A 115,343-nucleotide genomic window follows, 5' to 3' on the forward strand; every position below is an offset into this window, starting at 1 on the left:
TGTAGCAGTTTGGGTATTATATTAGATGGTATGGTAGAAATACAAAAGATATATTTAAGTGGAAAATATATTGTTTTAAAAAGGTTATCTAATAATCAAGTATTTGGAGAAGCACTTATTTTTTCAAAGAAAAATACATATCCATCTACAATAGTTGCATTTGAAGATTGTAGTGTTTTATATATGAAACGAAAAACTATTATAAATTTATGTTTAGAAAATGAAAAATTACTAGAAAATTTTATGTCTATATTAAGTAATAAAGTTTTAATGCTTAACGCTAAAATAAAAAATATATCATTTAAAAGTATTAAGCATAAAGTGATAAATTTTATACTTGAATTATCTAAAAAACAAAATAGTATATATATAACTTTAAATGAAAGTAAAAAAGAAATTGCTTCTAATCTTGGAATACCTAGACCATCATTATCACGAGAGCTTATGAATTTAAGAGATATGGAGTATATAGAATTTGATAAAAATACAATTAAAATATTAGATGTAGAAAAATTAGAAGAAGAATTATTTAATTAAATATACTTAAATTAGTGTATATTTTAGTAAGTATTGCTACGTATATAATAGTGAATATAGTGTTTTAATAATTATAAGTATATTTTTAAAGGTCTAATGAAGAATATTTATTGCTATAGCATAAAGGAAATGAGTTGTTCAAAGAATTATAACTTTTTTGAACAACTCATTTTTATGTATTTCAAAGAATTATAGATTTTCTAAATAATTAAGCAATAATAACTTGTATTTCCATATCTTCAAGGCGTGTACGCCATTCATTAGGAATACCGTGATCTGTAATTACAATATCAAATTCTTGAAGATCTGAAAAGTAAGACGATTTAACAGAATCAAATTTATCAGAATCAACCAATAATATTTTTTCCACAGATGAACTTATAATAGCTCTTTTAGTTGCTACTTCATAGTTATTAGAACATGTAACACCTAAAGTTTCATGAACTCCAGCAGCAGATACAAAAACCTTAGTGGCTCTCATATTTTCAATAAGAGAAATTCCTTCAGGACTTTCAAACATTTGAGTGTTTTCATGAAAATATCCTCCGGAAAATATTAATTCAATATTTTTTCTGTTTTTTAAAGCGCTTAGTATGTTAATACTATAAAATAATGCTGTTAGTTTTATATCATCACTAATGTTTTGAGCTAATTTTTCTGTAGTTGTACCGGCATCTATTATGATAATATCATCATCTTGTATTAATTTTGCAGCAGCTTTACCTATTTTAATTTTTTCATTTTCTCTTTTTATAGTTTCATCTGTAATATCATAATTATTATTTAATTTTTCAATACTATTTAAAGGATTGTATATTGTTGCACCATATACATTGCTAACTATATTATTTGATTTTAAAAGATTTAAATCTCGTCTGATTGTCATTTCAGAAACCCCTAAAGTAGATGCTAAATCTTTAACTGAAGCACCATTTTTTTCTTTTAAAATTTCTATAATTCTATTAGCACGCTGTAGTTTTTTATTCATTATTAATCACCTTATTCTATTTTTTAGTGAACAATTTTATAATTTAATACTGTTTCAAAACAGTTTATATAATTTAAAACTTATTGTTTACATTCTAACATTATTTAAAAAATAATACAAAAAATAAATAAATTTGATTGAAACTACTTATAATAACTATATTAGCAGTTATCTAAAGATGAAAATGTTCTAACTTTAACATTTAATGTTGACAATATAACATTTCGGGGATAAAATAAAGCCATAGAATAAAAGTTTATATTAAAAGAAACAAAGAAATGAGGATGTAATTTATGAATAATTCAGAAATTTTAAAACATGTTGACCATACTTTATTAAAGCCAGTAGCAACTTGGGATGATATAAAAAAAATATGTGATGAATCAATAGAATATAATACAGCATCAATATGTATTCCAGCTTGTTATATATCTCGTATACATGAAACATATGGGGACAAGGTCAATATATGTACAGTAGTAGGTTTCCCTTTAGGATATTCTTCAACAGAAGGTAAAATAGCAGAAACAAAGCAAGCTTTAGCTGATGGAGCAAATGAAATTGATATGGTAATTAACATTTCAGATGTTAAAAACAAAGCATACGATAAAGTTACAGAAGAAATAAGAGCTTTAAAAGAAGTTGTTGGAAATAAAATATTAAAAGTTATAATTGAAACTTGTTATTTAACAGAAGAAGAAAAAATAGCTATGTGCAAAGCTGTAACAGAGGCAGGAGCTGACTATATAAAAACATCTACTGGTTTTGGAACAGGTGGAGCAACACTTGAAGATATAAAATTATTCAAAAAACACATTGGACCAAATGTTAAGATTAAAGCTGCTGGTGGAGTAAGTACAGTAGAAGATCTTAATATGTTTATAAATGAAGGCTGTGATAGACTTGGAACAAGTAGAGCAGTTGGTCTTTTAAAAGGTGAAGAAACACAAGGATATTAATTTTTGGCTATGTTTTAGCAGAGTGTTGATATATGCATAAGCAAAGTGGGCGGAGTAATTGAACTTAAGAACACTAAAATAAGTATAGTCCCATTTTAGCTTGCTCCCAATATAAAATTGAGACAAGCAGTAAATGTGACAATACTTATTAAGAGTTCTAAAAGTCCAATTACAATGCCACTTCACCTATTGCATATATCAACACACATTTAAAACAGAGCCTAATTTTTAAATGTGTGTTGATATATAATTTTACTTGAGAAAACGTTTGCTATAATGAAGCGGAAAAAGAATAAAGAAGAATTATAAAATTTAAGATTGACGATTGATAATAGAAAATAAAGCAAAAAATAGCCAAGTGGTTATAGTAAATATAATTATTTAATTACGCAGCTTTTTGTAATTATCTATTATGAATTGTTAACTGAAATAAAGGGAGGATGCAAATATGCGTTTTGTAGATATTATCAATAAGAAAAGAGAAAAGAAAGAGCTTACTAATGAAGAAATTCAATTTTGGATAGATGGTTTAGTAGATGGATCTATTCCAGATTACCAAACAAGTTCTTTATTAATGGCTATAGTATTAAATGGAATGAACGAAAGGGAAACATCTTATTTAGCAAAATCTATGATGCATAGTGGAGACGTAATAGATTTAACTTCTATAGATGGAATAAAAGCGGATAAACATTCAACAGGTGGTGTTGGTGATAAAACATCTATGGCACTTGGACCAATGGTGGCTGCTTGTGGACTTAAAGTAGCTAAGATGTCAGGAAGAGGTCTTGGACATACAGGTGGAACATTAGATAAGTTAGAATCTATTGAAGGATTTAACTGTTTCTTAACAGAAGAAGATTTTATAAATCAAGTAAAAGATATTGGAGTAGCTATAATAGGTCAAACAGGAGATTTAGTTCCAGCAGATAAAAAATTATATGCATTAAGAGATGTTACTGGAACTGTAAATGCAATTCCGTTAATAGCATCTTCTATAATGTCTAAAAAGTTAGCATCCGGATCTGATACTATACTTTTAGATGTAAAGTATGGAGAAGGTGCATTTATGCACACAATTGAGGATGCCAATAATTTAGCACAAGCTATGATTTCAATTGGTAATAGTCTTGGAAGAAATACTATGGCTATGATTACAGATATGAACCAACCTTTAGGGAATACAATAGGAAATTCATTAGAAATAATAGAAGCTATTGAAACATTAAAAGGAAATGGTCCAAAAGATTTCACAGAACTTTGTATGCAAGCTGGAGAAATTATGTTAATGCAAGGAAAGCTTGCTAAAGATAAAGATGAAGCAAGAGCAATGATAAAAGAAGGAATTGAATCAGGAAGAGCTTTTGAAAAATTTAAAGCTATGGTTAAAGCTCAAGGTGGTAATGTAGAAATGATAGAAGACACAACATTACTTCCAAGATCTAAGTTTATTACAGAAATAAAATGTAAAAAAGATGGATATGTTGAAACACTTCATTCTGAACAATTAGGAATTTTAGCTATGCATTTAGGTGCAGGTAGAGCTACTAAAGAAGATGAAATTAATCATGGTGTAGGTTTGATCCTTAACTGCAAAAAGGGTGATAAAGTAAGTGTTGGAGATACAATTTGCTATGTACATCATGATAATGAATTAAAGAAGGACTGGATAGAAGAATTACATGAAGCATTTTTAATAAGTGATAATCATGTAGAGGCTTCTCCACTTATTGAAAAAATATTAAAATAATATGTTATGTTTTAAATGCCGACCACTCCTATATATATAAATAAAGGTAAGAGATTTTAATTATTTTTAATAATTGAAGTCTCTTATTTGTTTGATCAGTTTTATAAAATAGAAATATAAAGTAGAATTTAATAATGAAATAAAGAATAGTATTTGCTAGTTAAATTTTGTGAGTTTTATTTAAATATAAAAAATAATTGTAACAAATGTTACAGAACATTTTTAGGATTCAAGATAAAATCTAATCATACCAAATAAAAAAATATGTCTATGTTAAAAAATTATATATAGCATTAAGTAAGATAAATTTTTAATTGCTACAATTAATTCTATTTATGGATATATGAAAATTCTAAAAATATAGAAAGATAAAGGAGAATTTATTATGGAAAATAAAATGTTCTGTTTTCAATGTCAAGAAGCAGCAGGGTGTACAGGCTGTACTGTAAAGGGAGTATGTGGAAAAACACCTGAACTTGCAAAACTTCAAGATTTATTAATATATACAACTAAAGGATTAGCAGAAGTATCAATTAGAGCTAGAAAAGAAAAAATAGAAGTATCAAGCGCTATAAATCATATGGTAACAATGAATCTTTTTACAACTATAACGAATGCTAATTTTGATAATGAAATTTTTTATTTAAGGGTAAAAGAAACTATTGATTTAAAAGAAGAATTATTATCTAAGTTAAGCAATAAGGATAATTTAAGTGAAGCAGCATTATTTGTATGCGAAACAAGAGAAGAAATGGAAGCAAAGGCACCTAAAATAGGGGTATTAGCTACTGAAAATGAAGATATAAGAAGTTTAAGAGAACTTATAATTTATGGATTAAAGGGATTATCTGCATATATGAAACATGCTAATGCATTAGGGTATGATGATGAAAATATTTCTGAGTTTATGCAAAAAGCTTTAACAGCAGTTAATGATGATAATATTACTTTAGATGAGTATATAGCTTTAACTTTAGAAACAGGTAAAGTAGGCGTGGATGGAATGGCTCTTTTAGACAAAGCTAATACAGAAATCTATGGAAATCCTGAAATAACTAAAGTTAACATTGGAGTAGGAAAAAATCCAGGAATATTAGTGTCAGGACATGATTTAAAAGATTTAGAACAATTATTAATTCAAACAGAAGGTACAGGCGTAGATGTATATACTCACTCTGAAATGTTACCAGCTCATTATTATCCACATTTAAAGAAATATTCTCATTTAGTAGGCAACTACGGAAATGCATGGTGGAAACAAAGAGAAGAGTTTACAAGCTTTAATGGTCCAATTCTTATGACTACTAATTGTATAGTTCCACCAACAGAAAAGGATGAATATAAAAATAGAATGTATACAACTGGAGCGGCAGGTTTTGATGGGTGCGTTCATATCGAAGCTGATGAAAATGGAAAAAAAGATTTTTCAGCTATTATAGAACAAGCAAAGAAATGTGCAGCACCAATTGAAATAGAAAATGGAGAAATAATTGGTGGATTTGCTCATGCACAAGTGTTGGCATTAGCTGACAAAATTGTTGAGGCAGTTAAAACTGGTGCTATAAAGAAATTCTTTGTAATGGCAGGTTGTGATGGTAGACATAAATCAAGAGAATATTATACAGATTTTGCAAAGGCTATTCCAAATGATACTGTAATCTTAACAGCAGGATGTGCAAAATATAAATATAATAAGTTAGAATTAGGTGATATTGGTGGAATACCTAGAGTGTTAGATGCAGGTCAATGCAATGATTCATATTCATTAGCTGTAATTGCTTTAAAATTAAAAGAAGTATTTGAATTAGAAGATATAAATGAATTACCTATAGCCTTTAATATAGCATGGTATGAACAAAAAGCAGTAATAGTATTATTATCACTATTACATTTAGGAATTAAAAATATTCATTTAGGACCAACATTACCAGCATTTCTATCAAAAAATGTAACTAAAGTATTAGTAGATAACTTTGGAATTTGTGGAATTACTAATGTTGATGATGATTTAAAAATATTTTTAGATTAATATAAATTGTTGAGAGTAGTTGTATAGATATATTTCTATAATAACTGCTCTTTTACTTATTTTTATATTTCCATAAAAGGTAAAATATGGTAGAATAGATATAAAGATAAGTTAAATTTATATTTAAGGGAGTGTAGTTATGATAAAACCTAGTTTTGGTAGAAAAAACAATGCAGAATTAGAAACTAATAAAATGTTTGCTGAAGAAATTCAAAAAGAAAAGAATAATAATTGTGAATTAGAGGAAATTAAGAATAAAAATAATGATCTATCTATATTAAATAAAAACACTATAAAATATGTAATTGAAAAATTTCCAGATATGTCATTAAAAATAAAAGATAGTTTAGTAAATTTAGTAGATACTTTAGAAAATACAATAGATTATATAGAAGATAAATCAAGTAAAATAGTTAAGGAAGATAGAAATTTTACTTTAAGTGAATCTTATAGAAAAATATCAGTGGAAGTATATGATATGGTGAAGGATATAGAAAATTATGCAAATTGGATATCAGAAGAAAATTTAGCAAATCAAAATGAATTATCTAATGAAAATGAAAAAATGATTATGAAAGAGGTAGCATGCAGTAAAATCGATGACTCCAAAGACAATGATGTTGAATGTGAAATAAAAAGTGGGGGCATAGAAATATATAAAGATTTTTCTTTAAAAAATCCTAATGCATTTAAATTACATGATAATATTATAAAGGTAGAGAATTGGGATGATTTATTAGTAAAAACAGCAGAAATACTAAATAAGAAATATAAAGAAAATAAAAAATCAAAACCAATCAATGATGATGACATAAAAATTATACAAAAAAGATCAAATGAAAATATACTAAGAAATACTGTTATTGAGATGTTAAACGAATACAAAATAAGTTTAAGAGATTTTAAAGTTGTTGTTTCGGCAAAATAGTATTTTAAATTTTAGAAGTATTAATTATATGAATTAAAATGATTTTTTTTGAATGTTTTTGACAAAATCGATATGATAATGTAAAATAGAAATACTTTTTAAATTTAAAGAAGGTATGGTATTATATAGGGTTTTGGAAATTATATGTAGTAATAAATGTGATAAAAATTAAAGAAAAGGATGAAAAACATGAACCAAAAAAAATTATTTACAAGATTAATTTTATTTTTTTTAGGAATGGCTATAATTCAATTTGCAGTAGGACTATCGTTAGTAACTAATATAGGATCAGATTCGTTTACTGTATTTACTCAAGGATTGTCAGTAGTACTTAATATTACTCCGGGAATAGCTAATATGTGTATACTTTTTGTATTAACTATAATAATTATATTAGTTGATAGAAAAAAGATAAACATAGGGACTTTTATTTGCCTTGTAGGAGTAGGTCCTGTTATAGATTTATCTATAAGCATATTTTCAAGATTTAATATACAAGATTATAATATGCTAATAAAAGCATTAATAATAGTTTTTGTAAACTTTATCGTAGCAGTAGGATTTTCAATACTTTCAGCAAGTGATTTAGGTGTTGCACCTAATGATATTGTACCTTTTATCATACAAGATAAAACTAAATTTCAATATAGATGGATTAGAATGACTTTAGATGCAGTATATTTAATTGTAGGATATTTATTAGGCGGAAAAGTATGGCTTGGAACTATAATATCAATGTTAACAGTAGGACCATTTATTCAATTATGTCTTCCTTATGGTAAAGGTTTTGTTGAAACTTTACTTGGAAAGCAAAATGATATCGTTAATAAAGAAAATATAGAAGAAATGGAAATCCAATAATTAAAATTTTATTTTAGTTTGTTTTATAGAAAAAGGTGAATTTATTTATATAAATTCACCTTTTTGTTGTTTATTATTTTATATAAAATCCTATAAATAACTAAATTTTATATATTTATTTATAGGATTTGTAATAAAAAACAAAAAAACTTGTGTAAATGCTAAAATTTACGATTTTTATTGTAAAAATTGTAAATAAATAGTATAATGTAATAAAATATGAAATATAAGAGATGGAAAAGAAATGATTAGAAGTTTTATAGGAAATTTTGTACAAGATATTTGCAATCATAATGGATATAGTAAAGAACAATGTGAGCAAATTCAATATACAACAACAGTATTATTTTTTGAACTTATAAAGTTAATGTCAATAATAATTATATTTTCGTTAATTGGATACTGTAAAGAAAGTATTATAATAATAGGAATAATGAGTATAACAAAGCCTTTCATAGGTGGATATCATGAAGATACTCAAATAAAATGTTTTATAGCAACAATGTTTATAACTACTGGTGTTATATTACTGAGTTTAAATTGTAAACTCAATTTTATAAGCAACAGTATTTTAATATTGATTAGTTTATTTTCAATATATAATACAGCACCAGTTTTAAATTATAGAATGCCAATTACGCGCCTCGAACTTATAAAAAGAAATAGAGTACTAGGAATTTCTATTTCTTCAGTTATTGGAATAAGTTCAATATTATTATATAAGATTAATAATATTTATGAACTTATAACATGGACAATCTTATTTCAAGCTATGCTTATGTTTAACAAAAGAGAAAAATAATAAATAAGTATTAAAAAATATATATTTAGGGGGATGATATTTCATGAACACAAAATCAATAACAGGAAAAATGCTAATGAAATTAACAGAAAAATTTATTGTTGTTAGTCCGGCTTCAACATTAACAGTTGGAACAGAAGATATGCCTGAATCAATGAAAAAAATAAGATAAAAGCTCTAGAAATTAGGAGGCGCGTAATTTGGTAATAAATTTAGTAGATACATTAAATTCTATTTTGCAATCTATTCTTTTTATTTACGTAATAGATTATTGTATTGAAGATAATTATAAAAAAAATACGATAGAAAAGATAAGTGCAATTATAATTGTATTTTTAGTAATGTATATTTTAAATTGCATGTTTGGAAATTTGTCTATTTGTATTTTTATCATACATTCTTTGGAGATAATTGTTATTGGATGTTTGTTGTACAATAAAAAATTTTATAGTTCTTTAATCGCATATACAATAATGTATTTTTTTATAGCCTTTAATGTTAATATTTTTGGAAATTTATTTTTTGGATTTTTAAAAAATTTAATATCTTTAAAAAACAGAGATGTTTTAATGGTTTGCATAATATACATTCCTCAATTTATAATGGGAATTTTTATTTTTAAATATAAGGAAAAAATAAAAAGTATACACGATCAAATTTTATCAATAAAACCATCTATTATAACTTTAATTATAATAAATTGTTCTATGGATTTTATAGCAGCTTTTTATTTAATTTTTTATAAAAATGAATCAGAATTATTGAGGAATTTGGTTAGTGTGACATTTATGTTATTTTTGGGTATGATTATTATTTATTTTATTAATATCGATATCAAATCTCGTAAAATATTAGAACTAAATAAGAATTTATATGAAAAAAATATGGAACTCACAAATGTTCAAGGTGGTTATGCAAAAGAAATTACATATATGTATGATATTTATTGTATGAAAAGAATTGATAAAATTGGAGAAAAATTAAAAGAGATAATCAATAAAAATAATGTAGAAGCTGATATTAAATTAAATGAAGATAATACTTTAATTAATAATATAGTTAAAAAATTAAAATCTGAAGATATCAATATAATAATAGAAGATGAAGGTAGCATTAATAATGTACAAATGACTGAAATAGAACTCTATAGGATAATTTCTAATATAGTAAATAATGCTGTAAAAGCTATGAATAAAACTGGAATTTTAATAATAAAAACTTATGATGTAAAAGATCATGTAATTATTATTATAGAAAATAACGGACCTAAAATTGAGGAAGAAAATATCTGTAAGATATTTGAACCCGGATTTACTACAAAAAATAATACTGAAAATAATCATGGGTATGGCTTAAGTATTGTAAAGGAATTAATAGAGAAATATGGTGGAAATATAAATTTAATAAGTAACGATATTTCTACAAAATTTGAAATAAGTTTACCTTTAAATGACTAAGTATGAAATAATACATATTAAAAGTAAAGTGTTGATATAATATCAACACTTTATTATTAGGTGAAATACTCTTAAATTACTACATATAAAGGGGAAAAATAATGATTATGATGTTAGGGAGTGTAATAGAACTTTTCTTAGAAGCTTTAGTTATACTAAATATTGTGAATTCTTGTGTAAAAAAAGATTGTCAAAAAAGCAAAAAAGAATTAGGAATAATAATATTTTTTGTATCAATTATGTCTATAATAATTAAAAGTTTATATATGAATGATGATATCAGTATTGTTTATAACAGTATTTTATACATTATTACAGTAGGAATTTCATATAGAAATGATTTAAAAACAGCACAAATTATATGTAATAGTATTTATGCATTAATAGCAATATTATCGGTAATAATTATTGGAGTATTTTATCCATATATAAACTTATTAAATTTAGAAGAAGTATATTTGATTAAAACAATGTATATTATAGTATTTATGCTTAATTATTTGTGCTTGTATATATTATTTAAATACAAAAAATACATAATTAGGTTCTATAGATTAATGGTTAAAGATAAAATATTCATATCTTTAACTCTAGCTATAAATTTATTTGTTTACCACAACATACTTTTTAAAAATAGATTTCTAGATTTTGATAGTCCATTATTAAAAAACATAATGGTTATAAATTTATTTATATTCTTTATTATAAGTTCCACATATTTTAGTAGTATAAAAAAGGAAAGTGAGCAAATAAATAAATTAAACACTGAATTGGAAAAGAAAAATAATGATTTAAGAAAGATTAAACATGATTATGGAGCAGAAATTTCTTACTTATACGGTTTATATCTTATGAGTAAAGAAGAAAAATTAGGGCAAGCTCTAGAAAACATAATAGAAAATAATAATAAGGTAAAATCATCTATACAAATAAATGGAAATGAAAATAGATTTATTTCAAAGATATTAAAACCAATTATAGAAGAAGAAACGTGTATTATTATAGAGGATAATGCAGACAGAAACTTGTTGGAGATTTCTGAGAAAGATTTATATGTGATTTTAACTAATATAATTAAGTGCGTGGATGAAAATAGAGGCTTTATAAGAATACAAACTTATAATATTTTAGATAAATTAATAATTAACATAGAGTGCAATGTAAAAGATTTATATAAAAAAAGAGGGTTTAGATTATTAAATAATGATATTAAACTAGATAATAAGAAATTAGATTTAGCCGAAGAATTATTAGAAAAACATCAGGGCACACTTTACGTAAGCAATATGTTTTATTCAAGCGAATTTGAAATAACATTACCATTGGCTTAATGAAAATATTAATTATATAAAAATATAATAGGTACTTATTAGCTATAATATTTTACTTAAGGAAAGACATAATATTTTTGTTAATTAATATAAAATATTATTGACAAATTTAAATTAAGGAATTATAATTTAAAACATAAATTAAAAATTAATATTTGTTATATCTTATCAAGAGCGGTGGAGGGACTGGCCCGATGAAACCCGGCAACCAAATGATTGATTATCATTTATGGTGCTAAATCCTGCAACTTATGGAGTTGATAGATGAGAGGGTAAATTTATTTAGTATATTAAGCGCTAGAGATTTATTCTCTGGTGCTTTATTTATTATCTATAAAATTTATAACAAAGTTAAAATTTACGCATAATTTAATTTATAATTTGGTTTGCAAACAATCATCAATAAGCAGAAAGCAAAAAATACATTTTAATTTAGCAATAAAATGTGCAAAGGAGGAAATCTAATGATAGAAGTTAGGAATTTAGAAAAAAAATTTGGGGAAATAAGAGTATTAAGCAATATTTCAATAAGCATAAAAGAAGGAGAGATTTATGGAATAATTGGACATAGTGGGGCAGGAAAATCTACATTACTTAGATGCATAAATGGTCTTGAATCATATAATAAAGGTTCTTTAAAAGTGATGGGAAATGATATCTCTGATTTAAAAGGCAAAGATTTAAGAAGTTTTAGAAAAAATTTGGGGATGATTTTTCAAAACTTTAATCTTATGCAAAGAAAAAATGTTTTTGATAATGTAGCTTTTCCATTAGAAATATGGGGATATAATAAAAATTACATTCAAACTAAAGTTATGGAACTTCTTAAATTAGTGGGTTTGGAAGAAAAAACAAATGATAAGCCATCTAAGCTAAGTGGAGGCCAAAAACAAAGAGTAGCTATTGCAAGAGCATTAGCACTAGAACCTAAAATATTATTATGTGATGAAGCAACTTCAGCATTAGACCCTAAGACTACTAAAGATATACTATCATTACTTTTAAAAATAAATAAGGAACTTGGTATAACAATAGTTATTGTTACTCATCAAATGGAAGTTGTAAAAGGAGTCTGTGAAAGAGTTACATTGCTTGACGGTGGAAATATAAAATCTCAAGGTAAATGTGAGGAATTATTTTTAAAGCCTAGATCATCTTTAAAGAAGTTTCTTGGAGAAGATGATGAAAATATATTACCAACAACTGGAGTGAATATAAAAATATTTTTCTCTAATGGCTCTTCAGAGAATGCTGTTATAACAAAGATGGCAAGAGAACTTAATATAGATTTTTCTATAGTATCTGGAAAATTAGAAAAATTTAGAGATATGATTCTAGGAGGACTCGTTATAAATATAAATGAGTGTGACAAAGATAAGGTAATTGAATACTTAGAGAATAAGAAAATTTTGCTGGAGGTGATTAAATAATGCAAGAAATTATAATAACAGCTTTAAAACAAACATTAATAATGGTCTTAACCTCTACAATATTTTCAGTTATATTAGGTTTTGTTCCAGCAATACTTCTTACTATTACTTCAGATGATGGCTTAAAACCAAATAAATTTATGTATTCCATTTTAGACTTTATAGTGAATACATTAAGAAGTTTTCCATTTATCATATTAATGGTAATAATTATGCCGTTAACCAAGTTATTAGTTGGTAAATCTACTGGTACACTAGCTACTATAGTACCACTTACAATTGCGGCAGCACCTTTTGTTTCAAGAATTATAGAATCTGCATTAAGAGAAGTTGACAAAGGAGTAATAGAAGCAGCAAAGTCTTTCGGGGCTTCAAATTTTCAAATAATATTTAAAGTCATGTTAAAAGAGGCAATACCATCAATTGTATCTGGAATAACATTAGCTTTAATAAGTATTGTAGGTTATTCTGCTATGGCAGGAACACTTGGGGCAGGTGGACTTGGAGATGTAGCAATAAGATATGGATATCAAAGATTTGAAACAGAATTTATGATAGTAACTTGTATAATATTAATTATATTAGTACAGCTTCTACAATTTTTAGGAAATTATTTTTATGGAAAATTATCAAAGTAAATTTTTAGATTAGTTATAAAATAAGCAATAATTTAAGGGGGAAAAATATATGAAAAAGAAATCTATATTATCAATAATATTATCAGGAGTACTTATATTTAGTTTAGCAGGGTGTGGAAGTACAAATAATGGAGTAGAGAGTTACAATAAAGATGATAAAACAATAAAAATAGGTGTTACACCTATACCACATAAGGAAATAGCAGAAATAGCAAAGCCTATACTTGAAAAGGAAGGATATAAGCTTGAAATAATTGAGTTTACTGATTATGTTCAGCCTAATATAGCATTAGCGGAAGGGGATTTAGATGCTAATTATTTTCAGCATATTCCGTATTTAAATGAACAAAATGAATCAAAAGGATTAAATTTAGTTTATACAGCAGCAATTCATTTAGAACCAATGGGGCTATATTCAAATAAGATAAAGAGTTTAGATGAATTAACGGATGGAGCTACAATAGCAATACCTAATGATCCATCAAATGAAGCAAGAGCATTAAAATTATTAGCTTCAAAAGGAATTATAAAAGTATCAGATGGTGAATTAATTACACCAAAGGATATAACAGAAAATAATAAAAACTTAAAATTTAATGAATTAGAAGCAGCAAGCATACCAAGGGTACTAGATGATTCTGAAGCAGCTGTAATAAATGGAAACTATGCAATACCAGCAGGATTTGATCCATTATCAGATCCAATAATAAATGAAGATAAGAATTCTGAAGCAGCGAAACCTTATGCAAATATAATTGTTGTTAAAAAAGGTGATGAAGAAAAAGAAAAAATTAAAGCATTAACGGCAGCATTCACTTCACCAGAAGTAAGGGAATTTATAGAAAAAGAATATAATGGTGCAGTTATACCAGTATTTTAATTATTAGGCTATGTTTTAAATAAGTATTTATATATGCATAAGCAAAGTGGACTGAGTAATTGAACTTAGGAATACTAAAAATGAGTATAGTCCCATTTTAGCTTGCTCCCAATATAAAATTGAGACAAGCAGTAAATGTGACAATACTCATTAACTATTCTCAAAGTCCAATTACAATACCACTTTGCCTATTGCACATATAAACACTCTGCTAAAACATAGCCAATTGTTAAAATTTAATAAGAAAGTGGAAAGTTAATGTATTTAATATTTTATTTACATTAACTTTTTTATTTTAGAAATAGTATTTAATATAATAAGATTGATAAATATATTAAGTAAAAAATATAATTTATATAAATCATTATTACTATATAGATAAATAAGATATTATTTAATTTATTGCCTAAATATAGTATAATTCTAATAATACATAAAAATAAAATTGTATATGTAAGTTTAAAAGAATATTCTTAAAAGGAGAATATATTATGAAGATATCTAATATTAAAGTAAAATTACTAGGTGAGGATTTACTTAGTATTATAAATGAATTTGTAAAGATTGATGGATTGTATATAAATAAAATTAATATATCTAATGGAATCATAATAGAAGGAAATTTTAAAAAGGGAATTAATGTAGAATTTTCTTTAAAAGTCGAAATACTTGAATTGATAGATGAAAAAGTTATATGCAAATTGGCTAACTTAAAGGTAATGAATTTAGGTCTTTTTAGAATGTTTAGAAGCTTTATTTTGAAAAAATTAATTAAAGATTTCAATGATAAAGGAATAAGTACAGAAAAGGATAAAATATCAATAGATATAAAAAAGATATTATATGATATTCCATTTGTTGACTTTGCTTTAAAAGAAGTATTTGTAAAAGATAAAGAGCTTTGGGTTAATTTAGAAGAAATAGATATTTCTTTAAAAGGGAACTTAATTAAAGAAAAAATTATAGAAGAAATAGAAGAAAATGATTTAGAAAATTCTAATGAATTGATTATTGTTAATAAGGTTAAAGATAATTATTCGTTAGGAAGAGAAATAATAGAAGATAAGTTACCTGAAAAAACTAAAAAGTTTAAAGAATATATATTTCTTTTACCGGATATTATATCGTTAATATATAGACTATTAAAAGATAATAGAGTTTCAATAAAAACTAAATTAATATTATCATCTGCTATTGCATATATCGCATTACCAACGGACATAATACCAAACAATATACCATTTATAGGAGCAATAGATGAGATTGGAGTAGCGTTCTTTGCATTAAACAATATTATAAATGACGTTCCTATGAATGTGATTATAGAAAATTGGGAAGGCAATAATGAGATAATTACAGTTCTAAAAAGCGGTTTAGAATATTTGATAAATTTTACAGGTGCTAAAAATGTTGAAAAATTATGTTTAGTAATAACTGAATTAACAGCATTATAATATTAAAAGTTTAATTTGTGGAAGGAATAGAACAGTGGGAAAAAAAGTTTATGCTATAAAAGAGGGCTTTGATTTTAAAAACAATGAAAAAGTAGAAGATAAGATAGTTGATACTTGGGCGGAATGCTTAAGATATGTTAAAGGTGTAAAAAATGCTAAATATAAAAGTTTTACAGATATATCTGAAGCAAAAGAGTTTTTAAATAATAGAAATAATTTAATAAGTAAGTTAGATGGAAAGTATCCTCATGATTGCTTACATATATATGTTGATGGAAGTTATAATATTTGTACATCACAATATTCTTATGGAGTCGTTGCAGTTAAAGATAATGTTGTGGAATATATTGATAGTGGAATTGGCGAAAGTGATCCTACTAATAATATAAGACAGATAGCAGGTGAATTAAAGGGTGCTATAAAAGGTGTAGAATATGCTTTGAATTGTGGAGAGAAGAAGGTAGTTATTTTTCACGATTATGCAGGTATTTGTTATCATGCAACAGGTGCATGGGAAAGAAAAGAGACATCATCTAAAGAATATTATAAAAGAATGCAGGAATTAATGAATAGTGGTGTAGAAATTATATTTGTTAAAGTAGATAGTCATACAGGAGATTTTTTCAATGAACTTGCTGATGAGAAATGCAAAGAAGCTTTAGGCATAAAGTCCGATAAGGTTGTTGAAAAATGGATTAAAAATAATGTAATAAAGGTTATAAATAAAAAGCTAAAATCAAATATAGAAGGATTAATATCAAACTACTTTGAGAATGTAATAGTTATTAATGATAAGAGTAGTATTGATAATTGCAAAAGTAAAATTATTAATAAAAATGAAGTTAATATTATAGAAGATAAGTTTGAGAATATGATTGATGAATACAAAAGCGATAAGATTAAAGGTAAAAAATTAATTTCTAAATTGTTAAGTAAACAAAAAGAAGAAATGATCTTATATTTATTGGAAAATAAATGTAACTTATAAAATAAGGTAATAATTTCTTGGAGTAAATTTTGAAAAAATACACAACCTATTTATAGGATAATTAATATAATAAAAATATAAGAGGTGTTTGTTATGGGAAAATTTACTAGAGGAATTGTCGCAGGAGCATTAATTAGTACAGCAGTAGGAATGATGGTTATGCCAAATTTAGACCGAAGAACTCAAAGAAAAATGAAAAAAGCTGGAATGAGAATGAGAGATATGGCTGAAGATACATATGAAAATATGATGGGTTGTTGTATGAAATAAAAATATATTTATTAAAAAGAGCTGTTACAAAACTAACTTAAAAGTTAGTTTTGTAACGGCTCATTTTTTTATCTTTTTGTTTTAGTAAGATATTTTATAAGGAAATTTTAAAATATATATTTATACTATTAAAAGTTATATAAAAAAATATATTAAATATAATGTAATTACATCAATATTGCATAAATATGTAAAAGATAGATAAATAATAGAAAAATAATAATAATTTGGTGTAGTTTATTGTGATTTTATGGTATAATTATTAATATAATAATTCTTGGTATAGAAAAGAGTTGAAAATTGTGGAAATCATGTCATTAGGTGAAAAAATAAAGACGAGACGAAAAGAACTAAATATGACATTAAAAGATTTAGCAAAGAATAGGATAACTCCTGGTCAAATAAGTTTGATTGAATCAGGAAGATCAAATCCATCAATGGACTTGCTTGAATACTTAGCATCAACATTAAATATAAGTATTGAACATCTTATGGAGTCAGAAGAAAGTCAAGCTGAAAAAATAAGCATCTATTACGAACAAGTTGCAGAATCATATATATTATTAGAAAACTATGATATTGCACAAAAATACATAGAAAATGCTTTATATTATTCGGAAAAATATAATTTAGAGTATAGAAAAGCGAGATTATTATTTATAACAGCACAAATATATGTTTATAAAAAAGATTTTCAAATGGCACAGAAGTTCTTCTTATCTTCTAATGTTATATTTATTAAAAATAATAATTATGAACAAATAATTAAAACGTTTTTAAACTTAGCTAAAATAACAATAAATTTAAGAGCATATCATTCTGCTAGTAGTTATTTAAGACAAGCAGAAAAAGTATATTTAGATAATAATATAGAAGATGATTTTCTATTAGGAGAAATATACTATAATATGGCACGAACTTATTTTAATATAGAAGATTTAGATAAAGCATTAGAATATTCAAATGTTGCCAAGAAAAAATTAGAAAGAACTTATAGTGATAAGGTTTATGCAAAAACACTACTTGTTTTAGCTGAAGAATTCAATAAACAAGGAGATTTATCGAAAGCTACTAAATATTCTAAAAAGGCATTAGAAGTCTATAGAAAAATAGAACATAAAAAGAGTGTAGTAGAAATCGAGCATAACTTAGGTAAGTTATTTTATGAATTAGATGATTTAGAAGAATCATTTAAGCATTATGAAATATCTAAAAAAGTAATTAACCAAAATGAATTTGAAAATGAAGTAGATATTTTGATAGACATATGTAAATCACATCTAAAACTTAAGAATATAAAAGAATGTAGAAAAATAGTAGAACAAATTGATAAAGTTATAGATGAAAGTGATTCTAATAGGTTGATAGAATGTAAATTAATACAATATATAATTTTTAATATATCAGAAGAATATGAAGATGCTGAAAAAATGATCATGGAAGCATATGCTAAAGCTAAAGAAAGCAGAAATTTATTAAAAGCAGGCGAAATAGCTATGAAAATAGGTAAGCATTTTATGGATAAAAAAGATGAAGATAGAGCAAGTAATTATTTAAATGAAGGAATTAAATTTTTTGAAGAGTTAGGATTAATAAAATAAAATTAATTCATAGTATATAATGAATCAATAAATATAAATGGGTGATGTAAGTGGAAATATTATCTACAGGCGAAAAAATAAAAAGGGCTAGAATTTTTAAAAGTATTACATTAAAAGACTTATGTGGAACTAAAATTTCAATTTCTAAAATGAGCTGCATAGAAAATGGAAAAGTTAAGGCAGATAAAGAATTATTAGAATATATATCAGAGAAAATAGGAATTGAACTAAATTATTTAATACAGGATGTATACGATCAAATATTAAATAATTTAGAGTTAATAAAAAAGACATTGTCTTCTGATCCGGAATGTGAAAATAAGCTGAAATATAATTTAGAATATTCTTTGAAATATAAATATAATGATTTAGCATTTGAATTAGTACATATAATATTTACTTATTATGTTGAACAAAGTAAAGTTGAAAATATTCAATTAATAGTTTCTCAATATTATGATTTATATCAAAAAAATAATAATGTTGAAAATACATTAGTATATTTTAAAGACATGGCTAGATACTTATATGAAAATAAAGAGTATTTAGAATCAATAGCTTATTATAATAAATTAAGAGAAATTTTAAATCAAGAAAATAAAGAAATAGATAGAGAAGAGTATTGTTTAATCCTATACAATGAAGCTATTTGTTATCAAAGATTAAATAAATATGAGAAAGCATATGAACTTTTATCAAGAGTAATTAAAGAAATTGATAAAATAAATAGTGACTCAAATAAAGGCAAGATATATCATGCATATGCAACTTTATGTATTAAGTTAAATAAAGATTATGCTGAAGATTTTAAAAACAAAGCTTTTGAATATCAAAAGCATAATCCTATAAATTTAGCATTATCTAGAGGTGATTATGGTAAGTATTATTTTCAAATAAATGATAGAGAAAAAGCCATAAAAGAAATAGAAGAGGGTATAAAGATATTCCCACATCATAATAAAGAAAAATATGTAGAGTTTTTAAATTCTTGTACTAAAATTTTAATAAAGAATTCAGAATTTGAAATTGCATCTAAAATAGCAGATGAATCTTTAAATATTGCAATTTCTACTGATAATATATGCTTATTAAAGAAATCATATTATTTAAAGGGTACAACACTTCAGAAATTAGGAGATTATGTACAAGCTGAAAAATATATGAATATAGCATTAGATGCTTTATTTAAGTCAGGCACGAAAGAAGAACGCAAGGAAAGATATATAGATATGGGAAATATGTATTATAAACTAGGTTCTATTTCTGACTCATTGAAATATTTTAATTTAGCTTTTCTTGTGGATAAGAGAATATAAAAATTAAGGGGTATCTTTTACTGCTGTTAAATATTAAGCTAAATTTAATATTTGTGAACAATAAATTTAAAAAAGTATGTATTTATAACACGTTTATGTTAACTAATATAAAGGTGTTATTTTTACATACATAATAATTTTGATAATGTGAATTAAAAGTTAAATATCTTCATAGATATAGATTAAGAAAGATAATTTTAAAGGAGCGGTTTGATGAAGTTAATTTCTGTTTACCCTTCATCTATATCTGTGATTAGCAGAAGATTTAATGAACAAAATTTTTATGAAAATAAGTATTTACCAATAGGAAATGTAGTGGGAACTGATAGTAACGTTTTTAGGACACTAATGATGTTTGATATAAAGGATAAGGTATTAAACACCTATAAGATAAGATCTGCAGCGTTAAATTTATGTGTAGAAAAAAATATATATAATTTTAGAAAGGTTTCTGGGAATAAGGTTTTCTTAAATAATAATACTGAACAATATAATCCTTTAGCAGTTAATTGGAACAATGCACCCAGCTATGAGTACACAGGTGATTTTTTGATTATTGAAGGTTGTAAAGATAATAATTTTATAAGTGTAGACGTTTCCGATATGGTGAATAAGTGGTTTAATTATTATGAGGAAAATTTCGGATTAACATTGACGGGAATGGAAGATGTAGAGAATTGTGTGAGTATATTTTCTTATTCTAAAAACAGAAATAAGCCTTATTTATCATTAGAAGTTGAGGCGTAGAAAAAATAATGTTATTTTTAAAGAAGTCCTATTAAAATTTAATAGAACTTCTTTTAATTTTTAAAATAAACTTTGACTTTCTTTGACCTTTGTATTATTATATATTTAAGGAACAAAATATATAGTGAGAGTAAATAGAGGAGGCAAAAAGAATGAATATAGAAAAAATGACATTAAAAGTGCAAAAAGCTTTAAGTGATGCTAACGTTATAGCAGTTAAATATAATCATCAACAAATAGATGTAATTCATGTTTTTTCTGCTTTAGTTAACCAAGATGATGGTTTAGTGCCTAATATTTTTACTAAGATGGATATTCAAGTAAAATCTTTAAAAGATAATTTAAATAAAATAATTGATTCAATGCCTAAAGTTTTAGGTGAAGGTGCATCTAATTCAGGAGTATATATAACAAGAAAAGTAGATGAAGTCTTAATTAAAGCAGAAGAAATATCAAAAGAATTTCAAGATTCTTATATAAGTGTTGAGCATTTAGTGTTAGCTATAATGGATATTGATAAAAATGGAGAAGTGGCTAAATTATTAAATAAATATAATGTTACTAAGGATAAATTTTTAAAAGTTTTATCAGAAGTTAGAGGAAGTCAAAGAGTTGATACTCAAGATCCAGAGGGAACTTACGATGCTCTGGCTAAATATGGAACTAATTTAGTAGAACTAGCTAAAAAGCATAAGTTAGATCCTGTTATAGGCAGAGACGAGGAAATAAGAAGAGCTATAAGAATTCTTTCAAGAAGAACAAAAAATAATCCTGTTCTTATAGGTGAACCGGGTGTTGGTAAAACAGCAATAGTTGAAGGTTTAGCAGAAAGAATAGTTAGAGGTGATGTACCAGAAGGTTTAAAAGAAAAAATTATATTTTCTTTAGATATGGGATCATTAATAGCAGGGGCTAAATATAGAGGTGAATTTGAAGAAAGATTAAAGGCTGTTTTGAAGGAGGTTCAAAATAGTGAGGGTAGAATAATTTTATTTATAGATGAAATTCATACTATTGTTGGTGCTGGAAAAACTGATGGAGCTATGGATGCGGGTAACTTAATTAAGCCATTACTTGCAAGAGGAGAACTTCATTGTATAGGTGCAACAACATTTGATGAATATAGACAATATATTGAAAAAGATAAGGCATTAGAAAGAAGATTTCAACCGGTAATAATAGAAGAACCTACTGTTGAAGATACAATTTCAATATTAAGAGGATTAAAAGAAAGATTTGAGATACATCATGGTATAAGAATACATGATTCGGCAATAGTATCAGCTGCAAAATTATCAGATAGATATATTCAAGACAGATATTTACCAGATAAAGCTATTGATTTAATTGATGAAGCAGGTGCAATGATAAGATCAGAAATAGATTCTCTACCAACAGAGTTAGATGTAATAAGAAGAAAAATATTTAAACTTGAAATTGAAAAAGAAGCACTATCAAAAGAAAAAGATGAAGGGTCTAAAAAGAGATTAACGGATTTGGAAAAAGAATTGGCTGGATTAAAAGAAGAAAACGATGAAATGACAGCTAAATATGAAAAGGAAAAAGCACATATAGTTGTATTGAAGAATGTTAAGGAAGAATTAGATGAAGCTAGAGGAGAATTAGAAGTTGCTCAAAGAAATTATGAATATAATAAGGTAGCTGAAATTCAATACAGTAAAATTCCTGCATTAGAAGAAAAACTTAAAAATGTGGAATTAGAAGTTAAAGAAAATTATGAAGGGGCTCTTTTAAAAGAAGAAGTTACTGAAGAAGAAGTTTCACACATTTTATCTAAATGGACTGGAATACCTGTAAGTAATATCCTTGAAGGTGAAAGAGAAAAACTTTTAAGATTAGAAGATGAGATGAGCAAAAGAGTAATAGGTCAAGATGAAGCTATTGAGTCTGTTACAAATGCAATTCTAAGAGCTAGAGCAGGACTTAAAGATATTAATAGACCAATAGGGTCATTTATCTTTTTAGGACCAACAGGAGTAGGTAAAACAGAACTTGCTAAAACTTTAGCTAGAAATTTATTTGACTCAGAAGAAAACATTATTCGTATTGATATGTCAGAATATATGGAAAAACATTCAGTGTCAAGATTAGTTGGAGCACCTCCAGGATATGTAGGTTATGATGAAGGAGGACAACTAACAGAAGCAGTTAGAAGAAATCCTTATAGTGTAGTACTTTTTGATGAAATAGAAAAAGCACATGATGACGTGTTTAATATATTCCTTCAAATTTTAGATGATGGTAGATTAACTGACAATAAAGGAAAAACAGTGGATTTTAAAAATACTATAATTATAATGACATCTAATATAGGTAGTAATTATTTATTAGAGAATAAAAGTGAAGATTATATTGAACCAAGCATAAAAAAAGATGTAATAAATCAATTAAAATTAAGATTTAAACCAGAATTCTTAAATAGAGTTGACGATATAATCATGTTTAAGCCACTATCTGAAAAGGGAATAAAGAAAATTATAAATATATTTTTAAATGAAGTTAGAAATAGATTAAAGGATAAGAACATAGAACTAGAAGTTACTGATTCAGCTAAATCAATAATGGCTAAAGAAGGATATGATCCAATATATGGTGCAAGACCTCTTAAAAGATATATTCAAAATACTTTGGAAAATAGTCTTGCAAGAATGATAATTAAGGGAGATTTAATTTATGGATCTAAGATAATAGTTGATGGAGACGATGAAGAAATAATATTAAAACCTATAAATAATTAGATTCTATTATTAAAGGGGCTACTTAAAATAGCCCCTTTGTTAAATGAAAAAATTTGTTGAGTAATTAAAATATTTAATTACGTGTCCAGCTTTACTTATGCATATATCAACACTCTGCTAAAGCACAGCCTTATAATAAAATGTAAAAGAAGATAGAATACTCCTTTTATGTTTAATAAATTATTTTATATATGATTTTATTTTAAATGAGAATTTGTTTTATCTGAAAAATTTCAGTTTTCCATAATCCCATATTTAAAATAGAAAGTCATATATTAATCTATTAATATTAGAGTATATCTATCTCCTCTTTTGGTACACAGTCAGAATACTTATTTTATGCCAGATTCGTATTGTTGTACCATTCTTTTAACCATTTCTCCACCAACGCTTCCACATTGCTTAGAAGAAAGGTTACCATTGTAATCAGTAAATGGAACACCCATCTCATTTGCTACTTCATTTTTGAATTTTGCTAACCCGTTTTTTGCTTCTGGTACTAATGAATTTGCCATAATATATTCCTCCTTTAATCTAATTATTAAATAATTTTATTTGCTAAGCTTTTCTGCTTTGCAGTATTATTTTGTGCCATATCATAAAATATACTCTATGTAATGAGAGGAATATTAGTAAAAATTAATTATAAAATCCAGGAAAAGTACATATGTTAAAAATGAGATAATAATGTTAAATTTATCTATTTATTTCTTCAAAGCTAGGAATTCCAAACATGGATTTTGCAGATTTAATTCCTCTTAAAACGGCTTTTTCCATTACTCTTGCACCTATCATTCCAACAGTAGTAACATCAGAGTTAACTTTATTTGTTGCCATTGTAAATATTGTATCTCCATCAAACATAGTATGAGCTGGATACATTGTTCTAGCATAGCCATTATGAGCCATAGAAGCAACTTTATTTGCTTCAGCTTTAGTAAAGTTTGCATTAGTAACAATTATTCCAATGGTAGTATTTCCTTTAAAAGGATTAATGGGATTTTCTAATGTAGATAATAGTAAATCTTCTGTATTTAAAAATTTATTATTTTTACGATCATACGCTCCAGAAATTATATTTAAATTTTGAGGATCAACCACATCACCCAAACAATTGACAGCTACAATTGCACCAACTTCCAAATCCCCAACTTTAACAGCATAAGTACCTAGTCCACCTTTCATTGAAAAATCTGGTCCTAAAAATTTCCCGACAGTTGCACCAAATCCAGCACCGATATTACCATTTATATCATCATAATACTCTTCAGCATTTAAACAAGCCTTAATTCCCATAAATTTATCAGGTCTTATTTTAGGATTACCAAAGGCTAAATCGAATAACACTGCTTGACATACTATTGGAACTTTAGCAACAGTTACATCAAATCCAATATTTTTATTTTCTAAATATTCCATTACACCACTAGAAGCATCTAAGCCAAAAGCACTACCGCCAGATAAAACTACAGCATGAATTTTATCTACCATTTCCATGGGATTTAATAAATCTGTTTCCCTTGTACCAGGAGAACCACCACGTACATCAACTCCACCAGTTGCACCGTTTTCACAAATTACAACAGAACATCCAGTGCCACCTTCTTCATTTTCAGCATGTCCTAATTTTATACCATCTATATCACAAAATTTAATTTCTTTCATTTAAAATACCTCCTCTAGATTTTAATTTTTGGATCTGTTTTAAATGCGTGTTGATATATGCAATAGGTGAAAGTTCAATTACCTGTCCAGCTTTACTTATGCATATATCAACACTCTGCTAAGCAGAACCTAATTTTTAATATTTTTTACAATAAATAAAAAAACAATGATAGTAAAAATATATATTTATTTTACATCATTGTTTTTTATTTTATATTGAAGTTAACTATTCCTATTTATTTTTAATATTGTTATTATTACTGGTACTGAAATTAAAGCACTTACAATAGCTTCTATAGAACCATTAAGTGTAATAACACTACCAATTCCTATAGCAGCAGCTTGTCTACTAATTCCTAGCGCATGAGCATATTTTTCTAAATAGATAATATATGTTAGGCCCATAACACCAATTGTATTAGTAAGTGTTCCTAATATAGCAGCAGCTCCAATACCAATACTCTTGTTCTTAAATTTGTTTTTTAAGAATGTATAAACATAGTATGATACTACACCAATTAAAACTCTAGGTAATATTGCAATTATAGGATTCCAAAATATAAATGATGTTGGCATTGGAGCTGTGAAAGCTTGATACATTGAAAATAATCCAAACACTCCGCCAACTAAAGCACCAACAATAGGCCCTTCGATAATTGCACCTATAATAACAGGTATATGCATGATAGTAGCTTTGACAGGTGGTATTGGAATAAATCCTAATCCTGTTAAGCCTAAGAAAATAGAAATAGCAGATAACATACCTACCATAGCCATTTTTCTAGTTGAAAATTTTGTTTTTACATTAACTCTTTCCATAAAATACCTCCGTTCTTATTCCCATTTTTAATTAAGGATATAATTCAGAAAAATTTAATTACTAGTTTTTCCGTTCAGTTTCTTTGTAACAGAATACCGACAATGTAATTTTATCATGTTTCCAAAAATATTCAATAAGAAATTGTTAAAAATTTATCTAAGTTTAAACTTTTACATAAAAATTAAAAGGTTAATAAGTAAATAATAATTAAAATTAGTATATTTTTACCCTGATAATGTAAAAATTATGTTAAGTATAGTAATTTTTATTGTTAATTAAATAATATATAATGTTAAAAATTATTTATTATCTATGATGGCATTTGAAAAACTTTAGAGAAATAATTATTTTTAAATTTATATAAATGATGTTATAATTACTATGAAAAAATGAGGTGTATATATATGAATAGTATAGCAGGTAAAGGTTGTCCGACTATTATACCGGATGAAGAAAAAAAGCCATTAAAAGATATTGAAAGAAGTATAGTAAAAACATATAGAAAACATGTTTGGTCTAAGTTTGTAAAAGCAATTAAAAATTATGAACTTATTCAAGAAGGAGATAAAATTGGAGTAGCAATATCAGGAGGAAAAGATAGTATTCTTATGGCAAAATTATTTCAAGAACTTCAAAAGCATGGCCAAATGAATTTTGAAGTAGAATTTATAGCTATGGATCCAGGTTATCATCCACATATAAGACAATTGTTATTAGATAACTGTGAATATCTAAATATTCCGATAACTATTTATGAATCAGGGATTTTTGATGTAGTTGATAAAATGGCTAAGGATTATCCATGTTATTTATGTGCTAGAATGAGACGGGGCTCTCTATATAATAAAGCACAAGAGCTTGGCTGTAATAAGTTAGCCTTAGGACATCATTATAATGATGTTATAGAAACAACTTTATTAAATATATTATACGGTGGCAATTTTAAAACAATGCTGCCTAAGCTTAAATCAGCAAATTTTGAAAATTTAGAATTAATAAGACCAATGTATTATATTGAAGAAGAATACATAAAAAAATTTATTAAAAGCACTGGAATTGCGCCATTAAACTGTGCGTGCATGGTAGCAGCAGAAAGAACAGGCAATAAGAGGTATGAGATAAAGGATTTAATTGCACAATTAAAACAAAATTTTGATGGTGTAGATAAATCTATATTTAAATCTGCTGAAAATGTTAGTATGGATTCAATACTAGGATGGCAAAAGGGAGATAAAAAATATTCATTTTTAGATGTATATGACGAAGAGTAAATAGAGGTTGTCTTAATTTTGACAACCTTTCTTTAATATAAAATTATCAAAAATAATTGAAAGTGATTATATAAAATAATAGAATAAAAAGTATATTATAAATAAAAATAAAATATCTATAAAGGAATGATGAAGATGAATAGAGAAGATATAATAAGTATGGATCCTAATTTATTGGTTAGTATTATGAATATGAAATTAAGAGATAATTATGATTCATTACAATCACTTTGTTATGATTTGGATTTAAAAGAAGAAGATATAGTACATAGATGTGAAACCATCGGATATGAATATAATAAATTACATAATCAATTTAAAGCATTTTAGTTAAAAATTAGGTATAATAAAATAAAAAGAGTAGGAGGAAAGAAGAATGAGCTTAAAAAAATACGGAAAAATTATGGGTATTCTTGCAGCTACTACAGCCTTAGTATTATCTTTAGTAAATGATAAAAAAGACAGCAGGGAAGATGATGACAAGTAATTAAAATAATTATTTGATAAGGGAATGTTAATTATGAATATAGAAAAATTAAATTTTAATTACAAGGATTTATTTAATCACTTAGATATTAATGGAATAACTATGTTCTGGAATCCATTAAAGGATGAATTGACATTTGACTATAAAATAGTTGATTTTTTAGAGGACTATGAAATAGAGAATAAGAAGATTACTCAATTTTTAAATTATATATATCTAGAAGACTTAAATAAAGTAAAAGATATATTTAAAGAAGATTTAAAAAAGACTTATGATTCTAAAAAGCATCTATTAACTCATTATAGAATAAAAAGAAATAATAATATTCTATATTTCATCTTTGTTGGTAAGGTCGTTAAGAAATATGATGGTTATACTTTAATTGGAATAAATTATTGTTTTGAAAATGTAGACTTAAATTTTTGGACTTCTGAAATTGATTTATTATATAAAGAATTATCAGAAGAGTATTTTATAAATCAAAAAATAACATCATTAATTGAATGTGATAGAACAACAGAACTTCCTAATTGTTATTATTTTAAACGAACTGTAATGGAATTTTTAAAAGAATGTAAAGAAGAACAAGTTCAATGTGCTATGTTAATGCTTAACTTAGATAATTTTAAATATGTAAACGAATCTTTTGGACATGAATTTGGAGATATAGCATTAAAAGTAGCTGCTAATAAAATATTATCTTTAGTTTCAGAAAGTGATTTAGTATGCCGCTATAGTGGAGATACATTTCTTATATTTATTCCTGATATTACGGATTTAAATGAAGTTAGTTCTTTGTGTAGAAAAATAGTTAAGTCTTTTGATGAATCTATAATAATAGATGAAAAAGAAGTATATGTTAGCGTAAGTATAGGTGCATCTTTATATCCGTATAATGGTGTGGATTTTGATACATTACTAAAAAATTCAGATGCTGCTATGTATGTAGCAAAAGGAAATGGAAAGAATGAATATAATTTCTTTAATGATAAAATATCAATTGAGTTAAATAGAGTATATTCATTACAAAAAGGATTAAGATATGCATTAGATAATAAAGAAATATTCATAGTATTTCAACCCAAAGTCACCTTGGATGATTTTTTAGTACGAAGTTTTGAGGCACTAGTAAGGTGGCATAGTAATGACATGGGAATTGTTAGTCCAGATGAGTTTATACCAATAGCAGAAAATACTAAAATGATTATTCCCATTGGAAGTTTTGTATTAGAAGAAGTTTTTAAAAAAGTAAGGATATTGATAAATGAGGGATACCTAAATTTTAAAATGGCAGTAAATTTATCAGAAATGCAGTTAAGAGAAGACAGTATTGTATTAGATTTAAAGAAATTTATATATAAATATAGAGTTAATCCTAATTATATTCAAGTAGAAATTACTGAGAGTATGTTAATGAAATCATTTGATAAAAATATAAAAATTCTTAATGAAATTAAAGATTTAGGAATAAGTATAGCATTAGATGATTTTGGGACAGGATATTCATCTCTTAATTATTTAACTAAACTTCCTATAGATGCATTAAAAATAGATAGAACTTTTGTAGTTGACTTAGAAAAAAATTCAAAAAATAAATGCATAATAGAGAATATTATTAATTTATCACATCAATTAGGAATAGAAGTAATAGCAGAAGGTGTAGAGTCAAAGCAACAAGTGGATTATTTAAAAGGAATTTCTTGTGATGTTGTACAAGGATATTATTATAGTAAACCAGAACGATTTGAAAAAATTAAAAATATGATATGCAAAGAAATTTCCAAATAAAATTGACAAATGTGTAAAAAAGAGATAATATAGATATTAATAATATAAATCCTAGGAAGAGGGATAGTAATCAGGTGCTAAGTTTAAGAGAGCTGAAGATGGTGGGATTTCAGTACTAATGCTAATGATGAATGGGCCTTTGAGGAGCAATATGAAATCTTTTAGAGAGTAGTTGAGCCGTAAGTCGCACGTTACAGCGACTGAGATATGTTAGTATCAAAAGGAGAGGCATTTTTATTTATGCAATTTAGGTGGCAACACGGATAACATCCGTCCTATATATTTATATATAGGACGGTTTTTTTATCTATAAATAAATTTTTCATATGAAAAGATTTATTTATATTGTTGCTTATTAAAAGAGTGTGTTATAGATACTAGCTACTTAAAAATTAAATTGTATGGGGTGTGGTAGTTATGTTGTGAAAGGAATTGTATTTAGAAACTTTAAATATTAATTGATATAAAAAATGGGGGAATTAAAATGAATACAAAAAGAATGATTACAAATGCAATTTTAATAGCAATAGGAGTAATTTTACATCAACTTACACCGGCATTAGGCTTACCGATGCAACCAGATTTTGCATTAGCTATGTTATTTATAATAATTGTTTATAATAAAGATTATAAAACTACAATAATTTGTGGACTTATAGTAGGAATATTTACAGCATTAACTAGTAAAACGCCTGGAGGTCAGTTGCCTAATATAGCTGATAAGTTTATCACATGTAATGTTATGTATTTAATGCTAATGCCGTTAAGAGAAAGAGTTGGAAAAAATATACAAATAATAATATTATTATCTGTTGGAACTTTAGTGAGTGGAACAATATTTTTAACAGTATTAATGTTGACAGCTGGATTACCAGGAGGAGCTTCATTTGGGATACTATTTATGGCAGTAGTACTACCTACAACAGCTTTAAATGCATTTGCTGGATATGTAGTATATAAAATAGTTGCAAGAACTGTATCAACAACTAGAGCATATGCTTAAGCTATAATAAATAAAAAACATCTATATTATTAATTGATTTTTTAATAATATAGATGTTTTTAATTTTGATCTAGTTAGAATTAAAAATTTCTATTTAGTAATATGATATTCTTCAGGAGTTTCTTCTGTAATAGCTTTGAATTCATATCCATTATTTTTATAATATTTAATAACTTCTGGCAAAGCTTTAACTGAATTTTTACTAATATAGCCACAATGCATTAATAATATAACTTTATCTTTATCACTTCTTGCCTTTTTTATAAATGTACTAGGTGCTGCTGAATGGTTAGCACCATCACCGCTATCTACATTCCAATCGTATATTTTCAAGTTATTTTCATGAAGTAAATCAACCATAGATTTACATAATTTATAACTATTATTATTACATCCAAATGGAAATCTTAGAATAATAGGTTTTGTTCCAACAATAGAATTTATTAATTCTTGAGTTTCTAACATTTCTTTTAAAAAATGCTCATTAGAAGAATATAAATGATTTTTTTTATGAGTCATACTATGTAGACCTAGAGAGTGTCCCTCATCATAAATTTTCTTTACTAAATTTTCTTGACCCTTAATCTGTTCTCCTATTAAAAAAAATGTTGCATGTATTTTCTCTTCTTTTAGAATATCTAGAACATTTTTTGTAACTTTACCGGCTGGTCCATCATCGAAAGTTAAGTAAATAACTTTATTGCTTTTTGATTCATCCTCTGCGTAAACTACCTTGCTATTTAAATTAGTTATTAGGATAAATGCTAACAATAAAATAAATAATTTGTTAAATTTGTTAAATTTGTTAAATTTCATAAAATCACCTTCAATACATATTTACAATAATATTATTTCCATAATGTATTAAAAATATTTATGGAATATTAAATATATGTTTTTAGTTGAATTGTATTTAGCTAAATGATAAAATTACAGGTATATGGAATATATGTATAAATTTGGTGAGATATATTTAATTATGCTTGTTAGATAAGACTATTTATAGAAGGGAAAAGTTCTCATTTATAAATAGTCTTTTAAGGTAAATATAAATAATTTTTATTTCTTATATTCACACATTAAATGAAAAATAAAATTATAAAATTAAATATATAGTTTTATATGTAAAAACAGTAAAGAGGTGAACTTACTTGAAGACTTTAAATAACAAATATTCTATTAATAGATCTATAGATATTAATGAAAATTTTTATATATATAAGGTTATCAATATGCTTAATAATGAAATATATAGTTTATATATTTTTCAAGATAATGTTGAATATGAAAATTGTAGAGAATATTTATTAAGTAAGTTTAAGACAATAAAAAATTTAAATTTTGCAAATGTAGTTAATATATTAGATATAGAAGTAATAAAAAATATAGATGGAATAAATTTAGATAAACTAAACTATGGGTATGTAACGGAATATATAGATACTACAATAGACACTCAATCTTACTTTAATAAATTGTCATTTAATAAAAAATTAGATATCTTTATGGAATTATGTGCAGCAGTTAATACGTTAAATATTAAAGGATATATATTTGATGAACTAAACATTAAGGATATCAATATAGTGAAAGATAAAAGTAATAAAGAAACTATAAAAATAAAAAATTTATTAGAATATGAAATAAGTAAATTTAGAGAAAATAATTTATTAGGGGTTAAGTCATTACCTTATCCTTATAACATTGAAAAGTTAGAAGATCAATCAAGCCAAAAGGATAATATAAAGGACATATTATATTTATTTAAGCACCTATTTAATGATGTTGAGTTAAAGGAATATTTTAAGGAGAATAATTCTATAGACAAGATATTATCATTTAATAAATCTCCTAAAATAACTGATTTTATTAAATATATAAATAAAAAATTAAATAAGAATTATAGCATATTTATATTTGAAGCATTGGATAAAGTTGAGACTAATTTGGATATAATTGGAATGGAAGATGAGATAAAGAAGTTAGAATTAGGGTTTAAGTATATAACTGAAAATAAATTTAAGTATAAAATAGTATGTTTTAAAGGGGAACAAGGCAACGGGAAGAGCACAACTTTAAGAGAAATCAAACGAAAGATATGTAGTAAATATATTGGCAATAAGAGAGAAAATTCATACTTAATAATAGATAATCTAAGTTCTAATAATAACTTTATTTCTACTATTAGAAATATATATAACAATTTAGAGAAGTATTTAAAAGATAAATATGGATTGTATTTAGAAAAATTTATAGACATGATTTCTGAAGAAAAAGTAATTAATGATGAAAATACTCTTAAAATTATTAATAGAGTTTGTACTCTTTTGCATGAATATACTTTAAATAATATGCTAATTATTATAATAGATGATATTGAAAAAACCAGTGAAGTATTTAAATTGTTTTTTAAATATATGTGCTTATTAAGAAAGAAATTAGAAAATATAATGATTATAATATCTACTAATGAAGAAGATCTTGACTCTAAAATGATTGAATATATGAAATCTATTAAATCATTACCAAATTATGAAGAAGTTACAGTTAATTATTTCAATAATTATAATACTAGTAAAATGGTAAAGAATATGTTGAACTGTCATAAGAGTATAGGTGAACTATGTATGAAAATATATTCTGAAACTTTAGGAAAGCCACAATTTATTAGCAAAACCATAGAGGAGCTATATAAAGATGGAATTATATATTTGTCTAGAGACGATGGAAGATGGCGAAGTAAGATTAATGTAAATAACATTGTTATTCCTAAAGGAGTAGAAAAAATATTAGAAAATAAAATATTAAATTTAAATAATGAAGAACTTGAAATATTGGAAAGGTTATCAATATTTCAAATGCCATTATCAGAAACTTTGATATTTTCATATGTAATTTTAGATAATAAAAGAAAAAATATATATTATAAATTAAAGAATGATAGATTCTTAATTGATAAAATAAGTGATTCGGGTGTGAGGGTAGATTTTTATAATGATTTAGTAAAAAAAATAATTTATTCTAAAATGCCTAAAGAAAAAAGTTTAACAATGCATAATGATTCTTGTTATTTTTTGGAAAAAATATTAAAAAATACGCAAGAATATTTGGATGAATATTTAAACCAACTAGAAAAATCTAATCAAAAAGAAAAATTAATAAAATATAGTTTAAAATGTGGAAAAAAGTTTGACGATTATGGAGACACTTTTAAATCTATATACTATTATAAAAAAGCATTAAACTATGCTGAGTGTAATGAAAAAACAAAAATTGCAATAAGTATTGGAAAGTTGAATGAAAAAGTTGGAAAAGATAAAGAAGCATATAATTATTTTAATAAAGCTAATATATATGCTGTTAATAACAATGAAAAAGAGCTACAAATATACGTACTTCTTAGGATGATAATAATAACCTCAAAAGAGTATAAGCCAATAGATTTAACTTATCCATTAAAAGTAGTAAAAAAATTTTTAAATAATACAGATTACCCAAAAGGAGAAGCATATTATTATTATGCACTTGCATTAGTAGCTAAAATAGAGAGAAAAAAAGCTTTATCAGTAAAATATATAGAAAAAGTTTTTGAGATTTGTAAAAATAATAATATTACAGTAGGTGTATATGCTTGTGCAAAATTATTACTCAGCAGTATATTTATTTCTGAAGGAAAGTATAGCGAAGCTAAAAAGTTACTTAATGAATCTATGAGCATATTTAAAATGGAAAATAATTATGCAGGATTATTAACTGCTAAAATAAACTGTGAAATTATTAATAAGGAAATTGGAAAAAATATAGATAATATTTTAAAAAACCTTATAGATATTAGAAAATTAAGTATTAAATATAAGGTTTATAAAAAAGAAGTTTTAAGTTTAATACACATAGCTAAAATGAATATAGAAGTATTTAAATATAATAAAGCTAGTGAAAATTTATTGATGGCATTAGAAATTGCACGAGAAAATGAATTAGATAAATATATTCTTAGAATTTGTACTCTGTTATGTTGGGTATACTGTAGATTAGGAAAAATAAAATTAGCATCTAATTACTATGAGTTAATTTCTGAGTTAAAAAAAGGAATACAAGTATCAGAATTGGACATGCTTACTATAAAATCTACAGAAGCTTTGTACAATTCTATAATATATAATTTTAAACATGCATTTAAAGAATTAAGTGTAATTAATGAAATAATGAATGATTACAAAGGGACTGAGTTTAGTAAAATAAAGAGCCAATATTATCAATTATGTATTATTAATTGCAAAAATGAAAAAGACGTAAAAAGAAATTTCGAATTATTAAAGAATGAATTGATTGAATTAAGCAATCCTGTTATTAAAGAAGAAATGTTAATAGGTAGTGTGATAAGCATATTATTTTTAGGATATAAAGAATTAGCAAAAGAATTATTTTTTAACATAGAAAAATGTCCAAAAGAATATGATAATCGATTAGGATATATTTTTTTAGATTTATATTTCTCAAAAGATAATGATTATAATACTGTAATTAAGAATTCTTTAAAAATAATCAAGGTTAGTAGAAATCAAGAAGTAAAGGCAATGGTATATTTTTCTATAGCTGAAAAGTATAAAAGTAAAAAATATAATGAATTAGCCATAAATTATTATTATGAATCTATAAATATATTTATAAATATAATAAACTCATTACCTGAAAAAGATAAGCTGCAATATATTAATAATAGTATGTTTTTAGTTGTTTACAATAAGTTTAGAAAAACATTAGAAGAAAATATAGGGGAAAAATTAAATTTAAAAAAATTAGATTATATAAATGATGATTTTAAAATAAATGAATTAATAGATGAATTAAAAATTAGTAAATTGTTATTAAATAAAAAATTCTTTGAGATTATGCAAGAACATTATAGTAATCGTTATTATAATTTGGAAAGAAATATATATGAAATATTAGATGAGTTTTCAAACAATATAGTAAGGAATTTAGAAAAGTTATTAAAATATATTGCAAGGATAACCCTATCAGATAAAGCATTACTTACAATTGAAAATAATTTTGGAGAAAATGAAGTTATATGTGAATATAGAATAAAAGATAAAAAAGAAATTTTGAAATATTTTTCATTAAAAGTAAATCCTAACAAAGAAATAGTGATTATATCTAATGATTGTAATAATAAAAGTAAAATGAATTATGAAATGCTTAGAGATGGAATACAAGCATGTATGTATATAAAGTTTAGAAATAGAAGAAAATTTATTACTAACAATGAATGTATTAATGGAAATCTTATATTAATATCAAATAATGCTATAAACAATATAAATTCTAATTCTGAAATTAAGGTTAAAAAATTAATGCCTTTTGTAATGTTTTTGTTAGATCAATATAAGTTAATGATAAGTTCTACTTTGGACAAACTTACAGGCGTTTATAATAGAAAATATCTTGAAAAAGCCTTTTGTGACTTAATAGATCACTCTTATTCAAATGGAAGAGCATTTTCACTAATTATTTTTGATATAGATGATTTTAAAGGGGTAAATGATAGATATGGTCATCAAACAGGAGATGAAGTTTTAATAAAACTAACACAGGAAGTTAAAAATTGCTTATCGAAAGAAGACGTATTTGTGAGATATGGAGGAGAAGAATTTATTATACTTTTACCTGATAAAAGTGAAGAGGAAGCATATTTGTTTTCAGAAGAAATAAGAAATAAAGTTGAATGTGCTAAAATTTTGGGTGAAAAAAGAAAAGTAACTATTAGTTTAGGAATATCAGTTTATTTAAAACACTCTTCAAATTCAGAAGATTTAATAAAGATGGCTGATCAAGCACTATATATATCTAAAGCTCAGGGAAAAAATAAGACAACTATATGGAATGATAATATTTATGTATTAAGTAATAATGCAAATGCATCTAAAGGGATATTACCATTTAAATATAATAAAGATAATAATTTAGTTCCACTAATAAAAGATGTACTTGAATTATTAACAAATAAAAGTAGTAAAGAAGATAAAATATATAAATTTCTTTCAAAAATAATTCAAATAACTGGTTCGGAATTTGCTACAGCATTCATTGTAAAAAATAATAAAATAACAAGCATTTATAATGAAAAATTTCAAGAAGGTAAAATTAATTATAGAGAAAAATTTAACATGAATTTAATAGAAGAAGTTATTAACAATAGTAAGGGATATTATTTAATAGACTGGGATAATTCATATGTGGATGAACCTTTTAATATATATGATTGGAAATCATTATGCATAGTACCAATAATATATAATGGCAAAGTGATAGGCATTATATATGTTTCTATTTCAGTGAATACAAGGGAATATACACAGGAGGATTTATCTTTGATAAATTATTTGGGTCAACTTATGATACCGTTATTTTGTTAATATAATAATAATTGTTATTTGATAAGTAAATTAAAATTTCTTAAAATCTAAATATCTAAAGTCATTAGCACATAAAATATTTCTGAATCATATTCTAGTATTGTATAGAAATAAGAAAGGAAAGTTTTTATGGTTAAGGATATGAATAGTGATAAGAATAATATGCATATAAATTTATCAACTTCTGGTGAAAAAATAAAGTATTATGATTATGATGATGATACTTGTGTATTTGAAATTTTAGATGATGAATCTAATTTTGACAATATAGATATTGATCCATTAGAAAATAATTTAAATTCAATGGAAAACTATAATATTGAGAGTGAGAATCCGATTAATAACATTAAATCTTCTTTTGGCAATATAGATATGGAATATGATCCATTAGAAAATAATTTAAATTCAATGGAAAATTATAATATTGAGAGTGAAAATCTGATTAACAATATTAAATCTTCTTTTGACAATATAGATATGGAATATGATCCATTAGAAAATGATTTAAATTCAATGGAAAACTGTAATATTGAGAGTCAGAATTCAATTAACAATATTAAATCTTCTTTTGAAAGCTGTAAATCAGATATGCAAGAATATCATACATCAAATAATTCAGAATTTAATGCATTTAATTATTACAATAATTCTTGTAGAAAAGTTAAGGGGGAGATAGTAGTTATATCTGCTATAAACTGTGGTAGTAAAAATGAATATTTAGAGGGAGTAAAAATAAATTTATACAAACTTAATGGTGTATGTCCGGTATTTATTGAATCTTGTTTAACTAACAGGCAAGGAAAAGCAGTATTTATTAATTTACCCGAAGGGTGCTATAGAGTAATAGCAATTGTTAATAAGAATTATTTTGAAAAACCTAAGTATGTTAATTGGAATGAAGTAAATATAAATAGAGAAAATACTAATGCTAAAGTTTTGGTTATGAACAATTTAAAAAAGAATTGTAGAAATAATTTTAGATATAGATAATTTCTATATTTCAAAAGATTGATAGGATTTTTACCTTATCAATCTTTTGCTATTTATATAATAATATTTTATAATCATATAAGCAAATAAAGTCCGAATAGCTTATATGCTCTTCGAGATATTTTAAGTAGGTGGTTATATGGAAAAATACATATTAAAAATAAAAAAGATTAGTGAAAAAGCAGTGGTACCTAATTATGCACATGAAGGAGATGCTGGATTAGACTTATATTCAGTAGAAGAATTGTTATTAGAAGCAGGAGAGAGAGCATTAATTCATACAGGAATACAAATAGAACTTCCTAAAAATACAGAGGCTCAAATTAGACCAAGAAGTGGTTTAGCATTAAAACATGGAATTACTACTTTAAATTCACCAGGAACAATAGACGAAGGCTATAGAGGTGAAATTGGTGTTATTTTGATAAACCATAGCAAAGAAAGTTTTAAAATAGAAGAGGGCATGAAAATAGCTCAAATGGTTGTAAAACCTATACTTAATGTTCAAATAGAAGAAGTTAATGAATTAAGTGATTCTGAAAGAAAAGCAAATGGATTTGGGTCTTCAGGATTAAGATAATATAACAAAAACAGCTTTAAGAAGCTGTAGTTACTATATTATTTCTAAAATATATAGTTTTAAGAAATCTATGTTTTAAATATGTGTTGATATATGCAATAGGCAAAGTGACAGTGTAATTGGACTATACTCATTTTTAGTATTCTTAAATTCAATTACTCAGTCTACTTTGCTTATGCATATATCAACACTCTACTAAAACATAGTCTTTTTTAGTTTGATTCATTTAATTCTTCCCATTCTTCGTAAAGTCCTTGAATTAGGATTTCTTTAGCTTTAATTTCTTTATTAACTCTTTCACTTTCAGATGGAACAGAATAGATCTCTTCTTTGCATAAATCTTCTTGAAGCATTAATAAATCTTCTTCATTTTTATTTATAGTTTCTTCAAGAGATTTTATTTTATTTTGAATAGCCTTAGCTTCTTTATCTAAAGCTTTCTTTTTCTTTTTTTCTGTATTTAATTGAGTCTTTGTTTTTGATGAATCATGTTCATCATAACTTTCAAATCTTAAAGGATTTTTTTTCTTTTCTGTATAATAACTATAATTCCCTAAATAATTCACAACTCCATTTTCAGTTAACTCTAATATTCTATTTATAACTTTGTTCAAAAAGTATCTGTCATGAGATATTACTAGTAATGAGCCATCATAACTTAGAATAGCATCTTCTAGAGCTTCTCTAGATGGAATATCTAAGTGATTAGTAGGTTCATCTAATAATAATAAATTAGCTTTTGATAAAATAAGTTTTAATAAATTAATTCTACACTTTTCTCCACCACTTAGTTTATCAATTTTCTTAAAAACATCATCCCCAGTAAATAAAAAAGAAGCAAGAACATTTCTAATTTGTGTAGTAGTTAGTTCGGGAAAATCACCCCAAACCTCATCTATTATTGTTTTATCAAGATTAAGGTTTGATTGTTCTTGATCATAATATCCAACGTTAACATTTGTACCTAGAACTTTAATACCACCATCACTTTTAACTTTATCCATTATTATGTTAAATAAAGTTGTTTTACCTCGACCATTTTCACCGATTAAAGCAATTTTTTCTCCACGTTTTAAATCAACTGAAAGATTAGAAAATAATTTTTTCTCACCATAAGATTTAGATAGATTTTCAATATGTAATACGTCAAATCCACTTTTTATAGATGTCTCAAATTTTATTTTAGAAGCAGATTTTTCAACATCAGGAGCATGCAATAGGTCAATTCTATCAAGAGCTTTTTCTCTGCTTTCAGCAGCTTTAATACTTTTTTCTCGATTAAATGATCTAAATTTTTCGATAATAGCCTCTTGCCTTTTAATTTCAGCTTGTTGAATGTTATAAGCTTTTAATTTACTTTCATAATCTTTTTCTTTTAATTCTAAATATTTAGTATATGGCGCATTATAGCAATTAACATGACCATTTATAACTTGAAAAGTTATATTAGTAACAGAATCTAAGAAATATCTATCATGTGAAATTATAAGAACTGTTCCTTTATAGCTTTTTAAGTATTCTTCAAGCCATTCAATTGCATCTAAATCTAAATGATTTGTGGGCTCATCTAGTAGTAGTATATCAGGTTTTAAAAGTAATAGCTTACATAAAGCTACTCTAGTTTTCTGTCCACCACTAAGTGTTGAAATAACTTTGTTAAAATCATTTTCATTAAATCCCAAACCTTTAACTATACGAGATATTTCACCTTTATATGTATATCCACCTCTGTTTTCATATAAATCTTGAGCAGTAGTATAGTCTTTTATTATTTTTTCATGATAAGCAGCATTTTTTTCATCATAAGGCTCACCCATTTTTATTTGTAAATTAGAAATTTTATTTTCTAGTTGTATAAGCTCATTAAATACGGTCAACATTTCATCATAAAGAGTAACTTCAGAATTTAAGTTTAAATGTTGAGATAAATAGCCTATAGATTTATTTTTATCTATATAAATATCGCCTGCATCTTGAAGGATTTCTTTAGAAAGTATTTTGAATAGAGTAGATTTACCTTCTCCATTTGACCCAATTATACCAACCTTATCTCCATCATTAACAGAAAAAGTTACTTCTTTTAAGATATCATCTATTCCATAACTTTTACTTATATCTTTACAACTTAAGACAATCATTATTTATCCTCCAATGTTTTATTGTTATAATTAAATATATATTATATAATTATACTATTTTATAATAGGTATATCAATTTAAGGAATAATCTTTGGAGGAATTATAAATGAACTTATATGACGAAAAGATTGATAAGGTTAGTGCTAAGAAGCAATTAAAGGAAAAACAGTTATTTGATTCAGCCTATGAGCTGTTTTTAACACAAGGAATTGAAAAAACATCTATAAGCGATATTGTAAATAAAGCTGGAATAGCAAAGGGTACATTTTATTTATATTTTAATGATAAACATGATCTTTTAAATAAACTTATATTAAAAAAGAGCAACAAGTTATTAAAAGACGCTTTGAATGAGACAACTAATAACTCAATAGAAGATTTTTCAGAAAGAGTTTTATTTTTTATAAATTACATAATAGAAAATTTAAAACATAATAAGTTACTTCTTAAAATTATAAATAAAAATATTTCTTGGGGATTATATAGAAAAAATATATTAAAGCCTGAGGAGTATGAGAATGTAAATAAAGTAGTAGATAATTTTATAAAAAATCTAGTTAATGCGGGTATGTCAGAAGAAGAGGCTGAGATGACTTTATTTATGATAATAGAATTAGTAGGAAGTGTATGTTTTACAACGATAATATTTAAAGAGCCTACGGATATAGATACTATTAAACCTATTTTATTTAAAAAAATTCTAGCGATGATAAAGGTTTAAAAGTTAATCTTTGTTTTAATACTATGTTCTTAAGTTCAATTACTATGATCAGCTTTGTTTATGTATATATAAGCAAATTGCTAAATTAGAGCCTAAAATTAAAATACCTATCCTAATATATATTAAGATAGGTATTACTTATAAGATTACTTTTTTCTGTAAGCATCTTTAGTTAGTATATATCCTATTCTAGGAGTGTCATTAAAGAGTCCTACGATATAAATTGTTATGAACATATTTTTGTCTAATTCAATATTGCTTATAAATTTGCTGAAATTATTTTTATCTGATACAACAAAATTATATATTCCAGGAGATACGGGATAATAATCTGTTGGCTCTAAGTAAGGAATTTCATCAAATAAAAGTGGTCCATCTGGTAATGACAAAGACATATTAGATGAGTTTGGTGAAAGATTAATAAATCTTACATATGATAATAGAGGATTGGCTTCTAACTCACCATCATCTAGTTTAAATAATGATACTACTTTATTTTCATAATTTATATTTATAGTTGAATAAGAAAGTGGTAATATTTCTATTGTTTCAGATAGTAGAGGTTTATCAGTAGTATAAGCTTTAAACAATTTAATATCATATTTACCAGGGGAAACAGTTATATAATCTGAAATTTGTGCAAATGAAAGATTGGAATATAGTAATTTATCATTAGCATAGATATCTACACTTATAGATTCAGGAAGAGCATGCAGAAATCTAACGTTTGATTTTATATCTGGAAATGAATTTCTAAATAAAAACATAAAATTTCACCTACCTATCCTTACAGTATTGTAATGATAATTTTATTATCCTTTTAATCATTACTCTAGCTATTGGATAAGGAATTCCATAAACTGAAAGAGTAGTTAATATATTAGGGTTTTTTTCTTCAATTTTTAAATAAATTCTATTAACATCATTATCAGCATTAATTCTTTCTAAATCCTCGCTTTCATTTAAATCTAAATCAAATCCTCTAAGCATTTTATCAGGAGTTAATTCATTTGAAGTATCTTTTTTCATAACATCACTTTTTTTATTACAATTTTTATTTAGTTCGTTAATATAGCAATATAGTTGTGATTGCATAGTTTCATCTGGAAATAAATCTGAAGAATTAATATCACCTCTAAAATCGAAATTAAAATTATTATCAGGCTCACCATCAAAGAGAGAATTATTAGCTTTAAAAAAGGGTGTCAATGATGATTGATTACAGCGAAAATTAAAATTGTTTTGTAATGGGACAAAACTATAATCAAAATCATTATTACATTCAATATTCATATATTTTTTATCTGGTTTCATTTTTCTACGATACCTCCATATATTTTCTTAATAACTATATGACTATAAAAGACTATTTGTTACACTTTATAATATGAATTCATATACATATATATTACCTATTTAACTATATTTCATGGTGACACAATAAAAGCCACATATGAATAGGATATATTGGAGGAGATGTATATGAGGATAAAAAATGAGGAGAACATTAGGGATTTATTTCTTGGAATAGATGAAAAAGTTTATGATTATAAAGGTAATGGCATAAATTCAATAAATTTTGATAATGCAGCAACTACACCTACTTTTAAATCTAATTTTTCATATATGAAAAAACTAAGTAAAACTTACGCATCCATAGGTAGAGGTACAGGGCAAAAAGCAGAAATAACTACCGAATTATATTATGAATCAAAAAGATTTTTAATGGATTTTTTTCATATAAAGAATAGTGACAAATATATTGTGATTTATGTTAACAATACAACGGAAGCCCTAAATAAACTTGCTAAAACCTTATTAAAAGAAGATGATGAAATTGTTCTTATATCAAGAATGGAACATCATTCAAATGATTTACCTTGGAGAAATAGGGGGAAAGTTGATTATATAGAAGTTAATAAAGAGGGAAGATTAAAACTTGAAGAGTTGGAAGAAAAGTTAAAGAATAATCTTGGAAAAATAAAATATGTATCCCTAACTGGTGCATCTAATGTAACTGGATATATAAACAATATTCATGAAATAGCCAAAATAGTTCATCAATATGGTGCTAAATTAATAGTAGATGCAGCTCAACTTGTAGCTCATAAAAAAATTAGTATTAGCGGAAATTCAAAAGAAGAGGATATAGACTTTTTAGTATTTTCTTCTCATAAAATATATTCCCCATTTGGAATAGGTGTAATAATAGGCTTAAAAGAAGATTTTATAAATTCTCTTCCAGATTATTCAGGTGGAGGAACAGTAGAGTTGGTTTTAGATAACGAATTAACTTATCTTAAGCCGCCAGAAAAAAATGAAGCAGGAACTCCAAATTTTTTAGGAGTAATGTCTTTAATAAATTCATTAAGAGAATTAAGGAATATAGGATATCAATTTATTGAACAACATGAGAAAGTTCTTTTAAAGAGAATGTTGCAAGGCCTTGAAAGCATTCCACAAATAATTAATTACGGTGATACCTTTAATATTTATGATAGGCTTGGAATAACTGTTTTTAATATAAATGAATTTTATGACAAGGAAGTAGCTGAAATATTAGCTAAGAGACATGGAATAGCAGTAAGGCATGGATGGTTTTGTGCACATCCTTATTGTAGAAGGCTTATGGGAATAAGCGAGGAAGAAGCAAGTTATTTTTTAAATGATGAAACAAAAAGAATGCCAGGAATGGTTAGAGTAAGTTTTGCAGTATATAATACAGAAAAGGAAATAGATTTCTTTTTAAATACAGTAGAAGATATTGCAAGAGGAAAGTTAACTTTATAAATAATGAACTTTTAGATATATTCTAAAAGTTCATTATTTAGATAATATGAAATCTTGGTTATATTAAATTTTTATAGTAAGAGAGTTATTAGTTTGAGTTTAATAACTCTTTTACTCAGTTAAACATAATTAGATGTTAAAAACTTTATATTGTGGTAAGTTATTTTCTATTTTTAAATTAGGAATATTTTTTACTAATGGTGAAAAATACTCATAAGCCTCTTCTTTTAAAAAGTTTCCATACTCATTAATCCATTCAGAAGGGAAGTACCTAACATTATTAGCTACTTTATCAGCATCTACTAAGAAGTAAGATGATTTATAGTCTTTAAAATCTTCACGTTTTATAGCAACCATTTTACCACTTTCATTATTTACTGCACTTTGTAAAGCTACATAACCAACATCATAAGCTTCATTTAAATCAGAATCAGATGCAGAGTGCATTGCACAACGTTGTAAAATTCCTAGTTCTAAAGCTTTTACTCTTTTAGTTATACCGGCATCAAGAATTAAATTTCTTAGATACTGGCTAACACCACCTAATTGAGCATGTCCGAAATTATCGTTAGAAACACATTGGAACTCAGATATAAATTTACCAGTTTCATCTTTAATGCCTTCAGATACAACAATATATACTTTATTTTGTTCTTTAAATTTTTCTCTAACATCATTTATAAATTGATATTTATCAAAAGCAGTTTCAGGAAGATAAATAAAATCAGCAACAGGCTTGTTATCTATTCTTGCTATGCAAGCTGATGCTGCTAGCCAACCTGTGTCTCGTCCCATAGTTTCTAATATAAATATACCATTGTTAATATAGACTGAAGAATCAAGATAGGTTTCTAATACGGATGTTGTAATGAATTTTGCAGCACTACCAAAACCAGGTGTGTGATCAGTAAACATTAAATCATTGTCAATTGTTTTAGGAATACCAATAAAGTTTATATCAATATTATTTTTTTTAGAATAAGCAGAAAGTTTAGCAATTGTATCCATAGAATCATTTCCACCAATATAAAAAAATGAAGTGATATCATATTGTTTTAATATTTCTATTAGTTTTTCATATTCATCACAAAAATTATCGGGATTTTGTAATTTATATCTACAAGATCCTAACCCAGAAGATGGTGTATATCTAAAAGTTTGTAAATCTTCCTCATTAATTAGGGTAAGATCAATTATATTTTTATTTAAAATTCCTTCAATACCATTTAAGCCACCATAGACTTTATCAAAAATTTTAAGTGACTTATTAGCGTGTATTAATCCTACTACACTAGAATTAATAACAGAAGTTGGACCACCAGATTGTGCAATAATACAATTAGACATAAAAACGCTCCTTTTTAAAACATAACAGTATAAATGTGATATACTATTTGCTTATTAATAATACTCTATTTAATAATATACAACAAAAAGTACATTAAATAAATAGTTTTTTTGCTAAATATTAAATTAATTAATTATCTTTGCATATATTTTCAGTTTCATAATAATTATTATTATAGATACTAATTTTATAGATATAAGGAAAGTGATGATTATGAGTTCGAGTGAAGTTATATTAATAGGAATTATATTAGCTATGGATGCGTTTGGTGTAACACTGAGTATAGGATTAAATTCAATACTTACTTACAAAAATAAAATGAAATTTATATTGTCCTTTGCTTTTTTTCAGTTTTTGTTTACTTATATTGGAGGAACTGCAGGATACTTATTTGATGTTTATATTGTAAATATATCTTCCTTGGCAGGTGGAATAATACTTTTTGTTATAGGCATGCTCATGATATTAGATGGATTAAAGAGTGAAAAAAATGATGTATTAGAGAGAAATAGTACTTGCATAATATTAGGGATATCTGTAAGCATAGATGCTTTAGTTGTTGGATTTACTACTCTTCATAATTTAAATAATGCGTTACTTCTTACATTAGATTCTTTGCTGATAGGACTTATAACGCTGGTAATATGTTTTAGTGGATTATTTTTATGCAAATACATAAGAAGAATTAATTTTATAAGTAAATATGCTGATTTTTTAGCTGGAATCATATTAATATTATTTGGATTAAAAATGGTATTCTTTTAGTATAGTTCTTTAACGATCATGTGTTATAATAAACTTAAGAATGTTTATTAGGGGATAGACTAATGGATTTAAAAGAATTTTTAAAAAATAAAAATATAAAAGTAACAAAAGGAAGAGTTGAGATACTAGAAATATTAAGAATTTCTAATAATAGTTTGAGTGCGGAAAAGATATATCAAATATGCAAGTGTGATAATATAAATATTAATTTAAGTACTATTTATAGAACATTAGAATTATTTGAGGAAAAAGATATAATTGATAAAATTGTCCTTGAAGATGGTGTGTTTTCTTATAAATTAAAGAAGAAGACTCATATGCATTTTTTAAAATGTAATATTTGTAATAAAGAAGTTGAGATTCCATGTCCTATGATTCAAATACAAGAAATTGTAGAAAATAAGACTGGATTCACATTGACAGAACATAACCTTATTCTTAAGGGTGTATGCCAAGAATGTAAGAAGAATAAGTAAAACAGAGATAAAGCAAAATATAAAGTGCTAAATAAGAAGTTATTTTTATAAATAAATCCTTATTTAGCACTTTTTATTATCTATATTTTAAATAAAAGCTGATACTTTAGTATAAGGGGATAATGGAATTAAAATTCTGTACACTAACTTCAGATTATAATATCAACATGTTAAAAAACAGAACATTTATCAATGATTTTTATTAGATGTAAATATTAAAGTTAATACTAGCATTATTACTGAAGTTAAAGCAATTGTTCCTCCAGGAGCACTATTAAGATAGTATGATAAAACTAAACCTAATATAACATCTATTAATCCAAAGATTATAGAAAAAATCAGTGTTTTATTAAAGCCTTTTTTTAATTGCATAGCAGTTGCTACAGGAACTACCATTATTGATGAAACAACTAAAATACCCATTATTTGAATAGAAAGAGATATAGTTGCACCAACTAATAATGTAAATATGTAATTTATAAGTTTAACATTTATTCCAACAGTTTTAGCGCCGTTTTCATCAAATGTTACATATATTAATTTATTATAAATTATAAGTAAAAGTATTATACAAATGGCACCAATCAATGAAATTAATAAAATATCAGATCTTGTTACCGTTAATATACTACCAAATAAAAAGGAATCTACTTTAGCAACAGCTTTACCGCTACTGACTAATATAATTGCAATACCTAAACTTAAGGTCAATACAATAGACATAACTAATTCAGAATATTTTTTATAATAATCTCTTAAGAATTCTATTATTATTGCACAAAGTGACGTAAATAAAAAAGCAGTAATTATTGGATTGGTTCCTATTACGAGTCCAATAGCTACTCCAGCAAAGGAAGAATGTGATAATGTATCTCCAATCATAGAATTTCTTCTAAGAACAATAAATAGACCAATAAATGGACAAAGTATTGCTACTATAATTCCAGCCATAAAGGCATTTTGCATAAAACTTAATTCAAACATATATAATTACCTTTCTAAAATTAATAAAATAGTTACATTGCGCAAGACTTATGATGTTCATATTCAAGATAATTAATAAATTCTTTTTTAGTATATAAAGTAAGAATACCACTATTAACTTTTAAAATATGAGTAGAATACTTAAGTGCAACATCTGTATTATGTTCAACAGATATAATTGTTTTATTTAAATCTTCATTTAAACTTTTTAATAAAGGATAAATTTCACTTTGGCTCTTTTCATCAACTCCGGTTGAAGGTTCATCTAATATTATTAAATCAGGATTACCTATAAGAGCTTTTGCAATAAATATTCTTTGTTGTTGTCCTCCAGATAAATTTCCAATTAATGAATTTTTAAAATTTTTCATATTAACTTTATTTAATACGTCATCTATTTCAGTAGTTTTTTTAATTCCCATAGTTTTCGCATGCATTGATAACAACTCTTTTACTGTTATAGGAAATTGAGAATTAAAATTATCTAATCTTTGAGGAACATAGGAAATTTTATTGAAATCTAAAGTTATTGAACCTGATGTTGGTTTTAATAATCCAATTACTAATTTTATAAAAGTACTTTTACAACTACCATTTTCACCTAGTATTGATAAGTAAACACCACCTGGTATATCAAGTGTAATATTGTTTAATAAGAGTTCGGACTTGTTTGTATATGAAAATGATAAATCTTTTATTTTTATCAAAAAATAATCAGCTCCTTAAAAATAATATATTTAGGCATTATATAATATAATACCTAAATATATTATATACTTAGTTGCAAATTGTTTGCAACTATTACTAATTATATACTTCATCTAATACCCAAAAATTACTTTTATCTTTTTTAAAGTTTCCTTTTAAAATTGTTTTTTTATGAGGTTCTTCTTTTGATAATCCGGAAGCTTCTACAAGAGCATTTTCTCCATCAGAATAAATTAATGACATTTCTTGAACTCTAAGAAGCTTATCTTTTTTATCAAAGCCGTTAGTAAAATAATGTTCAACAGAATAAGCTAAATCAGCACATCTTTTTTGAACATATATTTCTTTTGTAATAATAAAAGAAGAAAGAACTACGGTAATTAAAATTAAAAATGTACATATATAACGTTTTAAAATAGTTCTTTTTTTTCTTTTCTTTACCTTTTGTTTCTTATATTGATTTAAATCAATTGTATTATTTTTTTTTACATTTCTACTATAAAACTCCTGCCTCTCCATAAGCACCTCCTATAATGTCTTTAATATGTTTTGGAAATTGAAAAAAATTCTAATAATGCAAACTAAAGGTTAACATAATATAAAATGTTGTAAGTAAATATTACCATATATTTACAAATGTTTAAATATTTTTTTATACATAAAATGGAAAAATATAATAAATAGAAGCAATTCTATTGCTTATTAAGATAAAATATACTTATAATGTATTTAGGCACAATCAAAAAAATAACAAGTCCATTTGCCAGCCTATTTTTCATCATGCTGCGTCGTCAAATTGACCTAATAGGCACGCTATGAGGTCAATTCATCTTCTTGCCTGATGAAAAATATCCATTGCAACTTTGGACTTATTATTTATTTTCATGTGCCTTATTATAAATGAACAAATATTTAAAAGGATGGTGCTGAATTATGGAATTTTCAAGTTTAGTTTTAATAGAGAAAGATAGTGAAACAGGATTTATAAAAAAAGAGTTAGGAAGTTTTGAAGTAAGTGAAGGTGGATTATTTGTTAAAAAGTTTTATGTATTAGATGGAATTGTACATATGTATTTTGATACTAATAAAAATGTAGAAGAATGGGAATATTCAGCTATATATGATTTATTTAATACAGAAAGATTTACTGAAAAGGGATATGAAATAGAAGAAGACTTAGATGAATATGATCCAACATATGTTATAAAATTTAAATATGAAGATGATTTTGATTTTATTAAAGAAAAAGTACACGAATGTATAACATTAATACAGGAAGAAATGAATAATGTATGGGAAAATATCAAAGATAAGAAAGAAGAATATATTTAAAATCTCAAAATATTTACTATTATAATTTAAATAGGAGGTAAATTAATGGAAGAATTAAAAAAGAGAGAAGAAATTGAATCCAAATTTAAATGGAAAGTAGAAAAAATATATAAAAATATTGATGAGTGGGAAAAAGAATTTAATGCTCTAAGAAAAGAAGCACATAGCTTAAAAGACTTTTCAGGTAAATTAAATCGTGGAGAAAGTATATTAGAATATTTAAAGTTGAGTGAAGAAATATCAAGAAAGGCAGAAAAATTATATATATATGCTCATTTAAAATCTGATGAAGATACTTCAAATGCAACATATCAAAGTTTAATGAGCAAAATCGATATATATATGGCTGAGTTTGCAGGTTATACAGCTTACTTTGTTCCAGAAATATTGAGCTTAGATGATGGCTTTATAGCAAAAGAAATAGAAAGATTAGATGAATTAAAACCATATAAATTTTTATTTGAAGATATATTAAAAGAAAAACCACATGTATTATTAAAAGAAATGGAAGAACTTTTAGCTCAAGCCTCTGATTGCTTAGATGCACCATCAGCTATCCATAATATTTTAACTAATGCAGATATGACATTTGGAAAGATAAAAAATGAAGATGGAAAAGATGTAGAATTAACAGAGGGAAATTATTCTTCTTTTATAAGAAGTAAAAATAGGGGACTTAGAAAAAGAGCATTTGAACAGTTATTTGGTGAATATGAAAAACTTCAAAATACATTAGCCACATCTCTAACTTGTTCAATTAAAAATTTTAATTTTAGCAGCAAAATAAGAAAGTATAATTGTGCTTTAGAAGCTTCACTTAAACCTAATAATATACCTTTAGAAGTATATAAAAATGCTGTAAAAGTTATAAATGATAATTTAGACTCTCTTCATAGATATGTAAATGTAAAAAAGAAACTGTTAGGTTTAGATGAAATTCATATGTATGATTTATATGTTCCAGTTATTGAAACACCAAAAGAAAAAATAGAATTTAATGATGGTGTAGATATAGTATTAGATGCATTAAAGCCATTAGGTGATGAATATTTAAGTATATTTAATAGTGGTATAGAAGATGGATGGATAGATATATACGAAAATAAGGGTAAAAAAGGTGGAGCATATTCATGGGGTGGATATGATACAATGCCTTATGTATTATTAAATTACAATAATGAACTTGGTGATGTATCTACATTAGCTCATGAAATGGGTCACTCAATTCATTCATATTATTCAAGAAAAGAACAACCGTACTATTATGCAGGATATACTTTATTCTGTGCAGAAGTTGCATCTACTACAAATGAATCAATACTTATTCATTATTTAATAGATAAAGAAAAAGATGAAAATAAAAAACTTTATTTAATAAATCAGGAATTGGAGCAGATAAGAACTACTGTATTTAGACAATTAATGTTTGCAGAATTTGAATTATATACACATGAGACTTTAGAAAAAGGAACTCCTTTAACTGCTGAGGATTATAACAATAAATGGCATGAATTGAACGTAAAGTATTTTGGACCAGAAATGATTGTAGATAAAGAAATAAATATTGAATGGTCAAGAATACCTCATTTCTATTCAGATTTTTATGTTTATCAATATGCTACAGGTTATGCAGCAGCTTCAGCATTCTCTAAAGCTATTTTAGAGAATAAAGAAAATGCAGTTGAAAAATATAAAGGATTCTTAAAATCTGGAGGAAGTAATTATCCAATAGATATATTAAAAAATGCAGGTGTTGATATGACAACTGATGAACCTTTAGAAGCAACAATTAAGAGATTCAATGAATTATTAGACATGATTGATTTTTAAAGAATAAGGATATGTTTAAGCAATGTGTTGATATATCTAAAACATAAGCAATGAAAATATATTATATAATGCTGTCTTAATTTTTAAGGCAGCATTTGTATTACTTATATAATTTGAAAAACATGTAAATATATGTTTTTAAACATAGCCTGAAAAATATAAATAGATAATAAAAAGGGATGGATTTAAGCATGAAATATTTAGAACAAAAATTATTTAATTTCTTAATAAAAAATGATAATTTTTATATTAAAGAATACTATAGTAAGTTTTATGATAAATTAAATTATATTGCTATAAAAGAATTAGGGTATGGTAGCTATTGTGTACTAGTTACAAGTGAAGAACATGAAGATATAAACGTACAGGAAGCTGTAGCATATTTAAAAACATTAGGAAAGAATTTTGCTTTAAATATAGTTGTACTTTCAAATGGAGAATATTTAGGAAGTAAACAGGAAAATATAAATAAATTAGTTATAAATAAAAAAAATAATAATATAGTTTTATGTGATAAATCTTGTGATCCTTTAAAGAATATAATTATTAATATAAATAAAAGCTCTGAATTTAAGTTGAATAAATTTTTAAGAAACAAAAAGAGCACTTTAATTTTAATTGCAATGAATGTGATTGTATTCTTATTAACAGCGTTTATATCTGGACGTATATTAACCATAGATATAAATGTATTAATAAATTTTGGAGCCAAGTATAATCCTTTAATATATCAAGGTGAAATTTGGAGACTAATAACTTGTGCATTTTTACATGGAGGCATAGCTCATCTGTTATCTAATATGTATGCATTATATATTTTAGGACCACAAGTAGAAAGAATTTTTGGTCTTAAGAAATATTTATGTATATACTTTACATCAGCTATAACTTCAAGTTTATTAAGTGTATTATTGAATGAAAATTCAGTATCAGTAGGAGCATCTGGAGCAATATTTGGCTTACTTGGGGCAATACTAGTATTTAGTATAAAAGAAAGACATAGAATAAAAAAGGGGTATATATTAAATTTAGTAGGAATAATAATTTTGATTTTAATGTCTGGATTTACCATTAGAGGTATAGATAATTTAGGTCACATAGGAGGTTTTCTAGGAGGCTTGATAATGGGACGTATTTTAATGATTAAGAAAGTATAGAAGTTCTGAAAAATCTAATGAAATCTAGAATTGAAGGAAACAATATGGTACTAAAACAAGAATCTTTATTTGAAACAAAAATATAGTATTTAAGAATGCTTCAGGTTTTTTAAATAATAGCTTTTAATACAATAATGTATAGTACTCTTTGAGTTAAAAATATAGTTTAAGAAGATATAATGAGGAGGAGTAAATTTGAAAAGAAAATTAACATATGATGAAATAATAACAATGATGGTAATTACAATATTAGTAATTCATTTAATATTTAATATATTATTTCAGTCAGGCAGTGAAGTTTTTAGAATTGTATTACTTATTATTACTATTTTTATTGCAAAGTTTGTTTTTTCTGTTACTTTTATTAAACATTGCAAAATGATTTACTTGTTAATTTTAACTTTCATAATTATGGCTATGTATGTAGGTAATGTATTTAATATATATACATATATATATTGTTATGATAAAATACTTCATTTTGTATCTGGAATCATAATTAGTGTTATAGGATTTTCCATATATGTGAATTATACACATAAAGTTAATGATAAATTAAATCCACTATTTTCATTAATTTTTATATTAAGTTTTTCAATTGCTATGGCTGGAGTATGGGAGATATGGGAGTTTTCTACGGATAGATTGTTTGGATTAAATTCTCAAAATAATAGTTTGATTGATACTATGTTAGATATAATTATGGGAACTCTAGGATGCTTAACAATATTACCTATGGAATATTATTGTATTAAAGGTAGAAATGTACGATTTTTCAGAAGATTAATTAGTGAAATTATAAAATAATTTTGAAATTAAAAATTAATAAATTGATAATAAATAGTAAATTAATATGATATACTGTGAATTTTACTATAATTTTAATAATATTATAGTAAAATAATCTAGCAGGGTGTATTATATAAACAAAATCATTTAAATTAAAATAATTGATTTGTAAAATTTTAAGGAGATGAATTTAATGGAAGCAAAAGCAAAGGCATATGTTGATGGGGTATTAAAAAGGGTTGAAGAGGTTAACAAGGAACAAACAGAATTTATAGATGCAGTTACTGAAGTATTAAATTCTTTAGTACCAGTATTTGCAAAGCATGAAGAGTTTATACAGGCTGCTTTGCTTGAGAGAATAGTAGAACCAGATAGACAAATTATTTTTAGAGTACCTTGGGTAAATGATAATGGGGATGTTAAAGTAAACAGAGGATTTAGAGTACAATTTAATAATGCAATAGGACCATATAAGGGTGGATTAAGATTTCATCCATCAGTAAATTTAAGCATAATAAAATTTTTAGGTTTTGAACAAATATTCAAAAATTCTTTAACTGGATTACCAATTGGTGGGGGAAAAGGTGGTTCAGATTTTGATCCAAAAGGAAAATCAAATAATGAGATAATGAGATTCTGTCAAAGTTTTATGGCTGAATTATATAAGCATATTGGACCTAATATAGATGTTCCAGCAGGAGATATTGGTGTAGGTGGAAGAGAAATTGGATACCTTTATGGTTACTATAAGAAATTAAGAAATACTAGTGAACAAGGGGTTTTAACTGGAAAAGGCTTAACTTTTGGAGGTAGCTTAGCTAGAACAGAAGCTACTGGATATGGATTAGTATATTTTGCAGATGAAATGTTAAAAGATAATAATATGACATTTGAAGGCAAAAGAGTAGTTATTTCTGGATCGGGAAATGTTGCTATTTATGCTACTCAAAAGGCACAAGAATTAGGTGCAACAGTTGTAGCCCTAAGTGATTCTAATGGATATATATATGATGAAAATGGAATAGATTTAAAAGCTATAAAAGAAATTAAAGAAGTAAAGAGGGGCAGAATAAAGGATTATTTAAATTATGTATCAACTGCCAAGTATGAAGATGGATGCAATGGTATTTGGAAAATTAAATGTGATATAGCATTACCTTGTGCAACTCAAGGAGAGATTGATTTAGAAAGTGCAAAAATATTAGTAGCTAATGGAGTTCAAGCGGTAGCAGAAGGTGCTAATATGCCATCAACTTTAGATGCAATAGATGTATTCCAGAACAATAATGTGTTATTTGGACCAGCAAAGGCAGCTAATGCTGGAGGTGTTGCTTGTTCGGCTCTCGAAATGTCACAAAATAGTTTAAGATTATCATGGTCATTTGAGGAAGTAGATGAAAAGCTTAAAGATATAATGAAAAATATATATAACAACTCTAAAAATGCAGCAGAACAATATGGACATCCAGGAAATATTGTAATGGGAGCTAACATAGCTGGGTTTATGAAAGTAGCAGATGCTATGATAAGTCAAGGGATTATATAATTTTTTTCTTTAAAGTATTTATTAATTTATAAGAGTTAACTTTAATTTTTAAGGAATTAAGTTAACTCTTTATGTTTATATATAATTAAAGTATAGAATGTTTAAGGTTAGAAATAATAATGAAATTTAAGTTTAAAATGAAATTATTTAAGTTATAAATTGTAAAAGTGAAATTATTTTTCTTGTTTTAATAGTATAATATTACAATAGTTTTTAAATTTTTAAAAATAAAATTAAGATAAAAAAGGATTTTTTAGTTACAAAAATTACATTAATAATTATCTGTATATATGGAAAATATAAAGATATAGAGTTAAGGTCTAATTTATAATGTTTATTGATTTACCAAAAAGAAATAAGTATTATTAAATAAATGATAAAGAAACTAAGAAAACTCATGGTAAATGGTTACAAAAAACGCAAATAAAACAATCTTAATTTTATCTTAAGAAAAACATACTTGATTTTTTATTTATATTGAAATATATTAAATAAAGGTGTAATTAAAATGTGTAGATAAAATAATAAGTGGAGAATTAGCTTCATTTAACATTAGGAGTGAATGTAATGGGAAAATACATTTTTACCATAACAGCGATATTTCAAATATTTGTATTTATATTAACTTTATATTATATGGTGTTAGGTTTTTTTGGTCTTATTAGGAAAAAGGAAAAGAAAAATTATACTCCAAATAAGAAATTTGCGTTATTAATTGCAGCACATAATGAAGAAGTAGTTATTGGTAAATTGATCGAAAGTATGTTAAATCTTAATTATCCCAAAGATATGTATGATGTTTTTGTTATAGCAGATAATTGTACTGACGATACTGCTAAAATATCAAAAAAATACGGTGTTAATGTCTGCGAAAGATTTAATAAAGATAAACGAGGTAAAGGGTATGCCTTGGAATGGATGTTTGATAAATTATTTAAAATGAAGAAACAGTATGATGCAGTAGCTATATTTGATGCTGATAATCTAGTTCATAAGGAGTTTCTGCAAGAAATTAATTCTAAAATGAATGACGGATATAAAGTTGTACAAGGTTATATTGATAGTAAGAATCCTGAGGATTCATGGATAGCAACTTCATATTCAATAGCCTTTTGGACTCAAAATAGGATGTTCCAATTAGCTAGAGCAAATGTAGGATTTTCTAATCAAATAGGTGGAACAGGTTTTGCAATAGAAACTGAAACTTTAAAAGAATTAGGTTGGGGAGCAACTTGTTTAACTGAGGATTTAGAATTTACATGTAAGCTTGTTTTGAATGGAGAAAAAGTAGGTTGGGCTCATGATGCTATAATTTATGATGAAAAACCATTGAAATTAGCTCAATCATGGACTCAAAGAAAAAGATGGATGCAAGGATTTACAGATGTAGCATCAAGATATTTTTGGAAACTAACTAAAAAGTCAATTAAAGAAAGAAAATGGTATATATTTGATTGTGCATTATATGTATTACAACCTTTTATTACTTTAATGTTAGCAGTTTCAGCTATATTAACAATAATACAATTAGATACACCAGGACAGGGTATATTTGTGTTGAGTCAAGTATCTGAAAATGTATCGTGGGGAATAGGGATTAAAGTGTTTGCTTTAGTACAATTTATAATAACTCCACTTGTATTAGCAGTTGAAAATAAAGTATCTAAAGGTTTCTTTGCAATAACTGCACTGTATTCAACTAACGTATTTTTTATTCCTTACATTTTAGGAATAGTAAAAAATTATGGATTAGAACCAATGCAAAATTATGGAGTTACATTAGGAATTACTTTAGGATTTAATATAATATTCTTATTAGCAGTATTTCTATTGTTAGGAAAAAGTAGTTTGGTATTATTTTTCAGATTCTTATTATATGGATTATATACTATAACTTGGATTCCTATTACTATTCAAGGAATATGGAATAAGAATAATAAAGAGTGGAATCATACTAAACACATTAGAAATATTGAAATATATGATGTTTAAATTTGTTATATAGAATTTGATTTAAAGAGTGCTTAAGGGATGTAATAGAGGTTAAAAGTTTTATTACATAACTGAATGAAGCACTCTTCTTTCGCGTATGGGATATAGTAAATCTAAATTCAAATTTTATTTTTTGACATGAGATGTAAAATAAAGTATATTTTTATAGTATAATAGTACATAAGTTCGTATGTTTATACTAAAATTTAATAAACTATAAATAATAGATGTAGTAAAGAGAGAAAATATAATATAAAATAGTGTGAGTTAAAATATATATTTTTTTAATAATTTATTTTAAGCTTATGTTGATATTTTGTATAAAAGTCTATAAAGACAGAAAAAATTATTTAACTAATATTAAAATATCAGTACTATTTGAAATAAAGTTAATAGTTTGAGGAGGGCCTTATGGAATTAAAAAATAATAATTATGATGTTACTGATTTAACATCTTTAGAAAAGCTAGAACCAGTAAGAATTAGACCTGGAATGTATATAGGTTCTACAGGAACTAAGGGGTTACATCATTGTATATGGGAAATATTGGATAATGCTATAGATGAAATTACAAATGGATATGGAGATAAGGTAACTATTATTTTAAATGCAGATAAGAGTGCTACAATTTATGATAATGGTAGAGGTATACCAACAGGAATACATCCTATAAAGAAAAAATCAGGTGTAGAGATGGTATTTACAGAACTTCATACTGGAGGTAAGTTTGATAATAAAAATTATAAAACTTCTGGTGGTCTTCATGGAGTTGGAGCAGCAGTAGTAAATGCTTTATCAAAATGGGTCGAAGTAGAAGTATATCAAAATAGTAATATTTATAGACAAAGATTTGAATATGCTTTTGATAAAGAATTAAAAAGATCTATGCCAGGTACACCTGTGAGCAAGTTGCAGGTAATTGGAAAGACTGATAAAACAGGAACAAAAGTTACTTTTAAACCTGATTCAGAGGTATTTTCTTCTACAGATTTTAAATTTGATGTTATAGATAGTAGATTGCAAGAACTAGCATTCCAAAATAAAGGAATAAGATTAGAACTTATAGATAGAAGAAAAGATGAAGAGATTCAAAAAGAATATTACTCAGAAAACGGCCTTTTAGATTTTATTAATTACTTGAATGAAAGCAAAACAGTTATTCATGAGGCTCCTATTATTTTTGATGGAGAAAGAACAGTAAATAATATTCAAGTACAAGGTGAAATTTGCATACAGTTCACGGATTCATCAACAGAGTATATAGCAAGTTACGTAAATAATATACCAACTACTGAAGCAGGAACTCATGAAACGGGATTCAAGACAGGAATGACTAGAGCTTTTAAAGAGGGTGCTAAGAGACTTAACTTAATAAAAGAAAAGGATAAAGAGTTTGAAGGTAATGATTTAAGGGAAGGTATGACTGCAATACTTAGAATTAAAATTACTAATCCAATTTTTGAAGGACAAACCAAAACTAAACTAGGAAACAATGAAGCATATACTATGATGAATGATTTAGTATATACTAAATCGTTAGAATGGATAGAAGATAATAAAGAATTAGCAACAACTTTAATTAATAATGCATTAGAATCTGCAAAGAGAAGAGAAAAAATCAAAAAGATAAATGATGCTGAAAAGAAAAAGGTTGGAGTTGGAACAGCGCCTTTAGCAGGTAAAATCGCAGTGTGTACATTAAAAGATAAAAGCGTTAATGAATTTATAGTTGTTGAGGGAGACTCAGCAGGAGGTTCTGCAAAACAAGCAAGAGATAGAAGATTCCAAACTATAATGCCATCTAAAGGTAAAATAATGAATACTGAAAAACAAAAGCTTGAGAATGTTTTAGCTTCAGAAGAGTTAAGAATATTTAATGCAGCAATTGGAACAGGCACATTAGAAAATTATAAACAAGATGATGTGAAATATGATAAAGTTATAATAATGAGTGATGCTGATGTAGACGGATATCACATAAGAACATTATGGATGACTTATATTTATAGATATATGAGATCATTAATCGCAAATGGGCATCTATATTTAGCACAACCACCTTTATACAAAGTATACAAGGTTAACAAAGGTTCTGAGGCTGTAAAGTATGCCTATAGTGATGAAGAGCTAGAAAAGGCTAAAAAGCAAATTGGGAAAGGTGCATTGATTCAAAGATATAAAGGACTTGGAGAAATGAATCCAGAACAATTATGGGAAACTACTTTAAACCCAGAAACAAGAACTCTTATACAAGTTACAATAGATGATGCAGCAAAAGCAGAAAAAATGATATCTCTACTTATGGGCGATGTAGTAGAGCCGAGAAAAAATTATATGTATAAATACGGAGAATTCAATTAAGTTAAGAATGGAGAAATATTATGGCAAAAAAAGTTCAAAGTATACCAAGAGATAATAATATAATTAAAGTACCATTAGAGGAAGCTATGCCTGAAAATTATTTGCCTTATGCTATTGAAGTAGCCAAAGAAAGAGCACTTCCAGATGTAAGAGATGGACTAAAGCCAGTGCATAGAAGAATACTTTATGGAGCATATCTTCTAAAGGCTTTTCCAGATAGACCTTATTATAAGTCGGCAAGAATAGTAGGAGATATATTAGGTAAATTTCATCCACATGGGGATTCATCAGTATATGATGCTATGACTATTTTGGCACAGGATTTTTCAACAAGAGCTCCGCTAATAGATGGTCATGGAAACTGGGGATCAATTGATGGAGATAGTGCTGCGGCCATGCGTTATACAGAAGCTAGACTTGCACCTATTTCCATGGAAATGTTGAGAGATATAGATAAAGATACTGTTGACATGGTTCCAAACTATTCAGATAGTGAATTTGAACCTAAGGTATTACCAAGTAGATATCCTAACCTTTTAGTTAATGGATCATTTGGAATTGCAGTAGGGCTTGCAACTAATATTCCTCCACATAACTTAAAAGAAGTAACAGATGGAGTATTAGCATATATAGACAATAATGAAATAGATATTAAAGAATTAATGGAATATATTAAAGGGCCAGATTTACCGACAGGTGGAATATTAATAGGAAAAAATTCACTTAGATCAGCGTATGAAAGCGGTGTTGGTAAGGTGGCTTATAGAGCTAAAACTAATATTGAAAAGCTGGATAGTGGTAGAATTGGAATAGCTATTACAGAATTTCCTTATAGAAGGAATAAAGCAAAATTACTTCAAACTATTTCTGAGATGACAGGAGATAGAAGACATTCAAAGGCATTAGAACTTATATCTGACATTAGAGATGAGTCTGATAGAAATGGTATACGAGCAGTAATAGAATTGAAGAAATCTGCTGATGAGGATAGTGCAAATAAGATATTAAAATACTTATTTAAAAAGACAGAACTTCAATGTAATATAAGCTTTAATATGGTTGCTTTAGCTGATGGAAAGCCAGAAACTATGAGTCTAAAAGATATGATAAGGCATTATGTAAATCATCAAAAAGAAATAGTAACAAGAAGAAGTGAAAAAGAGCTTGAGGTAGCAAAAAAGAGATTTCATATAGTGGAAGGTTTTATTAAAGCTATAGATGTTTTAGATGAAGTTATTGCGACGATAAGAAGCTCAAAATCTAAAAAAGATGCATCTAATAATTTAATTGAAAAATTTAATTTCACAGCAGAACAAGCTCAAGCTATATTAGAATTAATGTTATATAGATTAACAGGTCTTGAAATAAAAGTTTTTGAAAAAGAATACAAAGAACTTGAAAAAATAATAAAGAGGCTTGAAAAGATATTATCAAATGAAAAAGAATTATTAAAAGTTATAAAATTTGAATTAAAAGAAATAAGTGATAAATATGGGGACGAAAGAAAAACTCATATTATAGAAGACGATGCTAAGAGTAAAATAGATATTGAAGAACTTATAATAGTTGAAGAGGTTATGATAACTTTATCTAAGGATGGATTCATAAAGAGAATACCTGTTAAAAATTATATTAGATCTAATTCTAATCCTGAGGATATAGAATATAGAGAAGGGGATAAGTTAGAATATCTAATAAGTTCAAATACTAGAGATAGTCTTCTTATCTTTACGGATAAGGGTTTTATGTATCAAGCTAAAGGAATAAATATTCCAGAATTAAAATGGAAAGAAAAAGGTGAAAGACTTGATACTATAATAAAATCTCTAAATTTAGAAGATGAAAAAATAGTTAAAGTTATATCAGTAGATAACTTTAATCCAAATAAAATCTTCAGATTTATAACTAAAAATGGTGGAATAAAAGAAAGTTCACTAGATAAATTTGAAACATCTTATGGAAAACTTCAAGCATTAAAATTAAGAGATCAGGATGCATTACTGAATGTTAAATTAAAAGATAGAGAAGAAAATAATGATTATTTAAATATAAAAACTAAATTAGATTTAGAATTTACAATAGAAGTACCAGAACTTGAAAATGTACCAAGAAATATTCTGCCTATTCAATTGTTTAATTTATCTGCAGATGATGAAATTGTTGAGGTAAATGAAAGTAAAGAAGAAGAATATTTTGAATTTAACATAGGAATTAATGATAAAAACATACTTAAATATTATAAAACATCAAAAGTAGATATAACTAGAACGAAGATAAATTCATCAAAAACATTATTATTATTTAGTAATAAGGGATATATTTATAAAATACCTGGATTCTTATTAAAAAACATAATGAATGGAGATATTAAGTTAGAAGTATTTACTGGAGAATTAGAAAAGAAAGAAAAGATAATAAGAATAAGTTCAATTTCTTCTTATGATGATAATTTAGCACTTTATTCTTTTAGTAAAAAGGGATTAGTAAAGAAAACTTTATTAAATGAGTTTAAAGTAGATACTCAAAAGCAATTTTTCTATAAACTTAAGACAGAAGATGATGAGGTTATATCTGTAGATATAAATAATATAACATTAGGAAATCTAATAATAATAACTAAGAAGGGGATGGCAATAAGGTTCCCAGTTGAGAATGTTAATTCTATGGGAAAAGTTGCATCTGGAGTTACTGGTATTAGTTTAAGAGAAGAAGATGAAGTTATATTTGGAGCATATGTTTCTAAATACTCAGACGTTAACGGAAATACAGTTATAATATCACCTAGATCGCAAGAGATTTCACTTAATTCAAAGGCAAATGAGAAAGTAAATATAACGGTTGAAGATATAAAGCTTCAAAACCGTGCTGGAAGAGGAACTAATGTCATATTAATGATTGATGATGAATTGAAAGATGTTATGATTGTATAATAGTAGGAGGAGAAATTTATGAAAAAGGCATGTGTATTATTAGCAGAAGGCTTCGAAGAAGTTGAGGCATTAACTATATCTGATATTATAAGAAGAGCAGATATAGTTTGTGATTTAGTTTCAATGAATGAAGAATTTGTAACGTCTTCTCATGGAGTTACAATAAAAGCAGATAAGATTTTTAAGTCTGATATGGAATATGACCTAGTAGCACTTCCTGGTGGTATGCCTGGAGCAAAGAACTTAAGAGACGATGGGAGAGTTATAGAGTTTGTTAACAAGCATAATAAACAAGGTAAAATAATAGGTGCTATCTGTGCAGCTCCTATAGTACTTGGAAAAGCAGGATTAACAAATGAAAGAAATATAACTTCATATCCTGGATTTGAAGATGAGCTTATAAATTGTAACTATAAAGAAGATAGTGTTGTTGTTGATGGTAATATAATAACTAGTAGGGGTCCAGCAACAGCTATAGAATTTGGTTATAAGTTAATAGAAAAATTAGGATACGATAAGGTAGAAGAATTAGCTAAGTCTATGTTATATAAATAATATATCAATGTTTTAATAAATTATAGCTTTAAATACAAACAATCCACGATTTTATCCACTTTTTAGCATGAAGTTTGAGTGAAGTTGTGGATTGTTTGTTATTATTTGTAAAAGATGGGGGATAAAATGAAAGAAAGATGGTTTATAAAAAATATTAAAGCCGATTATAAGAATATATCTAAAAAATATGGTATTAGTGAATTAATAATTCGATTAATGATAAATAGAAATGTTGTAGAAGATAATATGATAAAAAATTATATAAACCCTATTTATAGCAACTTTCATAATCCATATGAGATGAAAGATATAGAAAAGGCTACTAAAATATTAAAAGAAAAAATAGATTGTAAGGAGAAAATTAGAATAATTGGTGATTATGATGTTGATGGAGTAATTAGTGTTTATATATTATATACAGCACTTAAAAAATGCGGTGCAAATGTTGATTATGAAATACCTGACAGGATAAAAGATGGTTATGGTATAAATAAAAAAATAATACTTGAAGCTAAGGATGATGAAATAGATACTTTATTAACATGTGATAATGGAATTTCTGCAATAGAACAGATAAAATATGCTAAAGAGTTAGGTATGACAGTAATAGTAACAGATCATCATGATATTCCTTTTGTTGAAGATGAAAAAGGAGATAGAACTTTTATATCATCAGAAGCAGATTCAATAATTAATCCTAAACAAATTGAGTGTGAATACAAGTTTGATAAAATATGTGGTGCTGGTGTGGCATTTAAACTAATTGAAGTTTTATATGAAAAAATGAAAATTTCTAAAGATGAACTTTATAAGTTAATTGAATTTGTTGCCATAGCCACTGTATGTGATGTTGTAGATCTAATTGATGAAAACAGGATATTTGTTAAAAATGGATTAAAGATGATAAATAACACTACCAATTTAGGATTAAAATATTTAATGAAAGAAACTAAGATGGATGGTAAGGAAATTTCAACTTATCATTTGGGTTTTGTTATAGGACCATGCATAAATGCATCAGGAAGATTAGATTCAGCTAAAAAGGGATTAAGGCTATTATTATCTCAAAATGAAGAAGAAGCTTTGAATTTAGCAAAAGAGTTAGTTGAACTAAATGATGAAAGAAAAAGTATGACTAGCGATGGCGTAGAAAAAGCTATAGAAATTATAGAGGGTAGTACTATGAAAGATGACAAGGTATTTGTTATATATATTCCTGAAGTTCATGAAAGTTTAGCAGGAATAATAGCAGGAAGGATAAGAGAAAAATATAATGTTCCTACAATAATTCTTACAAAGGCTGAAGATGGAGTCAAAGGTTCTGGAAGATCGATAGAAGAATATAATATGTTTGAAGAATTATTAAAATGTAAAGACTTGTTAAATAAGTTTGGTGGACATCCAATGGCTGCGGGGTTGTCTTTGGAAGAAAGTAATATAAACTTACTTAGAAAAGAACTTAATGGAAACACGAAATTAACAGAAGAAGAACTTGTTCCTAAAGTAACAATTGATGTACCTTTGGGCTTAGAAAATATTAATTATGATATGATAAATGATTTAGAAATTTTAGAGCCTTTTGGAAAGGGAAACTCAAAACCGTTATTTGGAGCAAAAAATGTTAATGCAGTAAAAGCTATGGTACTTGGACAAAATAAAAATGTATTAAAAATAAAATTGAAAACTTCTAATGGAAGAGCAATAGATTCAATTTATTTTGGAGATATTGAAGCGTTTGAACAATATATAACTAAGAAATATAATTATGAAGAACTACAAAAATTATATGATGGGGAATTTAACTCAGTAAATTTAGATTTAATATTTTATCCTAGCATAAATGAATACAATGGAAATATAAGTATTCAAATAGTTATTCAAAATTATAGATAAATTTTTATTATAAAAATATAAGTGAGTAGTTTTAAGATTAGTAATTATATATATAATTACTATAATATAAGCATTTGTTTAAAACACAGATATTTTGCAACTGAAAAGGGATAAGTAGAAACATATGTTTCTACTTATCCCTTTTTACAATAAAACTAATCACCTATTACTTGACAAACATTTTCTATAAGTGACTCTGTATAAGTGTCATATAAAAAATCTATATAGCTACCATTATCAGAATATTCACTTGCTTGGAAAATTTGATATTGAATATTATTAACTTTGTTGTTAATAGAATCCAACTTGCTTAGGATTTCCTTTAATTTACTTTTATCATCCATAATTAGCACTTCCTTTACCAAATTTTATTCTACCAAATTCTATTCTTAACAGCTTCCTTCTTAAGTTCTTGTCTAAAGTCAGGGTGAGCTATAGCAATTAAGCTATCAACTCTTTCTCTAATGCTTTTTCCACGAAGGTTAGCAACTCCATATTCAGTAACGACGTATTGAACATCATTTCTAGAATATGTAATAGCTGCACCCATGTAATGACTAGGCACAATACTAGAAATAGTGTCATTCTTAGCAGTAGAGTATAAAGCGATTATAGATTTTCCGCCAGGGCTCATTTGTGCACCAATTCCTGTGTCAGTTTGTCCACCGGTACCACTGTATTGTTTAAAGCCTAAGCTTTCAGAAGCACATTGACCAGTTAAGTCTACAGAAAGAGATGTATTTATAGATGTCATCTTATTGTTTTTAGCTAAAGTATATGGGTTATTAACATAAGAACATCTTTTCATTTCGATACAAGGATTATCATCTAAAAAGTTATATAATCTTTGAGATCCAAATGCAAAAGCACCTATGATTTTATTTTTATGAAGAGTTTTTTTACTGTTGTTAACAACTCCAGCTTCAAATAAATCAACTACACCTTCAGTAATCATTTCAGTGTGTATTCCTAAATCTTTTTTTGTCATTAATGATTTAGCAACAGCGTTTGGAATTCCACCGATTCCAAGTTGAATAGTAGCACCATCATCTACTAAATCTGCTATATATTTACCAATTATAAAATCCTTTTCAGAAGGTTCCTTAGGAGACAATTCTGGTACTTTTTCATTACTTTCATAGACATAATCTACTTGGCTTATATGAACTGAAGTATCTCCAAATATTCTAGGTAAGTTTTTATTTACTTCGAATATAACTATATCAGCTTTTTCTAAAGAATCTCTTTCGTATACAGTAGAAAGCGATAATGAGAAGAAACCATGCTTGTCCATTGGTGTAACAGCACCAACAAATATATTAGGTGTTTTATAATCAAGTCTGTTGATACCAGCGTATCTAAGATGAGTTGGTATATATGAAACTAAACCTGTTGAGTGAGCTTTTCTAGCTGGTCCAGCAAAAAATGTAGATTCATTTATAAAATGTCCAGCCATACTTGGATCAGTATGGTATTTATAATCTAAAGCACTAAGCATACTAACTACAGTTACATTTTCTACTCGATCTCTTATTTCATGAAGCTTTGACATAAATAATGTTGCTTCGCAAGGTCCTAATGAAGTAACGATTTCATCATTTGATTTTACAAGTGATAAAGCTTTTTCCACAGTTATAGTTTTGTTGTTTAATTGTCCTGAATAATTCATAAAAGTATCCTCCTAGCTAATGTATGTTATTTTATTAACAAATAAATTTATAAAAAACGTTTGCTTTTGTAATATAAAAGTTATCAATATCTAATATTCTTTTATTATATTGTTGAATGCTATAAACAATAAATCAAAAAATAACTAATTTTTTAGTAAATATATGATATTGATTAATATGTGCTATTTATATGCTTATATTGTTATAAAAAACACAGTTTTAGTGTCGATATTATAAAAGTATAAACCTATAAATAAAAATCAAAGTTTTTATTTAACTTTATAGGTATAATATACTACATTGTTAAATAAAAAACAATACTATTTTCAGAAAATTTTCAGAATTCATTCAATATTTAGATATGTTTGTGAATTTCCCTAGTTTCTAATAGCATGGCTAATCTTTATAAAAACACATAATAAAAGGTGCATTGAAATAATTTAATATTTCAATACACCTATTTTTATAGGAGTGTTAAATAGTTAGATGTTATTTTCATATTGTTGTACCATTCTTTTAACCATTTCTCCACCAACGCTTCCGCATTGTTTTGAACTTAAGTCCCCGTTATATTCTTTAAAAGGTACTCCCATTTCATTAGCAACTTCATTTTTGAATTGTGCTAATTTACCTTTTGCTTCTGGTACTAAATTGTTATTATTTCCAGTATTATTATTCATTTTCTTCACCTCCTCTATATTGATAGCTTGTGTAAAAAACAGAATTTTATATTATAAAAATTAAGGTAAATGAGAATTTAATTAGAACATATAGAAAAATAGAACATATAAATAAAAAAATAGAAAATAAAATATTTTATTTTAAAAATTAATTTAAAATATTTTTAATAAATTCTAAATAATAGAGATATTTTTATGGTGACTAACAGAAATTAATAGTTATAATGTATAAGTAGAATTATTATAATTAAAAAGTATTATATAGAATAATGTGATTTTAAAAAGATTATGTAATATAAAATTAAAAAAGAAATTTAATTGAGAATTAATAGTGAATGTTAGGAGTTAAGGAAAAAACATAATTAAAATTTTTTTGTATATGTTTTAAAAAGTATTTAGCTCTCAACCAAAACTTTTAATTCTTAGCTTTAACAAATAAATTGTGGCGTAGCTACTTTTATTCTTAGTAATAATGAAAGGATGAGTTTTGTTGTGTATAAATATAAAGTAATAATGACAGGTGGAGGTACCGCTGGCCATGTAACACCTAATTTAGCTTTAGTACCAGCACTTAAAGAAAATGGATTCGAAGTTAAATATATTGGGAGTAAAGATGGAATAGAAAAAGAGATAGTTAAAAATAATAATATTCCATATTTTCAGATATCATCAGGAAAGTTAAGAAGATATTTTGACTTTAAAAACTTTTCTGATCCTTTTAAAGTATTAAAAGGAATTAAAGATGCAAATAAAATACTAAAGAAGGAAAAACCAGATGTAGTATTCTCAAAAGGAGGCTTCGTAGCTGTTCCAGTTGTTATAGCTGCACATTTGAGAAAAATACCAGTTGTAGCACATGAATCGGATATGACTCCAGGTCTTGCTAATAAATTAAGTGCACCTTTTTGCAGTAAATTATGTGTGACTTTTAGGGAAAGCCTTAAATATATAAAGGAGGATAAAGGTGTACTTACAGGAAGTCCTATAAGAACTGAAATTTTACATGGAAGTAAAGAAAAAGGGCTAGAAATTTGTAATTTTAAACAAGGCAAAGAAGTGCTTTTAATAATGGGAGGAAGTTTGGGTTCTAAAATAATAAATGATCAAATAAGAGGAAACTTAGAATTATTATTGAAGGACTTTAACATAATTCATATATGTGGAAAAGGAAATTTAGATAATAATCTTTTAAATAAGGTTGGATATAAGCAATTTGAATATGTATCAGAAGAATTACCAGATTTAATGAATACAGCTGATTATATAATATCTAGAGCAGGGGCAAATTCAATATTTGAATTTTTAGAATTAAGAAAACCTATGCTTTTAATACCACTTTCTAAAAAAGCTAGCAGAGGAGATCAAATATTAAATGCAAATTCCTTTAAAAATGAGGGGTATGCATTAGTATTAAATGAAGAGGAACTTATAAATAGTACATTATACAATAAGATTTTAGAATTAAAATCTAATAAAAAAATTATAATCAATGCAATGAACAATATGAATGGAAAAAATAGTATTGATTTGATTATAGAAGTCATATTAAAGAGTATTAAAGGATAAAATTGGAATAGTGCATATATAAAAAATATTTTAGTGAATAAATTGGACAATTAATCAACTTTAGATAATCAAAACTTGCAAAAAAAATTATGTGATATATAATAAAGTATGTAAGTTAATTTATATTACAATTATAATGTACAATAGTAATGACTATTTTTGTGTGTTGGAAGGAGTGGTGCTATTTATGAAAAACGTGTCAATCATTTATTGGAGTTGTGGTGGTAGTGTAGAAATAATTGCTAATATGATTGCGGATAGCGCTGAAGAATCTGGAGCAAAGGTAACTTTAAAACACGTTGCTGATGCTACTATTAATGATGTTTTAGAAGCAGATTCTGTAGCATTTGGAAGTCCTGCAATGGACCAAGACAATATAGAAGAACAGGAAATGCAACCATTTATTGATAGTTTAAAAGGTTTATCTATTGATAATAAAAAATGTATTTTGTTTGGGAGTCATGGATGGACAAATGATATATTTATGAAATTATGGACTAATACAATGAAATCATATGGATTTAATTGTATTGGAGAATTAGTTGTAAAAGAATCTCCAACAGAAGAGAATTTAGAAAATGCACAATTGCTAGGTAAAAAGCTTGCTAAATAATAGTGTTTATGAAGTAAGTCATCAAGACTTACTTTTATAATATAATACATTGTTAAATTTTTAATTTGTATTGTTAATTAAAAATTTAATGTTTTTTAAATAATAGAAAGAAGGGGTCACGCGATGAGAAAAATGAAAACTATGGATGGTAATACTGCAGCAGCTCACGTATCTTATGCGTTCACAGAAGTAACTGCAATATATCCAATCACACCATCATCACCAATGGCAGAACATGTAGATGAATGGGTTGCACAAGGAAGAAAGAATATATTTGGACAAACTGTTAAAGTAATGGAGATGCAATCAGAAGCTGGAGCTGCTGGAGCAGTTCACGGTTCTTTACAAGCTGGAGCATTAACAACTACTTACACAGCTTCACAAGGTTTATTATTAATGATACCAAATATGTACAAGATATCAGGTGAAATGTTACCAGGAGTATTCCACGTTTCAGCTAGAGCTTTAGCTACATCTTCATTAAACATATTTGGAGATCACCAAGACGTTATGGCAGCAAGACAAACTGGATTTGCAATGCTTGCTGAAGGATCAGTTCAAGAAGTTATGGATTTATCAGCAGTAGCACATTTAACTGCTATTAAATCTAGAATTCCATTCTTAAACTTCTTTGATGGTTTTAGAACTTCTCACGAAATTCAAAAAATCGAAGTATTAGAATATGATGATTTAGCTAAATTAGTTGACATGGATTCTGTTAAAGCTTTCAGAGCAAGAGCTTTAAACCCAGATCATCCTGTAACTAGAGGTACAGCTCAAAATGCTGATATCTATTTCCAAGAAAGAGAATCAGTAAATAAATTCTACAATGAATTACCAGACATGGTTGAAAGCTACATGGCTGAAATCACTAAGATAACTGGTAGAGAATATCACTGCTTCGACTACTATGGTGCTGAAGATGCAGACAGAGTAGTTATAGCAATGGGTTCAGTAACAGACGTAGTTGAAGAAACTATAGATTACTTAAATGCACATGGACAAAAAGTTGGTCTTATTAAAGTAAGACTTTACAGACCATTCTCAGTTGAAAAATTAATAGCTGCGATTCCAAGCACTGTTAAGAAAATCGCTGTTTTAGATAAGACTAAAGAACCAGGTGCTGATGGAGAACCATTATACTTAGACATTAGAAATGCATTCTACGGAAAAGAAAATGCTCCTGTTATAATTGGCGGAAGATTTGGTTTAGGATCAAAAGATCCAAATCCAGCTCATATTGCTGCTGTTTATGATAATTTAGCAAAATCTGAACCAAAGAATGGATTCACTATAGGAATCGTTGATGATGTTACAAATACTTCATTAGAAGTAACTGAAGATATAGATGCTACTCCAGAAGGAACTACAGCTTGTAAGTTCTGGGGATTAGGATCAGATGGTACTGTTGGAGCAAACAAGAGTGCTATAAAGATTATTGGAGATCATACAGACATGTATGCTCAAGGATACTTCTTCTATGATTCAAAGAAATCAGGTGGAATTACAGTATCTCACTTAAGATTTGGTAAAAAGGCAATTAAGTCTCCATACTTAATCAATAAAGCAGATTTCGTATCTTGTTCTAATCAATCATACGTTCATAAATATAACGTATTAGAAGGATTAAAACCAGGAGCAACTTTCTTATTAAATACTATCTGGACTCCAGAAGAATTAGAAGAAAAATTACCTGCTTCATATAAGAGATTTATGGCAAACAACAACATTAAGTTCTACACTTTAAATGCTGTTGCTATAGCTCAAGAAATAGGTCTTGGCGGAAGAATCAACATGATAATGCAATCAGCTTTCTTCAAGTTAGCTAACATTATCCCAGTTGAAGATGCTGTTAAATACTTAAAAGACTCAGTTGTAACTTCTTATGGTAAGAAGGGTGAAAAAGTTGTTAATATGAACAACGCAGCAATCGATAAGGGTGTTGAATCTATCGTTGAAATCAAGCTTCCAGAAGCTTGGAAGACTGCTAAAGACGAAGAAGTAGCTCCACTTAAGAATGCTTCAGAATTCGTTAAGAATATAGTTGTTCCAATGAACAGACAAGAAGGAGATTCTCTTCCAGTTTCTGCTTTCGTTGGAATGGAAGATGGTACATTTGAAGCTGGTACTGCAGCATTCGAAAAGAGAGGAATCGCAGTTAACGTTCCAGAATGGGATGCTGAAAAATGTATTCAATGTAACCAATGTTCATTAGTATGTCCACATGCTGCTATCAGACCAATATTATTAAATGAAGCAGAAAAAAATGCTGCACCTGCTGATGCAACAATAGTTGATGCTAAAGCTATTAAGAGTGAAGAAAAATTATTCTACACTATGGGCGTTGCACCACTAGATTGTTCTGGTTGTGGAAACTGTGCTCAAATTTGTCCTGCTCCAGGAAAAGCATTAGTTATGAAACCACAAGAAAGCCAACACGATCAAATTGAAGTTTGGGATTACTTAGTAGATGAAGTATCAGCTAAAAAGAACCCAATGAACAAGAATACAGTAAAGGGTAGCCAATTTGAGCAACCATTACTTGAATTCTCAGGAGCTTGTGCTGGTTGTGGAGAAACTCCATACGCTAAGCTTATAACTCAATTATTTGGAGATAGAATGATGATTGCTAATGCAACTGGATGTTCATCAATCTGGGGTGGATCTGCACCTTCAACTCCATATACTAAGAATAAAGAAGGACATGGTCCAGCTTGGGCTAACTCATTATTCGAAGATAATGCTGAATATGGATTAGGTATGTTCTTAGGCGTTAGAGCTATAAGAGAAAGAATCCAAGAAAGAGCAGAAGCTGCTATAATTGCAAATGATCCAGCTAAGGCTGAATTACAAGATTGGTTAGATAACATGAACGAAGGTGCTGGAACTAGAGATAGAGCTACTAAGTTAGTTGCTGCTTTAGAAAAATCTGGTACAGAAGCTGCTAAAGAAATTTTAGCTGAAAAAGACTACTTCGTTAAGAGATCTCAATGGATCTTCGGAGGAGACGGATGGGCTTACGACATCGGATACGGTGGAGTTGACCATGTACTTGCTTCAGGAGAAGACGTAAATGTATTTGTATTTGATACAGAAGTTTACTCAAATACAGGTGGACAATCTTCTAAATCTACACCAACAGCTGCAATAGCTAAATTTGCTGCTGCAGGTAAGAGAACTAAGAAGAAAGACCTTGGAATGATGGCTATGACTTACGGTTACGTATATGTAGCACAAATCAATATGGGAGCTGATAGAAATCAAGTTCTTAAAGCTATTGCAGAAGCAGAAGCTTACAAGGGACCATCATTAATCATAGCTTACGCTCCATGTATAAACCATGGAATTAAGCTTGGTATGACTAACAGCCAATTAGAAGCTAAGAGAGCAACTGAATGTGGATACTGGGCAATGTACAGATTTAACCCAGAATTAAAGGGAACTAAGAACCCATTCACATTAGATTCTAAAGCTCCAACTGCTGACTTTAAAGAATTCTTAATGGGTGAAGTAAGATACGCTTCACTTGCTAAAGCATTCCCAGAAGCTGCAGAAGCATTATTTGAAAAGACTCACACTGATGCTATGGAAAGATTAGAAGGATACAAGAAATTAGCTGAATAATAATATATTCATTAAATAGAGGATGGCCAGAAATGGTCATCCTTTTTAGTTTTTAAAAATATAAATTTGTATATAGTTTAATTTAAAAATAAAGAGAAGGTATTTAAATAATAAGAAATAATATACTTTTTATGAGTAATTTTACACATATTAAAAAATAAAAGTGTGAAAATTAGAGAAATATAGTGTGAAAAGAGAATAAATTCAGCTATTTTTGGCTAAATATATATAATGATTAAAAAAGTTTTATTTGGGGTTTTAATTTTAGTCATTTAAGGGTAGAATTAGTATGGAAGAAAGCAACAGTTGTTAGCAAGGAGGATAATTAAATTATGGATAAAGATTTAGAAAAATGTGGATGTGGAGAACACGATACTTGTGGATGCGGTGGACACGATCATGATCATGAAGGTTGTGGCTGTGGAGACCATGATCATGAAGGTTGTGGATGTGGAGAAGAAGAATCTTTCGTTGTAGATTTAGAAGATGATAACGGAAATGTAGTTTCATGTCCAATAGTTGATGCGTTCGAAGTTGAAGAAAAAGAATATGTATTAGCTGAAAATGCTGAAGATGGTTCAATGTATCTTTTTAGAGTTGATGGAGAAGAACTTGTAGTTCCTGACGAAGAAGAATTCGACAGAGTATCAGCTTATTATCAAGAATCAGTAGAATCAGAAGAATAAGAAACTTTTATAGACTTTAGTAATTTTACTAAAGTCTATTTTATTATTTAAAGAATTGATATTATTAAAAATATATAGATAACTTAAATTATGATTTTGTTTAAATGGTAAGAAATGTACCTTAAAGAATAAAAATAATCATATGTATCACCATTATTCCTGCACTGTGTTTGGAGGAGGGAATGGTTAAAAAAATCAACGGCTTCAAAGTTGCTTTGACGATTTTTTTAATTTACAACTTAAAGTATTAATGTTATATTTTATTGTATATAATACTAAAATTTTATCATATTAATACTAATGCATAATATGTAATAAATGGGGGAAAGAAAAATGGAACTATCTAAAAAAGCAGAAAATATTAGTCCATCAATTACTTTGGAAATTACAGCAAAAGCAAAAGCATTAAAAAGTGAGGGCGTAGATGTGGTTAGCTTTGGAGCAGGAGAGCCTGATTTTAATACACCACAAAATATTATCAATGCTGCAATAAAAGCTATGGAGGAAGGTAAGACAAAGTATACTCCAGCAGGCGGAATATTAGAATTAAAAGAAGTTATCTGTAAAAAGTTTAAAAAAGATAACAATTTAGAATATAAAACAAGTCAAATAACTATATCTACAGGTGCAAAACAATGTTTAGCTAATGTATTTATGGCAATTTTAAATCCAGGTGATGAAGTACTCATTCCTGTGCCATATTGGGTAAGTTATCCTGAACTTGTGAAATTAGCGGATGGAGTACCGGTCTTTGTAGAGACTATAAAAGAAAATAATTATAAATATACAATAGAAGATTTAGAAAAGTGTGTTAATAACAAAACAAAAGCAATATTATTAAATAGTCCTAATAATCCAACAGGAACTATCTATAATGAAGAAGAACTTAAAGAAATAGCAGACTTTGCTAAAGAACATGATATGTTTATAGTTTCAGATGAAATATATGAAAAATTAATATATGATAATGAAGAACATATCAGTATAGCAAGTTTAAATGAAGATGCATATAAAAGAACAATAGTTATAAATGGAGTATCAAAGACATATGCTATGACTGGATGGAGACTTGGATATGTAGCTGCTGATGAAAAAGTAACTAAACTTATGACAAGTATTCAAAGTCATATGACATCAAATGTAAATTCGATTACTCAATATGCCGCAATAGAAGCTCTTACTGGTCCAGAAGCCGATTTGGAAAAAATGGTAAAAGAGTTTGAAAATCGAAGAAACTTTATGCTAGATAAATTAAGCAAAATAAATGAGTTATCAGTTTTAAGACCTAATGGGGCATTTTATATAATGGTTAATATAGAAAAGTATTTAAATACAACTTTTAAAGGAAATGCTATAACAAATTCAGTTGAATTTTCAAAGATACTTTTAGAAGAAGAAAAAGTGGCTGTTATACCAGGTAGTGGATTTGGATTAAAAAATTATATAAGATTATCATATGCAACATCAATGGATATAATAGAAAAGGGAATAGATAGATTATCTATATTCTTAAGCAAAATAAAGTAGACAGATTTTAATTTAAAACATAGCATTTTATAAAACCTCTTGTTGAAAACATGAGGTTTTTTTGAGGAAAGTTATTATTAAGGAGAAAAAATTGGATATGAAGAAAATTGCGATTTTTGATATAGATTATACAATTACAAAAAAAGAAACACTTATGGAGTTTTTTAAGTATTATATAAAGAAAGACATAAGGGCTATTAGATTTTTACCAAGAGCACTATACTGTGGAGGGATGTATTTATTAAAATTTTATGATGAAAAAATGGTGAAAGAGAAGTTCTTAAAATTCATAGATGGAATAAGTGAAGATGAATTAGATAAAGTTGTTGAAAGTTTTTATACAGAAAAACTAAGTAATCTATTATATAGTGATGCTATGGATATGATGAAGAAACTCAAATCTGAAGGGTATGATATATATTTGATTTCAGCATCACCTGAATTTTATATAAATAAATTCTATAGTGTTAAAGAAGTAGATAGAGTAATAGGAACTAGATTTAAATTTAGTGATGGAAAGTTTTTAAGACAAATGGATGGATTTAACTGCAAAGGAGAAGAAAAGGTAAGGAGATTAAAAGAAGTACTTAAAGAAGAAAAAATAGATGTGGATTTTAAAGAATCATATATGTTTTCAGATTCATTATCAGATAAACCACTTTTTGATTTGGTTGGAAAACCATATCTAATTAATTATAAGAAGAATCATGATATAGAAATATTAAGGTGGAAATAATTCTAAATACAAAAGGGGTATGCAGTATGGAAGCAATTAATAATTTTTTTATTGAAAACTCTAATATAAAGAAAATAAATCAATTTGAAAATATTGAAGCACCAGGTAAGGTGATATATGAAGTTCTAAGAATAATTCATGGAAAACCATTATTTTTAGAAAATCATTTATTGAGAATGGAAAATTCATTTAAACTTACAAATATTGACTATTACTTAGATAATTTAAAAATAAGAAAAGATATAGAAAATTTAGTTAGAGAAAATGAGAAGTTTGAAGGGAATATAAAACTTACCTATAATATAAATGAAAAAGTCATGAGAATATTTTTCATTAATCATTCATATCCAAATGAAGAAATGTATCAAAATGGTGTAAAGACTATTTTATATTTTGGAGAAAGGGATAATCCAAATGCAAAAATAGTTAATTTGAGCTTTAGAGAAAAAGTGAATATTAAAATAAAAGAAAGTAATGCATATGAGGCTATATTAGTTGATAGCAAGGGATATATAACAGAGGGAAGCAAATCAAATATATTTATGATAAAAGATGATGTTTTATTAACATCTCCAGTTAAAGCTGTATTGCCTGGAGTTACTAGAGGAGAAATAATAGATATAGCTATTGAAAATGGTATAAGGGTTGAAGAAGTGAATTATAAATACTCTGATATAGAGAAATTAGATGGCATGTTTATATCAGGAACATCTCCCAAAATATTGCCGATAAATCAAGTTGATTCAATAAAAATGAACAGTAATGAAATTATTAACAAACTTATTAAATATTATAATAATAAGATTATTAGTTACATTAAAAGTAATTAATTACAGTATATTATATATAAAATTACATTCCTATATGATATACTAAAAAAAACAATTATTTTTTATAGGGGTTGAATTTTATGAGTTTAATATTTTCAGCTACAACATTAGAAGGATGTCTTGAAAAAGCATCAAATGAATTAAAAGTACCAAAAGAGTGCTTAAAATATACTATTATTACTCAAAAAAATACTTTTTTTAAGAAAAAAGTAAAAATAGAAATTTCTGAGGTTAATGAAAAAGATGAAAAAGATGAAAAAGATGATTTAATAGTAGATGAAAAATTGAGTAATAAAGAACAAGAAGCTCATAAAGGGATAAAAGTAGAAAATGGGGAAATAATAATCGAAGATTTAGACTATAAATCTAATGAAACTGTAATGATACATCCATGTAATGGAATTAAACTTTTAATAAATGGAGAAAAATGTATATCAAAAACAGCGGTTACTGCTTTAGATAATATAGAAGTTGAATATGTTACAAAAGAAAGTAGTAGAAAAATAGATATAACTACTTCGGAAGACAAAATGGAAGCATATATAACAATAAATTATTTTCCTGAATATTCCTTTGAGCTAGTCGATAAATTATGCTGTAGAGATCTTAAATTAGAAGCAAAAAAGAAAAAAGGTGAATATCCGCCTAAATATACTTACGATGAATTATTAACAATTTTAAAAGAAAATAATATTGTTTATGGATTACTAAACGATAAAATAAGGGAAATAAGTGAAAATGATTGTGTTAGTAATGAATTAATTGCTCAAGGAGATAAAGTCGTAGAAGATATACCTGATGCAGTTAAAGTATTTTTTGAAAGTGATAAAAAGAAAGTTTTAAAAGATGAAAATGCAAAGATAGATTATAGAAATATGTATTCAATATCTAACATCAGTGCTGGAGAGATGCTAGCAGAAAAAGTAGATGGAATACAAGGCAAAGATGGAAAAAATATTTTTGGAAATGAAATTAAGAGAAAAACAACGAAAAAGATAAACATAAAAATTGGTTCTGGATGTAAGCTAGAAGAAAACAAAGTTATTTCAACAATTGAAGGAAGACCATCATGTAAATCTGGAATTTATAGCGTTAATAAAATATATGAATTAAAAGATGTAGATATAAAAACTGGTAATGTAGATTTCATTGGTGATGTTGAAATAAGTGGAAGCATAAAAAGTGGAACACAAGTAAAAGCAGGAAATTCAGTAACAGTAAGGAAAAATGTAGAAGAAGCTACGATCATAGCAAGTGGACAAGTTAATATATCTGCTAATGTATTAAATTCTAAGATAAGTGCTGGTGCAAACGATATTGATAAAAAAAAGCATTTAGAAATATTAAAACAGTACGATAGTATAATAGAGTCTTTAATTAATTATACACAACAAATAAAGGATAAGAATGTTTTAAACAATAATCAATCAGATGGAGAAATTATTAAGATATTAATAGAAAGTAAATTTAAAAATATTCCTAGACTCTCAATGCTTATAGTAAGTTTTGAGAAGAATAATAGCTCAACTGATAATGATATGATAGCTTTTATTAGAAAAAAAATTATGGGACTAGGTCCTATAAAAATAAAAAAGTATTCTGAACTTTATGAACTGAAAAATATGCTAATAAATGCAATAGAAATATTAGAAGAAGAAATAGTTATTCCAGTAGATGTATATATGGATTATGCTCAAGACTCTACAATAGAAGCATCTGGTAGTGTATTTATAACGGGAAAAGGACAATATGTATCTAAAATAACAGCTTTAAATAATATTGAGTTTACACAAGCTGGGTCTGTATGCAGAGGCGGGATACTACATGCTAAAGATGAAATAAAGTTAAAGACTGTTGGAAGCATAGCAGGTGTACTTACTAGATTGGAAGTATCTAAAAAAGGATGTATAACGGCAGATATAGCATATCAAAATACAGTTTTTTGCTTTGGCGAAAAACAATTTACATTAGATATAGCATCAAAAAATGTAAAAGCGTATTTAGGAAAAGATGGAATGATAGTAGTAGATAAATTTCTATTGTAGGAGGTCAAGGTATAATGTCAATGAATGAAATGAAGATATTAATATTTGGTTTGAATAATGAATATTATGCTTCTGATATAAAAGATATAGAAAGAATTTTAGGGTATGAAGAGCCAACAATTCTTCCAGATTCACCTAACTTTGTAAAAGGAGTTATTAATTATCAAGAAAGTATATTACCTATAATAAGCTTATCAACAAAGTTTAATCTAGGTAATGATGAACAATCAGAAGAGAAAAAAATAATAGTTGTAAAAAAAGACAACAAAAAATTTGGAATAATTGTAGAAAATGTTTATGAAGTAAAAGATATTGATAGTAAATTAATAGAGGTCTCTCCTGAAATAACAACTACATTATCAAGATGTTATATTAATGGTTTGATAAGATTAGAGAAGAAAATAGTAATACTTTTAGACGTAGATAAAATTTTATCTACAGAGGAAGAACAAAGTATGTTTTAGGGGGTAAAATGGGGAATACAGAAGTTAAAGTTGGAATAGCAGATTTAAATCTAGTATCTTCACCAGATAAAATAATGACAATAGGCTTAGGTTCATGTATAGGAATTGCATTATATGATAGAAGAAGTAAGCTTGCAGGATTATCTCATATAATGCTTCCTGATAGTACACAATTTAAAAACGTAACAAATCCAATGAAATTTGCTGATTTAGCAATTCCATTATTGATAAAAAAGATGGAAGCAAAAGGTTGCCAAAAGAGAAACTTAATAGCCAAAATAGCTGGTGGAGCATCTATGTTTAGTTTTTCAGACAAAAGTATGGTTGGTGACATAGGAAAAAGAAATATACAAGCTGTAAAAAAATCATTAAGTGAAGAAAGAATTCAAATAATTGCCGAAGACGTAGGTGGAAACAAAGGAAGAACCATGATTTTAGATGCTTTAGATGGCAAAGTTACACTTAAAATAGTGGGGATAGGAATTGTGGAATTATAAAGAGGTGAATACATTGAGTAAAATAAAAGTTATAGTTGTTGATGACTCTGCTTTCATGAGAAAAATGATATCAGAAATAATAGGAGAAGATAATGAAATAGAGGTAGTAGCTAAACTAAGAAACGGAAAAGAACTTATTGAGAAAGTTGATAAGTTTAATCCAGATATTATAACATTGGATTTAGAAATGCCTGAAATGGATGGACTAGAAACATTAAAAGAGTTACATAAAAAGAATAAGAATTATTCTATAATAATGTTAAGTAGTTTAACAACAAAAGGTTCAGAAAAAACAATGGAATGTTTAGAAAATGGAGCAATTGATTTTATTACTAAGCCATCAGGAAGTATATCTTTAGATATAAGAAAAGTTCAAGAAAATCTTATTGAAAAAATTAAAAATATATCTAAAAGAGGTGTAAAAGCTAGAGTAAGCAATACATCAATAGATGTTCCTAAAACAACAATAAAAAATACTAACATGTATAACAATACAAAAGTAAAAGATTTGAAAAAACCTGAACATGTAAATATGGTTACAATTAAAAATAAAAAAATTGATGCCATTGCTATTGGTGCATCGACTGGTGGTCCTAAGGCGCTTCAACAATTATTAACTAAATTTGAAGCAAATATTGGAGTACCGATATTTGTTGTGCAACATATGCCACAAGGATTTACAAAAGCCTTTTCTGAAAGATTAAATAAGATTTGTAATCTTAAAGTTTTAGAGGGTGAAGAAGGTTTAAAAATAGAGAGTAATGTGATATATATTGCCAAAGGTGGTTATCATATGACAGTTGGTACAGATGGAAAAATTCATCTTAATGAAGAAGATCCAATATGGGGAGTTAGGCCAGCAGTAGATAAACTTTTTGATTCAGCTATAAAAGCATATAGAGGTAATTTAATATCTGTAGTTTTAACAGGAATGGGAAGAGATGGAGCTAAAGGTACAAGCAATGTAAAAGATTATGGTGGCGTTACTATATCGGAAGATGAATCTACTTGTACTATCTATGGAATGCCTAAAGCTGCATTTGAAACTGGAAAAGTAGATTTAGTTTTACCGCTTAATAATATATGTGATGAGGTAACTAAGATTGTAAAAAAACGTTAGGAGGAAAATATGGATTTTAATGATTTTCATAAATGGGTTCATAGAGAATTAGGCATAAATTTATCAGCATACAAACCAGATCAACTTAATAGAAGAATTGATAGTTTGATGAGCAGAGTTGGAATTAAGTCTTTAGATGAATATACTAAAGTTATAAAGAATGATCCAGCTCAAAAACAAAAATTTTTAGATTTTATAACAATAAATGTCACAGAATTTTTTAGAAATCCAGAATTATTTGATGACTTAGAAAAGAGAATAGTAAAAGATTTATTACCTAATAATCCTAATTTAAAAATTTGGAGTGCTGCATGTTCAATTGGTTGCGAGCCATATACTATCTCAATGATGCTAGATAAAATAGCTCCAAGAGGAAGACATAGCGTAATTGCCACAGATATAGATAACACAATTTTATCAAAAGCTAAAATAGGTGAATATACTAATAATGAAATAAAAAATATTAAAAATCAGGATTTGAGTAAATATTTTGAGAATAAGGGCGATAAATACTATATAAGCAATAAAATTAAATCAATGGTTACTTTTAAGAAGCATGATTTAATTTTAGATAGATATGATACTAACTTTGATTTGATAATCTGTAGAAATGTTGTTATTTATTTTAATAATGACACTAAAGAGAATATTTATAGAAGGTTTAGTAACTCATTGAAAAAAGGTGGACTTTTATTTGTTGGTGCTACTGAAAGCATTTATAATTATAAAGAATATGGTTTTGAAAAAGCATCTACCTTTATTTATAAAAAGATATAAGGAGGGATAACATGGATACATCTCAATATATGACTATGTTTTTAGAAGAATCTTTAGATAATCTTCAAACTTTGAATGAATCACTTTTAGATTTAGAACAAAATCCAGAAGATAATGATAAGGTCAATGAAATATTTAGAGTAGCACACACAATTAAAGGCATGGCTGCCACTATGGGATTTAATGATGTTGCAGAGTTAACTCATAAAATGGAAGATGTATTAGCTAAATTCAGAGATGGAGAGTTAAAAGTAACTCAAGAAGTTGTAACTGTTCTATTTGATTGCTTAGATACATTAGAAAGAATGATAGACAATATTCAAAGTTCTTCAGAAGAAAGTGTAGATATAGAAAATATTATAAAGGCACTAGAAAATATAGCAATTGAAAAAGAAACTGAAAATGTAGAAGTTTCAATAGAAGTTGAAAATAAAGATATTTCTGATAATGATTCTTCATTTGAATTAAATCAATATGATATATCAGTAATTAAACAAGCAAAAGAAAAAGAATTTAATGTAATAGAAGTAAAAATTAAAATAAGCGAAAACACATTGCTTAAATCAGCAAGAGCTTTTTTAATTGTAAAAGATCTTGAAGATCATGGAGAAATTTTAAAATCAAAACCTTCGACTGAGGAAATAGAAAATGAAGAGTTTGATTTAGATTTAAGTTTTATTATAGTAACACATAACACACTTGAAGAGATAACTAATATAGTGACTGGTATATCAGAAGTTGAAAAAGTTGAAGTTTCTATGGTGGAAATTAATAATGAAATTTTAGTCAAAGAAATAGATGGAGAAGAATCTAAAAAAGCTGAAATTGTGACTAAAGAAGTTAAGGCAAATAAACCAGTACCTAAAGCAGAAAATAGTACAAAGAAAACAAATTCAGTTAAAAAAGAATCTAAAAAAGCTCATCAATCAGTGAGAGTTGATTTAGTAAGAATTGATAACTTAATGAATATGGTTTCAGAACTTGTTATTTATAGGACAAGACTTGAACAAATAGTAATGGATCATAAATCACCAGAATTAAATGAAACATTAGAACAAGTTGGAAGAACAACTTCTGATCTTCAAGATTTAGTTATGAAAATTAGAATGCTTCCATTAGATACTGTATTTAATAGATTCCCAAGAATGATAAGAGACGTCTCAATAGAATTAAATAAGGAGATAAACTTTCTCATAGAGGGTGCAGAAACTGAATTAGATAGAACTGTTATAGATGAAATTGGCGAACCGTTAATACATTTACTAAGAAATGCTGCGGATCATGGTGTTGAATCTAGAGAAGATAGAATTGCATCAGGAAAAAATCCGGTTGGTACAGTTAAATTAGTTGCTTATCAAGAAGGAACTAAAGCACTTATAAAAGTAATAGATGATGGTGCTGGAATAAATGTTGAGAGAGTAAAAGCTAAAGCAGAAGAAAAAGGAATAAATACTGAAGGATTATCAGATAATGATATTAAAAATTTAATATTTGCTCAAGGTTTCAGTACTAATGAGGTTGTTACAGATATATCTGGAAGAGGAGTTGGAATGGATGTTGTTAAAACAAAGATTTCATCTCTAGGTGGTACAGTTGATGTATTTAGTAAAGAGGGTGAAGGCTCAACATTTGTAATAAAACTTCCGTTAACATTACAAATAATACAAGCTTTACTTGTAAAAATAGGGGAAGAAACTCTTGCTATATCTTTAGGATTCATTGATAGAGTAATAGATTATAAAGAAGAAAATATAAAGACAAGTAATGGAAGAGAAGTTATAATTTACAGAGAAAATGTAATTCCATTAGTAAGACTTAATGAAACATTAGATATTGAGGCTGGTGAAACTGAAAAGAAATTTGTTATAATAGTAAACGTCGGTGATAAAACTATAGGTTTATTAGTAGACTCATTACTTGGTCAACAAGAAATTGTAATTAAGCCTCTTGGCAAGACATTAAAGGGATTAGATCAGTACATTGGAGCAACCATATTAGGTAATGGGTTAGTTACTTTAATATTAGATGTGGGAGCATTATTATAGTATAATTTTATAGGAGGTATGAGATGGAATATGCCAACTTCAATAGTATGCAGTTAGATGCGCTAAAAGAAGTATCTAATATTGGTGCTGGAAATGCTGCAACTGCTCTTTCGGTAATGATATCAGAAAAAATAGATATGACAGTACCATCAGTGAATATCGTAAAACTTGAAGATATTATTGAATTAAATAGTGAAGAAGAGGTTGCAGGGATTGTTATTAGAGTACTTGGAGATATTTCAGGGAATATTCTTTTAATTTTTAATGCAAATAGAGCTAAAGCAATGATTGAAAGATTAGCAGGTTGTGAGGAAGACATTACTAGTGAACTGGGAAAGTCGGTTTTATGTGAAATAACTAACATAATTACAGGATCATATATGAATGCAATAGCTGAGTTTACTAATCTTAAGATAATTCCATCAGTTCCAGCAGTTGCGTATGATATGATTAGTGCAATTTTAACAACAACATTCATAGAGTCTTGTCAATATGAAGAAAATATACTTGACATAGAGACAGTTTTCTTAGATGATACTCAAGAGGAGATTGGAGCACATTTTTATTATGTTCCAATGCCTGGTTCATTAGAGAAAATATTAAAATCAATTGGAGTAAATTAATTTTGGAGGGAGATTTAAATGGCTAAAGTTTTAATAGTAGATGATGCAGCGTTTATGAGAATGATGATAAAGGATATATTAGAAAAGAATGACTTCGAAATAGTTGGAGAAGCAAGCAACGGTGCAGTAGCAGTAGAAATGTATAAGAAAGAGAAACCAGATGTTGTAACAATGGATATAACAATGCCTGATGTTGATGGTATAGAAGCAGTTAAACAAATAAAAGCATTTGATCCAAGTGCAAAAATAATAATGTGTTCTGCTATGGGACAACAATCTATGGTTATGGACGCAATAAGAGCAGGAGCAAAAGATTTTATAGTAAAACCATTCCAAGCTGATAGAGTATTAGAAGCGATAAAAAAAGTACTTGGTTAAAATGCAAGTATGGGGGTGTATTAAATGCAGATAGTAGTATTTAAATTAGGAAATGAATATTTTGCTGTTGAAACAGAACGTGTTCAAAGTATAAATGATATGATGGGTATAACTAGAGTGCCAAAGGCACCTAGTTATATTAAAGGATTAATAAACTTAAGAGGAAGTATAAAATCACTTGTTGATATAAATCTGTTATTAAATGTTGACTCAAGTGCTGAGCAAAATAACATAATAATATTAACTGTTAAGGAAGAAGAAATTGGAATATCAGTTGATGAAGTTGACGAAGTGTTAGATATAGAAGAAAAGGATGTACAAAGATTAGATGATAATAATGCTCCAGGCTATATAAAAGGAATTGTAGATTATAATAACAAACTTCTAACAATAATAAATATTGATAAGTTATTAAATTAGTAATGAAATGAGGGATAAAAAATGGCAGATGTTTTATCACAAAGTGAAATAGATGCCTTGTTATCTGCTTTATCTACAGGTGAGTTAGAACCAGAGACAGTACCTAAGGACGAAGAAAAGCATAAAATAAAGTTATATGATTTTAAAAGTCCGCAAAAATTTTCTAAAGATCACATAAGAACTTTAGAACTAATTCATGATAACTTTGCAAGAATAACTTCGAATTATTTAACAGGACAAATAAGGAAGAATGTTAAAGTAAAAATAGAAACTGTAGAACAGATAACCTATGAGGAATTTATACATTCTGTACAAAATCCTACTATCATCACTATATTTAAAATGCCCCCTTTGACAGGATCAATTATATTTGAAACAAATCCTCAATTTTCATTTCAAATAATAGATATTTTGCTTGGGGGAAGTGGAGATAGGAAAATAGGTAATAAGGAATTTTCTGATATAGATAAAAATATAATAAAACAAGTTACTACTGGAATGATCAGTAATCTAAAATTAGCATGGGAAGATATTTTAAATGTAACTCCTGAGGTAGAAGGAATAGAAACAAATCCAGCAATAAATCAAACATTAGCGCCAAATGAACCAGTGGCACTTATTACATTTTCTGTAGAATTTGGAGAACATAGTACATTTATGAATATGTGTATTCCATATTTAAGTATAGAAAAAGTATTAGATAAATTAGTGGTACAATATTGGTTCCAAAACGATGATGAAACATTAATTGCAGAATCAAGAGTCAAAATGGAAGAAGGAATCCAAAAAGTTGATATTGAAGTATTTGCAGAACTTGGAAATACGAATATCATAGTAGATGATTTCTTAAAATTAACTAAGGGCGATATTATTAAGCTTGATAATAAGAGCTCTTCACCTATAAAGGTATATGTAGGAGATGAGGAATGTTACTATGCTAAACCTGGTATAACAGGAAAGAATATGGGTGTTGCTATTTTAGATATAATAGATAAGGAAGTGAAAGAGTATGAGTAATAGTTTTCTATCGCAAGAAGAAATAAATGCACTTCTAGCAGGGGAACTTAGTAATGAAGAAACGCAAGAGATTCTTCAAGATAATGGGAATAAAGAAGAGTTGACTGATATTGAAAAAGACCTGTTAGGGGAAATAGGAAATATATCCATGGGATCAGCTTCTACAGCTCTTTATCAAATTATTAATCAAAACGTAAATATAACAACACCTGTAGTTTCTTTAACAACATTAAAAGATATGAAGGCTTCTTTTGAAACTCCTAATATAGTTTTAGATGTTGAGTATACAGAAGGAATAATAGGAAGAAATATATTAGTGATGAGAACAGATGATGCTGCTGTAGTAGCTAATCTGATGATGGGTGGAGATGGTCAAGTGCCAGAAAATCCTGAATTATCAGAATTAGAAGTAAGTGCTGTTCAAGAAGCAATGAACCAAATGATAGGTTCGGCAGCAACTTCTATGGCAACGATGTTTTCACGTAGGGTTGATATATCTCCTCCAACATCAAAGTTATGGAAAGAAAAAAATGAACCTATTACAGAAACTTTATCAGAAGATGAAGAAATCGTAAGAGTTTCATTTAGATTAATAATAGGAGATCTTGTTGATAGTAATATAATGCAAATATTACCATTGAATACAGCTAAAAAGATTGTTTCTATAATGATGGGCGAAGAGGATAACAGTAGTGAAGTTAATGAGTCAGCAAAGGTTGTAGAAGAAAAACCAGTGGTTCAAGGAACTACACAAAAGGCAGCTGCTCAACAATCAGTACCAATTCAGGCAAAACCTATAGTGGAAGCACCTAGAGTACAACAACAACCAATAGAAGTGCATGAAGCAGCTTTTGAAACATTAGCTCCAGGAGATACTGCACAAGTACCTAGGAATATAGATTTAATATTAGATGTTCCATTAGATATATCTGTTGTTTTAGGTAGAACTAAAAAGAGCATAAAAGATATATTAAATTTAAGTACTGGATCATTAGTTGAATTAGATAAATTAGCAGAAGAACCAGTTGAAATATTAGTTAATGGAAAGAAAATAGCTTATGGTGAAGTTGTTGTTGTTGATGAAAACTTTGGTGTAAGAATAACAAGTATAGTAAGTAATGCTGAAAGAATAAGATCTCTTAGATAATTGAGAGTAATTAAAAATAGATGGAGATGTAATTAATAGTATATAATTTTGGTATTAAAAGTTATATAAATTAATTATATCTCTATTTTTAGTTAAAATATGGTGGGATTATTTATTGGATACAGTATACTATTTAAGGTTGATTAAGGCTAATGCATTACAATTAGTAATAAAATACAAAATTGGTATATTAGATATAATTATTTTATTATTAATATTTGTAGAGAAGATTTAAAATTTATAAATATGATAAATACTTATATTATTAAGGTATTAATTTGTTAAAAATGCCTAAACTTAATATATAAAAGTACGATAATAAAAGAAGAATGATGAGTAAGATAAGATTGTGGAGGTAAAGAAACATGAGTATTAATAGAATTAATGCACATTCTGCAGTAAATATATATAATTCTAATAAAAATATTAATAAGGTTGAAAAAGCTAATAAAGTTGAAACAAGAGATAGAATAGAAATTTCATCACTTGGAAAATCTATAAAAGATTATTCTTTAGAAAGCAATATAGATAATACTAAAAAAGTAGCAGAAATTAAAGAAAAGATACAAAATGGAACTTATAAGGTAGATTCTAAATTGACAGCAAAGAGTATATTAGAAGCTATAAAGGAGAATAAAAAGTAAACAATGATAAATAAATTAACACAAATAATAGAAAGTGAAGAGATTGCGTTAAGAGAATTATTAGGTTTATTCGAAATACAATACAAGATGATAATGGAAAAAGATGTTTTTGGATTAGAAGGATTAGTTGACAAGTTGAATGAATGTAATAAAAAAATAGCTGGTGAAGAAGTAAGCAGAAGACAACTAATCGGAAAGCAAAGCATAAAAGATATATTAAATACAGCTAATGATGAAAAATTGAATATATCATATGATAAAATCCAAAAAACATTGAATCAGGTAACATTTCAAAAGGAAACTAATGAAATGTTGTTAAAACAACAAATAATGTTTAATAATCAAATGTTAAATATTATGAATCCTAATAGGGAAATGAAGACTTATAACTCTTATGGTAATTTGAGAAGATAATACTCAAGAGTATAGGTCTTTTTAATTATAAAAACACGGATGGGGAATAAAAAAAGACAAGGATGTAGGAAATTTGAAAGGTAGGAATATAAATGGCAGGACTATTTGATACATTTACTGTAGCAAAAAGAGGGCTAAATGTACAACAAGGAGCAATAAATACAACATCTCATAATATCGCAAATGCAAATACAGTTGGATTTTCAAGACAGAGGGCAGTAGCAACAACTACAAGACCTTTTGGAGGAATGTCTAGATTTGATACATGCTCAGTTGGACAAGTTGGTACTGGAGCAGAAATTTCATCAATAGAAAGAATAAGAGATTCTTTTATTGATTTTCAAGTAAGACATGAAAATGGAAAGCTTGGAAATTACGACGTTCAAGATAAATTTTTATATAGAGTAGAAAATATATTTGGAGAACCTTCTGATTCAGGAATACAACAATTGTTAGGAGAATTCTTTGATTCATTCCAAGAATTATCTAAAAAACCACATGATTCATCAACTAAAACAATAGCACTTCAAAAGGCAGCTGCTTTGGCTGATGCATTAAATAATACTTATACTCAGCTAGATAAACAATTATCAGATGCTCAAGAATTATTACAAGTTAACGTTAAGGATGTAAATAATTATTTAGATCAAATAAATGAATTGAATAAGCAAATAGCAAGTGTGTGTGCAGTTGGACAAACTCCAAATGATTTGATGGACGCAAGAGACAATCTTTTAGATGAACTAAGTTCTAAATTTGGAATAACAATAGATAGAAAAGACAGAGAGTCAATTGATTTAAAATTAGAAGGTTATCAAAATGATAAGAATCCAGTTAATAATTTAGTTAATTCAAGTCCCACTGATGAAAATTACACTCGATTTTCTTATGTTAAGAACGCAGAAGTAGAAAAAGATGCTGCTGGAAAGTATACAGTTAAATTACAGTATCATCCCCTAGGAAATTTAAATAGTAAAGAAGAAACTATCACAATTGAATGTGCGGATGAGGATGAAGCAAAAAAAATTGCAGAGTCATTAACACAAAATAGAGTATTGATGGGTGATAAAGATGGAATTGTTGGAAAAATAGTTCCGCCGGCTACTACTGTTACAATGAGTAGTGATGATATAAATAAGAAAATACTTCAAACACATAAATTAGATGTTGATGTTAATACTGTAGATAATAAACATATAAAAGGTGATATAGCAGGTAATCAAGGAGTACAAGATACTATAAAAGGCTATATGTCTGATTTAGATAGAATTGCTGTAGGGTTAGCTTATGCTGTTAACGCAATTCAAACAGGAAGTACAGATGGAAAAGATCAAATTACGGATGTTCTTGTATTTACTAATGGTATAGATGAAAATGGAATAAATGCGAAAAATATAACTGTTAATAAAGATTTATTAAAAGATGTTTCTTTATTAAATGTTTCAAGTACATCTGATGCAGGAGAAGGTAACGGAGATAGAGCATTAGCAATTGCAAATCTTAGAAATGTTAAAATGAATTTAACTAATTCAAAAGAAATAAAGAATAGAGAAGATTTCTTTGCTAATACAAAAGTAAACTTTGATGATGGAATAAATATGATAAGTAGTTCAGAAGGATCTACTATTAATGCTTATTATAAAGAAATAATAAATACATTAGGTGTAAATGCAGAGACTGCTAGTAGAAATGTAAGTACTCAAGGTAAAATATTGCAAGATTTGCAAATGCAAAGATTATCAGTTTCAGGAGTTTCTTTAGATGAAGAAATGACTAATTTAATACAATTTCAACATGCATATAGCGCAAATGCTAAAGTGATTTCAACAGTTAATGAACTTTTAGATGTTGTTATAAACGGATTAAAGAGATAATATATTACAATTTGATTTAGTGTAATGTTGATACGTGCATAAGTAAAGTAGGACTAAATAATTGAACTTAGGAATACTAAAATGACTATAGTCCCACTTTACCTATTGCATATATAAACATTATCTTAAAACAAAACGAATGAAAAGCTATGTTTATGTTAATAAATAGGAGGTAAAATTATGAGAATAACTACAAGTATGTTGTCTTCAAATTATAAAAGTAACATGACAACTAATTTAAATCATATACAAAAACTACAAAATCAATTATCTTCAGGTAAGGAAATAAGCAGACCATCAGACAATCCATATAAAGTTTCAAGAACAATGCAAATGTATACGGAAATTGGAGCTAATAAACAATATAATGAAAACATTAAAGATATCTCAAATTGGTTAGATACAACGGATACTTCATTAAATCAAATGGGAAATGTATTTGCTAGAGTAAGAGAACTTTTAGTTACAGCTGGTAATGGTGCATATGATACTGATGAAAAGAAAGCTATACAAGATGAAATCAAAGAAAGAGTTAATGAAATAAGCCAAATATTAAATACTAATTTTGATGGAGTATATATATTTGGTGGAACAAAAAGTACATCTAAGCCTATAATGGTAAACTCAAATGGTGAATTATGTTATGCTGATAAAGATGGAAATGCTGTAAGTAAGACTACAGATGGAGTAAAGATAGAACTTACTAATCCGATTACTGATGGTGGGACAAAAACTATAGGTGGTATGGAAAAAAAAGGGGATGCAGTAGAAATAACAATAACAGATTCTAGTGTAACACCACCTGCAGAAACTACAGTTCAAATTGATTTAAGTACAGTAGGTACTGGAACTCCACCAGTAACAACAGAGGATTTATTTAAGAATGAGTTGAATGGACAAGGCTTTTCTGATGGTGATGTAGGAAGGCTTGCTTCTATGGTGCCGTCTTTTAATGCTTTAGAACAAATTGGATCTGATTTGAATGTTGAAGTTTCTCAAGGGGTTTTAATTAATTATAACAAGAATGCTGTAGATATTTTACAAGGTAATGGTACTAATGTTATGGATACATTAAATAAAATCATAAAAAATCTTGGTGCGGACGGAGATCAATCTGTAATTACTGGTGAATGTCTTGGAGAAGTAGATGATATAATTAAGAATTTACTTCAACATAGAGCTGAAGTAGGAGCTATGCAAAATAGAATGGAATCTGCACAAGATAAGAATGAAGCAGAAAATTTAAACATGACTGATATTTTATCGAAAACTGAAGATATAGATTTCACAGAAAAAATGATACAATATTCAATAATGCAAACAGTATATATGGCAGCACTTCAAACTAGTGCTAAAATACTTCCGGCAACTATATTAGATTATTTATAGAATAGGAGAGATGAACTATGGTATTTGTTTCAAAAGTACATGGAGAGATAGAGTATGAAGAAAAAAATAAAGTGACTTTTAAAAAAGGAATTTTAGGTTTTGAGAATTTAAAAGAATATGCTTTAGTTGACTTAAAAGAATGTGAACCTTTTAAGTTACTTCAATCTTTAGAAGATGATGAGGCAGGCCTTATTGTAGTTTCTCCTTTTGAGTTTTTTAAAGAGTATGAAATTAAATTAAGTGATGAAGACACTAAAAGATTAGATGTAAAAAATCAAAGTGATGTTGTTTTATTAACGACTGTAACATTAGATTCAGATCCTAAAAAAATAACTACGAATTTAAAGGCACCAATAATTATAAATATTTCTAATAATTTAGGGGAACAAATAATATTAGATAAATTAGATTATAAAATAAAACATCTTTTAATAGAGGAGTGATAATATGTTGATTATTACAAGAAAAAAAGATGAGTCTTTAATGATTGGTGATGATATTGAAATTACAGTTTTAAAGCTAGAAGATGGAAGCGTTAAACTTGGAATAGATGCTCCAAGAGAAACAGCTATATTAAGAAAAGAATTATATGAGGCAGTTAAAGAAGAAAATAAAAAAGCTATGAATATAGATATGAGTTTATTAAAAGGACTAAAAAAATAATTTTAAAAAGCGTTGTTTTAATAGCGTGTTGATATATGCATAGGTAAAGTAGACTGAGTAATTGAACTTAGGAATACTAAAAATGAGTATAGTCCAATTACAATACCACTTTACTTATTGCATATATCAACACATATTTAAAATAAATTCTTAAAAAATCAAATAGAAATTAAGGAGGAGTAAAAATGAATATTAATCATTTAGGACAAGTTAATATGATTAATAATGACATTGAAGGTGCTACATCAGAATTTAAAAATATAAATAATGATATCCAGATAAAACAATTAGAAAAATCAGATTCTTCAGATAAAGAGTATAGTAAAGAAGAGTTAGATAAATCACTTAAAAAATTAAATAAATTTTTAGAAGATGATAAGGCACATGCAGAATATTCTGTACATGAAGATTTAGGATCTATAATGATAAAAATAGTTGATGATAATACAAAAGAAGTGATTTTAGAAATTCCTCCTAAAAAAATCTTAGATATGGTTGCAAGTATGTGCAAACAATTTGGATTGTTAGATAAAAAAGCTTAATTATCTTAGGGGGATTGAGATGGAGTTTAGAATAAATAAAGTTGATACTGACCTTAGGGATAAATTAAAAGAAGAAATTAAGACAGATAAAATTCATGGAAATAATCATATAAGCATAAAGAAAGATTTAAAAGAGGACGAAAATAAAGATAAGAATAATAGTGAAAATAAAGAGGAAAATAAAAAGTCTTCAAAAAAATACATTACAATTGACGGAGTGAAATGTAATTCAAAGAATTTATATGTAAAAGTAGAAAAAGTAGAAAAACTAAATGAAATAAATTCTAAAGGTAGATTTTTAGATATAGAAAAGTAGGAGGAAAAATTAATGTATTCGAATGGATATACTGCATATAAAACAAATAGCGTTAATTATGCATCTAAAGATCAATTATTATTGATGTTAGTTGATGGCGCGGTTAAATTTGCCAAAGTAGCAAGACAAGCTATAGTTGATAAAAATGTAAAGAAAGCACATGAAAATATAATTAAAACAGAAGATATTTTTACTGAACTTAGAGCATCAATTGATACAAGTGCTGGAGAATGGGCACAAAATATGTTTAATATTTATGGATTTATAAATGAGAAATTATTTGAAGTAAATTTAAAAAAAGATTTGAAAATTATAGATGAGATCATACCACTTATTGAAGAAATAAGGGATATGTGGCACGAAGCTGAAAAAAGAGCAAAAAGAGCATAATAAAAAAGGAGTGAAGCAAAATGAGAATTACAGGACTTGCAACAGGACTTGATATGGATGAAATAATCAAAAATTCAATGAAACCTTATAGAATAAAAATAGATCAAATGACCCAAAAGAAAGATGTTACTGAAATAAAACAAAAATTATACAGAGATGTTATAAAAGATGGAAAAGATTTCTACAATAAGTATTTTGATATAGTGAAAAGTGATAGTTTATTACGTACTAGTAGTTGGGGAACAGTTGCTTTTTCATCTAGTGATGAAAATATTGTAAGTGTAAAGGCACAAGGTGGAGCTATAAAAGGAAATTATGAAGTTACAGTAGAACAATTAGCTGAAAAAGCATCTGGAATATTAAAAGATGGTGTTAGTGGAGAACAAACAATAACAACTAATGCAGGAGAAATAAAATTTCAAGTTGTGAATGATACTTCTAAAACACCAAAAGAAAATGCTGCTGAAACAATAAAGAATTTTAACAAAGCAATAGAAGATAAGAAAAATGAAATTAAAAATGATACAATACTTACAGATGATGAAAAAACTAAATTCTTAAGTTCTTTAAATATAAATGCTAAGTATAGTGAAATTAGTGAAGGTATAGTATTCGAATCAAAAGAATTTGGACAAGGAAACTTTGTAATTAATAAAGGTCAATCTAATGAAGTTGTAGCAAGTGATAAAGAATTAATAGCTAATATATCAAAGGATGGTGTTGCACACAAAGTAACAAGCAAAGAGGGCAATACAGTAACTTTAGATGGTATTACATTCAGTTTTAATGATGTAACTAAACAAAATGGTGTTGAGAAGCCAGTTAAGATAACAGGAAAAACTGATTCAAAGGACTTAAAGGATAAGTTAGTAGGATTCGTTAATGACTACAATAAATTTATGGAAAAATTAAATACTCTTACAATGACAAAGCATGATAGAAGTTATACTCCTTTAACAGCGGATCAAAAGAAAGAAATGTCAGAATCAGAAATTAAACTTTGGAATGAAAGAGTAGAAAATGGACAATTATATAGAGATTCGGATGTTACCAGAATTGCAAATTCAATGAAACAAACTATGAGAACATTCATGAAGGATAGTAATTTAAATCTTAAAAAAATAGGAATAAAACCAGTTGAAGACTATTCAGGAACTAAAAATGGGACTTTTACTATTGATGAAGATAAACTTACAAAGGCATTAGAAGAAAATACTGAAGGTGTTATGAATCTATTTATAGGAAATCCTAATTCCACAGATCCAAGTGAAAAAGGTGTATTACATCAATTAAAGGATACATTAGATAAAGAATTTGTTAAAAGTGATTCTGCATTAATAGAAAAGGCTGGATATGAAGGTACAACTAGTTTTTCTAACAATACATTGACTAAGAATATATCGGATTATGAAAATAAAATAAAAGATATGGAAAAAAGTTTTTCTAGAAGAGAACAAGCTTTATATACAAAATATGCTACACTTGAAACAATGATGAACAAACTTAATTCACAACAATCTAGTTTAATGTCACAATTAGGATTGAGTTAGATATATGAATATAGATATTTTTAATCAATATAAGGAAATTAATTTACAAATAATAAACTCAATAAAAGAAGATAGAGAAGATGAGACTTTGTTTGAAAAAAGAGAAGAAGCAATTAAAAACATTTTATCTTTAGATTTAGATAAAACTGAAATAAAAAGGATATATTTAGAACAGGGATTATATGATTTAGATAAGGAATTAGAATTTATATTAAAAGAAAAAATGTTATGCGTAAAGGATGAGATAAAAAAGATAACCGCTAAAAAACAAGCTAATTTAGGTTATGCTACTTCTAATAGGAGTAGTAATCTCTTTTCTAAAAGAGTTTAAATATGAAGTTGATATATTGAGGTTAAATTTAATTAATAAAAATTACAATTTTAATGCATTCTTTAATATGAGAACTTTAAATAATTTAGGTTTCAGGAGGAATATTTATGGATATAGGAGCAATGTCGATTTCTATGAACCAAGGTGCTTTAAAAACAGCAGTTCAATTATCAGTTTTAAAACTTGGGATGAATTCAGAAAAGCAAGTAGCAAATCAAATGACAGAAATGATGAATAATATGGTTGTTGAACCTGGAAAAGGAATAAATATAGACAAGATGGTTTAAAAATATTAAAGTGTAATACAACATTTACGATAATATAAATATAATATAAAAATAATTTTTAAAAGCAATAAAAATAAAAAAAGTAATAAAAAACTATAAAGAATCATAATATATGTGCGATAATATAAGTGTAAAGTTTAAATATGTTTTGAGAGTCATAGATGACTTTTAAATAAATAAAAAATTAAGGACAAGGATGTCCTATGAAAATTCAAGGAGGAATTTTATTATGATTATTAATCACAATATGAATGCAATGAATGCACACAGACAAATGGGAGTAAACACAGGAGCAGCTGGAAAATCAATTGAAAAATTAAGTTCTGGTTTAAGAATAAACAGAGCTGGAGATGACGCAGCAGGTCTTGCTATTTCAGAAAAGATGAGAGGACAAATTAGAGGTCTTGACCAAGCAGCAAGAAATGGACAAGATGGAATCTCTTTAATTCAAACAGCTGAAGGTGCTGTAAATGAAACTCATGCAATTCTTCAAAGAATGAGAGAATTAGCAGTTCAATCATCAAATGGAACTAATATTGATGAAGATAGAGCTCAAATAAACAAAGAGTTCCAACAATTAAAATCAGAAATAACAAGAATTGGTACACAAACTCAATTCAATAAACAAAACTTATTAGATGGTTCAAACACAGAAATTAAATTCCAAATAGGTGCTAATGAGGATCAAACTATCAGTGTTAACCTTAAATCAATGGGAGCAACAGCATTAAGCTTAACTGGTACAAAAATATCAGCACAAACAGAAGCAGCAACTGCAATAACTACTTTAGATACTGCAATTAAAACAGTTTCAGAATTTAGAGCAGATTTAGGATCAGTTCAAAACAGATTAGAACATACTATATCTGCTACAAACAATACTTCAGAAAACTTACAAGCTGCTGAATCAAGAGTAAGAGACGTTGATATGGCTAAGGAAATGATGAATTTCTCTAAGAATAATATTCTTAACCAAGCTGCACAAGCAATGCTTTCTCAAGCTAATCAACAACCACAAGGAGTTCTTCAATTATTAAGATAATTATGAACTAGGAATTAACTCTGTATTATAGAATTTTATCTCTATAATATGGAGTTTTTTCTATTTAAATTTAAAACAAATTTTAAAAAATATGGAATAAAATAATATAAAATGAGATAATATATATTATAAATTGAGTGAAAATGAGAAAAATTATTATTTAGAATTGGACAAGGAGAATAATGATGAGTTTAAATATAGATAAATCTAGAGATGGATATAATATTGTTCAAGTTAATATAGACGGTAAGAAACAATATATAGGAAGTAAATATAATCAGAAAAGAGAAATTGAGAATTTTGTTAAAGAATTTAAAAATTGTACTATAAATGATAACTATATAGTTTTTGGATTATCACTAGGTGAGCACATAGTAGAATTATTAAATAAAATTAGTGATAAAAGTCAGATTTTAATTGTTGAAATAAATGATGAACTTGTAGAATATTATAAAAGTTACGATAATACGAAGAATATTTTTAAAAATCCTAGAATAGAATTAGCTCAAAATGCTGATGAAGTGAAATCTTTTTTTAGAAAATATATTACTCAAGTAAATATAAATAATTTAGAAATAGAATATTATGCAAGGTATGAAAAGCTGTATATTGGTAAATTAAATGATATTTATGAAACGATAAAAAATGAATCTCAAAGAATAATTTCAGATAAAAATACATCATTATACTTTGGAATAAATTGGTTTAATTCGTTATTGGATAATTTGAAGTATATGGCAACGGGGACGGTGGTTAATAATCTTAAAGATAAATATAAAAATATACCTGCAATAATAGTATCTGCGGGGCCTTCTCTTCAAAAAAATGTAGATGAACTAAAAGGAATTGAGAATAGCTTAATATTAACAGGTGGAAGAACGCTTGGTACATTAGTTGAAAGAAAAATTGAACCAACGTGTTTATGTGTTGTTGATCCAGGAGGAGTATCGTATAAACTTGTTGAAAATCATATAGATAAAGTAACATGTCCATTGGTTTTTTATGAGGGGACTAATTCTAAAGTTATTGAAAACCATAATGGAAAAAAAATATTTAGTGCAAATAATAAATTTTTATCAGATGTATGGAAAGAAGAAATTCAAAGTTTATCAGGTGGTGGATCTGTAGCTCATGCAATGACCATATTAGCAGCTTATATGGGGTGTAATCCTGTTGTATTTATAGGCCAAGATTTAGCTTATACAGGAGAAAAAGGACATGCTATTTGTTCAGGGAATAAATGGAAAAAGCTTACTTTTGATGATTACAAAAGGAGTGATGACTTATATGTAGAAGATATAAATGGAGAATTAGTTAGAACTAGTATTGTCCTTAATTCATATAGGTTAGCTATGGAAGAAGTAATAGAGGCTTTTCCCAATACCCAGTTTATAAATGCTACAGAAGGTGGAGTTAATATCAAAGGAACAGAAAATAAGACTTTAAAAGACACTATAAATAACTTTAAAGAGAATCATATTAGTGAATTAGAGATTTTTTTGAAAGCTGATGATAAGACACAGGATGTTATAAATGGATTGAAAAAAAATATAAAGTTATTAGAACAAGATATATCATTGTGTGATAAGGGAGAACATGTATTAGATGATTTTAAGATAAATTATTATTTAAAGAAACAAAGCCGTATAAATAAAAATTTAAAAGATTTGGATGACATAGATCATAAATTGAGGAATAATATAAATGATATAAATATAATAAATTCTATATTATTTAATACTATATATGAAATAGAAAATAATGATGAATTTATAATCAATATGTCTGATAATAAAGAAGTAGCATTTAAGAAAAATATTAACAAAAATAGAGCAATATATTGTGGACTTAAAAAAGTTATGAAAATATGTTGTGAAAAATTGAAATTAGCTGTAAAAGAGTTAGAAGATTAAAGAATTAAGTGTAATTTACGATATATAATATAGTAGACAAGATAGTGAAAGTAAGATTAAGGGGGATAAGTAATTGTGAATAATGAATTTGAAGTTTTAGTAACAGCTAATGAATATATAGATAATTTAAAAAATGGAGCTAATAAAGTTACGGATTATATTGAAGTAGGAAATGAGCAAGAAGGAATTGGATTAATACCTTTAATAGCTGATGGAGTAGAGTGGTTATTAAATGCTATTGATTTAACCAAGAATATTCATAAAGGAACTATAGATACTATTAAAATAAGTGAAAAATTATGTGAGATAGTAGAAGCGTTAGAAAATGAAGACTATATTTTAGTTGGAGATTTATTTAAGTATGAAATATTAGATATTTTAGAAGAAATTCAAAATAATATAAAGAAAGTAATTGCAAATTAAAAAATGACAATAACAAATATTATTTAACAAAATATTTTGAATTCTAAAATTATGTTCTGATTTTAAATGGAGGTAGTAATATGCTTAATAATAAATCAATTCTCATAACTGGAGGTACAGGCTCTTTTGGAAAAAAGTTCACAGAAAGAATTTTAAATGAGTTTGATCCTAAAAGAATAGTTATATATTCTAGAGATGAATTTAAGCAAGATGTTATGAAAAAGGAATTTTCAATAAAATATCCAGATAAGATACATAAACTCAGGTTTTTTATTGGAGATGTAAGAGATAAAGATAGATTATATAGAGCTTTTAGAGATATAGATTATGTGATACATGCAGCAGCAATGAAACAGGTGCCGGCTTGTGAGTATAATCCTTTTGAAGCTATAAAGACCAATATACATGGAGCACAAAATATTGTTGATGCAGCTATAGATTGTAAAGTAAAAAAGGTTGTAGCATTATCGACAGATAAAGCAGTAAATCCAATAAATTTATATGGAGGAACAAAGCTTGTTTCAGATAAATTATTTATTTCAGCGAATGCTTATTCTGGCGGAGATGGAGCAGTATTTTCAGTAGTTAGGTATGGTAATGTCGCAGGAAGTAGGGGATCTGTCATACCATTTTTTAAATCGCTCATAGAAAATGGAGAAAAAGTTTTGCCTATAACGGATTATAGAATGACTAGATTTTGGATCACTTTAGATGAAGGTGTTGATTTGGTATTTAAAGCATTAAAAGAATCAAGAGGTGGAGAAACTTATATTTCTAAAATACCTTCTTTTAAAATAACTGATTTAGCTAAGGCAATGAATGATGATATTGATATGATTGAAATTGGCATAAGAGAAGGCGAAAAATTAGATGAAGTAATGATAACTAAAGACGATTCTAGAATGACTTATGAGTATGATAAACATTACATAATATATCCACATTTTGATTGGTGGAACTCTCAGAATTTTATGACTCCAGGTGGAAAATTAGTTGAAGAAGGATTTGAATATGATTCAGGAACTAATAAAGAATGGATAGGAGTTAACAAATTAAGAGAACTTCTTAAAAATGAAGGCATTTATGATTCTAATAAATATAAGTAGTAGAGTATAATTTGTATTAATAAGGGAAAATGATTTATAGTAATTTATTGATTAAAGATTGATTTCTTTATTATAGAATAAATGTTAATCATACAAGTAAAATTGATAACTATTCATAAATGAGGTGATTATAGGTGGGCAATAAACCTGTAATGTTAATAACATCAATAGGGAAAAGAATACAATTAATAAAACATTTAAAAGAGAGCTTTACTATAATTGGTGTAGATGCAAGTGAATTAAATGCAGGTAGATATTTTGTTGATAAATTTTACAAGATACCTAAAATAAATGAAAAAAATTATATAGAAACTATTATTAATATATGCAAGAATGAAAAAATAGATGTATTAATTCCTTTGTATGAAGGTGAATTTGAAATTTTAGATAATTCAAGAAACATACTTAAAAGCATTGGAATATTACTTTTATTGAGTAATAAAGATATTATTAATATATGCAAAGATAAGAAAAAAACTTATGATTATTTTATAAATTCCTCAATAAATAATATAAGAGTTTTTTTAAAAAAAGAAGTAGAAAATATTATTAAAGAGAGTGACATAAATAAATTACCGCTTCTAATAAAACCTAAATGTGGTATGGGGAGTAAAGATATTTATAAAATTAATACTATTAAAGAACTAATTTTCTTTAATGAATATGTTCAAGAAAAAATAGTTCAAGAATTTATATTAGGTGATGAATACACTGTTGATATATTAGTGGATCTAGAAGGAGAACCAATATATATAGTACCTAGAAAGAGGATAGAAGTTAGATCTGGCGAGGTAGTAAAAAGTGCAACGATAAAAGATCGTAAAATAATCAATGTAACTAAAGAAGTATTAAAATATTTAAATAGATTAAAAGATGAAAACAACGTAGGATTAATTGGGCCATTAACAATACAGTTTTTTAAAAAAGAGAATGGTGAAATATTATTATTGGAAATAAATCCACGATTCGGTGGTGGGGTTCCTCTGAGTTTTGAATCTGGAGCAAATTATGGAAAAGAAATTTCTAGAATATTAAAGGGAGAGAAACTTAATTACATAGAAAATTTTATTGAGAAAACTATGATTAGATATGAGGATGCTATTTACATTTAATTATAAGAAATAGCTACAGGTGAAAAATGATTAAGTTAATAATGTTTGATTTAGATGATACTTTATATTATGAAAAAGAATATGTATTATGTGCATTTGAGGATGTAGCCAATTATTTAGGAAACAAATATAATAAGAATACTATTTTATTATATGAAAGAATGAAAGAAATTTTTGAAAAACAAGGTAGGGGAAAAATTTTTAATATAATTTGTGAAGAAAACAATTTTAATGAAGATATAAATAAGTTAATTAATATATATAGAAATTGTAAACCAAAATTAAACTTATACAATGATAGCGTTGAAATATTAAAATGGCTTAGAAGAAAAAGATATAAAATGGGGATAATTACAGATGGATGTGCTAGGGTGCAATGGAATAAAATAAAAGGGCTAGATATTGAAACTCTAGTAGATAGAATTATAGTCACAGATGATATTGGAAGGGAATTTTGGAAACCTCATAAAAGATCATATTTGGATATGATAGATTATTTTGATGTGGCTAAAAATGAATGTATATATATTGGAGATAATCCCAATAAAGATTTTATTGGAGCCAAAGAATTAGGTATTAAGACAATTAGAATTATTAGAGAAAATGGAGATCATATTTATACTTTTTTAGAAGAAAAATATGAAGCTGATTTTAACATAAATAATCTTTTAGAATTAAAAAATTTATTAAAAAAGATTAATAAATAATTAAAAAATGAAAAAGAAAAGGTGATTTAGTATGAAAATTTTATGTATAGTTCAAGCAAGGATGGGATCAGAAAGATTGCCAGGTAAGGTAATGAAAGAAATAAATGGACAACCCATGATAAGCTATACACTTAATTCACTTAAAAAGAGTAAATATATTGACGAAATAGTTTTAGTAACATCAACTTTAAACATAAACAATTCTTTGGTTGAATATGTAAAAAGTATAAATTTTAAAGTTTTCAGAGGCGATGAAGATAATGTTCTAGAAAGATATAAATTAGCTTCTGATAAATATGATGGTGACATAATAATTAGAGTTACTGGAGATTGCCCTTTAATAAATCCAATAATAGTTGATAATGTTGTAACTAAGTTTTTAATGTATGACTATGATTATGTAAGACTTGATGTACCAAATACATTTCAAAGAGGATTTGATGTAGAGGTATTTTCTAAAGAAGCATTAGATAAAGTTTATGACTTAGTTTGTTCAGAAGAAGATATACATAAAAATGAATTTCAACCTTTCAGAGAACATGTCACTTATTATATTTATAACCATCAAGATGAATTTAAGGTTGGATATGTTAAAGGTGAAGGAAAGTATTTTGAGGATAGAGATGTTAATTTGAGTGTTGATACGGAAGAGGACTTTGAAAAAGTTAAGAATATGTTGATTAATTAATTATGATTTAATCATTAGAATTTATGGAATTAGTTATTAAATACGTCATTATTTGAATCTGTTAAGCTGATATGAAAAAACAGCTTGATTTTTCATAGAATTACTCGCTCTTTGAAAATTATATAAGTTTGAATACTTTATTGCCTAGCAAACAAGCCTGCAATAAAAGTGATTTTTGCAGGTTAATCAAAAGTATTAAGTTTAATTACGCTGCTGAAAACCAAGAGTTTTTATCTAAGCTATCACTAGCGAAACCAGCAACTTCAGCTGGGGCATAGTTATTTAATGATCCATGTGGTCTAATGAAATTATAGTGAAAGATAAATAAATATACTAAATTATTAGCTTTCTCAAAAGAATTAAAGCCTTTTTTAGCTTTATACCAGGCTTTAAAAGTCTTATTAAATGATTCAATTAAGTTATTATTTGTATCACTAGACATAGGAGCTACTGGTATATGTTTGGTATTTGGCAATACCGTGGCGGCAGATTGGTTGTATGAAGGCAATCTATCGGTTATAAAATAGGTTGGTTCTCCACAATTTTTAGCTTCATTGATAAGTGTATATGCGGAATCAGAGCTTCTAGATTTAGTTAGATGAAAAGCTAAAATAAATCTAGTTTCTGAATCAATAGCTAGCCATAGGTAATATTTTTCACCATTAATAAATATAACAGTTTCATCAGCGTGCCAATCGTCAGATTGTAAATCTAAACTATCTTTAAATTTATCGGCCTTTTGTTTGAAAAAAGGTGCAAATTTATTAGTCCAGCTTGCTATGGTTACATGAGAGACTTTAATACCGCAGTTCATCATTAAGAATTGTGAAATTGATCTTGTTGGTGAATTATTTAGAAAGTATAAAGTTAATGCAGTCAATATAAAATGAAGTGGAAATCGCATTCCTTTCATAGAAAGGGAACCGGTAATTAACTCGCTAGATGCATCATCAATGTTAATGATATGATGTTTAACTATTATATGATTACATTTTTTATTATTGCATTTTTTATTATTGCATTTATAGCGATTGTAATGTTTGTAAGCGTGATGCAAGTATGTGCCTTTGCCACACTTTGGACATCTCGGATAATTCATTTTAGGCAGTCCGTCACCGTCGCCTAAGGCGAACTGGCGCTTACACATTTTGCATTGATACTTTTGATTAGCCTGCTTATTCAAACCAAATTTATATAGTTTATCAGAATGGCAGCGTGGACATTTTATATTAGTCTTGTTCATTGTTCTTCTCTCCTTTTTAAGGGGGTATTATTAAGTGTTGCAAACCTATTGTATTTCCTAAGGTTGAGAAGCGCAATGTTCATATAACCTAACAGATCGCATTATTTTATAAGGGGAAGAAAATAAAATGAATGTTATAATTTTAGATAATTACAAAGGAATACGAAAACTAAATGCAGATGATAGTTATCCAATTTCTTTAGAAAATATTTATAACGGACAACGTGTTCTAGATTGGCACATAGGAAGTATAAATAAGAAAAATATACAGTATTTTTATATTGGTGGATATCATATAGAGAAGATCATAAATAAATATAATAATTTTTCATTTTATTATGATAAAAATAATCAGATGAGCTTGAGATTAGTTTATGACATATTGAAGATAAGTAATGAAGATTGTCTAATTATTCAATCTAACATATTATATAAACAACATTATATAAATTCTTTAATAGATAGTACAGAACCAATAGTTATTGGAGTATGTGAAGAAGTTATTGATAAAAATTTTATGGGAATTACAACTGATTTGCTTAATTATAATGGAATCTTAAAAATAAATAGTAGTCAAATAAATAGTATATTAAATAATATTGAAAAATTTTTCTTAAATAATAAAGAGGAAAGTTATTTGCAATGGATTGATTATTTAATTAAGAATAAGGGGAATAATGTAAATTTTATAAAAGCTAAAAATTTAAAAGATATAATCAATGTTAAAAATAAAATTGGATTATCTAAATTTATACTTGGAACTAAAGCTCAAACATTAGAAACATTAAAAAACCTTGTTAACAATTCAATTATTTTAGAGCAGTTAGTATTTACAGTTAAACAATGGAATGAGAATTCGGAATTCATTTATAATGAAATAAAAAGTAAATATAAGGATAAAACGATAGTTATAAGAAGTAGTTCTTTAAGTGAGGATTGTTTTAATCAATCAAATGCAGGGAAATTTGAAAGTTATTTGGATATTGATGTTATGAATAAAAAAATGGTAAAAACATTAATAAATAAAGTTATTCATAGTTATAACAGTGATGATGGAAATAATCAAGTTCTAATTCAACAATATATATCTAATAGCACAATAAGCGGAGTTATATTTACTAGAGATTTAGAAGATTCATCTCCTTACTATTTAATAAACTATGATGATGAGAGTGGACTTACAGATACAGTTACTTCAGGAAAAAGTAAAGATATTAAAAGTAAAATTATATTAAAGGATAAATTTAATATAATAGATGAAAAATTCAAAAAAATAATAACGGCTGTTAAAGAAGTAGAGAGCCTTACTGGATATGATGGATTAGATATGGAATTTATCATAGATAATAATAATATATATATAGTTCAAGTTAGACCAATAGTTTCATATAAAAAAGAGATACTTTTAACAGATGATGATGTATTTAAAGAAGTAAAAAGCTTAAAAGAATACGTTTCTAATATATTTAGAAAAAAAATTAATTTAGCAGGGGCTACTACAATATTAGGAAATATGCCGGATTGGAATCCAGCAGAGTTAATAGGGAGTTCACCAAGACCATTAAGCTTATCACTGTATCAAAAACTTATAACTGATGGGATATGGACAATAGCTAGGGAACAATTAGGCTACAAATCTTTAGGATATGAACCACTGGTAGTATCACTATCAGGAAAACCTTACGTAGATGTTAGAAAAAGTTTGAATTCTTTGTTGCCTAAAGATTTAGATGCTGAATTATGTGAAAAAATTGTAAATCATCAAATTGAAAAGTTACAGAATACTCCATGCTTTCATGATAAAATCGAGTTTAAGATTGCTAAAACTATTATAGATTTTAATTTTACAGAATATGAAGAAGAATTATTAGATAATTCGTTTACAAAAGGGGAAGTTTCACAATTTAGGAAATGTCTAACTAGATTAACTAATAATATTTTAATTAATGCGGATTCTATATTAGATAAACAAAAAGAAAAGCTAAATAAATTAATATGTAATCTGGAAGCCATAGATAACTGCAAAGCGTTAGAAATAATTGAAATTCCTAATATTATTAATATATTAATAAATGATTGTATACTAAACGGTATATTACCTTTTTCAATTTTAGCTAGATTTGCTTTTATATCAATGAGTTTTTTAAAAACTTTAAAAGAAAGAGAAGTAATAAATGATAATGAGTATGATAAAATTTTATTATCAATACCTACAGTAGCTCGTGATTTTAAAGTAGACAATGAATTACTTAATTTAAATAAAATTTCTAAAAGCAAGTTTTTAAGAAAATATGGTCATTTAAGACCAAATACATATGATATAAATTCATTAAATTATATTGAAGGATATGCAATATACTTTAAGAATTCACAAAAAATTGCTACTGTTATGACGGAAGACGAATTCAGTTGGATGGATACTATATTTGAAGATAAAAGTGAGCTTATTAATGAACAACTGAGACTAAATAATCTAGACTGTGATTATTTAAAATTAAAAGATTTTATTAGATTATCTATATCAGCAAGAGAATGGTCAAAGTTTGAGTTTACAAAAAATATAAATAAAATTTTGGAATTAGTTGGTAAGCTGGGTCAGCATTTTAAGCTTACAAAAGATGATATGTCTTACATATCTTTAGATAAAATACTCTCTTTAGCTAAAGAAAGTCCAAGTTATTCATTTGAGAAAGAATTAGTAAGAGAATGTGAATACAGGAAAAAGAAATTTATGCTAACGCAATTAATAAAATTACCTAGTTTAATTTTGCATCCTTGGCAGGTAGAAGAGTTTTCAATAATAGAGAGTGCACCTAATTATATAACAAATAAAATGATTTCAGGTGAGATTGTAGAGATAACTGCATTAAATGTCAAATTTGTAGACATAGATAATAAAATAGTACTTATTGAAAATGCAGATCCTGGATATGATTGGATTTTTTCAAATAATATTAAGGGATTAATAACTAAGTATGGAGGAGCTGCATCTCATATGTCTATAAGATGTGCTGAATTTGGAATTCCAGCAGCAATAGGAACTGGAGAAATAATATATAATAATATTAAGGAATTATCAATCATCGAATTAAATTGTGAGACTAAGCAGATAAAGGTGATCAAATGAGTTGTTTAATTGGAGTTACTATGAGAATTATACAAAATCAAACTTATTATGAAGTTAGAGACGGAATTAGTAGTGATTATATTGAATTTTTTAACCAATATAATATAACACCGATATTAATACCTAATAATTTAATTGATCCCGTAGAATACTTTAAAAATTTAAATTGTAAAGCTCTAATATTAACAGGTGGAGAAGATATATTAATAACAAAAAATAATATAGAATCTAATAATATGTTTAAAAATAAAAGAGATGAAACAGAGTATAGATTATTAGATTACTGTATAAAAAATGACATACCTGTTTTGGGAATATGTAGGGGAATGCAAATGATAAATATATACTTCGGTGGACAAATACTAGATTTAAATAAAAGATTAGAAGAAGCAAAACATGTAAATACAATGCATAGAATAAAAATACTTGATAAAATGTTATGCTTAAATTTAAAGCAATTAGAGGTAAATTCATATCATAATAATGGAGTAGTAATAGAAACTTTATCAAGTAAATTAGATTATTTTGCAATAACAGAAGAGAATGTTATAGAGGGATTATACTATAAATCCTATAAAACAATAGGTATTCAGTGGCATCCAGAAAGAAGTAAAGCTTTGTGTGATGATTTTATTATGAAAAAATGGTTGTCATATGTAGAGGAGAAATGAATATGAAATTAATAATTTTAGCAGCAGGACAAGGAACTCGATTAGCTCCATTAACTAATACTAAGCCTAAATGCTTAGTAGAATTAAAAGGTATACCATTAATAGAATGGCAAATAAGTATTGCAAGAAAAGCAGGTATAAAAGAAATAATAGTTATAAGAGGATATAAAGGCGATAAGCTTGAGTATTTAAAAGATTTGGATATAAAGCTTATAGAAAATATGGAATATGAAACTACAAATATGGTAGAAACACTTTTTAAAGCTAATGAATATTTAGAGGGGGAAGTAATAATATCTTATGGGGATATTGTATATGAAGAAAGTGTTATTAATAAATTGTTAGAAAATAAAAATGAAATATCTGTAGTTGTTGATCATGGTTGGGAAAACTATTGGAAAAAAAGAGTTGATAATATATTTTTAGATGCTGAAAGCCTGATGTTAGATGAAAATAATAATATAATAGGTATTGGTCAAACGGTTGAAAGTATTGAGTATATTCAAGGACAATATATTGGCTTAAGTAAGTTTAACAATGAAGGCTTAGAAAAATTAAAAAAAATATATATAAAAGAACAAGTTGCTTTTAGAAAAGATACTAATTACATATGTAAAAATAGAAATTTAAAGCAATTATATATGACAGATATATTACAAGGTTTAATTAATCATAAGTATATAGTTAAGGAAGTTGCTATAAATAGAGGATGGGTGGAAATTGATAATGTATCTGATTTGAAATTAGCAGAGCAATTAACTTCAATAATAAATACAAAGATAAGTATAAAATAGAGGGGTAATAATGAAGAAAAAAGGACAAGTTTATTGGTTTTTAGGGTTATCAGGAAGTGGGAAATCAACTTTATCAAAGAAGTTGTATGATTATCTAAAAGAAAAGAATGATAATATAAAGTTAATAGATGGAGATGAACTTAGAGAAGCAATTGGTGGATTTATGGGATATTCAATTGAGGAAAGAAGAAAAGTAATTAATATTATAATTTATTTAGTTAAAACATTATCAGAGTATGAAATTGATGTTGTAGTAGCTAATATTAGTGCTTTTAATGATTTGAGAATAAAGGCAAGAGAAGAAATAGAAAATTATAATGAAGTATATGTAAAGTGTTCTATAGAAGAGTGTGCAAGAAGAGATGTAAAAGGATACTATCAGAAAGCATTGAATGAAGAGATAAAAAATTTTATTGGAATAGATCAAGAATTTGAAGAGCCGGTAAATCCACATTTGATTTTAAATAGTGAGAATGAAACATTTAATGAGTGTTATCAAAAATTATTAAATTATATTAATTTAAATAAATTATAAAAAGGGATAGTAGCATGAAAAAAAAGATTGTTATATTTGGAGCATCGGTTAAGGGAATTGAAGCTTTAAATAGCTTAAAAGAAGAAAATGTAATATATTTTTGTGATAATGATTGGGAAAAAATTGGTACAAGGATAGAAGGAATAGAAGTCATATGTATACATAGCCTTTGCAAAATTAAAAATGAGGTTAAGTTGGTAATAGCTAGCTCGTATCAGAGTGAAATAGAGTTACAATTAAGAAAAAATGATATATATGAGTATGAAGTTTATAGTGAATTCAATAAGAATGAACTGTGTTTAAATAATTCTATTAAAAAGAATATGAAGTTTGAAAGCATAAAAAAAATATTTATGCTAACTGATTCTTTAGAAGAGGTAAAGAAAATAAAAATACGTTTTATATTTCAAAGATCATTAACCTGGAAAGCAGTAGAAAGTGTATACTGTAGTTTTGTAAATGATAATAGGTTTGATGTAAAAATAATTGTGGTACCAAACGATGGTATTATAGAGCATAAAATATTAAATGAAAGCAATATAAATTACATATTGTATGATGAGTTTAATTTGACAATAGATCAACCTGACATAATTATTTGTAATGAAACAAACGATATTTCAAGACCTATGGAATATCATTCTAAAAATTTATGTGAAATATCAAAATTAGTATATATTCAAGGAACGCTTCATAATCTAGCTTTGCCTAAAAAATGGATACAAGATCAAATGGATCGTCCAATATATAAAAATGCTTGGAAGGTGATTTTGGGTGATAAAGAGTTCTATGAATTGTGTAATATTAGTATTAATAAGGCTTTTCTCACAAGCCCAAGATGGGATAGCTTATATATAGCCTTAAATAATAACAATAAAGCCCCTAAGCAATGGATAGAAAAATGCAAAAAAAGAAAAGTTATATTATGGAATCCTCATTTTTATATAAGAGGTCAAAATAGTAGTACTTTTGATATTTATTTAAAAGATATATTAGAGTTAGTTATTAATAATAAAGAATTATGTCTTATTATTAGGCCACATCCTATTTTGTTCAAAAGTATCTATGAAAACAATATATGGTCTAAAAAACAAATAAATTGCTTTAAGGAATTTATTAATAAAAGTGAAAATATTATTTTGGATGAAATGGTTGATTATACAAAATCATTTTCATTATCTGATGCATTAATAAGTGATATGAGTACATTTTTAGTAACATATTTGCCGATAAAAAAACCAATTTTATACTTAAAGCATCCTTTAGAGGATGAACTTTGTAATAAAGAATATATTCAAAGTTATTGTGATATAGCAAGTAATTTTGATTATGTAAAAAAGTTTTTTGAAATGATAATTAATAATAGAGATTGTAATTATAAAAAAAGAATAGAAATTTTTAAAGAGAAAGTAAAAAGTTTTGATGGAAAAGCAGGAGAAAAAGTAAAAGAATACATTGTTGATGAATATTATAAAGAGATTGAACTAAAGGAGAAATAAAAATGTATAGAGATAAAAAAATTGTATTATTTGGAGCATCATATGATAAAGATAGTACATGTGATTATGTTATTAATTGGTTGAGCAAAGAGAAGTACAGTATTGAGTATTTAGTAGATAATGATGAAAATAAACAAGGAAAAGAAGTTTATAATAAACAAATAAGAGATCCAAAAGAATTATTAAAAGAAAATAGAGATAATATTTTAATAATTGTAACAAGTGGATATGTTAAAGAAATTAGCTATCAATTACAAGAAATGGGATTTAAAAGAAAAGATAATTTTATAAGATTATATGATTGGAATGAGTTAAGAGGAAGTTATGTTAGTGATAAATTAAAGAAAAGTATTACTTTAGACTCAAAAGGGAATAACATACCAACAAGTATTAATTTAGAGATAACAAGTTTTTGTAATATGGAATGTTGTTATTGTCCATATCATAGTAAGTGGATTGATAAAAGTGATAAAGCACCTAATGTAATGATGACAGAGGATATATTTAATAAAATACTTAAGCAATTAAAAAATATAAGAACTTTAAGAGATATAACAATTGGTGGTAGAGGTGAATGTCTTCTTCATCCCAAATGGTTTGAATTTGCTCAAAGTATATCAAAAAATACATCTGTTAAAGAAATTACGCTACTTACTAATGGAAAATTATTAAATGATGTAAATAATAAAAAAATAAGTGAGTTAAATTTTGAAAGAATAAATATATTAATATCTATTGATGGATATTCTGAAAATGAAAACTCATATTTTAGAATTAATTCTGATTATAGTATTATAAAGGAAAACTTAAATAAATTAATTAAATTAACACAAGATAACAGTAGAATTAAAATTAGCATTATGAATGTTAAAGTTCCTAATATTGATGAAGTTCACATAAAATCTGAATTAGATATAGCTGAATATATAAAGAAGGATTTTCCGCAAGTATCTTATTGGGGAACATATGCAATATCATTCTATAAAAATATAGAGAATAAGTTTATAGAACAAGGATTTTCAATTGTTGAAGGAGTGAATGAAAATTTATTTATATGTACAAGTCCTTTTAAGCAGATTGCAATTAATTCTAGTGGAAAAGTGTTAGCATGCTCATGTGGGAATGGACAAAATAAAGTGGTTGGAGTTGTAGAAGAAGAGAATTTAATTAGTTTATGGAATAACGATGAATTTAAGAGTATGAGAAAAGATTTTTTAAATAGAAAAAATCCATCTATATGTAATTTATGTGCTAATAATATTGAATTAAAACCATACAGAATTATATGTAGAGGTGAACAATGAAAAAGACAGTTTTAATATTGGCAGATACAAATTTATTAATAGATGGACGAATAAGAAGACATATATTTTTCTTAAAAGATAATTATAATTTAATAGTTACCGGAACCAATAATCCTAACATTGAACAATTTATAGATTTTATAGATTGTTCAAAGAAATCTATAAATTTAGAAGAACTAGATAGACGAAGAAGATTATTAAGATATAGAATGAACAATAAAAAATTTGAGGAAGCATATTGGGAAGAAGAGTATATAAAGGAATTATATGTAAATTTAAAAGATAAGAAGATAGACATTATATTAGCCAATGATATTTCTATAATTCCATTAGGCGTAAAAATTGCAAAAGAAAGAGGAATAAAAATAATAGCTGATATGCATGAGTATGCACCTAAAGAGTTTTCAGATGACTATGAATGGAATTGTTTGTTTGCGGATTATAAATATTATTTATGTGCAACATATTTAAAAGAATGTGATGAAATTATAACTGTGTCTAAGGGAATAGCAAAAGAATTTAAAAAAGAATTTGGAATTAAGGTAAATGTGCTTACTAATGCTCCAAAATGTGGAGAATTAGAGATTAAAGAGACTAATAGCACTTCAATAAAAATAGTATATCACGGGGTCGCTAATTCATCTAGAAAAATAGAAAATATTTTAAGTGTAGTTGAAAAATTAGATAATAGATTTAGCTTAGATTTATATCTAATAGAAGACGGAAGTGATCATTATGAAAATTTAGTAAGAAAAATTAATTATACATCTAGATGTAATTTAAAAAAAGCGGTACCTCCTGAAGAAATTGTTGAAATGCTACATAAATATGATATAGGGATATTTTTATTAGAACCAGTTAATTTAAATTACGAATATGCTTTGCCAAATAAGTTTTTTGAATTTGTACAGGCATCTTTAGCTGTAGCTATAGGACCGTCAAAAGAGATGAAAAATTATGTTGAAAAGTATAAGTGTGGAGTAGTTTCTAAAGATTTTAATCCTGAGACTCTTGCAGATAAATTAAACTCATTAACAACACAAGATATAGATAAATACAAGAAAAATTCAAATGAATTGTCTAAGGTGGAAAATGCTGAAAATAACAAACTGAAATTATTAGAATTAATAAAAGGGTTAGATTAGGAGGTCTATATGTGTGGAATAAGTGGTTTAATAAATAAAGAAAAAAATATTTTAATTAATATAAGTAAATCAATAAAAGATATGACAAATTTAATAAAACATAGAGGACCTGATGGCGAAGGATATTATGTAGATGAAAAGGTAGCTTTAGGCCATAGGAGACTTGCAATAATAGACTTAAATAAAAATGCAAATCAGCCTTTAAAGAATGATCATCACATTTTGGTTTTTAATGGAGAGATATATAATTTTAAAATCCTTAAAGAAGAGTTGAAGGATTATGATTTTAAGACTAATAGTGATAGTGAAGTAATATTAGCAGCTTATGAAAGATGGGGAGAAGAATGTGTAAACCACTTTAGGGGAATGTGGGCATTTATTTTGTATGATATAAAAAAACAAAAGGTATTTTGTTCTAGGGATAGATTTGGAATAAAGCCGTTTTATTATTTTAATAATGAGAATTATTTAGCATTTTCATCAGAAATAAAGCAGTTCACTATTTTACCGGAATGGAAGTCTATAGCTAATAAGCAAAGAGTACAAGATTTTTTTGTATTTGGAGCTTTAGATCATACAGAAGAAACTATGTTTAAAGGAGTTAATCAGCTATTGCCTGGGAATAATTTGATCTATGATTTAAATAATCAAGAACTTAATACCTATTCTTATTATAATTTAAATAATAATATTAATGGGAAAAATGATAGTTGTGGCTCAAGTGTTAAATTTAGAGATTTAATGGAAGAATCTATAAGAGAACATATGATTTCAGATGTTAGCTTAGGTGCTTGCTTATCAGGCGGCTTAGATAGTTCAACTATAGTAGTTTTAATGGACAAATTATTAAAAGAAAATAACGATTATAGACATATTGATACTATATCATCGTGCTTTCAAGACAAGATGTATGATGAACAGGAATACATTGATGAAGTAAATAAATATGTATCGGCTAAAGAACATAAAATTTTTCCAAGAGTCGAAGAACTTTTTGAAAAGTTGGATAGTATAATATGGCATCAAGATGAACCTTTTGGATCAACAAGTATTTTTGCGCAGTGGAATGTTTTTAAAGAGGCTAGTGTTAATGACATTAAAGTAATGCTAGATGGACAAGGTGCAGACGAACAATTAGCAGGATATAATTCCTTTTATATATCGTATTTTAGTGAGTTATTCTTTAAAATGGATTTTTATAATCTGCAAAAAGAAATAGATGAAGTAACTAAAAATTATAATTATTTTACAAAAGAACAGATATTTGAAAGAGCATTTGAAATACATATGTGTTCATTAGAAGAGAAGTTAAGAGAAAGAGTATGTAGAACAGATAGATTTAGTAAACCTGATTTTGATAGTTATTATAAGTATTATAAAAAATTAAATGAAAGTATGAAGAATGTACAGGATTTTTCATTACATCAAATATATCATAGTAGCTTACCACAATTACTTCATTATGAAGATAGAAATTCTATGACGTTTTCTATAGAAAGTAGAGTTCCTTTTTTAGATCATAGACTAGTTGAATATGTTGTTTCTTGTGAGTCTGATAAGAAAATTAATACAGGAATTACAAAGTATATTTTAAGAGAAGGAATGAGAGGATTATTACCTGACAAAATAAGAAAAAGAAAAGATAAAATGGGATTTGTTACCCCAGAGGTATTATGGATTAGAGATAATAAAGAGATTTTTAGAACATACTTTGAGAGCGGTTGTGAGTTCTTAGGTGACTTAATAGATAAAAATTTAGCTTTATCGTGGTTTGATAATCAAATGAATGGGACAAGTAGATTTGATTTTACAATATGGAGAGTTATTTGTCTAGCGAAGTGGAGAGAGGTTTTTAATATAGGAGATATGATATGAAAAAAGTATTAATTATTGCATATTATTTTCCGCCATTAGGATGGTCTGGTGTACAAAGAACTTTAAAGTTTGTTAAATATTTAAGAGAATTTGGATGGGAACCTATTGTAGTAACCGTTGGTAAGAGTAAATTTAGCGTGTTGGATGAAAGTTTAATGAAAGAAATTCCTAAAGATATAAAACTGGTAAGAATAGATGATATAAAGTTTAAGGATGTAACGGATAGATAT

103 protein-coding genes, 1 riboswitch and 1 other annotated feature (2 of these 105 cut by a window edge) are annotated in these 115,343 nt (G+C 26.5%); of the genes, 87 read left to right on the plus strand and 16 right to left on the minus strand.

The window, feature by feature from the left end; all coding sequences use genetic code 11:
* Window positions 1-537, plus strand: the 3' portion of a protein-coding gene (locus RYM86_RS02685; RefSeq protein ID WP_315077566.1) for a Crp/Fnr family transcriptional regulator. Its footprint begins 144 nt before the window's first position; 537 of the gene's 681 nt are visible here — the last part of the coding sequence; its start codon lies beyond the left edge, outside the window; the stop codon is at window positions 535-537.
* Between the two features lie 208 nt (window positions 538-745).
* Here RYM86_RS02685 and RYM86_RS02690 read toward each other — a convergent pair whose 3' ends face one another.
* Window positions 746-1,525: a DeoR/GlpR family DNA-binding transcription regulator gene (locus RYM86_RS02690; RefSeq protein ID WP_315077568.1), complete on the minus strand. Its 780-nt coding sequence runs from the start codon at window positions 1,523-1,525 to the stop codon at window positions 746-748.
* Window positions 1,526-1,818: 293 nt separating this feature from the next.
* On the opposite strand from RYM86_RS02690, the gene deoC reads away from it, so the two are divergent.
* From deoC to clpB, 19 genes are all read left to right on the plus strand, one after another.
* Entirely contained in the window at window positions 1,819-2,484 is a 666-nt protein-coding gene (gene deoC / locus RYM86_RS02695; RefSeq protein ID WP_315077570.1) for a deoxyribose-phosphate aldolase, read from the plus strand.
* A gap of 448 nt (window positions 2,485-2,932) precedes the next feature.
* Window positions 2,933-4,234, plus strand: coding sequence for a pyrimidine-nucleoside phosphorylase (locus RYM86_RS02700; RefSeq protein WP_315077572.1), 1,302 nt, complete (start codon window positions 2,933-2,935; stop codon window positions 4,232-4,234).
* A 385-nt stretch (window positions 4,235-4,619) separates the two neighbouring features.
* On the plus strand, window positions 4,620-6,263 hold the full coding sequence (hcp, locus tag RYM86_RS02705) for a hydroxylamine reductase (protein ID WP_315077574.1): 1,644 nt from the start codon (window positions 4,620-4,622) through the stop codon (window positions 6,261-6,263).
* A gap of 139 nt (window positions 6,264-6,402) precedes the next feature.
* Complete coding sequence (locus RYM86_RS02710; protein WP_315077576.1) at window positions 6,403-7,191, plus strand: viral A-type inclusion protein; 789 nt, start codon at window positions 6,403-6,405, stop codon at window positions 7,189-7,191.
* Window positions 7,192-7,380: 189 nt separating this feature from the next.
* The gene (locus RYM86_RS02715) at window positions 7,381-8,052 is read left to right on the plus strand and encodes a hypothetical protein (RefSeq protein ID WP_315077578.1); all 672 of its coding nucleotides are present in this window, start codon (window positions 7,381-7,383) and stop codon (window positions 8,050-8,052) included.
* A 244-nt stretch (window positions 8,053-8,296) separates the two neighbouring features.
* Window positions 8,297-8,854, plus strand: coding sequence for an accessory gene regulator B family protein (locus RYM86_RS02720; RefSeq protein WP_315077580.1), 558 nt, complete (start codon window positions 8,297-8,299; stop codon window positions 8,852-8,854).
* A 43-nt stretch (window positions 8,855-8,897) separates the two neighbouring features.
* Complete coding sequence (locus RYM86_RS02725; RefSeq protein ID WP_315077582.1) at window positions 8,898-9,026, plus strand: hypothetical protein; 129 nt, start codon at window positions 8,898-8,900, stop codon at window positions 9,024-9,026.
* A gap of 28 nt (window positions 9,027-9,054) precedes the next feature.
* Window positions 9,055-10,311, plus strand: coding sequence for an ATP-binding protein (locus tag RYM86_RS02730; protein WP_315077584.1), 1,257 nt, complete (start codon window positions 9,055-9,057; stop codon window positions 10,309-10,311).
* Between the two features lie 101 nt (window positions 10,312-10,412).
* Complete coding sequence (locus tag RYM86_RS02735) at window positions 10,413-11,642, plus strand: histidine kinase (RefSeq protein WP_315077585.1); 1,230 nt, start codon at window positions 10,413-10,415, stop codon at window positions 11,640-11,642.
* 162 nt (window positions 11,643-11,804) lie between these two features.
* Window positions 11,805-11,913: riboswitch (SAM riboswitch) on the plus strand.
* Between the two features lie 193 nt (window positions 11,914-12,106).
* Entirely contained in the window at window positions 12,107-13,072 is a 966-nt protein-coding gene (locus tag RYM86_RS02740) for a methionine ABC transporter ATP-binding protein (protein WP_315077586.1), read from the plus strand.
* Window positions 13,072-13,710, plus strand: a complete 639-nt coding sequence (locus RYM86_RS02745) for a methionine ABC transporter permease (RefSeq protein ID WP_315077587.1) — start codon at window positions 13,072-13,074, stop codon at window positions 13,708-13,710. The genes RYM86_RS02740 and RYM86_RS02745 overlap by 1 nt, the downstream gene beginning before the upstream one ends.
* A 49-nt stretch (window positions 13,711-13,759) precedes the next feature.
* A complete protein-coding gene (locus tag RYM86_RS02750; RefSeq protein ID WP_315077589.1) occupies window positions 13,760-14,590 on the plus strand; it encodes a MetQ/NlpA family ABC transporter substrate-binding protein in 831 nt (276 codons plus the stop codon).
* Window positions 14,591-15,081: 491 nt separating this feature from the next.
* Window positions 15,082-16,044, plus strand: a complete 963-nt coding sequence (locus RYM86_RS02755; RefSeq protein ID WP_315077591.1) for a DUF1232 domain-containing protein — start codon at window positions 15,082-15,084, stop codon at window positions 16,042-16,044.
* A 34-nt stretch (window positions 16,045-16,078) separates the two neighbouring features.
* Entirely contained in the window at window positions 16,079-17,032 is a 954-nt protein-coding gene (locus tag RYM86_RS02760) for a ribonuclease H family protein (RefSeq protein ID WP_315077592.1), read from the plus strand.
* Between the two features lie 93 nt (window positions 17,033-17,125).
* Window positions 17,126-17,302, plus strand: a complete 177-nt coding sequence (locus RYM86_RS02765; protein ID WP_315077594.1) for a YtxH domain-containing protein — start codon at window positions 17,126-17,128, stop codon at window positions 17,300-17,302.
* 302 nt (window positions 17,303-17,604) lie between these two features.
* The gene (locus tag RYM86_RS02770; protein WP_315077595.1) at window positions 17,605-18,903 is read left to right on the plus strand and encodes a tetratricopeptide repeat protein; all 1,299 of its coding nucleotides are present in this window, start codon (window positions 17,605-17,607) and stop codon (window positions 18,901-18,903) included.
* A 50-nt stretch (window positions 18,904-18,953) separates the two neighbouring features.
* Complete coding sequence (locus RYM86_RS02775; protein ID WP_315077596.1) at window positions 18,954-20,219, plus strand: transcriptional regulator; 1,266 nt, start codon at window positions 18,954-18,956, stop codon at window positions 20,217-20,219.
* A 213-nt stretch (window positions 20,220-20,432) separates the two neighbouring features.
* Complete coding sequence (locus RYM86_RS02780; RefSeq protein WP_315077598.1) at window positions 20,433-20,966, plus strand: DNRLRE domain-containing protein; 534 nt, start codon at window positions 20,433-20,435, stop codon at window positions 20,964-20,966.
* 152 nt (window positions 20,967-21,118) lie between these two features.
* On the plus strand, window positions 21,119-23,725 hold the full coding sequence (gene clpB / locus RYM86_RS02785; protein ID WP_315077600.1) for an ATP-dependent chaperone ClpB: 2,607 nt from the start codon (window positions 21,119-21,121) through the stop codon (window positions 23,723-23,725).
* Between the two features lie 332 nt (window positions 23,726-24,057).
* Here the strand turns inward: clpB and RYM86_RS02790 are convergent, their stop codons facing one another.
* The 3 genes from RYM86_RS02790 to RYM86_RS02800 form a co-directional block, all read right to left on the minus strand.
* Window positions 24,058-24,240, minus strand: a complete 183-nt coding sequence (locus tag RYM86_RS02790) for an alpha/beta-type small acid-soluble spore protein (protein ID WP_012423416.1) — start codon at window positions 24,238-24,240, stop codon at window positions 24,058-24,060.
* 181 nt (window positions 24,241-24,421) lie between these two features.
* The gene (locus RYM86_RS02795; RefSeq protein ID WP_315077602.1) at window positions 24,422-25,390 is read right to left on the minus strand and encodes a P1 family peptidase; all 969 of its coding nucleotides are present in this window, start codon (window positions 25,388-25,390) and stop codon (window positions 24,422-24,424) included.
* Between the two features lie 222 nt (window positions 25,391-25,612).
* Window positions 25,613-26,209, minus strand: coding sequence for an ECF transporter S component (locus RYM86_RS02800; RefSeq protein WP_315077603.1), 597 nt, complete (start codon window positions 26,207-26,209; stop codon window positions 25,613-25,615).
* A 405-nt stretch (window positions 26,210-26,614) separates the two neighbouring features.
* On the opposite strand from RYM86_RS02800, the gene RYM86_RS02805 reads away from it, so the two are divergent.
* From RYM86_RS02805 to RYM86_RS02820, 4 genes are all read left to right on the plus strand, one after another.
* Window positions 26,615-27,481 carry an ATP-binding protein gene (locus RYM86_RS02805; RefSeq protein WP_315077604.1) on the plus strand — a complete coding sequence of 289 codons (867 nt, stop codon included), beginning with the start codon at window positions 26,615-26,617 and terminating at the stop codon, window positions 27,479-27,481.
* A 135-nt stretch (window positions 27,482-27,616) separates the two neighbouring features.
* Complete coding sequence (locus tag RYM86_RS02810) at window positions 27,617-27,811, plus strand: DUF4250 domain-containing protein (RefSeq protein WP_315077605.1); 195 nt, start codon at window positions 27,617-27,619, stop codon at window positions 27,809-27,811.
* 190 nt (window positions 27,812-28,001) lie between these two features.
* A complete protein-coding gene (locus RYM86_RS02815) occupies window positions 28,002-29,756 on the plus strand; it encodes an EAL domain-containing protein (protein ID WP_315077606.1) in 1,755 nt (584 codons plus the stop codon).
* A gap of 44 nt (window positions 29,757-29,800) precedes the next feature.
* Window positions 29,801-30,037: a binding site (T-box leader), on the plus strand.
* A gap of 203 nt (window positions 30,038-30,240) precedes the next feature.
* Entirely contained in the window at window positions 30,241-30,759 is a 519-nt protein-coding gene (locus RYM86_RS02820) for a tryptophan transporter (protein WP_315077608.1), read from the plus strand.
* A gap of 90 nt (window positions 30,760-30,849) precedes the next feature.
* On the opposite strand, the gene RYM86_RS02825 is transcribed toward RYM86_RS02820, so the two are convergent.
* A complete protein-coding gene (locus tag RYM86_RS02825) occupies window positions 30,850-31,575 on the minus strand; it encodes a polysaccharide deacetylase family protein (protein ID WP_315077610.1) in 726 nt (241 codons plus the stop codon).
* 335 nt (window positions 31,576-31,910) lie between these two features.
* On the opposite strand from RYM86_RS02825, the gene RYM86_RS02830 reads away from it, so the two are divergent.
* The 3 genes from RYM86_RS02830 (at window position 31,911) to dut (ending at window position 38,748) form a co-directional block, all read left to right on the plus strand.
* A complete protein-coding gene (locus RYM86_RS02830; protein ID WP_315077612.1) occupies window positions 31,911-37,178 on the plus strand; it encodes a diguanylate cyclase in 5,268 nt (1,755 codons plus the stop codon).
* Between the two features lie 129 nt (window positions 37,179-37,307).
* Window positions 37,308-38,168 carry a prealbumin-like fold domain-containing protein gene (locus tag RYM86_RS02835; protein WP_315077613.1) on the plus strand — a complete coding sequence of 287 codons (861 nt, stop codon included), beginning with the start codon at window positions 37,308-37,310 and terminating at the stop codon, window positions 38,166-38,168.
* 139 nt (window positions 38,169-38,307) lie between these two features.
* Entirely contained in the window at window positions 38,308-38,748 is a 441-nt protein-coding gene (gene dut / locus RYM86_RS02840; protein WP_315077614.1) for a dUTP diphosphatase, read from the plus strand.
* Between the two features lie 212 nt (window positions 38,749-38,960).
* On the opposite strand, the gene RYM86_RS02845 is transcribed toward dut, so the two are convergent.
* Window positions 38,961-40,886: an ABC-F family ATP-binding cassette domain-containing protein gene (locus RYM86_RS02845; RefSeq protein ID WP_315077615.1), complete on the minus strand. Its 1,926-nt coding sequence runs from the start codon at window positions 40,884-40,886 to the stop codon at window positions 38,961-38,963.
* A gap of 107 nt (window positions 40,887-40,993) precedes the next feature.
* Here RYM86_RS02845 and RYM86_RS02850 point away from each other — a divergent pair, with 107 nt between their 5' ends.
* Complete coding sequence (locus tag RYM86_RS02850) at window positions 40,994-41,608, plus strand: TetR/AcrR family transcriptional regulator (RefSeq protein WP_315077617.1); 615 nt, start codon at window positions 40,994-40,996, stop codon at window positions 41,606-41,608.
* A gap of 146 nt (window positions 41,609-41,754) precedes the next feature.
* On the opposite strand, the gene RYM86_RS02855 is transcribed toward RYM86_RS02850, so the two are convergent.
* Window positions 41,755-42,375, minus strand: coding sequence for a DUF4397 domain-containing protein (locus RYM86_RS02855; RefSeq protein WP_315077619.1), 621 nt, complete (start codon window positions 42,373-42,375; stop codon window positions 41,755-41,757).
* A gap of 10 nt (window positions 42,376-42,385) precedes the next feature.
* On the minus strand, window positions 42,386-42,922 hold the full coding sequence (locus RYM86_RS02860) for a hypothetical protein (RefSeq protein ID WP_315077620.1): 537 nt from the start codon (window positions 42,920-42,922) through the stop codon (window positions 42,386-42,388).
* A gap of 168 nt (window positions 42,923-43,090) precedes the next feature.
* On the opposite strand from RYM86_RS02860, the gene RYM86_RS02865 reads away from it, so the two are divergent.
* Entirely contained in the window at window positions 43,091-44,398 is a 1,308-nt protein-coding gene (locus tag RYM86_RS02865) for an aminotransferase class V-fold PLP-dependent enzyme (RefSeq protein ID WP_315077621.1), read from the plus strand.
* Window positions 44,399-44,527: 129 nt separating this feature from the next.
* Here RYM86_RS02865 and RYM86_RS02870 read toward each other — a convergent pair whose 3' ends face one another.
* Window positions 44,528-45,745, minus strand: coding sequence for a 6-phosphofructokinase (locus tag RYM86_RS02870; RefSeq protein WP_315077623.1), 1,218 nt, complete (start codon window positions 45,743-45,745; stop codon window positions 44,528-44,530).
* A gap of 214 nt (window positions 45,746-45,959) precedes the next feature.
* On the opposite strand from RYM86_RS02870, the gene RYM86_RS02875 reads away from it, so the two are divergent.
* Both RYM86_RS02875 and RYM86_RS02880 read left to right on the plus strand, forming a co-directional pair.
* The gene (locus RYM86_RS02875; protein WP_315077625.1) at window positions 45,960-46,511 is read left to right on the plus strand and encodes a manganese efflux pump; all 552 of its coding nucleotides are present in this window, start codon (window positions 45,960-45,962) and stop codon (window positions 46,509-46,511) included.
* Window positions 46,512-46,573: 62 nt separating this feature from the next.
* Complete coding sequence (locus RYM86_RS02880; protein ID WP_315077627.1) at window positions 46,574-46,987, plus strand: Fur family transcriptional regulator; 414 nt, start codon at window positions 46,574-46,576, stop codon at window positions 46,985-46,987.
* Between the two features lie 189 nt (window positions 46,988-47,176).
* Here RYM86_RS02880 and RYM86_RS02885 read toward each other — a convergent pair whose 3' ends face one another.
* From RYM86_RS02885 to RYM86_RS02895, 3 genes are all read right to left on the minus strand, one after another.
* Window positions 47,177-47,971 carry a metal ABC transporter permease gene (locus tag RYM86_RS02885; protein WP_315077629.1) on the minus strand — a complete coding sequence of 265 codons (795 nt, stop codon included), beginning with the start codon at window positions 47,969-47,971 and terminating at the stop codon, window positions 47,177-47,179.
* Between the two features lie 32 nt (window positions 47,972-48,003).
* On the minus strand, window positions 48,004-48,678 hold the full coding sequence (locus RYM86_RS02890; protein ID WP_315077631.1) for a metal ABC transporter ATP-binding protein: 675 nt from the start codon (window positions 48,676-48,678) through the stop codon (window positions 48,004-48,006).
* A 97-nt stretch (window positions 48,679-48,775) separates the two neighbouring features.
* On the minus strand, window positions 48,776-49,198 hold the full coding sequence (locus RYM86_RS02895) for a hypothetical protein (RefSeq protein WP_315077632.1): 423 nt from the start codon (window positions 49,196-49,198) through the stop codon (window positions 48,776-48,778).
* A 414-nt stretch (window positions 49,199-49,612) separates the two neighbouring features.
* On the opposite strand from RYM86_RS02895, the gene RYM86_RS02900 reads away from it, so the two are divergent.
* The 10 genes from RYM86_RS02900 (at window position 49,613) to recJ (ending at window position 65,064) form a co-directional block, all read left to right on the plus strand.
* A complete protein-coding gene (locus RYM86_RS02900) occupies window positions 49,613-50,011 on the plus strand; it encodes a DUF6762 family protein (RefSeq protein ID WP_315077634.1) in 399 nt (132 codons plus the stop codon).
* A gap of 45 nt (window positions 50,012-50,056) precedes the next feature.
* The gene (gene pepF, locus RYM86_RS02905; RefSeq protein ID WP_315077635.1) at window positions 50,057-51,841 is read left to right on the plus strand and encodes an oligoendopeptidase F; all 1,785 of its coding nucleotides are present in this window, start codon (window positions 50,057-50,059) and stop codon (window positions 51,839-51,841) included.
* Window positions 51,842-52,032: 191 nt separating this feature from the next.
* Window positions 52,033-52,998 (plus strand): rhomboid family intramembrane serine protease, encoded by a 966-nt coding sequence (locus RYM86_RS02910; protein WP_315077636.1) that lies wholly within the window; start codon window positions 52,033-52,035, stop codon window positions 52,996-52,998.
* Between the two features lie 195 nt (window positions 52,999-53,193).
* Window positions 53,194-53,805, plus strand: coding sequence for a hypothetical protein (locus RYM86_RS02915; protein WP_315077637.1), 612 nt, complete (start codon window positions 53,194-53,196; stop codon window positions 53,803-53,805).
* Between the two features lie 175 nt (window positions 53,806-53,980).
* On the plus strand, window positions 53,981-55,333 hold the full coding sequence (gene gdhA, locus RYM86_RS02920) for an NADP-specific glutamate dehydrogenase (RefSeq protein WP_315077638.1): 1,353 nt from the start codon (window positions 53,981-53,983) through the stop codon (window positions 55,331-55,333).
* Between the two features lie 567 nt (window positions 55,334-55,900).
* Window positions 55,901-57,325, plus strand: coding sequence for a glycosyltransferase family 2 protein (locus tag RYM86_RS02925; protein WP_315077639.1), 1,425 nt, complete (start codon window positions 55,901-55,903; stop codon window positions 57,323-57,325).
* 411 nt (window positions 57,326-57,736) lie between these two features.
* A complete protein-coding gene (locus RYM86_RS02930) occupies window positions 57,737-59,686 on the plus strand; it encodes a DNA topoisomerase IV subunit B (protein ID WP_315077641.1) in 1,950 nt (649 codons plus the stop codon).
* Between the two features lie 20 nt (window positions 59,687-59,706).
* On the plus strand, window positions 59,707-62,616 hold the full coding sequence (locus tag RYM86_RS02935; protein ID WP_315077643.1) for a DNA topoisomerase IV subunit A: 2,910 nt from the start codon (window positions 59,707-59,709) through the stop codon (window positions 62,614-62,616).
* An 18-nt stretch (window positions 62,617-62,634) separates the two neighbouring features.
* A complete protein-coding gene (locus tag RYM86_RS02940; RefSeq protein WP_315077645.1) occupies window positions 62,635-63,171 on the plus strand; it encodes a DJ-1 family glyoxalase III in 537 nt (178 codons plus the stop codon).
* A 126-nt stretch (window positions 63,172-63,297) separates the two neighbouring features.
* Entirely contained in the window at window positions 63,298-65,064 is a 1,767-nt protein-coding gene (gene recJ, locus RYM86_RS02945) for a single-stranded-DNA-specific exonuclease RecJ (RefSeq protein WP_315077647.1), read from the plus strand.
* A 155-nt stretch (window positions 65,065-65,219) separates the two neighbouring features.
* On the opposite strand, the gene RYM86_RS02950 is transcribed toward recJ, so the two are convergent.
* The 3 genes from RYM86_RS02950 to RYM86_RS02960 form a co-directional block, all read right to left on the minus strand.
* Window positions 65,220-65,408, minus strand: a complete 189-nt coding sequence (locus RYM86_RS02950) for a hypothetical protein (protein WP_315077649.1) — start codon at window positions 65,406-65,408, stop codon at window positions 65,220-65,222.
* Window positions 65,409-65,437: 29 nt separating this feature from the next.
* Window positions 65,438-66,733 (minus strand): acetyl-CoA hydrolase/transferase C-terminal domain-containing protein, encoded by a 1,296-nt coding sequence (locus tag RYM86_RS02955; RefSeq protein ID WP_315077651.1) that lies wholly within the window; start codon window positions 66,731-66,733, stop codon window positions 65,438-65,440.
* A gap of 483 nt (window positions 66,734-67,216) precedes the next feature.
* On the minus strand, window positions 67,217-67,414 hold the full coding sequence (locus tag RYM86_RS02960) for an alpha/beta-type small acid-soluble spore protein (protein ID WP_061306908.1): 198 nt from the start codon (window positions 67,412-67,414) through the stop codon (window positions 67,217-67,219).
* 492 nt (window positions 67,415-67,906) lie between these two features.
* Between RYM86_RS02960 and RYM86_RS02965 the strand changes: the two genes are divergently transcribed.
* The 37 genes from RYM86_RS02965 to RYM86_RS03145 all read left to right on the plus strand — a co-directional run bounded on the left by RYM86_RS02965 (window position 67,907) and on the right by RYM86_RS03145 (window position 102,920).
* Window positions 67,907-68,980: an undecaprenyldiphospho-muramoylpentapeptide beta-N-acetylglucosaminyltransferase gene (locus tag RYM86_RS02965; RefSeq protein WP_315077655.1), complete on the plus strand. Its 1,074-nt coding sequence runs from the start codon at window positions 67,907-67,909 to the stop codon at window positions 68,978-68,980.
* Window positions 68,981-69,167: 187 nt separating this feature from the next.
* The gene (locus RYM86_RS02970; RefSeq protein ID WP_315077657.1) at window positions 69,168-69,593 is read left to right on the plus strand and encodes a flavodoxin domain-containing protein; all 426 of its coding nucleotides are present in this window, start codon (window positions 69,168-69,170) and stop codon (window positions 69,591-69,593) included.
* A gap of 123 nt (window positions 69,594-69,716) precedes the next feature.
* Window positions 69,717-73,217: a pyruvate:ferredoxin (flavodoxin) oxidoreductase gene (gene nifJ, locus RYM86_RS02975; protein WP_315077659.1), complete on the plus strand. Its 3,501-nt coding sequence runs from the start codon at window positions 69,717-69,719 to the stop codon at window positions 73,215-73,217.
* 332 nt (window positions 73,218-73,549) lie between these two features.
* Complete coding sequence (locus tag RYM86_RS02980; RefSeq protein WP_315077660.1) at window positions 73,550-73,903, plus strand: DUF1292 domain-containing protein; 354 nt, start codon at window positions 73,550-73,552, stop codon at window positions 73,901-73,903.
* A 333-nt stretch (window positions 73,904-74,236) separates the two neighbouring features.
* A complete protein-coding gene (locus RYM86_RS02985) occupies window positions 74,237-75,430 on the plus strand; it encodes a pyridoxal phosphate-dependent aminotransferase (protein WP_315077662.1) in 1,194 nt (397 codons plus the stop codon).
* Window positions 75,431-75,527: 97 nt separating this feature from the next.
* Window positions 75,528-76,166, plus strand: coding sequence for an HAD-IB family hydrolase (locus tag RYM86_RS02990; RefSeq protein ID WP_315077664.1), 639 nt, complete (start codon window positions 75,528-75,530; stop codon window positions 76,164-76,166).
* Window positions 76,167-76,192: 26 nt separating this feature from the next.
* Complete coding sequence (locus RYM86_RS02995) at window positions 76,193-76,996, plus strand: aminotransferase class IV (protein WP_315077666.1); 804 nt, start codon at window positions 76,193-76,195, stop codon at window positions 76,994-76,996.
* Window positions 76,997-77,076: 80 nt separating this feature from the next.
* Window positions 77,077-79,041 carry a FapA family protein gene (locus tag RYM86_RS03000; protein ID WP_315077668.1) on the plus strand — a complete coding sequence of 655 codons (1,965 nt, stop codon included), beginning with the start codon at window positions 77,077-77,079 and terminating at the stop codon, window positions 79,039-79,041.
* A gap of 14 nt (window positions 79,042-79,055) precedes the next feature.
* Window positions 79,056-79,505, plus strand: coding sequence for a chemotaxis protein CheW (locus RYM86_RS03005; protein WP_315077670.1), 450 nt, complete (start codon window positions 79,056-79,058; stop codon window positions 79,503-79,505).
* An 8-nt stretch (window positions 79,506-79,513) separates the two neighbouring features.
* Window positions 79,514-80,002 carry a chemotaxis protein CheD gene (locus RYM86_RS03010; protein WP_315077672.1) on the plus strand — a complete coding sequence of 163 codons (489 nt, stop codon included), beginning with the start codon at window positions 79,514-79,516 and terminating at the stop codon, window positions 80,000-80,002.
* A gap of 13 nt (window positions 80,003-80,015) precedes the next feature.
* Window positions 80,016-81,122, plus strand: a complete 1,107-nt coding sequence (locus RYM86_RS03015) for a chemotaxis response regulator protein-glutamate methylesterase (RefSeq protein ID WP_315077674.1) — start codon at window positions 80,016-80,018, stop codon at window positions 81,120-81,122.
* A 9-nt stretch (window positions 81,123-81,131) separates the two neighbouring features.
* Window positions 81,132-81,899: a protein-glutamate O-methyltransferase CheR gene (locus RYM86_RS03020; RefSeq protein WP_315077676.1), complete on the plus strand. Its 768-nt coding sequence runs from the start codon at window positions 81,132-81,134 to the stop codon at window positions 81,897-81,899.
* 11 nt (window positions 81,900-81,910) lie between these two features.
* Window positions 81,911-83,944, plus strand: coding sequence for a chemotaxis protein CheA (locus tag RYM86_RS03025; RefSeq protein ID WP_315077677.1), 2,034 nt, complete (start codon window positions 81,911-81,913; stop codon window positions 83,942-83,944).
* 23 nt (window positions 83,945-83,967) lie between these two features.
* A complete protein-coding gene (locus tag RYM86_RS03030) occupies window positions 83,968-84,567 on the plus strand; it encodes a chemotaxis protein CheC (protein ID WP_315077678.1) in 600 nt (199 codons plus the stop codon).
* A gap of 18 nt (window positions 84,568-84,585) precedes the next feature.
* Window positions 84,586-84,945, plus strand: coding sequence for a response regulator (locus RYM86_RS03035; protein WP_003369818.1), 360 nt, complete (start codon window positions 84,586-84,588; stop codon window positions 84,943-84,945).
* A 24-nt stretch (window positions 84,946-84,969) separates the two neighbouring features.
* On the plus strand, window positions 84,970-85,365 hold the full coding sequence (locus RYM86_RS03040) for a chemotaxis protein CheW (protein ID WP_315077682.1): 396 nt from the start codon (window positions 84,970-84,972) through the stop codon (window positions 85,363-85,365).
* Window positions 85,366-85,386: 21 nt separating this feature from the next.
* A complete protein-coding gene (gene fliM, locus RYM86_RS03045) occupies window positions 85,387-86,382 on the plus strand; it encodes a flagellar motor switch protein FliM (protein WP_315077684.1) in 996 nt (331 codons plus the stop codon).
* Entirely contained in the window at window positions 86,375-87,529 is a 1,155-nt protein-coding gene (fliY, locus tag RYM86_RS03050; protein ID WP_315077686.1) for a flagellar motor switch phosphatase FliY, read from the plus strand. Before fliM ends, fliY begins: the two co-directional genes overlap by 8 nt.
* 365 nt (window positions 87,530-87,894) lie before the next feature.
* Complete coding sequence (gene flgM, locus RYM86_RS03055) at window positions 87,895-88,173, plus strand: flagellar biosynthesis anti-sigma factor FlgM (protein ID WP_315077688.1); 279 nt, start codon at window positions 87,895-87,897, stop codon at window positions 88,171-88,173.
* Window positions 88,174-88,176: 3 nt separating this feature from the next.
* A complete protein-coding gene (locus tag RYM86_RS03060) occupies window positions 88,177-88,587 on the plus strand; it encodes a flagellar protein FlgN (protein ID WP_315077689.1) in 411 nt (136 codons plus the stop codon).
* A 92-nt stretch (window positions 88,588-88,679) separates the two neighbouring features.
* Entirely contained in the window at window positions 88,680-90,461 is a 1,782-nt protein-coding gene (flgK, locus tag RYM86_RS03065) for a flagellar hook-associated protein FlgK (protein ID WP_315077691.1), read from the plus strand.
* 180 nt (window positions 90,462-90,641) lie between these two features.
* Entirely contained in the window at window positions 90,642-91,850 is a 1,209-nt protein-coding gene (flgL, locus tag RYM86_RS03070) for a flagellar hook-associated protein FlgL (protein WP_315077692.1), read from the plus strand.
* Window positions 91,851-91,867: 17 nt separating this feature from the next.
* On the plus strand, window positions 91,868-92,293 hold the full coding sequence (fliW, locus tag RYM86_RS03075; RefSeq protein ID WP_315077694.1) for a flagellar assembly protein FliW: 426 nt from the start codon (window positions 91,868-91,870) through the stop codon (window positions 92,291-92,293).
* 4 nt (window positions 92,294-92,297) lie between these two features.
* A complete protein-coding gene (csrA, locus tag RYM86_RS03080; protein WP_315077695.1) occupies window positions 92,298-92,513 on the plus strand; it encodes a carbon storage regulator CsrA in 216 nt (71 codons plus the stop codon).
* A gap of 185 nt (window positions 92,514-92,698) precedes the next feature.
* Window positions 92,699-93,055, plus strand: a complete 357-nt coding sequence (locus RYM86_RS03085; RefSeq protein WP_315077697.1) for a flagellar protein FlaG — start codon at window positions 92,699-92,701, stop codon at window positions 93,053-93,055.
* Window positions 93,056-93,074: 19 nt separating this feature from the next.
* A complete protein-coding gene (locus RYM86_RS03090) occupies window positions 93,075-93,371 on the plus strand; it encodes a hypothetical protein (RefSeq protein WP_315077699.1) in 297 nt (98 codons plus the stop codon).
* Window positions 93,372-93,383: 12 nt separating this feature from the next.
* Window positions 93,384-93,761 (plus strand): flagellar export chaperone FliS, encoded by a 378-nt coding sequence (fliS, locus tag RYM86_RS03095; RefSeq protein WP_315077700.1) that lies wholly within the window; start codon window positions 93,384-93,386, stop codon window positions 93,759-93,761.
* A 20-nt stretch (window positions 93,762-93,781) separates the two neighbouring features.
* Window positions 93,782-95,311, plus strand: a complete 1,530-nt coding sequence (fliD, locus tag RYM86_RS03100) for a flagellar filament capping protein FliD (protein ID WP_315077702.1) — start codon at window positions 93,782-93,784, stop codon at window positions 95,309-95,311.
* A gap of 4 nt (window positions 95,312-95,315) precedes the next feature.
* Window positions 95,316-95,642: a flagellar protein FliT gene (locus RYM86_RS03105; RefSeq protein WP_315077703.1), complete on the plus strand. Its 327-nt coding sequence runs from the start codon at window positions 95,316-95,318 to the stop codon at window positions 95,640-95,642.
* A gap of 107 nt (window positions 95,643-95,749) precedes the next feature.
* Complete coding sequence (locus RYM86_RS03110; protein ID WP_315077704.1) at window positions 95,750-95,929, plus strand: YjfB family protein; 180 nt, start codon at window positions 95,750-95,752, stop codon at window positions 95,927-95,929.
* A gap of 229 nt (window positions 95,930-96,158) precedes the next feature.
* On the plus strand, window positions 96,159-96,971 hold the full coding sequence (locus RYM86_RS03115) for a flagellin (RefSeq protein WP_315077705.1): 813 nt from the start codon (window positions 96,159-96,161) through the stop codon (window positions 96,969-96,971).
* Window positions 96,972-97,156: 185 nt separating this feature from the next.
* Window positions 97,157-98,884 carry a 6-hydroxymethylpterin diphosphokinase MptE-like protein gene (locus RYM86_RS03120; RefSeq protein ID WP_315077706.1) on the plus strand — a complete coding sequence of 576 codons (1,728 nt, stop codon included), beginning with the start codon at window positions 97,157-97,159 and terminating at the stop codon, window positions 98,882-98,884.
* 75 nt (window positions 98,885-98,959) lie between these two features.
* The gene (locus RYM86_RS03125; RefSeq protein ID WP_315077708.1) at window positions 98,960-99,307 is read left to right on the plus strand and encodes a hypothetical protein; all 348 of its coding nucleotides are present in this window, start codon (window positions 98,960-98,962) and stop codon (window positions 99,305-99,307) included.
* An 80-nt stretch (window positions 99,308-99,387) separates the two neighbouring features.
* Window positions 99,388-100,413 carry a UDP-N-acetylglucosamine 4,6-dehydratase (inverting) gene (pseB, locus tag RYM86_RS03130; protein WP_315077710.1) on the plus strand — a complete coding sequence of 342 codons (1,026 nt, stop codon included), beginning with the start codon at window positions 99,388-99,390 and terminating at the stop codon, window positions 100,411-100,413.
* A gap of 134 nt (window positions 100,414-100,547) precedes the next feature.
* Window positions 100,548-101,525, plus strand: a complete 978-nt coding sequence (locus RYM86_RS03135; protein ID WP_315077712.1) for an ATP-grasp domain-containing protein — start codon at window positions 100,548-100,550, stop codon at window positions 101,523-101,525.
* 26 nt (window positions 101,526-101,551) lie between these two features.
* Entirely contained in the window at window positions 101,552-102,232 is a 681-nt protein-coding gene (locus RYM86_RS03140; RefSeq protein ID WP_315077713.1) for an HAD-IA family hydrolase, read from the plus strand.
* Window positions 102,233-102,263: 31 nt separating this feature from the next.
* Window positions 102,264-102,920 (plus strand): glycosyltransferase family protein, encoded by a 657-nt coding sequence (locus tag RYM86_RS03145; RefSeq protein WP_315077714.1) that lies wholly within the window; start codon window positions 102,264-102,266, stop codon window positions 102,918-102,920.
* A 205-nt stretch (window positions 102,921-103,125) separates the two neighbouring features.
* Here RYM86_RS03145 and RYM86_RS03150 read toward each other — a convergent pair whose 3' ends face one another.
* Window positions 103,126-104,163 carry an IS6 family transposase gene (locus RYM86_RS03150; RefSeq protein ID WP_315077715.1) on the minus strand — a complete coding sequence of 346 codons (1,038 nt, stop codon included), beginning with the start codon at window positions 104,161-104,163 and terminating at the stop codon, window positions 103,126-103,128.
* A gap of 127 nt (window positions 104,164-104,290) precedes the next feature.
* Between RYM86_RS03150 and RYM86_RS03155 the strand changes: the two genes are divergently transcribed.
* The 9 genes in view from RYM86_RS03155 to RYM86_RS03195 are tightly spaced (at most 14 nt apart) and all read left to right on the plus strand, a layout consistent with a single transcriptional unit that may run on beyond the window.
* Window positions 104,291-107,290, plus strand: coding sequence for a PEP/pyruvate-binding domain-containing protein (locus tag RYM86_RS03155; protein ID WP_315077716.1), 3,000 nt, complete (start codon window positions 104,291-104,293; stop codon window positions 107,288-107,290).
* On the plus strand, window positions 107,287-107,961 hold the full coding sequence (locus tag RYM86_RS03160) for a gamma-glutamyl-gamma-aminobutyrate hydrolase family protein (RefSeq protein WP_315077717.1): 675 nt from the start codon (window positions 107,287-107,289) through the stop codon (window positions 107,959-107,961). The genes RYM86_RS03155 and RYM86_RS03160 overlap by 4 nt, the downstream gene beginning before the upstream one ends.
* Before the next feature lie 2 nt (window positions 107,962-107,963).
* On the plus strand, window positions 107,964-108,755 hold the full coding sequence (locus RYM86_RS03165) for a phosphocholine cytidylyltransferase family protein (RefSeq protein WP_315077719.1): 792 nt from the start codon (window positions 107,964-107,966) through the stop codon (window positions 108,753-108,755).
* A 10-nt stretch (window positions 108,756-108,765) separates the two neighbouring features.
* Window positions 108,766-109,290 carry an adenylyl-sulfate kinase gene (gene cysC, locus RYM86_RS03170; RefSeq protein WP_315077720.1) on the plus strand — a complete coding sequence of 175 codons (525 nt, stop codon included), beginning with the start codon at window positions 108,766-108,768 and terminating at the stop codon, window positions 109,288-109,290.
* Window positions 109,291-109,304: 14 nt separating this feature from the next.
* Complete coding sequence (locus tag RYM86_RS03175; RefSeq protein ID WP_315077721.1) at window positions 109,305-110,789, plus strand: CDP-glycerol glycerophosphotransferase family protein; 1,485 nt, start codon at window positions 109,305-109,307, stop codon at window positions 110,787-110,789.
* A gap of 2 nt (window positions 110,790-110,791) precedes the next feature.
* On the plus strand, window positions 110,792-112,093 hold the full coding sequence (locus RYM86_RS03180) for a radical SAM protein (protein WP_315077723.1): 1,302 nt from the start codon (window positions 110,792-110,794) through the stop codon (window positions 112,091-112,093).
* The gene (locus RYM86_RS03185; RefSeq protein ID WP_315077725.1) at window positions 112,090-113,238 is read left to right on the plus strand and encodes a glycosyltransferase; all 1,149 of its coding nucleotides are present in this window, start codon (window positions 112,090-112,092) and stop codon (window positions 113,236-113,238) included. Before RYM86_RS03180 ends, RYM86_RS03185 begins: the two co-directional genes overlap by 4 nt.
* 9 nt (window positions 113,239-113,247) lie before the next feature.
* Complete coding sequence (gene asnB, locus RYM86_RS03190; protein ID WP_315077727.1) at window positions 113,248-115,113, plus strand: asparagine synthase (glutamine-hydrolyzing); 1,866 nt, start codon at window positions 113,248-113,250, stop codon at window positions 115,111-115,113.
* On the plus strand, window positions 115,110-115,343 hold the 5' end (the start) of the coding sequence (locus RYM86_RS03195) for a glycosyltransferase (protein ID WP_315077728.1). 1,098 nt of this gene lie beyond the right edge of the window; only the first 234 of its 1,332 coding nucleotides appear in the window; the start codon lies at window positions 115,110-115,112; its stop codon lies off the right edge, out of view. Before asnB ends, RYM86_RS03195 begins: the two co-directional genes overlap by 4 nt.

It is taken from the genome of uncultured Clostridium sp., from assembly GCF_963527835.1.
Lineage (GTDB): Bacteria > Bacillota > Clostridia > Clostridiales > Clostridiaceae > Clostridium.

Excerpts from the sequence above, each read along its gene's own strand:
- RYM86_RS02690 (WP_315077568.1), bottom strand. The coding sequence starts at position 1,525 with ATGAATAAAAAACTACAGCGTGCTAATAGAATTATAGAAATTTTAAAA.
- deoC (WP_315077570.1), top strand. The coding sequence starts at position 1,819 with ATGAATAATTCAGAAATTTTAAAACATGTTGACCATACTTTATTAAAG.
- RYM86_RS02700 (WP_315077572.1), top strand. The coding sequence starts at position 2,933 with ATGCGTTTTGTAGATATTATCAATAAGAAAAGAGAAAAGAAAGAGCTT.
- hcp (WP_315077574.1), top strand. The coding sequence starts at position 4,620 with ATGGAAAATAAAATGTTCTGTTTTCAATGTCAAGAAGCAGCAGGGTGT.
- RYM86_RS02710 (WP_315077576.1), top strand. The coding sequence starts at position 6,403 with ATGATAAAACCTAGTTTTGGTAGAAAAAACAATGCAGAATTAGAAACT.
- RYM86_RS02715 (WP_315077578.1), top strand. The coding sequence starts at position 7,381 with ATGAACCAAAAAAAATTATTTACAAGATTAATTTTATTTTTTTTAGGA.
- RYM86_RS02720 (WP_315077580.1), top strand. The coding sequence starts at position 8,297 with ATGATTAGAAGTTTTATAGGAAATTTTGTACAAGATATTTGCAATCAT.
- RYM86_RS02725 (WP_315077582.1), top strand. The coding sequence starts at position 8,898 with ATGAACACAAAATCAATAACAGGAAAAATGCTAATGAAATTAACAGAA.
- RYM86_RS02735 (WP_315077585.1), top strand. The coding sequence starts at position 10,413 with ATGATTATGATGTTAGGGAGTGTAATAGAACTTTTCTTAGAAGCTTTA.
- RYM86_RS02740 (WP_315077586.1), top strand. The coding sequence starts at position 12,107 with ATGATAGAAGTTAGGAATTTAGAAAAAAAATTTGGGGAAATAAGAGTA.
- RYM86_RS02745 (WP_315077587.1), top strand. The coding sequence starts at position 13,072 with ATGCAAGAAATTATAATAACAGCTTTAAAACAAACATTAATAATGGTC.
- RYM86_RS02750 (WP_315077589.1), top strand. The coding sequence starts at position 13,760 with ATGAAAAAGAAATCTATATTATCAATAATATTATCAGGAGTACTTATA.
- RYM86_RS02755 (WP_315077591.1), top strand. The coding sequence starts at position 15,082 with ATGAAGATATCTAATATTAAAGTAAAATTACTAGGTGAGGATTTACTT.
- RYM86_RS02765 (WP_315077594.1), top strand. The coding sequence starts at position 17,126 with ATGGGAAAATTTACTAGAGGAATTGTCGCAGGAGCATTAATTAGTACA.
- RYM86_RS02780 (WP_315077598.1), top strand. The coding sequence starts at position 20,433 with ATGAAGTTAATTTCTGTTTACCCTTCATCTATATCTGTGATTAGCAGA.
- clpB (WP_315077600.1), top strand. The coding sequence starts at position 21,119 with ATGAATATAGAAAAAATGACATTAAAAGTGCAAAAAGCTTTAAGTGAT.
- RYM86_RS02790 (WP_012423416.1), bottom strand. The coding sequence starts at position 24,240 with ATGGCAAATTCATTAGTACCAGAAGCAAAAAACGGGTTAGCAAAATTC.
- RYM86_RS02795 (WP_315077602.1), bottom strand. The coding sequence starts at position 25,390 with ATGAAAGAAATTAAATTTTGTGATATAGATGGTATAAAATTAGGACAT.
- RYM86_RS02800 (WP_315077603.1), bottom strand. The coding sequence starts at position 26,209 with ATGGAAAGAGTTAATGTAAAAACAAAATTTTCAACTAGAAAAATGGCT.
- RYM86_RS02805 (WP_315077604.1), top strand. The coding sequence starts at position 26,615 with ATGAATAGTATAGCAGGTAAAGGTTGTCCGACTATTATACCGGATGAA.
- RYM86_RS02810 (WP_315077605.1), top strand. The coding sequence starts at position 27,617 with ATGAATAGAGAAGATATAATAAGTATGGATCCTAATTTATTGGTTAGT.
- RYM86_RS02815 (WP_315077606.1), top strand. The coding sequence starts at position 28,002 with ATGAATATAGAAAAATTAAATTTTAATTACAAGGATTTATTTAATCAC.
- RYM86_RS02820 (WP_315077608.1), top strand. The coding sequence starts at position 30,241 with ATGAATACAAAAAGAATGATTACAAATGCAATTTTAATAGCAATAGGA.
- RYM86_RS02825 (WP_315077610.1), bottom strand. The coding sequence starts at position 31,575 with ATGAAATTTAACAAATTTAACAAATTTAACAAATTATTTATTTTATTG.
- RYM86_RS02835 (WP_315077613.1), top strand. The coding sequence starts at position 37,308 with ATGGTTAAGGATATGAATAGTGATAAGAATAATATGCATATAAATTTA.
- dut (WP_315077614.1), top strand. The coding sequence starts at position 38,308 with ATGGAAAAATACATATTAAAAATAAAAAAGATTAGTGAAAAAGCAGTG.
- RYM86_RS02845 (WP_315077615.1), bottom strand. The coding sequence starts at position 40,886 with ATGATTGTCTTAAGTTGTAAAGATATAAGTAAAAGTTATGGAATAGAT.
- RYM86_RS02850 (WP_315077617.1), top strand. The coding sequence starts at position 40,994 with ATGAACTTATATGACGAAAAGATTGATAAGGTTAGTGCTAAGAAGCAA.
- RYM86_RS02855 (WP_315077619.1), bottom strand. The coding sequence starts at position 42,375 with ATGTTTTTATTTAGAAATTCATTTCCAGATATAAAATCAAACGTTAGA.
- RYM86_RS02860 (WP_315077620.1), bottom strand. The coding sequence starts at position 42,922 with ATGAAACCAGATAAAAAATATATGAATATTGAATGTAATAATGATTTT.
- RYM86_RS02865 (WP_315077621.1), top strand. The coding sequence starts at position 43,091 with ATGAGGATAAAAAATGAGGAGAACATTAGGGATTTATTTCTTGGAATA.
- RYM86_RS02870 (WP_315077623.1), bottom strand. The coding sequence starts at position 45,745 with ATGTCTAATTGTATTATTGCACAATCTGGTGGTCCAACTTCTGTTATT.
- RYM86_RS02875 (WP_315077625.1), top strand. The coding sequence starts at position 45,960 with ATGAGTTCGAGTGAAGTTATATTAATAGGAATTATATTAGCTATGGAT.
- RYM86_RS02880 (WP_315077627.1), top strand. The coding sequence starts at position 46,574 with ATGGATTTAAAAGAATTTTTAAAAAATAAAAATATAAAAGTAACAAAA.
- RYM86_RS02885 (WP_315077629.1), bottom strand. The coding sequence starts at position 47,971 with ATGTTTGAATTAAGTTTTATGCAAAATGCCTTTATGGCTGGAATTATA.
- RYM86_RS02895 (WP_315077632.1), bottom strand. The coding sequence starts at position 49,198 with ATGGAGAGGCAGGAGTTTTATAGTAGAAATGTAAAAAAAAATAATACA.
- RYM86_RS02900 (WP_315077634.1), top strand. The coding sequence starts at position 49,613 with ATGGAATTTTCAAGTTTAGTTTTAATAGAGAAAGATAGTGAAACAGGA.
- pepF (WP_315077635.1), top strand. The coding sequence starts at position 50,057 with ATGGAAGAATTAAAAAAGAGAGAAGAAATTGAATCCAAATTTAAATGG.
- RYM86_RS02910 (WP_315077636.1), top strand. The coding sequence starts at position 52,033 with ATGAAATATTTAGAACAAAAATTATTTAATTTCTTAATAAAAAATGAT.
- gdhA (WP_315077638.1), top strand. The coding sequence starts at position 53,981 with ATGGAAGCAAAAGCAAAGGCATATGTTGATGGGGTATTAAAAAGGGTT.
- RYM86_RS02925 (WP_315077639.1), top strand. The coding sequence starts at position 55,901 with ATGGGAAAATACATTTTTACCATAACAGCGATATTTCAAATATTTGTA.
- RYM86_RS02930 (WP_315077641.1), top strand. The coding sequence starts at position 57,737 with ATGGAATTAAAAAATAATAATTATGATGTTACTGATTTAACATCTTTA.
- RYM86_RS02935 (WP_315077643.1), top strand. The coding sequence starts at position 59,707 with ATGGCAAAAAAAGTTCAAAGTATACCAAGAGATAATAATATAATTAAA.
- RYM86_RS02940 (WP_315077645.1), top strand. The coding sequence starts at position 62,635 with ATGAAAAAGGCATGTGTATTATTAGCAGAAGGCTTCGAAGAAGTTGAG.
- recJ (WP_315077647.1), top strand. The coding sequence starts at position 63,298 with ATGAAAGAAAGATGGTTTATAAAAAATATTAAAGCCGATTATAAGAAT.
- RYM86_RS02950 (WP_315077649.1), bottom strand. The coding sequence starts at position 65,408 with ATGGATGATAAAAGTAAATTAAAGGAAATCCTAAGCAAGTTGGATTCT.
- RYM86_RS02955 (WP_315077651.1), bottom strand. The coding sequence starts at position 66,733 with ATGAATTATTCAGGACAATTAAACAACAAAACTATAACTGTGGAAAAA.
- RYM86_RS02960 (WP_061306908.1), bottom strand. The coding sequence starts at position 67,414 with ATGAATAATAATACTGGAAATAATAACAATTTAGTACCAGAAGCAAAA.
- RYM86_RS02970 (WP_315077657.1), top strand. The coding sequence starts at position 69,168 with ATGAAAAACGTGTCAATCATTTATTGGAGTTGTGGTGGTAGTGTAGAA.
- nifJ (WP_315077659.1), top strand. The coding sequence starts at position 69,717 with ATGAGAAAAATGAAAACTATGGATGGTAATACTGCAGCAGCTCACGTA.
- RYM86_RS02980 (WP_315077660.1), top strand. The coding sequence starts at position 73,550 with ATGGATAAAGATTTAGAAAAATGTGGATGTGGAGAACACGATACTTGT.
- RYM86_RS02985 (WP_315077662.1), top strand. The coding sequence starts at position 74,237 with ATGGAACTATCTAAAAAAGCAGAAAATATTAGTCCATCAATTACTTTG.
- RYM86_RS02990 (WP_315077664.1), top strand. The coding sequence starts at position 75,528 with ATGAAGAAAATTGCGATTTTTGATATAGATTATACAATTACAAAAAAA.
- RYM86_RS02995 (WP_315077666.1), top strand. The coding sequence starts at position 76,193 with ATGGAAGCAATTAATAATTTTTTTATTGAAAACTCTAATATAAAGAAA.
- RYM86_RS03000 (WP_315077668.1), top strand. The coding sequence starts at position 77,077 with ATGAGTTTAATATTTTCAGCTACAACATTAGAAGGATGTCTTGAAAAA.
- RYM86_RS03005 (WP_315077670.1), top strand. The coding sequence starts at position 79,056 with ATGTCAATGAATGAAATGAAGATATTAATATTTGGTTTGAATAATGAA.
- RYM86_RS03010 (WP_315077672.1), top strand. The coding sequence starts at position 79,514 with ATGGGGAATACAGAAGTTAAAGTTGGAATAGCAGATTTAAATCTAGTA.
- RYM86_RS03020 (WP_315077676.1), top strand. The coding sequence starts at position 81,132 with ATGGATTTTAATGATTTTCATAAATGGGTTCATAGAGAATTAGGCATA.
- RYM86_RS03025 (WP_315077677.1), top strand. The coding sequence starts at position 81,911 with ATGGATACATCTCAATATATGACTATGTTTTTAGAAGAATCTTTAGAT.
- RYM86_RS03030 (WP_315077678.1), top strand. The coding sequence starts at position 83,968 with ATGGAATATGCCAACTTCAATAGTATGCAGTTAGATGCGCTAAAAGAA.
- RYM86_RS03035 (WP_003369818.1), top strand. The coding sequence starts at position 84,586 with ATGGCTAAAGTTTTAATAGTAGATGATGCAGCGTTTATGAGAATGATG.
- RYM86_RS03040 (WP_315077682.1), top strand. The coding sequence starts at position 84,970 with ATGCAGATAGTAGTATTTAAATTAGGAAATGAATATTTTGCTGTTGAA.
- fliM (WP_315077684.1), top strand. The coding sequence starts at position 85,387 with ATGGCAGATGTTTTATCACAAAGTGAAATAGATGCCTTGTTATCTGCT.
- fliY (WP_315077686.1), top strand. The coding sequence starts at position 86,375 with ATGAGTAATAGTTTTCTATCGCAAGAAGAAATAAATGCACTTCTAGCA.
- flgM (WP_315077688.1), top strand. The coding sequence starts at position 87,895 with ATGAGTATTAATAGAATTAATGCACATTCTGCAGTAAATATATATAAT.
- RYM86_RS03060 (WP_315077689.1), top strand. The coding sequence starts at position 88,177 with ATGATAAATAAATTAACACAAATAATAGAAAGTGAAGAGATTGCGTTA.
- flgK (WP_315077691.1), top strand. The coding sequence starts at position 88,680 with ATGGCAGGACTATTTGATACATTTACTGTAGCAAAAAGAGGGCTAAAT.
- flgL (WP_315077692.1), top strand. The coding sequence starts at position 90,642 with ATGAGAATAACTACAAGTATGTTGTCTTCAAATTATAAAAGTAACATG.
- fliW (WP_315077694.1), top strand. The coding sequence starts at position 91,868 with ATGGTATTTGTTTCAAAAGTACATGGAGAGATAGAGTATGAAGAAAAA.
- csrA (WP_315077695.1), top strand. The coding sequence starts at position 92,298 with ATGTTGATTATTACAAGAAAAAAAGATGAGTCTTTAATGATTGGTGAT.
- RYM86_RS03085 (WP_315077697.1), top strand. The coding sequence starts at position 92,699 with ATGAATATTAATCATTTAGGACAAGTTAATATGATTAATAATGACATT.
- RYM86_RS03090 (WP_315077699.1), top strand. The coding sequence starts at position 93,075 with ATGGAGTTTAGAATAAATAAAGTTGATACTGACCTTAGGGATAAATTA.
- fliS (WP_315077700.1), top strand. The coding sequence starts at position 93,384 with ATGTATTCGAATGGATATACTGCATATAAAACAAATAGCGTTAATTAT.
- fliD (WP_315077702.1), top strand. The coding sequence starts at position 93,782 with ATGAGAATTACAGGACTTGCAACAGGACTTGATATGGATGAAATAATC.
- RYM86_RS03105 (WP_315077703.1), top strand. The coding sequence starts at position 95,316 with ATGAATATAGATATTTTTAATCAATATAAGGAAATTAATTTACAAATA.
- RYM86_RS03110 (WP_315077704.1), top strand. The coding sequence starts at position 95,750 with ATGGATATAGGAGCAATGTCGATTTCTATGAACCAAGGTGCTTTAAAA.
- RYM86_RS03115 (WP_315077705.1), top strand. The coding sequence starts at position 96,159 with ATGATTATTAATCACAATATGAATGCAATGAATGCACACAGACAAATG.
- RYM86_RS03120 (WP_315077706.1), top strand. The coding sequence starts at position 97,157 with ATGAGTTTAAATATAGATAAATCTAGAGATGGATATAATATTGTTCAA.
- pseB (WP_315077710.1), top strand. The coding sequence starts at position 99,388 with ATGCTTAATAATAAATCAATTCTCATAACTGGAGGTACAGGCTCTTTT.
- RYM86_RS03140 (WP_315077713.1), top strand. The coding sequence starts at position 101,552 with ATGATTAAGTTAATAATGTTTGATTTAGATGATACTTTATATTATGAA.
- RYM86_RS03145 (WP_315077714.1), top strand. The coding sequence starts at position 102,264 with ATGAAAATTTTATGTATAGTTCAAGCAAGGATGGGATCAGAAAGATTG.
- RYM86_RS03150 (WP_315077715.1), bottom strand. The coding sequence starts at position 104,163 with ATGAACAAGACTAATATAAAATGTCCACGCTGCCATTCTGATAAACTA.
- RYM86_RS03155 (WP_315077716.1), top strand. The coding sequence starts at position 104,291 with ATGAATGTTATAATTTTAGATAATTACAAAGGAATACGAAAACTAAAT.
- RYM86_RS03160 (WP_315077717.1), top strand. The coding sequence starts at position 107,287 with ATGAGTTGTTTAATTGGAGTTACTATGAGAATTATACAAAATCAAACT.
- RYM86_RS03165 (WP_315077719.1), top strand. The coding sequence starts at position 107,964 with ATGAAATTAATAATTTTAGCAGCAGGACAAGGAACTCGATTAGCTCCA.
- cysC (WP_315077720.1), top strand. The coding sequence starts at position 108,766 with ATGAAGAAAAAAGGACAAGTTTATTGGTTTTTAGGGTTATCAGGAAGT.
- RYM86_RS03175 (WP_315077721.1), top strand. The coding sequence starts at position 109,305 with ATGAAAAAAAAGATTGTTATATTTGGAGCATCGGTTAAGGGAATTGAA.
- RYM86_RS03180 (WP_315077723.1), top strand. The coding sequence starts at position 110,792 with ATGTATAGAGATAAAAAAATTGTATTATTTGGAGCATCATATGATAAA.
- RYM86_RS03185 (WP_315077725.1), top strand. The coding sequence starts at position 112,090 with ATGAAAAAGACAGTTTTAATATTGGCAGATACAAATTTATTAATAGAT.
- asnB (WP_315077727.1), top strand. The coding sequence starts at position 113,248 with ATGTGTGGAATAAGTGGTTTAATAAATAAAGAAAAAAATATTTTAATT.